At 60.7% G+C, this 115,343-nt stretch carries 99 protein-coding genes, 1 tRNA gene and 9 pseudogenes (2 of these 109 cut by a window edge); 68 read left to right on the top strand and 41 right to left on the bottom strand.

Annotated features, from left to right (window positions below; translation table 11 throughout):
- The 7 genes and pseudogenes from LCY71_RS18255 to LCY71_RS18225 all read left to right on the top strand — a co-directional run.
- Positions 1 to 154, top strand: partial view of a PIN domain-containing protein gene (locus tag LCY71_RS18255; RefSeq protein WP_225336001.1) — the 3' end only. It extends 359 nt beyond the left edge of the window; only the last 154 of its 513 coding nucleotides appear in the window; the start codon falls outside the window, past its left edge; it ends in the stop codon at positions 152 to 154.
- 580 nt (positions 155 to 734) lie between these two features.
- A pseudogene (locus LCY71_RS21920) lies at positions 735 to 1,088 on the top strand (DUF8105 family protein).
- Positions 1,089 to 1,094: 6 nt separating this feature from the next.
- Complete coding sequence (locus tag LCY71_RS18245) at positions 1,095 to 1,424, top strand: DUF8158 family protein (RefSeq protein ID WP_225336000.1); 330 nt, start codon at positions 1,095 to 1,097, stop codon at positions 1,422 to 1,424.
- A 98-nt stretch (positions 1,425 to 1,522) separates the two neighbouring features.
- A complete protein-coding gene (locus LCY71_RS18240; RefSeq protein WP_225335999.1) occupies positions 1,523 to 1,891 on the top strand; it encodes a ribbon-helix-helix domain-containing protein in 369 nt (122 codons plus the stop codon).
- Positions 1,888 to 2,457 (top strand): hypothetical protein, encoded by a 570-nt coding sequence (locus LCY71_RS18235; protein WP_225335998.1) that lies wholly within the window; start codon positions 1,888 to 1,890, stop codon positions 2,455 to 2,457. Before LCY71_RS18240 ends, LCY71_RS18235 begins: the two co-directional genes overlap by 4 nt.
- An 869-nt stretch (positions 2,458 to 3,326) precedes the next feature.
- Positions 3,327 to 4,709 carry an ATP-binding protein gene (locus LCY71_RS18230; protein WP_225335997.1) on the top strand — a complete coding sequence of 461 codons (1,383 nt, stop codon included), beginning with the start codon at positions 3,327 to 3,329 and terminating at the stop codon, positions 4,707 to 4,709.
- A 308-nt stretch (positions 4,710 to 5,017) separates the two neighbouring features.
- Positions 5,018 to 5,959, top strand: a complete 942-nt coding sequence (locus LCY71_RS18225; protein WP_225336294.1) for a transcription initiation factor IIB — start codon at positions 5,018 to 5,020, stop codon at positions 5,957 to 5,959.
- 658 nt (positions 5,960 to 6,617) lie between these two features.
- On the opposite strand, the pseudogene LCY71_RS18220 reads toward LCY71_RS18225, so the two are convergent.
- Positions 6,618 to 6,857: pseudogene (locus LCY71_RS18220) on the bottom strand (IS5/IS1182 family transposase); the annotation flags it as partial.
- Between the two features lie 194 nt (positions 6,858 to 7,051).
- On the opposite strand from LCY71_RS18220, the gene LCY71_RS18215 reads away from it, so the two are divergent.
- Positions 7,052 to 7,546 carry a DsrE family protein gene (locus LCY71_RS18215; RefSeq protein ID WP_225335996.1) on the top strand — a complete coding sequence of 165 codons (495 nt, stop codon included), beginning with the start codon at positions 7,052 to 7,054 and terminating at the stop codon, positions 7,544 to 7,546.
- 495 nt (positions 7,547 to 8,041) lie between these two features.
- On the top strand, positions 8,042 to 9,586 hold the full coding sequence (locus LCY71_RS18210; RefSeq protein ID WP_225335995.1) for a hypothetical protein: 1,545 nt from the start codon (positions 8,042 to 8,044) through the stop codon (positions 9,584 to 9,586).
- A 342-nt stretch (positions 9,587 to 9,928) separates the two neighbouring features.
- Here LCY71_RS18210 and LCY71_RS18205 read toward each other — a convergent pair whose 3' ends face one another.
- From LCY71_RS18205 to LCY71_RS18195, 3 genes are read right to left on the bottom strand one after another with little or no spacing between them, the layout of a single operon-like run.
- Positions 9,929 to 10,864, bottom strand: coding sequence for a metallophosphoesterase family protein (locus tag LCY71_RS18205; RefSeq protein WP_225335994.1), 936 nt, complete (start codon positions 10,862 to 10,864; stop codon positions 9,929 to 9,931).
- Positions 10,861 to 11,412, bottom strand: a complete 552-nt coding sequence (locus LCY71_RS18200; protein WP_225335993.1) for a metallophosphoesterase — start codon at positions 11,410 to 11,412, stop codon at positions 10,861 to 10,863. Before LCY71_RS18200 ends, LCY71_RS18205 begins: the two co-directional genes overlap by 4 nt.
- A gap of 52 nt (positions 11,413 to 11,464) precedes the next feature.
- Positions 11,465 to 12,088 (bottom strand): SIMPL domain-containing protein, encoded by a 624-nt coding sequence (locus LCY71_RS18195; protein WP_225335992.1) that lies wholly within the window; start codon positions 12,086 to 12,088, stop codon positions 11,465 to 11,467.
- 71 nt (positions 12,089 to 12,159) lie between these two features.
- On the opposite strand from LCY71_RS18195, the gene LCY71_RS18190 reads away from it, so the two are divergent.
- Together LCY71_RS18190 and LCY71_RS18185 are read left to right on the top strand one after the other, a co-directional pair.
- On the top strand, positions 12,160 to 12,855 hold the full coding sequence (locus LCY71_RS18190; protein ID WP_225335991.1) for a protein phosphatase 2C domain-containing protein: 696 nt from the start codon (positions 12,160 to 12,162) through the stop codon (positions 12,853 to 12,855).
- 89 nt (positions 12,856 to 12,944) lie between these two features.
- Positions 12,945 to 14,681 carry a hypothetical protein gene (locus tag LCY71_RS18185; RefSeq protein ID WP_225335990.1) on the top strand — a complete coding sequence of 579 codons (1,737 nt, stop codon included), beginning with the start codon at positions 12,945 to 12,947 and terminating at the stop codon, positions 14,679 to 14,681.
- A 31-nt stretch (positions 14,682 to 14,712) separates the two neighbouring features.
- Here the strand turns inward: LCY71_RS18185 and LCY71_RS18180 are convergent, their stop codons facing one another.
- On the bottom strand, positions 14,713 to 15,204 hold the full coding sequence (locus LCY71_RS18180) for a hypothetical protein (RefSeq protein ID WP_225335989.1): 492 nt from the start codon (positions 15,202 to 15,204) through the stop codon (positions 14,713 to 14,715).
- 303 nt (positions 15,205 to 15,507) lie between these two features.
- Between LCY71_RS18180 and LCY71_RS18175 the strand changes: the two genes are divergently transcribed.
- Complete coding sequence (locus LCY71_RS18175) at positions 15,508 to 16,410, top strand: phytanoyl-CoA dioxygenase family protein (RefSeq protein WP_225335988.1); 903 nt, start codon at positions 15,508 to 15,510, stop codon at positions 16,408 to 16,410.
- A gap of 64 nt (positions 16,411 to 16,474) precedes the next feature.
- On the opposite strand, the pseudogene LCY71_RS18170 reads toward LCY71_RS18175, so the two are convergent.
- Positions 16,475 to 16,670 (bottom strand): annotated as a pseudogene (locus LCY71_RS18170) (RNA-guided endonuclease TnpB family protein); the annotation flags it as partial.
- On the opposite strand from LCY71_RS18170, the gene tnpA reads away from it, so the two are divergent.
- Positions 16,652 to 17,026, top strand: coding sequence for an IS200/IS605 family transposase (gene tnpA, locus LCY71_RS18165; protein WP_225335987.1), 375 nt, complete (start codon positions 16,652 to 16,654; stop codon positions 17,024 to 17,026). The pseudogene LCY71_RS18170 and the gene tnpA sit on opposite strands and share 19 nt — an antisense overlap.
- A gap of 320 nt (positions 17,027 to 17,346) precedes the next feature.
- Here tnpA and LCY71_RS18160 read toward each other — a convergent pair whose 3' ends face one another.
- Together LCY71_RS18160 and LCY71_RS18155 are read right to left on the bottom strand one after the other, a co-directional pair.
- Entirely contained in the window at positions 17,347 to 17,835 is a 489-nt protein-coding gene (locus LCY71_RS18160; protein ID WP_225335986.1) for a cupin domain-containing protein, read from the bottom strand.
- Between the two features lie 133 nt (positions 17,836 to 17,968).
- Positions 17,969 to 19,222, bottom strand: coding sequence for an RNA-guided endonuclease InsQ/TnpB family protein (locus LCY71_RS18155; RefSeq protein ID WP_225335985.1), 1,254 nt, complete (start codon positions 19,220 to 19,222; stop codon positions 17,969 to 17,971).
- A gap of 433 nt (positions 19,223 to 19,655) precedes the next feature.
- Between LCY71_RS18155 and LCY71_RS18150 the strand changes: the two genes are divergently transcribed.
- Positions 19,656 to 20,081 (top strand): hypothetical protein, encoded by a 426-nt coding sequence (locus LCY71_RS18150; protein ID WP_225335984.1) that lies wholly within the window; start codon positions 19,656 to 19,658, stop codon positions 20,079 to 20,081.
- Positions 20,082 to 20,237: 156 nt separating this feature from the next.
- Here LCY71_RS18150 and LCY71_RS18145 read toward each other — a convergent pair whose 3' ends face one another.
- The gene (locus tag LCY71_RS18145) at positions 20,238 to 20,795 is read right to left on the bottom strand and encodes a hypothetical protein (protein ID WP_225335983.1); all 558 of its coding nucleotides are present in this window, start codon (positions 20,793 to 20,795) and stop codon (positions 20,238 to 20,240) included.
- Positions 20,796 to 21,012: 217 nt separating this feature from the next.
- On the opposite strand from LCY71_RS18145, the gene LCY71_RS18140 reads away from it, so the two are divergent.
- Both LCY71_RS18140 and LCY71_RS18135 read left to right on the top strand, forming a co-directional pair.
- Positions 21,013 to 21,270 (top strand): hypothetical protein, encoded by a 258-nt coding sequence (locus LCY71_RS18140; RefSeq protein ID WP_225335982.1) that lies wholly within the window; start codon positions 21,013 to 21,015, stop codon positions 21,268 to 21,270.
- Between the two features lie 550 nt (positions 21,271 to 21,820).
- Complete coding sequence (locus LCY71_RS18135) at positions 21,821 to 22,270, top strand: CAP domain-containing protein (protein ID WP_225335981.1); 450 nt, start codon at positions 21,821 to 21,823, stop codon at positions 22,268 to 22,270.
- Between the two features lie 56 nt (positions 22,271 to 22,326).
- Here the strand turns inward: LCY71_RS18135 and LCY71_RS18130 are convergent, their stop codons facing one another.
- On the bottom strand, positions 22,327 to 23,616 hold the full coding sequence (locus LCY71_RS18130) for an AAA family ATPase (RefSeq protein WP_225335980.1): 1,290 nt from the start codon (positions 23,614 to 23,616) through the stop codon (positions 22,327 to 22,329).
- A 12-nt stretch (positions 23,617 to 23,628) separates the two neighbouring features.
- On the bottom strand, positions 23,629 to 24,306 hold the full coding sequence (locus tag LCY71_RS18125) for a hypothetical protein (protein WP_225335979.1): 678 nt from the start codon (positions 24,304 to 24,306) through the stop codon (positions 23,629 to 23,631).
- Between the two features lie 247 nt (positions 24,307 to 24,553).
- On the opposite strand from LCY71_RS18125, the gene LCY71_RS18120 reads away from it, so the two are divergent.
- The 3 genes from LCY71_RS18120 to LCY71_RS18110 all read left to right on the top strand — a co-directional run bounded on the left by LCY71_RS18120 (position 24,554) and on the right by LCY71_RS18110 (position 27,965).
- On the top strand, positions 24,554 to 26,140 hold the full coding sequence (locus LCY71_RS18120; protein ID WP_225335978.1) for a hypothetical protein: 1,587 nt from the start codon (positions 24,554 to 24,556) through the stop codon (positions 26,138 to 26,140).
- On the top strand, positions 26,141 to 27,376 hold the full coding sequence (locus LCY71_RS18115; protein ID WP_225335977.1) for a hypothetical protein: 1,236 nt from the start codon (positions 26,141 to 26,143) through the stop codon (positions 27,374 to 27,376). It begins immediately after the preceding gene.
- 85 nt (positions 27,377 to 27,461) lie between these two features.
- Positions 27,462 to 27,965: a hypothetical protein gene (locus LCY71_RS18110; RefSeq protein ID WP_225335976.1), complete on the top strand. Its 504-nt coding sequence runs from the start codon at positions 27,462 to 27,464 to the stop codon at positions 27,963 to 27,965.
- Positions 27,966 to 27,987: 22 nt separating this feature from the next.
- Here LCY71_RS18110 and LCY71_RS18105 read toward each other — a convergent pair whose 3' ends face one another.
- Entirely contained in the window at positions 27,988 to 29,217 is a 1,230-nt protein-coding gene (locus tag LCY71_RS18105) for an outer membrane protein assembly factor BamB family protein (protein WP_225335975.1), read from the bottom strand.
- Positions 29,199 to 31,553, bottom strand: a complete 2,355-nt coding sequence (locus LCY71_RS18100; protein WP_225335974.1) for a M48 family metalloprotease — start codon at positions 31,551 to 31,553, stop codon at positions 29,199 to 29,201. Before LCY71_RS18100 ends, LCY71_RS18105 begins: the two co-directional genes overlap by 19 nt.
- Positions 31,554 to 31,704: 151 nt before the next feature.
- On the opposite strand from LCY71_RS18100, the gene LCY71_RS18095 reads away from it, so the two are divergent.
- Positions 31,705 to 33,558 carry a hypothetical protein gene (locus tag LCY71_RS18095; protein ID WP_225335973.1) on the top strand — a complete coding sequence of 618 codons (1,854 nt, stop codon included), beginning with the start codon at positions 31,705 to 31,707 and terminating at the stop codon, positions 33,556 to 33,558.
- Here LCY71_RS18095 and LCY71_RS18090 read toward each other — a convergent pair.
- From LCY71_RS18090 to bioB, 3 genes are all read right to left on the bottom strand, one after another.
- Positions 33,456 to 35,288: a M48 family metalloprotease gene (locus LCY71_RS18090; RefSeq protein ID WP_225335972.1), complete on the bottom strand. Its 1,833-nt coding sequence runs from the start codon at positions 35,286 to 35,288 to the stop codon at positions 33,456 to 33,458. The genes LCY71_RS18095 and LCY71_RS18090 overlap by 103 nt on opposite strands.
- A gap of 77 nt (positions 35,289 to 35,365) precedes the next feature.
- The gene (locus LCY71_RS18085; RefSeq protein WP_225335971.1) at positions 35,366 to 36,472 is read right to left on the bottom strand and encodes an aminotransferase class V-fold PLP-dependent enzyme; all 1,107 of its coding nucleotides are present in this window, start codon (positions 36,470 to 36,472) and stop codon (positions 35,366 to 35,368) included.
- Positions 36,473 to 36,479: 7 nt separating this feature from the next.
- Positions 36,480 to 37,439, bottom strand: a complete 960-nt coding sequence (bioB, locus tag LCY71_RS18080; protein ID WP_225335970.1) for a biotin synthase BioB — start codon at positions 37,437 to 37,439, stop codon at positions 36,480 to 36,482.
- A gap of 515 nt (positions 37,440 to 37,954) precedes the next feature.
- Between bioB and LCY71_RS18075 the strand changes: the two genes are divergently transcribed.
- The 7 genes and pseudogenes from LCY71_RS18075 (at position 37,955) to LCY71_RS18045 (ending at position 45,443) form a co-directional block, all read left to right on the top strand.
- A complete protein-coding gene (locus LCY71_RS18075) occupies positions 37,955 to 38,773 on the top strand; it encodes a SagB/ThcOx family dehydrogenase (RefSeq protein ID WP_225335969.1) in 819 nt (272 codons plus the stop codon).
- Positions 38,766 to 39,824: a TOMM precursor leader peptide-binding protein gene (locus tag LCY71_RS18070; protein WP_225335968.1), complete on the top strand. Its 1,059-nt coding sequence runs from the start codon at positions 38,766 to 38,768 to the stop codon at positions 39,822 to 39,824. The genes LCY71_RS18075 and LCY71_RS18070 overlap by 8 nt, the downstream gene beginning before the upstream one ends.
- Positions 39,817 to 41,103, top strand: a complete 1,287-nt coding sequence (locus LCY71_RS18065; protein WP_225335967.1) for a YcaO-like family protein — start codon at positions 39,817 to 39,819, stop codon at positions 41,101 to 41,103. Before LCY71_RS18070 ends, LCY71_RS18065 begins: the two co-directional genes overlap by 8 nt.
- Before the next feature lie 338 nt (positions 41,104 to 41,441).
- Positions 41,442 to 42,215 carry a creatininase family protein gene (locus tag LCY71_RS18060; RefSeq protein ID WP_225335966.1) on the top strand — a complete coding sequence of 258 codons (774 nt, stop codon included), beginning with the start codon at positions 41,442 to 41,444 and terminating at the stop codon, positions 42,213 to 42,215.
- A 425-nt stretch (positions 42,216 to 42,640) separates the two neighbouring features.
- A complete protein-coding gene (locus LCY71_RS18055) occupies positions 42,641 to 42,967 on the top strand; it encodes a DUF8065 family protein (RefSeq protein ID WP_225335965.1) in 327 nt (108 codons plus the stop codon).
- The gene (locus LCY71_RS18050; protein ID WP_225335964.1) at positions 42,957 to 43,559 is read left to right on the top strand and encodes a hypothetical protein; all 603 of its coding nucleotides are present in this window, start codon (positions 42,957 to 42,959) and stop codon (positions 43,557 to 43,559) included. Before LCY71_RS18055 ends, LCY71_RS18050 begins: the two co-directional genes overlap by 11 nt.
- Before the next feature lie 538 nt (positions 43,560 to 44,097).
- Positions 44,098 to 45,443, top strand: a pseudogene (locus LCY71_RS18045) (RNA-guided endonuclease InsQ/TnpB family protein).
- Between the two features lie 52 nt (positions 45,444 to 45,495).
- Here LCY71_RS18045 and LCY71_RS18040 read toward each other — a convergent pair.
- From LCY71_RS18040 to LCY71_RS18025, 4 genes and pseudogenes are all read right to left on the bottom strand, one after another.
- A complete protein-coding gene (locus LCY71_RS18040; protein WP_225335963.1) occupies positions 45,496 to 45,939 on the bottom strand; it encodes a DUF7970 domain-containing protein in 444 nt (147 codons plus the stop codon).
- Positions 45,936 to 46,770, bottom strand: a pseudogene (locus LCY71_RS18035) (ParA family protein). The gene LCY71_RS18040 and the pseudogene LCY71_RS18035 overlap by 4 nt, the downstream one beginning before the upstream one ends.
- Before the next feature lie 685 nt (positions 46,771 to 47,455).
- Positions 47,456 to 48,658, bottom strand: coding sequence for a Cdc6/Cdc18 family protein (locus LCY71_RS18030; protein WP_225335962.1), 1,203 nt, complete (start codon positions 48,656 to 48,658; stop codon positions 47,456 to 47,458).
- Between the two features lie 709 nt (positions 48,659 to 49,367).
- The gene (locus LCY71_RS18025; protein WP_225335961.1) at positions 49,368 to 50,324 is read right to left on the bottom strand and encodes a hypothetical protein; all 957 of its coding nucleotides are present in this window, start codon (positions 50,322 to 50,324) and stop codon (positions 49,368 to 49,370) included.
- A gap of 765 nt (positions 50,325 to 51,089) precedes the next feature.
- On the opposite strand from LCY71_RS18025, the gene LCY71_RS18020 reads away from it, so the two are divergent.
- The 5 genes and pseudogenes from LCY71_RS18020 (at position 51,090) to LCY71_RS18000 (ending at position 53,662) form a co-directional block, all read left to right on the top strand.
- Entirely contained in the window at positions 51,090 to 51,443 is a 354-nt protein-coding gene (locus LCY71_RS18020) for a DUF8105 family protein (protein ID WP_225335960.1), read from the top strand.
- Positions 51,444 to 51,449: 6 nt separating this feature from the next.
- Positions 51,450 to 51,779, top strand: coding sequence for a DUF8158 family protein (locus LCY71_RS18015; RefSeq protein WP_225335959.1), 330 nt, complete (start codon positions 51,450 to 51,452; stop codon positions 51,777 to 51,779).
- A 219-nt stretch (positions 51,780 to 51,998) separates the two neighbouring features.
- Positions 51,999 to 52,775: pseudogene (locus LCY71_RS18010) on the top strand (transposase).
- Between the two features lie 267 nt (positions 52,776 to 53,042).
- Positions 53,043 to 53,282 carry an AbrB/MazE/SpoVT family DNA-binding domain-containing protein gene (locus LCY71_RS18005; RefSeq protein WP_225335957.1) on the top strand — a complete coding sequence of 80 codons (240 nt, stop codon included), beginning with the start codon at positions 53,043 to 53,045 and terminating at the stop codon, positions 53,280 to 53,282.
- Positions 53,279 to 53,662 (top strand): PIN domain-containing protein, encoded by a 384-nt coding sequence (locus tag LCY71_RS18000; RefSeq protein WP_225335956.1) that lies wholly within the window; start codon positions 53,279 to 53,281, stop codon positions 53,660 to 53,662. The genes LCY71_RS18005 and LCY71_RS18000 overlap by 4 nt, the downstream gene beginning before the upstream one ends.
- A 229-nt stretch (positions 53,663 to 53,891) precedes the next feature.
- On the opposite strand, the pseudogene LCY71_RS17995 reads toward LCY71_RS18000, so the two are convergent.
- Positions 53,892 to 54,080 (bottom strand): annotated as a pseudogene (locus LCY71_RS17995) (RNA-guided endonuclease InsQ/TnpB family protein); the annotation flags it as partial.
- Between the two features lie 1,335 nt (positions 54,081 to 55,415).
- Between LCY71_RS17995 and LCY71_RS17990 the strand changes: the two are divergent.
- On the top strand, positions 55,416 to 56,669 hold the full coding sequence (locus LCY71_RS17990; protein WP_225335955.1) for a Cdc6/Cdc18 family protein: 1,254 nt from the start codon (positions 55,416 to 55,418) through the stop codon (positions 56,667 to 56,669).
- Between the two features lie 568 nt (positions 56,670 to 57,237).
- Here LCY71_RS17990 and LCY71_RS17985 read toward each other — a convergent pair.
- Both LCY71_RS17985 and LCY71_RS17980 read right to left on the bottom strand, forming a co-directional pair.
- A complete protein-coding gene (locus LCY71_RS17985; RefSeq protein ID WP_225335954.1) occupies positions 57,238 to 57,561 on the bottom strand; it encodes a DUF6788 family protein in 324 nt (107 codons plus the stop codon).
- A 111-nt stretch (positions 57,562 to 57,672) separates the two neighbouring features.
- Positions 57,673 to 57,912, bottom strand: coding sequence for a hypothetical protein (locus LCY71_RS17980; RefSeq protein ID WP_225335953.1), 240 nt, complete (start codon positions 57,910 to 57,912; stop codon positions 57,673 to 57,675).
- Between the two features lie 100 nt (positions 57,913 to 58,012).
- Here LCY71_RS17980 and LCY71_RS17975 point away from each other — a divergent pair, with 100 nt between their 5' ends.
- Entirely contained in the window at positions 58,013 to 58,867 is an 855-nt protein-coding gene (locus tag LCY71_RS17975) for a hypothetical protein (protein WP_225335952.1), read from the top strand.
- 318 nt (positions 58,868 to 59,185) lie between these two features.
- Here LCY71_RS17975 and LCY71_RS17970 read toward each other — a convergent pair whose 3' ends face one another.
- A complete protein-coding gene (locus tag LCY71_RS17970; protein WP_225335951.1) occupies positions 59,186 to 59,368 on the bottom strand; it encodes a DUF5786 family protein in 183 nt (60 codons plus the stop codon).
- Positions 59,369 to 59,532: 164 nt separating this feature from the next.
- On the opposite strand from LCY71_RS17970, the gene LCY71_RS17965 reads away from it, so the two are divergent.
- A tRNA-Met gene (locus tag LCY71_RS17965) sits at positions 59,533 to 59,607 on the top strand.
- A 282-nt stretch (positions 59,608 to 59,889) separates the two neighbouring features.
- Here LCY71_RS17965 and LCY71_RS17960 read toward each other — a convergent pair.
- A complete protein-coding gene (locus LCY71_RS17960) occupies positions 59,890 to 61,233 on the bottom strand; it encodes an RNase J family beta-CASP ribonuclease (RefSeq protein WP_225335950.1) in 1,344 nt (447 codons plus the stop codon).
- A 441-nt stretch (positions 61,234 to 61,674) separates the two neighbouring features.
- Here LCY71_RS17960 and LCY71_RS17955 point away from each other — a divergent pair, with 441 nt between their 5' ends.
- On the top strand, positions 61,675 to 62,184 hold the full coding sequence (locus LCY71_RS17955; RefSeq protein WP_225336293.1) for a macro domain-containing protein: 510 nt from the start codon (positions 61,675 to 61,677) through the stop codon (positions 62,182 to 62,184).
- A 197-nt stretch (positions 62,185 to 62,381) separates the two neighbouring features.
- Complete coding sequence (locus LCY71_RS17950) at positions 62,382 to 63,617, top strand: MFS transporter (protein ID WP_225335949.1); 1,236 nt, start codon at positions 62,382 to 62,384, stop codon at positions 63,615 to 63,617.
- 104 nt (positions 63,618 to 63,721) lie between these two features.
- Here LCY71_RS17950 and LCY71_RS17945 read toward each other — a convergent pair whose 3' ends face one another.
- The 4 genes from LCY71_RS17945 to LCY71_RS17930 form a co-directional block, all read right to left on the bottom strand.
- On the bottom strand, positions 63,722 to 64,399 hold the full coding sequence (locus LCY71_RS17945; protein WP_225335948.1) for a DUF7504 family protein: 678 nt from the start codon (positions 64,397 to 64,399) through the stop codon (positions 63,722 to 63,724).
- 506 nt (positions 64,400 to 64,905) lie between these two features.
- Positions 64,906 to 65,823 carry an arginase gene (gene rocF / locus LCY71_RS17940; RefSeq protein WP_225335947.1) on the bottom strand — a complete coding sequence of 306 codons (918 nt, stop codon included), beginning with the start codon at positions 65,821 to 65,823 and terminating at the stop codon, positions 64,906 to 64,908.
- A 131-nt stretch (positions 65,824 to 65,954) separates the two neighbouring features.
- Positions 65,955 to 66,464 (bottom strand): macro domain-containing protein, encoded by a 510-nt coding sequence (locus LCY71_RS17935; RefSeq protein WP_225335946.1) that lies wholly within the window; start codon positions 66,462 to 66,464, stop codon positions 65,955 to 65,957.
- A gap of 245 nt (positions 66,465 to 66,709) precedes the next feature.
- A complete protein-coding gene (locus LCY71_RS17930; RefSeq protein ID WP_225335945.1) occupies positions 66,710 to 67,027 on the bottom strand; it encodes an RPA12/RPB9/RPC11 RNA polymerase family protein in 318 nt (105 codons plus the stop codon).
- Between the two features lie 142 nt (positions 67,028 to 67,169).
- Between LCY71_RS17930 and LCY71_RS17925 the strand changes: the two genes are divergently transcribed.
- The 3 genes from LCY71_RS17925 to LCY71_RS17915 are packed head-to-tail and all read left to right on the top strand — an operon-like array spanning position 67,170 to position 69,173.
- Positions 67,170 to 67,565, top strand: a complete 396-nt coding sequence (locus LCY71_RS17925; protein ID WP_225335944.1) for an ArsR/SmtB family transcription factor — start codon at positions 67,170 to 67,172, stop codon at positions 67,563 to 67,565.
- Positions 67,558 to 68,718: an ACR3 family arsenite efflux transporter gene (gene arsB / locus LCY71_RS17920; protein ID WP_225335943.1), complete on the top strand. Its 1,161-nt coding sequence runs from the start codon at positions 67,558 to 67,560 to the stop codon at positions 68,716 to 68,718. The genes LCY71_RS17925 and arsB overlap by 8 nt, the downstream gene beginning before the upstream one ends.
- Before the next feature lie 8 nt (positions 68,719 to 68,726).
- Complete coding sequence (locus LCY71_RS17915; RefSeq protein WP_225335942.1) at positions 68,727 to 69,173, top strand: low molecular weight phosphatase family protein; 447 nt, start codon at positions 68,727 to 68,729, stop codon at positions 69,171 to 69,173.
- Positions 69,174 to 69,340: 167 nt separating this feature from the next.
- On the opposite strand, the gene LCY71_RS17910 is transcribed toward LCY71_RS17915, so the two are convergent.
- Positions 69,341 to 70,672, bottom strand: coding sequence for an MFS transporter (locus LCY71_RS17910; RefSeq protein WP_225335941.1), 1,332 nt, complete (start codon positions 70,670 to 70,672; stop codon positions 69,341 to 69,343).
- 140 nt (positions 70,673 to 70,812) lie between these two features.
- Positions 70,813 to 71,964, bottom strand: a complete 1,152-nt coding sequence (locus tag LCY71_RS17905) for a mandelate racemase/muconate lactonizing enzyme family protein (protein ID WP_225335940.1) — start codon at positions 71,962 to 71,964, stop codon at positions 70,813 to 70,815.
- A gap of 151 nt (positions 71,965 to 72,115) precedes the next feature.
- On the opposite strand from LCY71_RS17905, the gene LCY71_RS17900 reads away from it, so the two are divergent.
- A complete protein-coding gene (locus LCY71_RS17900) occupies positions 72,116 to 72,436 on the top strand; it encodes an NUDIX hydrolase (protein ID WP_225335939.1) in 321 nt (106 codons plus the stop codon).
- A gap of 470 nt (positions 72,437 to 72,906) precedes the next feature.
- Here the strand turns inward: LCY71_RS17900 and LCY71_RS17895 are convergent, their stop codons facing one another.
- On the bottom strand, positions 72,907 to 75,126 hold the full coding sequence (locus tag LCY71_RS17895; protein ID WP_225335938.1) for a CDC48 family AAA ATPase: 2,220 nt from the start codon (positions 75,124 to 75,126) through the stop codon (positions 72,907 to 72,909).
- Between the two features lie 1,206 nt (positions 75,127 to 76,332).
- Entirely contained in the window at positions 76,333 to 76,569 is a 237-nt protein-coding gene (locus LCY71_RS17890) for a winged helix-turn-helix domain-containing protein (protein ID WP_225335937.1), read from the bottom strand.
- A 231-nt stretch (positions 76,570 to 76,800) separates the two neighbouring features.
- Between LCY71_RS17890 and LCY71_RS17885 the strand changes: the two genes are divergently transcribed.
- The 10 genes from LCY71_RS17885 (at position 76,801) to LCY71_RS17840 (ending at position 91,453) form a co-directional block, all read left to right on the top strand.
- Positions 76,801 to 77,211 (top strand): DUF7985 family protein, encoded by a 411-nt coding sequence (locus tag LCY71_RS17885; RefSeq protein WP_505706968.1) that lies wholly within the window; start codon positions 76,801 to 76,803, stop codon positions 77,209 to 77,211.
- A 27-nt stretch (positions 77,212 to 77,238) separates the two neighbouring features.
- Entirely contained in the window at positions 77,239 to 78,966 is a 1,728-nt protein-coding gene (locus LCY71_RS17880) for a DUF8186 domain-containing protein (protein ID WP_225336291.1), read from the top strand.
- A 3-nt stretch (positions 78,967 to 78,969) separates the two neighbouring features.
- On the top strand, positions 78,970 to 79,827 hold the full coding sequence (locus LCY71_RS17875; RefSeq protein ID WP_225336282.1) for a hypothetical protein: 858 nt from the start codon (positions 78,970 to 78,972) through the stop codon (positions 79,825 to 79,827).
- 2 nt (positions 79,828 to 79,829) lie between these two features.
- Positions 79,830 to 80,891: a TrbL/VirB6 family protein gene (locus LCY71_RS17870; protein WP_225336281.1), complete on the top strand. Its 1,062-nt coding sequence runs from the start codon at positions 79,830 to 79,832 to the stop codon at positions 80,889 to 80,891.
- A gap of 6 nt (positions 80,892 to 80,897) precedes the next feature.
- Entirely contained in the window at positions 80,898 to 82,019 is a 1,122-nt protein-coding gene (locus tag LCY71_RS17865) for a TraC-like domain-containing protein (protein ID WP_225336280.1), read from the top strand.
- On the top strand, positions 82,012 to 84,213 hold the full coding sequence (locus LCY71_RS17860; RefSeq protein ID WP_225336279.1) for a VirB4 family type IV secretion system protein: 2,202 nt from the start codon (positions 82,012 to 82,014) through the stop codon (positions 84,211 to 84,213). Before LCY71_RS17865 ends, LCY71_RS17860 begins: the two co-directional genes overlap by 8 nt.
- On the top strand, positions 84,206 to 88,069 hold the full coding sequence (locus LCY71_RS17855; protein WP_225336278.1) for an ATP-binding protein: 3,864 nt from the start codon (positions 84,206 to 84,208) through the stop codon (positions 88,067 to 88,069). Before LCY71_RS17860 ends, LCY71_RS17855 begins: the two co-directional genes overlap by 8 nt.
- Entirely contained in the window at positions 88,066 to 88,950 is an 885-nt protein-coding gene (locus LCY71_RS17850) for a bifunctional DNA primase/polymerase (protein WP_225336277.1), read from the top strand. The genes LCY71_RS17855 and LCY71_RS17850 overlap by 4 nt, the downstream gene beginning before the upstream one ends.
- Positions 88,947 to 90,470: a primase-associated protein gene (locus LCY71_RS17845; protein WP_225336276.1), complete on the top strand. Its 1,524-nt coding sequence runs from the start codon at positions 88,947 to 88,949 to the stop codon at positions 90,468 to 90,470. The genes LCY71_RS17850 and LCY71_RS17845 overlap by 4 nt, the downstream gene beginning before the upstream one ends.
- 542 nt (positions 90,471 to 91,012) lie before the next feature.
- The gene (locus tag LCY71_RS17840; RefSeq protein ID WP_225336275.1) at positions 91,013 to 91,453 is read left to right on the top strand and encodes a DUF8030 family protein; all 441 of its coding nucleotides are present in this window, start codon (positions 91,013 to 91,015) and stop codon (positions 91,451 to 91,453) included.
- A gap of 126 nt (positions 91,454 to 91,579) precedes the next feature.
- Here LCY71_RS17840 and LCY71_RS17835 read toward each other — a convergent pair whose 3' ends face one another.
- Positions 91,580 to 92,410: a hypothetical protein gene (locus LCY71_RS17835; protein WP_225336274.1), complete on the bottom strand. Its 831-nt coding sequence runs from the start codon at positions 92,408 to 92,410 to the stop codon at positions 91,580 to 91,582.
- A gap of 77 nt (positions 92,411 to 92,487) precedes the next feature.
- On the opposite strand from LCY71_RS17835, the gene LCY71_RS17830 reads away from it, so the two are divergent.
- From LCY71_RS17830 to LCY71_RS17820, 4 genes and pseudogenes are all read left to right on the top strand, one after another.
- Complete coding sequence (locus tag LCY71_RS17830; RefSeq protein ID WP_225336273.1) at positions 92,488 to 93,150, top strand: helix-turn-helix domain-containing protein; 663 nt, start codon at positions 92,488 to 92,490, stop codon at positions 93,148 to 93,150.
- 419 nt (positions 93,151 to 93,569) lie between these two features.
- Positions 93,570 to 93,614 (top strand): annotated as a pseudogene (locus tag LCY71_RS21915) (hypothetical protein); the annotation flags it as partial.
- Between the two features lie 65 nt (positions 93,615 to 93,679).
- Positions 93,680 to 93,925, top strand: a complete 246-nt coding sequence (locus tag LCY71_RS21910) for a DUF8105 family protein (protein WP_505706972.1) — start codon at positions 93,680 to 93,682, stop codon at positions 93,923 to 93,925.
- Between the two features lie 6 nt (positions 93,926 to 93,931).
- A complete protein-coding gene (locus LCY71_RS17820; RefSeq protein ID WP_225336272.1) occupies positions 93,932 to 94,261 on the top strand; it encodes a DUF8158 family protein in 330 nt (109 codons plus the stop codon).
- A gap of 322 nt (positions 94,262 to 94,583) precedes the next feature.
- Here the strand turns inward: LCY71_RS17820 and LCY71_RS17815 are convergent, their stop codons facing one another.
- The gene (locus LCY71_RS17815) at positions 94,584 to 95,345 is read right to left on the bottom strand and encodes a CBS domain-containing protein (RefSeq protein ID WP_225336271.1); all 762 of its coding nucleotides are present in this window, start codon (positions 95,343 to 95,345) and stop codon (positions 94,584 to 94,586) included.
- A gap of 201 nt (positions 95,346 to 95,546) precedes the next feature.
- Here LCY71_RS17815 and LCY71_RS17810 point away from each other — a divergent pair, with 201 nt between their 5' ends.
- On the top strand, positions 95,547 to 95,723 hold the full coding sequence (locus tag LCY71_RS17810) for a hypothetical protein (protein ID WP_225336270.1): 177 nt from the start codon (positions 95,547 to 95,549) through the stop codon (positions 95,721 to 95,723).
- Positions 95,724 to 95,922: 199 nt separating this feature from the next.
- The gene (locus LCY71_RS17805) at positions 95,923 to 96,774 is read left to right on the top strand and encodes a transposase (RefSeq protein ID WP_225336269.1); all 852 of its coding nucleotides are present in this window, start codon (positions 95,923 to 95,925) and stop codon (positions 96,772 to 96,774) included.
- An 88-nt stretch (positions 96,775 to 96,862) separates the two neighbouring features.
- On the opposite strand, the gene LCY71_RS17800 is transcribed toward LCY71_RS17805, so the two are convergent.
- The gene (locus tag LCY71_RS17800; RefSeq protein WP_225336268.1) at positions 96,863 to 97,510 is read right to left on the bottom strand and encodes a DUF389 domain-containing protein; all 648 of its coding nucleotides are present in this window, start codon (positions 97,508 to 97,510) and stop codon (positions 96,863 to 96,865) included.
- A gap of 164 nt (positions 97,511 to 97,674) precedes the next feature.
- Here LCY71_RS17800 and LCY71_RS17795 point away from each other — a divergent pair, with 164 nt between their 5' ends.
- Positions 97,675 to 97,827, top strand: a complete 153-nt coding sequence (locus LCY71_RS17795) for a hypothetical protein (protein WP_225336267.1) — start codon at positions 97,675 to 97,677, stop codon at positions 97,825 to 97,827.
- Between the two features lie 443 nt (positions 97,828 to 98,270).
- Positions 98,271 to 98,741 carry a DUF7992 family protein gene (locus LCY71_RS17790; RefSeq protein ID WP_225336266.1) on the top strand — a complete coding sequence of 157 codons (471 nt, stop codon included), beginning with the start codon at positions 98,271 to 98,273 and terminating at the stop codon, positions 98,739 to 98,741.
- 215 nt (positions 98,742 to 98,956) lie between these two features.
- Here the strand turns inward: LCY71_RS17790 and LCY71_RS17785 are convergent, their stop codons facing one another.
- Positions 98,957 to 99,133 (bottom strand): hypothetical protein, encoded by a 177-nt coding sequence (locus tag LCY71_RS17785; RefSeq protein WP_225336265.1) that lies wholly within the window; start codon positions 99,131 to 99,133, stop codon positions 98,957 to 98,959.
- A gap of 50 nt (positions 99,134 to 99,183) precedes the next feature.
- Here LCY71_RS17785 and LCY71_RS17780 point away from each other — a divergent pair, with 50 nt between their 5' ends.
- Entirely contained in the window at positions 99,184 to 99,516 is a 333-nt protein-coding gene (locus tag LCY71_RS17780) for a DUF5789 family protein (protein ID WP_225336264.1), read from the top strand.
- 334 nt (positions 99,517 to 99,850) lie between these two features.
- Positions 99,851 to 101,110, top strand: coding sequence for an inorganic phosphate transporter (locus LCY71_RS17775; RefSeq protein ID WP_225336263.1), 1,260 nt, complete (start codon positions 99,851 to 99,853; stop codon positions 101,108 to 101,110).
- A gap of 40 nt (positions 101,111 to 101,150) precedes the next feature.
- On the opposite strand, the gene LCY71_RS17770 is transcribed toward LCY71_RS17775, so the two are convergent.
- Positions 101,151 to 101,570: a universal stress protein gene (locus LCY71_RS17770; RefSeq protein WP_225336262.1), complete on the bottom strand. Its 420-nt coding sequence runs from the start codon at positions 101,568 to 101,570 to the stop codon at positions 101,151 to 101,153.
- Between the two features lie 480 nt (positions 101,571 to 102,050).
- On the opposite strand from LCY71_RS17770, the gene LCY71_RS17765 reads away from it, so the two are divergent.
- Positions 102,051 to 102,461, top strand: a complete 411-nt coding sequence (locus tag LCY71_RS17765) for a DUF2391 family protein (RefSeq protein ID WP_225336290.1) — start codon at positions 102,051 to 102,053, stop codon at positions 102,459 to 102,461.
- A 68-nt stretch (positions 102,462 to 102,529) separates the two neighbouring features.
- Here LCY71_RS17765 and LCY71_RS17760 read toward each other — a convergent pair whose 3' ends face one another.
- Positions 102,530 to 103,381, bottom strand: coding sequence for an IS5 family transposase (locus LCY71_RS17760; RefSeq protein ID WP_225336261.1), 852 nt, complete (start codon positions 103,379 to 103,381; stop codon positions 102,530 to 102,532).
- 48 nt (positions 103,382 to 103,429) lie between these two features.
- Between LCY71_RS17760 and LCY71_RS17755 the strand changes: the two are divergent.
- Positions 103,430 to 103,924 (top strand): annotated as a pseudogene (locus tag LCY71_RS17755) (transposase); the annotation flags it as partial.
- 720 nt (positions 103,925 to 104,644) lie between these two features.
- Positions 104,645 to 105,511 (top strand): DNA-binding protein, encoded by an 867-nt coding sequence (locus LCY71_RS17750; protein WP_225336260.1) that lies wholly within the window; start codon positions 104,645 to 104,647, stop codon positions 105,509 to 105,511.
- 480 nt (positions 105,512 to 105,991) lie between these two features.
- Here LCY71_RS17750 and LCY71_RS17745 read toward each other — a convergent pair whose 3' ends face one another.
- Positions 105,992 to 106,135, bottom strand: coding sequence for a hypothetical protein (locus LCY71_RS17745; protein ID WP_225336259.1), 144 nt, complete (start codon positions 106,133 to 106,135; stop codon positions 105,992 to 105,994).
- 46 nt (positions 106,136 to 106,181) lie between these two features.
- A complete protein-coding gene (locus tag LCY71_RS17740) occupies positions 106,182 to 106,868 on the bottom strand; it encodes a recombinase family protein (protein WP_263654366.1) in 687 nt (228 codons plus the stop codon).
- Between the two features lie 191 nt (positions 106,869 to 107,059).
- Between LCY71_RS17740 and LCY71_RS17735 the strand changes: the two genes are divergently transcribed.
- The 4 genes from LCY71_RS17735 to LCY71_RS17720 form a co-directional block, all read left to right on the top strand.
- Positions 107,060 to 107,272: a hypothetical protein gene (locus LCY71_RS17735; protein WP_225336257.1), complete on the top strand. Its 213-nt coding sequence runs from the start codon at positions 107,060 to 107,062 to the stop codon at positions 107,270 to 107,272.
- Between the two features lie 410 nt (positions 107,273 to 107,682).
- The gene (locus LCY71_RS17730; protein WP_225336256.1) at positions 107,683 to 110,148 is read left to right on the top strand and encodes a DrmE family protein; all 2,466 of its coding nucleotides are present in this window, start codon (positions 107,683 to 107,685) and stop codon (positions 110,146 to 110,148) included.
- A 202-nt stretch (positions 110,149 to 110,350) separates the two neighbouring features.
- Positions 110,351 to 114,058: a helicase-related protein gene (locus LCY71_RS17725; protein WP_225336255.1), complete on the top strand. Its 3,708-nt coding sequence runs from the start codon at positions 110,351 to 110,353 to the stop codon at positions 114,056 to 114,058.
- 2 nt (positions 114,059 to 114,060) lie between these two features.
- On the top strand, positions 114,061 to 115,343 hold the 5' portion of the coding sequence (locus LCY71_RS17720) for an MrfA Zn-binding domain-containing protein (protein WP_225336254.1). It continues 667 nt past the right edge of the window; only the first 1,283 of its 1,950 coding nucleotides appear in the window; it begins with the start codon at positions 114,061 to 114,063; the stop codon falls past the right edge of the window.

Here is a 115,343-nt window from a genome sequence, read left to right as displayed (position 1 = left end):
CGTAACGACGCCGACGCTGCTGTCGGTATTCGTTCGAACCGAGCAGCTGTCAGCGGCCGATGCTCGACTGCTCCTCGACGGGATCAGCGACGCCCGCAGCTGGGACGCGAACAGCTACGTGCAGCGGGCCCGCTCGTTGCTTGAGGAATCCTGATATCGCCCTGTTGTCTCCGATCCTCGGCCGCCTTCTGGAAATCCATCAGGAAGACTCTGTTGAAACCCTCGTTTGGTGACAGACCAGTTGTCCATCGGTCAGTACAGGGTGCGTACAAAACGCACTAACCATCTACCGCCGTGACTCAGCGAGAGTTTTGACGCCGAACAGGACGAGTAGAACGCCAATACCAGCGGCCGAGAGCGTCGTTTCGTGATATTGGTTGGCAGATGGTATTTGTAGAATGACGAGTAATCCACCGATGATTCCGATAATCCCGACTCCTAATACTACTTTCGTCATCATTTCCTGAACCATATCTGGAGGTACCCACAACAAGACCATAGGGGTGGCGGAAACTCAAACATCGGCTGTAGCTTGACCGTGATCGCATCATCTACGTCGGGAATAGCCGGTACGTTCGCTGACCTACCTGACAGCTATTTCAGCGAAAAAGATTTCGAAACAATTGGATTTCAACAGAGGCTTCTGAAACTGTTTCCTGGCCGGCGAAGACCTCTATGTGAGGTTGTCACGGAGGTCCCATATTTTCAACACCGACGCAAGTCATGCGACGACTATGGACTGCCCTGCGTGCGGATCCCCGCTTACCCTCGATGTCAGAGGGGAACGACCGCTCTCGACGTCACTTTCCGATGCGGTCCTTGCAGCCGACGAAGACAAGTGCATCGAGATTACACGTGATTGTTGGGACTGCGACTGGCACGAAGCACGCCAGATTCGCGTCGAATCGATCGATAGGGCCGAGGGAGACGAGGCCGCCGTCGAGTGATCTGCATTCATCGACGAGATCGTCGCTAAACTTGCGGCAATCGATAATGTCGCAACCTTCGAAGACACCCTCGACGAGATCCGCCAGCACCGTCGACGCGATTCAGTAGCCACTGACACAGACGCCGATCTCTCGGAGTGAGTGGCAATGCCCGATGCTGAGGCTCTCTACGATGTTCGTGAACGGACCGGAAATCCCGAGCATGCGTCGGCCACCGACGTGGTCGATCTCGTGCTGGAGCGGGCACAGAACCCGCGAATGGATCACCAGGACGCTCATCTCGACGCTGGACTGGTGGCCATTGTGGACAGATACGAGACGGAGCCGGTCCGAACGGTTATCTACCGCGTCCTCGTCGACCAGTATCCCTTCCGCACCGCCACGAACGGCCTCGAGATGCGCAACGTCGATGGCGTTTGTATCGGGACGGCAGCCAACTGGGTCCTTGAAGAGCTGAACGCTCGGGACGACGGCTGAGACTGGCGAGAGCGAGTCTTAGTTCAAGCACTCTGATGTGCAAGCTCCGTGCAGTCGCCGAAACCGTTATGCGTCTATGTGCAGAACTTGCACATAGAATGGGCGCAAGCGATGATCCGCGACGAGTCCATTTCCAGTCGCCGGAGTATCTGGTCGACCGGCTGGACGCGATCGCGGAGCTCTTCGACAAGGATCGGACGGATCTCCTCGTCGAGGCGATTCGCGAGTACATCGAAGACACGGCCGATAGCGAGACGTTCCAAGAACTCGTCGCGACGAAGTACTACGACGACCAGCTTGAGTTCGAGACGGTCAAGCAGTTGGTCGGCGCCGAAACCGCCCAGCGGCTCCGTCTTCTCAAAGCAGATCTCGAGGACGAGCCACTCGATCTCGCTGCCCCTGACGACATCGACATTTACGATGGTGACGCAACGGCGGCCGAGACCACAACTGACGACGAGCGATGAGCGGCCGGCGACTGGAAACGGTCGTCGCCGACACCAGCGCGCTCGTCAGTCTCGCCGTGCCTCGTGCGGACGCGGCCGTCGACACCGAAACCCCAGACCCGTTTCAGTATCTGCTCACGTCGTGTGAGGTGTTCGTGCCGTCGGAAGTCCTTACAGAGCTCCGTGACATCACGCAGTATCAGGATATCCACGCCGCGGCTGCGAACAATGTCCTCGCAGCTCGTGGCCACTACACGGTAAAGGATCCGTACGGGCGCGAGGATACACCAGACTCGCGACCGACGTTCGGCCTTGACGACGGTGAAACTGATGGCATCGTCCTCGCGAATGCGCTCGATGTCGACGGATTTCTTACTGACGAGTTCGGCGGGACGAATTTCCCACTGATTCACGCCGTGCTACAGGGCCCGCGGATTGTCCCGACGCCGCGGCTCATCGTGGACTACGCTCGGAACGGGCATATGAGCCACGAGGAGGCTCGAAGGCTGATCACGACAATCAGCCCGCATCGGAGCTGGGAGGACAGCCCTTACGTCACGCAATTGCTCCAGCGCCTCGACACGTAACCGGCCTCTGAGTGGCGAGGCCGAACACCCAGCGCCGGCGACGCTCCCTGAAAGCCCTCGGCCGCTCGACGTCCCGCGACCACGGGAAGACGGTCCTGCTCACTCCATTGTCGTTCGAGAGAGCACAGCTCTCTCGTGATGTCGTCAGATTCCGAAGGAATCTGACTGCAAGCGGGAAATCTCTGATTTCCCGCAATGACGAAAGACGCCTACGGCGTCTTTCGAACCACGCGGGCTGCGACTTCCCTGCCTTCGTTCGCTGCGCTCACGAAGCCACCGCTGCGCGCCTCGTGCCTGCGGTGCTTGCGGGGCCGGGGGACGTTCACGGCGCTTTGCGCTGTGAGCTCGGGAGACGAAGTCTCCCGGTGGTCGAGGCGGCCTCGCCCTTTCTGAGTCCGCCAGGATGTCGGCAGCTTCGTCGGTCGATGAGAGTGGCTGACTGGTGAGTCGTCACGGCCCGCACCGCTCGCCGCTTACCGCCCGGAGCGGCGCTCGCGACCGACCATTACGGGCTGCCTGCCTGCAGTAGCGGGCGGGCTGCCGGGCTAAAGTGAATGTGCCCTCGCGCCAGCGGGTATCCCCGTCGGTTGCGCCCCTCGCGGGCGTTTCGCGTTCCAGCACTTGGTGCCGCCTGCGCTGTCGCGCGCCTCTTCGCGGCGCGCGTGCTCGGCGACAGTCTCGAGATAACATTTCACGAGTGTGCTTCAGATTGAAACCCCCCGCGAACAAATCGGTACGGTCTATTTTACGCCCGGAGGTTCTGTGAGGAAGTCTCAAATAAGGTATTTCAAAATTAGGTATATCAGAATACCCTATTTTTATCTACCTTATTCGACGCCATTATTGCGGTGGCCCCAGACTGTGAACGTATGGACGCGTTCGTCGACCGCGATGTAGACATTGCGGCCCTCCAAGAGCAGTATGACGCCGACGAGCCATCGTTGATCACCGTCTGGGGACGCCGGCGTGTGGGGAAGACGGAACTGGTCGAACACTCCATTCGCGACCGGAACAACGTCGTCTACTACCAAGCCACGGAGACGACCAAGCAGGTGCAGCTCGACGATTTCGTGGCGGAGGCGGCGAGAACCTTTCCGAGTATCGAGCGCATCCGCCGCGAGTGGGAGGACGTCCTCGGTTATCTCATTGAGCAGGACGCGCTGATCGTCCTCGACGAGTTTCCGTTCCTAATCGAGAGTGACGAGAGCCTCCCCTCAGTTGTCCAGCGACTGTGGGATCACGAAGTCGAGGACACGGACGCTACGTTGGTACTCGTCGGGTCGTCGATCAGCATGATGAAGGAGAAGGTGATGAGTGGCGGGAGTCCGCTTCATGGCCGGTTCGACATGCGTCTCCAGCTGGAGGAACTGCCGTTCGACGCTGCCACGGAGTTCTTCTCCGACTACGACCCCGAGAAGACGGTGCTGGCGTGGGGTGTCTTCGGCGGGACGCCACACTATCTGCAGGCCGTCGACGACGACCGACCACTGGAGGAGAACATCCGGGATGCCGTCCTTTCGAAGCGCGGGTTCCTCCACAACGAACCCGAGTACGTACTGCGAACGGAGCTAGAGAATCCGAACCGCTACTTCTCGATCCTGAAGGCGATCGCCGCTGGGAACAAGACCTCGAACGAGATCGCGCAGGCGGCCGGTATCGACTCCGACCAGATCAGCCACTACTTGAAGAATCTGCAGGATTTGAAAATTGTCGACCGGGAAGTGCCGGTGACCGAGAACCCCGCACAATCTCGACGCGGGCAGTACGTGGTGAAGGACGCACTGTTCCGGTTCTGGTTTCGATTCGTCTACGGACAGGGCGAGAAGTACGACCGTGCAGGCACCGACGCCTACGAGGAACTGATCGAACCACACCTCGCGGATGCGGTCAGTCCGAAATTCGAGGAACTGTGTCGAACCGCCGTATACAACCTCTACGACGGGTACACGTTCGATCAAGTCGGCCGCTGGTGGTATCAGGAGCAGGAGGTCGACGTGGTCGGACTGACGACCGACGAGACGATGGTCGCCGGCGAGTGCAAGTTCACCAACCAGCCGATGGGGTACGACGTGCTGAACGACCTCGAAAGCGACGTGGAAAGCATCCGTTGGACGCCGCGAGGTGGAGGCGACGTCGCTCACGAGTTCTGCTTGTTCTCCCGGAGTGGTTTCAACCAGAGTCTGCTCGAGGCCGCAGAAGAGCGCGACGATCTCCGCCTATTCTCGACCGAGGACGTCGTCACCGCGTTCTAATTCCGCGCGGCCACGAGTACCGATACTCGTGCTTCTAGAAGGTGACGGTCGGCATCGATTTGATACGACAGTTAGCAGCCACAACAGACCGGACCGAGTAGTTGTAGTTCTGGAATCAGCCAATGTTATTTTTACGAATATTCTAAGTAGAAACCACTCCGTTGTAGAGGGATATACGACAGTGACTTAAGCAACATTGTCTGGATCACAATCCATCTCAATCGAATTCCGCACTCGGTAGCGTTTATTGTCCCTCAATGGGTGAGGGGCTCGCTGTACTGGCGGGCGCCCCGAACACGGTGAGAACGATGGCAACCAGAGACATCTACGAGAGCGGATTCGACGAAGACATCCGAGCGGAATCGAGTGCGAACCAGTGTCCCGAGTGCGACGGCCGGGTCACGACGAACGCGGTCGAAACGGTCTGCGAGGACTGCGGTCTGGTTATCGACGAACAGTGCATTGATCACGGGCCGGAGTGGCGGGCGTACGACGATGAGGAACGTGAGCGAACGGGCGCACCGCTCACTGCCATTCGGCACGATCGAGGCTTACCGACGAAAATCGGTCGTGGTACCGACGCGAAGGGGAACACACTCTCTGGGAAGAAGCGACGGCGGCTCGCTCGGATGCACCGTGAGCAGAGCCGTGGCCGGTGGCGATCCAAAGCCGAACGGAATCTCGCACACGGGCTGAGCGAAGTCCGCCGGCTTGTGAGCGCCCTCGACATTGCTGATTCAGTGCGCGACCAGGCGTGTCAGCTCTTCCGGAGTGCCCAGAACGAGGATTTGCTTCGCGGCAGATCCATCGAGGCTATCGCCGTAGCCAGCGTGTACGGGGCCTGCCGGTGCAACGGACTCTCCCGGTTGCTGGGCGAGATCAGCGAGATGGCCCGCGTCGCGGAGTCACGAGTGACGAACGCGTACAGAACGCTGAACGAGGAGCTGGGGCTCCCTGCTCAGCCCGTCACTCCCAGTATGTACGTCCCGCGACTTGCCTCGGACCTCGAATGTCCGGACGAGATCCGACAGCAGGCCCGACGGCTCGCGGAGCGGGCTGAAGATCTCGGTGTGATGACCGGCGTCCACCTGGCCGGGTTTGCGGCCGCCTGCCTCTACAGGGCCGGGAAGAAGCGCGAGCAACTCCTGACGCAAGCAGAGTGCTTTGGGGCTGCAAACGTCTCAGCAACCATGGTTCGAAAACACGTAACACACTGCAGCAACTGGGGTAACTCTCATCCTGAGAGCTGAGACTGGCTGCTGGACGTGTCCATCTCGAGATCCCCGATGCGATGTCTCCTAATAAGGCACGCAAGTATCTCATCAGGTTCCTCGAGCGGCAAGGCCTCGATAGTACTCAGAAATCTACGACGCACTCGCGGCCGAATAGGACGCATTCTGGCCGTACTCGTTCTCCTATCCATCTGTTCTACAGTAGAGGGCCTTGTTTAGACGCGGAACAAGGACAGACCTCCCGCCCTGGTGGAACTACAAATCAGCCACTCGGTGGAGCCGCGTAGATATTAAATGGTTCTTTGAGCCAACCCCAGATACTTATCCAGCCAAGAGAGTAACTACGTATAGACTTCCAGAAGTCAGCTATACTATCACCTGTGGCTATCGGTATCGTCTTCTTTGGGGTCTATACGGCACGCTGGCTATTTGATATACCGATACCAGGTCCGATTGTAGATGGGTTGGTTATCGGTGTCATTGGAGCCGCATTACTCATCGGATTTTTCAATGATCAGACTGGTGGGAGATTTTGGGTGACGCTGGCCCAACCGCTGGCAATAGTTGTCACATTTACCGGCGCAGAGGCTATCCGAGACGTTGGGAACTATCAGCAGCGACTCGCTCCAACTAGGTTCCAAACTTACGCACTTGCTCTCCTCCTCGCGTTCGTTCAATCCGGCAGTTCGCTGAGGTCGAGACCCAACTTCTTAACGATGCCGTGCATCTCGTGAAGCAGATCGAGGAGCCGCCGATATGGGAGGTCAAGATACTCGCGGAGACCGTGAATTGCGACGATTACTCAGTCAGCGTAGCCACCGTCGCCCTTCTTGACTGGTGGATCAGGATCGCCTGATACAGCACGTTTCGCCAACGCTACGAGTCGGTCTGTAAAACGTGAAAGACGAGAGGGCACACTACTCAGCTCGCGCTCTGATGGTCGTTAGCTCATCGAAGTGAATCGTTCTCTACAGCGTCTAAACACGGCCCAGAGGCTGTATTCACCACAGCAGTCAGTACGAGAGTGAGAATCCAGTCAAATTGGATTGTATTACATCTCATTATTCTTAGTATGGTGTTTATTGTGCAAGGTACACAATTCCAGAACGCATGTTACGACGAAACTTTGTTGCAGCCGCCGGAACGATCAGTGCCCTCCTCTTCGGGAGCGAATCGGTCGGTGCTGCAGGCAATCGACGTGATGACCAGGGCGAGCAGCACGGAGCCCAGGACGCACGTCCGACGCCGCCCGCGAAGACGGTCCTCCACCTGTCTGGTGGGGAGAAATCAGCCTACCAGGGTGCGCTGATGAACGCGAAGAACCTGCTGGACGACGACTCGGTGCCGGTAAAGGACCTCATCCTCGTGGCGAACGGACCGGGCGTCAAGGTGTACACGCCGCCAAGCGAGGGGGACAACGAGTTCGCCGACCTGATCAACTCGCTGCAGGAGCGCGGGGTCACCTTCCGTGCCTGCGAGAACGCCATGGACATGTTCGACCTCACCGAAGACGATCTGCTCGATGGCGTCGAAACCGTTCCCTCCGCCGTCGGTGAACTCGCCCGGCTCCAGGAGCTCGACTACGGCTACATCAAGGCTCCGTAGCGGGCGAGGAATCACTCTGAACGGTTTCCGCTTTTTTGTCCGTCGGAGAGTATCCATACCTGCGTGTCGGACGGCGGCTCATCCCCGGTCGAGCACCCGATATGCGTTTGTGACTGCGGGGGACGTCGATGGAGTAGTAGAACTCTCCCTGCCGGCGCTGAACTACCGAAAAGCCGGTCCATCTGTGATATTAACAACCGACTCTGTCCCAATTGTTAAGTAACCGGTGAACTGCCGATCCTGACTCCGCTCATCGTTGTCGCTGGAAACCACTACGCCGACGTGCTACCGGACCTTGCCGATGCAATTGATCACTTCCAGTTGCTAGGCCGGAACGGGACTTGGGAACGACAGTCGCTCACCGATGCCGACGGTGAGTCTCGTCTTCACCTCGACGGATGGTCATTCCCGAGTCGGTACCACCACGAGAGTCCGTTAGCCACGTACGACCTGGGCGACGACGGTGTGCCCCGTCTCGGCGTTGTCCACGCGGACGTGAGTGACGAGGATCGGTACGCCCCGGTTGCCGTGGATGACTTGGCGACGAGTGGGCACGAGGCCTGGGTGCTTGGGCACCTCCACGTCCCGGGGACACGTCACGACAACCCGCCGGTCCTCTATCCGGGCTCCCTACAGCCGCTAGACCCGAGCGAGACTGGCGGCCACGGGGCGTGGCTGCTCTCGGTCGAAACTGACGGCACAGTTGATACGGAACCGCTCGATTCGGCGACACTGCACTACGAGGAGGTCACCGTCTCAACAGCCCCCGACGAGGGATTCCACGACATCGTTGATGCCACACACAATCAGTTGCGTGACGCAGTCACTGAGTGTGGCACTGAAACTGAGCTCCTAGCGGTCAACTTGGTTGGCGAGTCACGGCGGATCGAACTCAACGGTGACGTCGCTGAACACATCCGCGATGGCGCCTCCGCTGATCCGATTCCGGTGCCGTCGCTCCACGGTGGCCGTCGGTATTCACTCTTGCACGATATGCTTCAGGAGGAAACCGACGACGGCGAGTTTGCGAACGTCATCCAGCGCGAATCGACTGGCGGGTTCAATATTGATGCTGTCCGGGAAAAGTTCGGCCTCAGTGGCGGGGCCAGTTCAGCTACGCGGGGGATTAGTGAGACGCAGGAGGCGGGGGATGCCATCGAACGGGTTGAAGAATTGCGGCGGGAGGCTCCGGATCTTGAAGAGGAACGGGCGCGGCTCAGCCGACTCGAAGAGGAGCTTTCGGCTGCTGCCGCTGCGCGAGAGCGCGTCAATCTGCTTGAGACGGCGATCGAGTACAAGAAGGCGCAAGACGACTACGATCAGCAGGTTGAGAAGCTAGAGTCGTTCCCGGATGAGCTGGAGTCGTTTGACGGTGATGAACTAGAGCAGCTTGAGACGCTTGAGGATCAAATCGAGAAACAGAAGCGCCAAGACCAGGAGGCGGCTGCGAAATATCGCGAGGCCGCTGAAACGCTGGCTGGGACGGAACTCCCGGAGGATGGCGTCAGCGATGAGGATTTACAGACACTCCGAGAGCACCGGGACAATCTCGCTGACGCTGAAGACGACCGTGATCGGTTAGAGCGAGAAGTAGCTGAGGCAACAACTGAGCGCGATGAGATTCGGAAGAAGATTCCGCTTGATCTTGACGACAAGACACTCCGCGAGGTTGAGACGGAGGACCTTGCTGAACTCCGATCGTTCGTCAGCAAGGTGGCTGAAGTCGAGGGCAAGAAGTGGGTCAAAGCCGCTATTGACGACTGGCTCGGCGATGACTCTGAGGACCAGAAGGATCGGGAAGCGCTTGAGAGTGGCCGGAACGCGCTTGAAAATTGGCTTGCAGCCCAGTCAGAACAGGCCACTGACGACCAGCAGAGTCGGGGACCCGTTGTAGCGGCTGTCGCAGCTGGGATCTTGACGGCGCTCTCGGGGGGCGTAATTGCACTGCTGGTGCACAGTTTCTCGACCAAGTTGAGGAGACGAAAGCGGCGTTCGAGCGATTGTCAGAACTCATCGAGAAATGTTCCGGACCAACTGTAGTCCTCTCCCACGTGCCTCCCTACAATCTCGAAGCAGATCGTCACCACTCAGTCGGTCAGCGTGAACGGGATCTCGAATCACTGCATGTAGGGTATATCGGACTGAAACTGGCGCTCCGTACCCACGAACCGCTTGCAGTACTCCACGGCCACTCGCACAACCCACAGTACGAACTCGTCGCCGGTAGCGTGCACTCGCTTAATCTCGGCCTGCGAGGGATTGCCAACGTGTCGATTGCTGACGAGAAGGGTGGATTCGCCTTCAATCGACTAGCAGTGAAGGAATAAGAGACTCGCTCCATCGGTCCAGCAATATTTCGGGATCGCTGGGGACGAGAACCAACTATACGGACAGTTCGTCGACCTGGATAGTTCCAGTTCTGTCGACACTCACGCTGGCGATACCGGACTCGCCTGGATTGTAGACGTACGCGTGGCCTGTCGCAGTCTCGATTGCGGAGAACCCTTGCTGGTGGGTGTGGCCGCTGAGACAGGCCACCGGCCCCGTCTCCGCCAGAGCGAGTCGGAGTGCAAGGGACCCGAAGTGATAGTCACCGTCGTGTGCGTGGGGTTTGCGGCAGTCGAACGGGACAGCGAACGGGGAGATATGACTAGCCACGACGACCGGTCGTGGTGTCTCCCGCACGGTTGCGACTACCTCGTGGAAGCGGTCCTCGAGCGTCGCAAGCGACTCCTGCAAGTGGGCCTCGGCGTCCCGACCGTCGATACCTAGTCGATCAGCTAGTTCTGCACGGGACAGGGTACCCGCCATGTAGCGGCCCGCCAGTTGAAGGAGGGTATCGGCCACGGTATCGGGCGTCACCGGGGTCCCATCGTCGAGCGGGACATCCGGGTAGTCGGGCGTCAACAGCGCCGACGGGAAGTCGAACTGCTCGCAGCCCCAGCCGGCGACGTGATACCCCGCCCCATCTGCATCGACCTCGGCTGACCTGCGATGAAGCAGCGTGACGGCGTTGAGGCCCTCTGTCAACCGACGCGTACAGGCGACCGGATCGTGGTTGCCAGGGACAGCTAGGACGGGTGTCCCGCAGTCATCGAGAGACTCGAAGAACGCGCGCCCGCGCTCCTCGTAGACCGCTCCGGATTCTGGATCGTGGTCCCGGTTCTCGTCGACGACGTCGCCGAGTGAGACGACGACGTCGTGGCGCTCGACGGGCAGATCGCTAACCGAAAGCGACTCGCCGGTTGGTCGAAGGTGGAGGTCGCCGACCACGAGGAGGCGAATCGTCTGCGTCCCGCCGGTTGCGTCGTGGGTCATACCGATGCATCGGCCTCCGTCCGGTCCGCGAACCGCTCGTCACGGTCGAGATAGGTCACGAGCTCATCCATCGGGAGTGGACGGTACCCGAGTAGTTCGACCGAGAAGTTGACGCGGCGAGTTGCAGGGTCGACAAACGGGAACTCGTCCGGCCAGTTGTTGTGGTGGTGTCCGTGGAGGAGCCATCCGTTGACGGATCCCGATGCATCGGTAGGATCGTGAATCGCGTAGAACCGCCGTCCGCCGTGTTCGAACTGATAATGCTCGAAGAAGTCGACGCCGTCAAGCCCCTCGAGTACCGTTTCGTCGTGGTTGCCCAGCAGGAACACGAGCTCGCCGTTAAGTTCGTCGAGCCAGTCTAGCAGGTCGGCGGCGTCTCCCGAGATGGTCAGGTCACCGCCGAACAGGACCTCGTCACCCGGATCGATGACCTCGTTCCAGCGCTCGACGAGCGCCTCGTTCATTGCCTCGACGGAATCGAAGGGGCGATCGCAGTAATCGATGATGTTCCCGTGATCCAGATGGAGATCAGAAGCGAGGTAGTCCATGTGTGGTGTATTGTTCAATGAAGGGTCAGTCTTACCCAGGTATGTAATTGAGTCACTCGTCGACGAGTTCGTAGACGACCTCAACCGACTCGGAAACAGTGATCGGCTCCGGCGAGAGGTCGGCCTCGGCCCCGTCCGCGAGTGCGTCGTCGACGATGCTCGACGTCCCGAAGCAGTCGTCGTCGACCGTCGTCATCGATCGGACGTCACCGAGAGAGAGGTCGTGGGCGGCCGCCATCTGCTCTGCCTGGCCCCTGGCCCGCTTGACGGCTCCGGCGAGGGCGTCCGCCTCTAGCTGTCGCCGGACCTCGTCGCGAAGTTCGAACGCCACACTCGGAACAGTCCCGCCGGCGTCGGTCGCCAGTACGACGAGGTCCGCTACGGCCTCTGGGAGACACTCAACACGCAGTCGCTCGACCGCCTGATACGGTGCGGAGTTGTCCGCCTTGAACATAGACGTCGAGTCCTCGACCGTGAGTTCGACGGTTGCGATCCGCGCGGCATCGGCGTCGGCCCCTCGGAGCGCCGTCCGAACGGTCTCCGCTCGATCGCGTGCGGTGCGCTGTGCCGTCGTCCCCGAATCTCCTTCGCCGACCGCCGTCACTTCGATCGCCGCCCGCTCGGGAACGGCCGTCCGATCGTCGGTAGCCGCCGTGGTGAGTGTCCGTTGATCCATCCTACGCGTCCTGTAGTCTGGGGGGTAATTCAAAGGGCACGTCGGGAGACACGTGCTGTAGACACGTCGCAATGGCACGATACACCCAGTCGGATCGGGGCAAGCAGCGGGAAGAAAACGAAGACCACGCATTCAGCTTCAGGCTGGGAGACGTCTTCGGCGTCGGGGTTGCCGACGGGCTTGGCGGGCACGCCGCGGGCCAGGTGGCCAGCGAGCTCGCGAGCACGACGTTCGCCGAGTCGTTCCAGGAACTGTACGACGGCGGCGTCGATCGGAGCGTCGTTCGGCTCTGTTTCGAAGACGCCGAGAGCGTCGTCCAACGCCGGATGGACGAGGAAGACGACAACCGCGGCATGGGAACGACCCTGGTCGCAGCCGTCGTCGCCGACGGGCGAGCGCTCGTGGGGAACGTCGGTGACAGTAGAGCCTACCTCGTCACAGATGAGACGATTCGGCAGATTACGGACGACCACGCCGAAAATATACCGTACGGGAGCCCGGGCCGCCGAAAGTCGCTGACGCGGCTCACGCAGGCGATCGGCACCGAAAGCGAGGGCGTCGAGCCCGATATCTTCGAGCTCGAACTGTCGGAGAACGATGGGCTGTTGCTGTGTTCTGACGGGTTGACGGACGAACTCGACGACGACCGCATCCAACGCGTCGTGGCCGGAGCAGACGCTCTCGATGAGGCCGGCAGGCGGCTGGTCAGGTACGCGAACCGGAGTGGCGGCCGGGATAACGTCTCGGTCGCGCTCTACGCACCCTGACCGGCCCGGGAGGTAGCGTCGATTCCATCGGCCGGTACGGACTGTATCGCGGGATGAAATTTATTGATCGATCCATCTGGGTATACACCATGGTCACCTGGCGTCTGTTCGGGCGCAGTAGCGTCCAGCGGGAGAACCCGAACGTCACCGTTCCGACAAGCACGTTCGAGGAAACCACCCTCGAACCCGGCCACGACGTCTTCTGGGCGGTAGACGAGAAGCTAGAACTGGCCGCACTACTCGAGAAACATCCGTTTGCCGCGTCCGATCTAGACCGATCGCGGTACCAGGCGCTCGGGAGCTTCGGTCTCCGCGGCGCCAACTCCCGCATGGTGCGGATTCACGAGGACCTCCGCGAGGACGACACCGACTCGGATGGGGGGGCGTCGGGCGACTCGCCGCAACAGTTCCACCCCGGTCAGCGTCGGTTGTTCATCGCACCCGCGAGCGAGGTCCCGCAGTCGTCACTCGTCTGCATCGCAGCCGAGCGGGAACTGCGCGAGCGACTCACAGATGGCGACAGCTGGGCGCAGAGCGAGGAGAACTACTCGGCCGTGTTCGAGGCGGGGCTGGGCGACACACTCACGATATCCCGATCGGCGGCCGGTCGCGACGATCGAAAAGGAGCCGTCGATGACAGAGCGCTGTTCGAGACCACGGACGAGCTGCACGACATCTGCAGCGACGTTGATTCGGAGATCAGAGAGGTCATCAGACGTATCCCCAGCGACGACGCCTTCGAGATGGTCGAACGCCAGTACTCCAGTCTCATCACCGGGACACTCCTCGACCACGACGTCGAGTCGGAGACGTTCTTCGAGGGCCTCTACGACGAAGGAGGGACGACGGTCGACGACGTCGGTCCCGTCGACCTGCGGATCGACATCGACCGGGAGATGTCCGAGATCGCGTTCGTCACCGATCGGGGGACCCTGCGGGTTGAGGAGCCCGAACTATTGTGGGACTGCCACTGCGCGAAACCGGTCGGGAACTTCGAGCCCCATCAGCAGCCGGCGACGGCCGCGGAGATCGAATGTCCGATCCACGATCACGACCTCGGCGAGCACGTCACAGATCTGTTCCGCTCCGGGCTAACCATGATCAGGTACGAAGATGTGGACGTCCTCTGGCAGCGATCACGGAACCTGTGGCCGCCCTCTGTGGACGCGATCCGGATGGTCGAGGCCCTGCGATCGGACGGCGTGTTCGATTCAGACGTCGAGTCCGTCGCCGACATCGGAACTGGGACCGGATTCCTTGGAATCACTCTGTCCGAGCACTGCCCGATACTCCGGGAGGCGTACCTCACTGACTGGCTCCTCACGCCGGTCTCGACCGCGAAGCTGAACTGGGCGCGGAACGTCAACCGGCAGCCGAGTTCAGTGCCGGACCTGAAGCTCCGTCTCGGGATGGGTGTTCACTTTGCTCACCACCGGGATCTGATAGAGCGCTCCGAACCACTTGATGTCTGCGTGTGCAACCCACCGTACCTGCCCGACCTCGAGGACTTCGAGGACGTCAAGATAAACCACACCGTTGGCGGCACGGACCTCCTCGAGGCGGTCATCGAACGCGGGCCAGAGATCGCGGAGGACGTGTACGTCAACTTCTCTGACATTGCCTTCGACGCCGCCAAACGCGCAGCCGAGCGGAGCGGTGCGGAACTCGAACTCGTCGACGAGACGTGGACGGTTCCGTTCCGCGTTCTGCCGGCGCTCCGGGTGGACGACTACACCGAACAGCTTCTAGACCACGGCCTGAGAGAACAGGAAACGGGCCGATATCGATACTGGCACGACATCGGGACGTACCGCGTGAAAGTTTAAACCGGACCACGACGGCCGTTCGTTTGCCGTGTCAGTGGCCGTCGAGCTCATCCACGTCTGTGATGACAGGCCGACGGTCGCACTCCAGAGGACTGGAGGTGGATGTCCCCGGCTTCGCCGCCTCGTCTCCGCAGAGGGCGAGGTTGGCACCCAGCTGGGTTCCGGACAGCAGGTACGCCCACCGGACGTGTCGGTCGTCGGGGAAAACGAAGTGCAATTCCTGTCCGACTTCGATCATCACCTCGTCGGGGACCCCTTCGCGCTGCGCGTCGTGAGCGGTGCTTTCGCCGTCACCGGGGAAGAACTGGAACGGGACCGTAAGCCGGTAGCCGTCGCTCTCGCCACCGACTTTCCGCGAACTGATCGGTCGGACCGTAGGCCCCACGTGCATCGAGTCGGACAGCACGATCCGACCCGTCGTCGTCTGGACCCCCCAGTAGCCCTCGTCACCGACGCCGAGGAGTCCGGTAGCCCGGAGCCTCTCGGGCAGCGGCACTCGTCCTTCCGCCGTGACCTCCACCACGCCGGCGTGTACCCACCCATTGCCGTCGCACCCGTTACCGTTCGAACTCTGGTATCCTGGTGCCGACATCCATCACTACGTCGGAACCACAGGGGGATAGAGTCGCCAGCCGCTGGGTGGGCAAACCCACCAGCGAAAGACGTTAATACGAGGAATTTCCGTCGAGGGTGGAATAGTCGCTCTGGTCGCTCACGGGAGTGTTCAGACCGGTAAGGTGCCCGGGCTGGACCGGCAATCGTCGCGGCCTACGACCGCTGTAGCGCCGCCTGCTTCTTTTTTATTCCACGTGTCCGGCATCGACACGTGACCACCGTACAAATCGGCGATCGAGAGCTGGAGTTCGGCAGTGACGAGCTCGTCAGGCTTCGCGACAGCAGCGAGCATCTCAACGACCCGGAGACGCTCCGAAAGCGGCTGGACGAGGACGGATACCTCTTCATCCGCGGGTTCCACGATGAGGCCCTCGTTCAGGCGGCCCGAGAGGACGTCCTCACCCACCTCGACGACGAGGGACTCCTCCACCCTAACGAACCCGCCGAGGAAGCTCTAGTCCACCCGGACTGGACGGCCGACGAGTTCGACATGAGCGGGTCCTCCTGGACCCACTACCCGAACCTGGAGACGCTGATCAACGGTGACGAGACGATGTCGTTCTTCCAGCGGCTGTTCGACGCGAAGCCGTTCGTCCTGGACCGGAAGCGTGGTCGGGCGAAGGCCACGGGGTATTTCACCGGGTTCCACGTCGACAGGATATTCATGGGACGGGGTACGGAAGACCTGTACACCGCCTGGCGTCCGATCGGAGACTGCCCGGTAGAAATGGGACCGCTCGTTCTCTGTCCCGGCTCGCACGATCACGATCGACTCCGCGAGACCTACGGCCAGCTGGACGTCGACGTGGACCGCGTCGATCCCTTCTTCTCCCGCAACCCGTACGACGTGATCGATACCATCGGTGGACCCCTGGCGACGGCGGACTTCAGGGCCGGGGACGCGCTCATCTTCGACACGTACATGCTCCACGGGTCGCTGACGAACCGGACGGACCGGTTCCGCATCAGCGTCGACACTCGGTACCAGTCCATCGAGGACCCCGTCGATCCGCGTTGGGTCGGGGCCGATCCGGTCGGCCAGTACAACCTAGACGACTGGGGACCCGAGGATCTAACCCCCATTGCCGAACTCCGTGAGCAGTGGGGACTGTGACGATTCCGGTCGACTACAGACACTGTGAACCGCCTCGGGGTCAAGCCCCGAGGCTTCCCGTGGTTTAATCGGACACTCCCACGATACCATCGGCCTGATAGCCTCGAACGGTCGAGTGGGTCACGGTCGGGGCGTCCACGGCCCGATGCCTGCCGTCGCACCTTCCGCACTTGGGGAAGGCTGTTGAGAGCAGGCACATTCCAATCGAGTTTCTTCATGCCTTTCACGGTGATGTTGACGCTTGCACCACGGTCGCTGCTACCACTTCGTGTGGTGTCCGAAGTACCGCCACGCGATTCTCGAACCAATCGAGGACTCGCTGGAAGCGAGTTTCCGCGACGTGTGTGACGAGTACGGCTACGAGATACTGTCGCTATACATTTCACCAGACCACGTACATCTGTTCCTTTCCGCCCACCCGAAGCACGCACCGGGCGAGATTGTTCGGACAGTCAAGAACATCACGGCGCGGGAGATGTGGGAACAGCACGAGTCGTACTTGGAGAGGTATCTATGGGGTGGTGGATTCTGGGAGCGATCGTACTACATCGGGACTGCGGGAACAGTCTCAACAGAGACGATTGAACGGTATATCGAACGAACAGAACACGTCTGAGTGTCGGCTTCACCCTCGAGGTCAAGCCCCGAGGCACTCGCCTTGCTCATCTGTAGACCGGCGCCCGCCCTTATTCACCCCCGCGTCGTACCGTTCAGATGGAACATGGAGCTGACCATTGAAGAGACGTCGAACGGCGAACAGACGGACAATGAATCTCGGGCCGACTGTGTACGGTCCGGTCGCAGCCGGTGTGGCTGCGCCAGGTGACGCGTCACTGACCGTTTTTTCGACGGAATACGGACTGCGACAGCCCGTCACTTGCGGGCTGGTACTTCGAGGCCACTGCGGACTGCCGGTTCTCGTTTCCCGCCCGTGGATCAGTCCAGGCCGCTCTCGAAGACGCCATCGCAGGCGGGACACTGCACCATCAGCCGCCCCTCGACCATCACCGTGTCGAGGAATTCGCTCTCGCCACAGTCGGGACAGGTTCTGGGGACCCGTCCTGCCGTCGAGTCCCTGGGCGCTCCGATCGCCAGCACGACAGTCCGGTCCTCGCTCTCATTCCGTCCCTGCTGGTAGTCGCCGGGTTCGAATCGGACGACTTCGTCCGCTTCGACATCGACAGTCTCAGTGTCCGCTGCTGGATCGGCGGTCACCTCGAATGTCACGGTGCCGTCGAGCACGAAAAAGATCTCCTCCTGGTCGAGATGAGCGTGTAATCCACCGACAAACGACTCACCAGGATCGAGCGCATAGTAGTTCACAGCGACATCGGTCGCTCCGAGCGGATCAGTGAGGGGACGTCGGTCGATGTCTGCATCTCCCTCCGGTTCGGGTTCAACCTCCGCGATAGATAGTCTCTCCATACTGTGAGTCTGTTAGGCGGTCGTACTTGAGGAGTGGCAGTGGTCTACAAGTAGCGTAGATTTCTCTCGACGTCAGCCTCACAGATGACATCCTCCCCGGCGTGAATGCCGGAGTTTCCCGAGCGTTGGGATATTATGGTTCACGGGACACCTGCTCTTGTGGGGCTATTTGCCCCGTGGATTTATCGAACAGGCGCACCACTGGCTGTGCCATCCAGCCGTTATCCCGATCTCCCCCGTCACAGGCGAGATTCGGGAGTCCCTTCTGTCGGATGTTCTCTGCCCCGTTCACGTCGGCGTTGGCGACCAGCCCACACGCCTCGCAGACGTACAGCCCACGCTCGACGCGCTGGTTGTCGTCGGTGGTTCCGCACGACGCACACGACTTCGAGGTATCGCGTTCGTCCACGCGCTCAACGCTGATGCCGCGCTCGGAGGCTTTGTATTCCAGCAGCTCGACGAAGCGGTCGAACGCCCACCCGTGTAGATCCAGATTGCCGTGGTCGCTCCAGTCGGTTCCCTCGCGGATGCCCGAGAGGTCGCCCACGGCAATCGTCCCGACGTTTCGGGCGGTACACTCGGCCACCATATCTGCTGACACAGCGTGCAAGAAGTGGTCACGTCTGCCCCGGCGCTTGCAGTCCAGTCGGTGCGCTGTGTGGGGGTCGCTATCGTCGCACTTCGCTCGCTCTTTCTGGAAGTAGTAGTCGTCCTCTTTGAGTGCGCCACCGGGGTACAGCAGGGCTTCGTCTCCGACCGCGATGGCGGCGAAGTTGCAGATGCCGAGGTCGATGCCGGCCACCCGGTCGCCGGGCGGCTCCGGGTCGCCAGTTTCGACGCGACAGACGATGTGTAACTCCCACTCGTCGCCAGTCCAGACTGCCCGAACTTGCTGGACGTTTTGTACGTCCACGCCCGGGTCAGCGGCGTACTCACAGAGGACGAAGTCGGACCACGAGTCTTTGAGATTCGCCCCCTTTGAGAGTCGAATCCTGTTGTGGTCGGGATCGTGCTTGAAGCCGTCCTCTTTGAACGTGACCGTCGAGCGCGGGTGGTCGTCGCCGTGCTTGCGGTAGCCGGGCGGGTTCGCATCCCCGTTACCGTTCTCGCGGTGGGCGTACCACGACTCGAACGCTTCAGCCAATTCTTCGAGAATTGCCTGACTGGATTGTGCGTTCAAATCCGCGTAGCGTTCGTGACTCTTGAGGTACGCTTTGAGCGCGCTGTCGCCTGGAATCGTGCCGGTTTCGTGCCAGATGCGGTCACACGTCCACCAGGCGACGTTCCAGAGTTTCGAGGCGGCAAACCCGAGCGAATCGAGGTCGTCACACACCTGCCGGTGGTTGCGGATGGATGCAACGTAGGTGCGCGTGACCTGATTCGCCATAGATAGCCTATGACGGACTAGCTACATAATTGTATGCAAACCAGAGTGAAAGAGGAATATCTGGCCCGACAGACCTGCGTGGATTGTCACACCGGGCTACGCGATTCACGCACGGCCTGAAGGCCGGGATTCTCTCGCTGAATCAAGATAGACCAACGAACGGTCGAGCGAGACGCCAGTCGAGTCGGTAGCTATTACAAAGCAGTACGAAACCATCTAGCAGGTATCTGTATATTAATTCCAGCTACTGGATTCGTAATATGCACTGACAGGACCATAACAGTCCATTTCCTGCTAAGCTGCTAGTATACAGAGGAGGGGATTTACGTGTTCCTGTACCATACGTCATCTCATGGATAATGGCGCCGTGCGCCAGAGCGGTGAGCTGTTTCGCGGGATATTGCGGCGATTGCGGTCCGAGACGTCGTGGGAAGTGGACACCAAGTTCGCGCAGACCGAACAACAGATTGCCGCCGTGATCGACGGAGAGACCAGGCGCGGCGAACTGTTCTACACTCACCCGGAGACCGAGGCACGGCTCACAGTGCGGTTCCCTGCCCTCGACACGGGCCACGCAACCGAGTTGCTGCTCGACAACGCCCTCGACAACCAGCTCCAGTACAGCGAGGACGGGTTCGTAGGCGAGCTCGGGAAGGCGCATCGATCGATTGCCCGTCGTCGATCCACGCCGTACGTCGAACCCGTCACCGATCCGTCACTGATTGCCCGGGTACACGTCCCCGTTGAGTACGACGAAGCGACGCTGATCGAGTCCGTCAAAGCCACCGAGCAGATCGCAGTCGAGTGCGACCAGCTCCACAAGGAGTTGACTGACGTCCTCGCCGCCCGTATCGAGTGACGCACCAACAGCCGAGCAACCTCCAGACCGACGAGGACGGGCACAATGCGTTTGGTCCGGAGTCTCTGCGACCCGCTGGCGAACAGAGGAGGCCCGGTACGACGTTCGGATTCCCGCTGACGGCCGTTCTGGGTGATCGACCGTCGACTCACCCTGCTACGCGTGGCAGTGCGAGTCCATCAGCTCACCGTTCGATGAGTCCGGACCGTCAGACAGTATCTCCCGCAGAGGGGACTGAACGTCCTCGTGGAGGCGCTGGACGCGCAGGGCGGTCGCGGTTATCCCGATCATCATGGATCGGAGCTTTCCCTCGGTATATTCGACGGGGACACAGCCGTGGAGGACAACAGTCGGATCCGCGACGGGTTCGACGTAGTCAGCCTCGTAGATGGCGGCGATAGTTCGGTGCGATCGGCCCAGCGAGCCGATAAAGCCGTCCTCTGCGGGCCGGATCTCCTCGTCGAGCGGTTGATAGAGGACGATCCTCGCTGCGTTACCACCCCGGTAGTCGGGAAGCGTGAGAAACAGGTCAGCGTCGGTGTAGAGGTGGGTGAGCCGTAACTCACCGACAGATGGGGAGTCGGCGGCCGCCTGATGTGCGACTTCCTCGACGCTCGGTTCCCCCTCGATGGGGATCCAGGGAAACTCGCCGATCAGGGACTCGATCAACGACCGGTAGTAGTCGCGGTCCTGCTCTAAGGCTGCTCTCGTCATGGCGTTATCACACGGTAGTGTGAGCGGCGTCGGGAACGTATACCGCCACACTCTCCTACAGCGGTTGTAGATCCACGGTAAGACGTCCCGCGTCCGGGCGACTGTCGTAGGATGCTGACGACGCGAGTCGAGCCGGGGGAGAACAGACTTATCCACAATCTACAGCGACTGTACGATCCCGCGAACGTATATCGGAGTCCAACAGGAATGCCCGTCTATGCCAGCAAAGACCGGTCTCTCGCACGCTGGGGCTGCGTTCGTCACTGTGCTTCTGGGACTTACAATCGAGGTGTACGTCGAACGCCTAGCGCTCGTCGAATCCGTCACCGACCATGCGGGACAATTCGTTACAGTGATCTCCGGCGGGTCGATTGATCCGAGTCTCGGCGGCCCGTTGATCGTTGCCACTGGTCTCTCCTTCGTCTGGGGCGTGTTCTATCACGCGGGCCGGTTTGATCGATCCCCAGGCGGGTAGTTCTCCTGATAGGAAGTTCGGGGCAGTGGACCGGGCTGTCGTCCTGAACAGCCGCGTTTCCGGTCAGGTTGGTGGACCGACCCACGGCGTCTGTCTCGGCACGGCGACAGTCGTTGACGAGTGATCATCTTCAGGGTAAGGACTCGGACTCCTCCACACGCTGTAGAGGAGGGTGTGGTCGTTTATACCGGCGGAGTGACCAGACGTGTGTGATTCGACCCGATTTCCACATGGACGAGGCCAGTCAGGGCCGCCGATCACGCGTCCGTGAACTGTGCTGGAGCGGTTCGCCGTCACTGCTATCCGATTATAGTCGTCTGACCGGACCAAGCGACCGCCGTCGAAACCAACTGAGGGAGTGCAGATGAGCGGAGTTGTCACGGCTGTCCACGAATGCGACGACTGCAACACCGTTACCCCACTCTCGCGCCACGCAGACGCGGGCTGCGACGGCCCCGTGCTCTACGTCGATGGGAAATGGATCTGTGGTCGGTGCGGCGACCCTATTGCGGCGACCGCCCGATGTCGCGAGTGCGGTTCTGATACAATTGTGAAACGACGGGACGTCCCGCTGGACGTCAGTCCAGACGTCGCCCCGACGGAGGTGGAGCAGGCGGTCCACGCCGAGGTCAACGAGATCCGCGACCGGGAATCACTCCCCGCTCTCGGTCTCGACCGCCACCTCGCTGGCATCGCCAGGGAACACAGCCGACGGATGGCGACGAACGGCTTCTTCAGTCACGAGTCACCTGACGGCGATACCGTAGCCGACCGGTACGACGCCTGGAACTACAGCTGGCGGCGCTGCGGCGAGAACATCGCGGCCCGCCATCCGACGTCGCTCAGGGACGCCCGGGCTATCGCCCGCGAGGTCGTCGACGGGTGGCTGCACTCGGACGGCCACCGGGAGAACCTCCTCGACCCCGACTGGAACGTCGAAGGGATCGGCGTGTACTACGCCACCGACGGGAGCGTCTACACGACACAGAACTTCGCGTGAGTGGCGGTTCGGATCGAAGTCCGATTCGCAAAAGTACGACTGAGAAGCCGGCCGCTTCAGGGGCCGGTAACTGACGACCCGTACTCCTCGTCCCACTCGTAGAAGCGGGCGACATCCTCCTCCGGGAGCGACGGCGACGTCGTCTGGAACGCGTGCTGGAAGTCGCCGGGTTCCACCGGGGCAACGTCGAGCGAGTGGTCCCGCAGCCGCTCGACGCTGTCGTCGACGAGTCGGTCGAGGTCCGGGTTCCGGCGTTCTATCATACTGTTAACAGCCCCTCTACAGAGCGCTTCGATGTCGCGGCCGGTGAATCCCCGGTCGACGCAGCGTTTCGCGATGGCGGTGACCGGATCATCGACTCGTCCGTCGATCGACGCGCCGGGCACGAACTGACGCGGTTCCCCCTCGAGTCCGACGCCACCGTCGACGGTGTGAATACGGACGATCTCCGCGGCGGCCGCCTCGTCGGGCAGGGGAACGTGAATTCGCTGGGGAAACCGGCTTCTAACGGCCGAATCGAGGGCCCACGGGGTGTTCGTGGCCCCGAGCGTCAGGACGAACGAGTCGGTCGACTTCTCGACACCGTCGAGTTCTGCGAGCAGTGTGTCCAGTACGCGGCGCGAGGTCCCGTTCATGTCGCTGCTCCGGGACTGGGTGAGCGAGTCAATCTCATCGAGGAAGACGACGCTGGGGCTCAGGTCAGCGGCGGTCTCGAACAGGGCGGAAATCTGCTTGGAGGACTCGCCGTACCACTTCGACAGGAGATTGCCCAGCTCTACCTTGAAGAAACTGGCGTCGAGCGATCCCGCAACGGCCGATGCCATGAGAGTCTTGCCGGTTCCAGGGGGACCGAACAGGAGGATCCGATCGGTCGCGGATACCGCGTCGGGTTTGTCCGCGATGGACCCCAGCGCGATTGCGCGTTTCATGTTCCGCTGGACGCCGTCGAGACCGCCGATGTCCGCCCACGTGGTTTCGGTCTCGCAGAGGAACGACTCCATCCGGGCGCGCACCTCCTCGTCCCCGTCGGGCTCCTGCGGCGGGCGACGGTCGTCCTCGCCGTCCGCCTCGGACGGGACCGACCGCTCGGTGCCGTCCCTGAAGTGGTTCGCGAGGTCGTCGCCGCTCCGGAGGATGTCCGCCGCCCTGTGGAGCCGGGCGACCTCGTCGGAGCGGTCGCGCCCCTCCGCGTCGGCGAGTTCGGCCAGCACGTCAGCCGCCTTGTCGTAGTTGCGTGCGGCGTCCCGCCTGTCTCCCCGCTGGCGGGCGTCCGTGGCGTCCTCGAAGAGGTCCTCGTACTGCTCCCGCAGGATCTCGATCCGATACGAGTTGGGGTCCGAGTACATGTGCCAGCGCCCTCAGAACTCCACCGGATCGTCCCCGGTGCGGTCGTGGACGCGCGCCGAGGCGGCCGCCTCGGCGTCGACGTCGGCCTCGGCGAACGTCTCGTCGGCCAGTTCGTCGAGGGTGGGCACGTCCTCGCCGTTGCGCGCCGCGCTGATCGCCGCGCTGACGCGGTCGTCAGTCAGCGAGTTCGCGTGGGCGCCGTTGTCGTTCCACGTGTCCTCCATGTGCTCGTTGGCGGCGGTCATGGTGTCCCGGCGGTCCTCGCGGTCCTCGAGGGTTTGCTCGATGTTCCGAGCCTCCCGCTCGAACTGCTCGGGGTTCATGCTCGTGGGGATGCCGTTCAGGCCGGCCTGGTCGATCTGCTTCCCGAGGGCGGCCTGCTGCATGAAGCGCAGACCGTCGAGGATCTCCGTCCACAGCGAACGGAACGCCTCGTATCGCTTCAGCGCCAGCGAGGCCTCCATCTCCAGTTCCGGGACCCTGGTCGGGTTGGCGTCCTCGGCCTCCTCGATCAGTTCGTCGAACTCCGCCATCGATTCGTCCATCTTCCCCTTGAACTGCTGCTTCTGTCGCTCAAGCTTCCGGATGCGTCGCTGGAGCTCGAGCGGACTCATCTGCTCGAAGCGGCTCTCGTTGAGCACGACGCGACCGAAGCCGCGCCTGGCCTTCTTGACTGCTTTTCGGAGCATTCCACTTCGAAGGAGGAACCCATCAATAAAAGGTGGGAACAGCCGCCTACAGCCATTGTAGCCCCGGTACTGCGGGCCGGAACCGGCCGACAGCACGGTCCCGATTCCAACGGGACGCGGCGCCGATACGCTGGCGGCGGGACCGGGACCAGACGATGAACGACGTACGCGTACACGCACGGGCCGCCTACAGGGGCTGTAGGCCGGTTTCGACCTTTAGGACTGGACCGTCCGTTCGACGAATCGCATGCAAGACACGAGTGATCTGACCGACGAGCACGGAGCGCTCGTCGAGTTTTGGGAGAAGGTCGACCTGGTCCTGTACCTCGTCGTCATCGCTGTGATGACGCCGGCGGTGACCCGAATGATCGGGGCAGGCTGGGAGTCGAACGGAATCGTCCGCACGTCGGTGTACGCCCTCGAAAGGGCGATCGGCGTGTCGCACGCCGAGTTCAAGCTCTTCTGTCTGGGCGCCTACGGTGGGCTCGTCGGGCTGCTCCTGCTCGACGAGCTGAAACGGATGCAAGGCGTGTTGCTTGCCGTCGCCTCCGCGATCGCGCTGTGGGTGTTCCGGTCGCAGGGGCTGCTGTACCCAGTCGACCCGGTCGCGCACGCGCCGGCGCTGGGGGCTGGTCTCCTCGCGGCGTTCGTGCTCGGCGGCGGGTTCAAGCTCCGCACTGACGCCCCGCCCTACGAGTTCCGGCGGGCGACGGCCACGCTGTTCTGGGTCGTCACCGTCATCGTGGCCCTGGGCTTCGTGGAGAAACACGTCGTCTACCCCACACCGATCGGTGCGGCGTCCACCGAGACCGGCCGGACCGCCGCGCTCGCGGCGGAGGTGTCCATCGCCGGGAACCGGCTGTTCTCAGACGCTCTCGCCTCGGCGACGTTCCTCGCCGGCGCGTACATGTTCACGAGCTACGAGGCCAAGACGAGGACGTTCGTCATGGGCGTCCAGCGGGCGGGGAAAACGCTCCTGGGGGCGGCGCTGTACATGGCCGCGGACGACGAGGCCGATACGACCCGCCTGAACCCCTCCGAGCCGATGTCCCAGCTCGTGAGCTCGCTCCGGGCGGCCGAGGAGGGGTGGGGCACCGACGAGTACACCGGTCCCACGGGGAAAGGCGAGTACTACCTGCTGGACTTCCAGACGCGCGCCGGATCCCTGTTCAAAGAGTACGTCGAGGTCGACGTCCTCGACTACGCCGGCGAGTACATCGACGGCGACCTCGTCGAGCGCGTCGCCGACTCAGTGCCCAGATCCCGGCTCTCGCTGAACTACCTCGTCTATATGTACGAGTCGATCCGCGGGCTCCCGTCGCTCCCCGAGTCCGCGACCAACCTGGGCTCAGACGAGATTCAGCGCGTCATGACGAAGCAGATTATCCACTCGGACACGCTGGTGATCATCGTCGACTCCGGGAGCCTCATGCCCGAGCTCCCGTACGGCGAGGACGACTACGAGGCCCAGGCCGATCTGTCTGAGTACCTGAACAGCTACGTGCAGATCCTCCGCCACGTCAACGAGAGCGTGCTCGCGGAGAAGGAGGTCGTCCTCGTCGCGACGAAGGCCGACTACCTCTACCGGCTGTACCACAACAGCTCGACGCACCTCACCTTCTTCAACTGGGTGAACTACCACCTGCTCGAGTCCCCGGAGGGGAAGGAGAAGCTCGGGCCGCTGCTCAACCAGGCGCAGGTCGGTCGAGTCTACCCGGTCTACTATGACCTCGACCACGGGGCGTCGCTAGAAGCCGGAGAGCCGGTCCCGGAGCATCCTCTCGAGATACACGGCAACGAGAACCTGCTCGCCCGCCTGAAGGAGGGTGCGTAAATGTCGCGGACCCGCCTGTTCCGCAACGACGGGGCGGAGATGTTCGCGGACGACCCCGATCAGCTGGAGTACATCGATCCCGGGATCGTCTTGCTGTACGCCGACACGGGGCGGAATCTCGTCTGTAGCTACGTGGAGGGCCGGCTTGGCCAGCCGATCCAGGCGACGCTGGAACACGAGTTCGACGACGAGGTAGACCTGACGGCGCTCGGCGGTGCCCTGAAATCGCTCGACACCGGATCCTTCGAGCGGAGCAGCGCTCCGCAGGACGACAGGTCGAGCCCGCGGTGGGCCTTCGACGGGCTCGCTGAGGACCCGCTCCGGTTTGGCGACGCGGAGACGGCAGCGATCCGCAGGCTCCTGACGGGGACGGCGTCGGGTGCGGAGCGGTGGCGGCGCGGATGGCGTCCACGCCACCGCGACGAGGCGACGCCGGCGCTGGACTTCGCCGTCGCCTCCGTCTACGACGGTGCGCGACTGTTCCGGTTTCTCGTAGAGGAGTTCACGGCGGCGGACGTGACCGTGGCGCTCTCCAAGTCCGGTCGAATCGGGACGCTCGCCGGGACCGACGTCGTCCTCCACGTGGCTCCGAACGAGGTGCCGCCCGACCGCCGCGCCTGCCCGATCGAGGGGACGAGCGAACTGGTCGACGCCGAGCGCGAGCGGGCGGTCGCCGAGCGGTTCCGCGCTCGCCTCGACGATCCGATCGAGGACCTGACCGAGGCGGTCGCGGCCGGCGTCCGGGACGTCGACGGGCTCTCGGAGGAGCAAGCGCGCTCCGTGCTCCTAGAGCGTCTCGACGACTGGCTCGGGGAGCACGCCGGCTACGACGTCGTCGACCCGACTCGCAGGCGCGCTCTCCTGGCCGGGCTGGCGGCGTCCGGCCTCCTCGCGGGATTCGGGCTGGGCGTCGCGGCGTCCAACGCAGTCCGCCAGTCCGCGGCGGCGGCGCGTCGACGGTTGGGATCGGTCGGCGCCGCGACTCTCGACCGCGTCCAGGCGTCCGTCGGTGTCCCGTCGGTCGGCTCGGAACAGTTGCTGATCGGGGGCGTCGCGGTCGCAGCCGCAACGCTGCTCGTTGCGACTGTCCTCGTCCGCCGGCGCCGCGGCGGCGATCGTCCCGACATCGCGGTCGGGAGCGCCAGATCCGACGCCATCGCCCTGGGGTTGAACGTCGCGGTGGCCGCGTCGCTGCTGGCGCTGCTGGTCTCCGTCGCCCTCCTCATCGTCGGCTAGCGACGCGTAGTCCCAACCGGACGCTTGTCGGGACTACCTGGGATATACGCAAGATTAAAACGGGATTTCGCGGTATGTAGTGACGATGAGTGGCCCATTCGACGAATCGGAGACGAAGTCACAGCCTGATTCCGGCTGGATCTACGTGGCGCCGGACACGGTCAAACACCAGACCGGGCGGGTCGTCCTCCCGGACGGCCTGTTCGAGGCCGAGATCCTGGAAGACCGGGGAACGGCATACTGGGCCTACGATCGCGTCGTCGGGGTCGTGATCGTCTCGAACGCGGAACTGGAGGACGATGACTACCACACGGTCGACGATATGGCGATCTACGGGGACAGGCAGTGCAAGATACCGGAGCCGTTCTTCCCGCCCGACCACGACGCTAGGCCGGATCAGGTGTCGGAGGCCGTCCACCAGAAGGCCTACGTCCGCCGCGGGGAGCGTCGCCACTTCGTCTATCAGGTCGGGATGGACGAGGGGGAGACGCGGTCCTGCTACCTCCTGACCGACGAGCAGCTACAGAAGCGCATCACCAGCGCCGACGACTGGGTCGGGAACTTCGACTCGATCCCCAAGTTCTTCTGAGCGGAGTCGGCCGCCACCGCGGTCACGGGCCCTCGAAGCCGTACACGGCGCTGTCGGTCGGATCCGTCACGGCGAACAGCGCGCCGGCGACGACGGTGAGGGGGACGCCGATACCGTTCAGGACCGACACCCGCCATTGCTCCGTCCCCGATGCGACGTCAAGCCCGTAGATGGTCCCGTCGCTGTCGCCCACGAACGCGATGTCACTGCCGACGGTGGCTGAGGTCGACACGGCGCCGTCAGGTTCGAACTCCCACTGCGTAGATCCGTCCGCCGGCGACAGGGCCTGGACGGTGTCCTTGACGACGACGACTGACTCGTCGGCGAGCGTAGGCGAGCAACTGGTTCGGTCGTCACCGACCGACCAGCGCCGCTCCCCGGTCGCGGCGTCGAACGCGGTGACGCCGCTGCGAGCGACGTAGACGGTCCCATCGGCGACTGCCGGAGCCGTGTAGACGAAGTCGTCCACCTGCGAGCCCCACTGGACTCGCCCGGTGGCTGTGTCAAACGCGTAGAGGCGCCGCTCGTAGTCGGCGACGTAGACGGTCCCATCCGCGACCGCCGGAGAGCAAAACAGCGGGCCATCAGTCTCGACGGTCCACAGCGCGTCGCCCGAGTCGGTGTCGAGGGCGTACATCGAACCGTCGACGTCGCCGACGTAGACAACGCCGTCCGCGACCGCCGGCGACGCGAACACGCCACTATCGGTCGACCGCCGCCAGGCGACCTGTCCGTCCGCCCGGGACAGTCCGACGACACTGCCGTTCATGCTGCCGACGAAAACCCGATCGCCCGCGACTGCCGGCGAGGAACGGACGTCCCGTCCGGCGTGGTACCGCCACGCCCGGTCGCCGGTCGTCGCGTCGAGCGCGTAGAGGTACTCGTCCGAGCACCCGACATAGAGCAGGTCGCCGACGACGGCCGGAGTCGACGCGATCCGTCGGTCGAACGGCGTTCGCCAGCGGAGGGTGGGCTGACCGTCGACGCTGCCGTCGGTCACGCCCCGTCGCGCCGCGTCGACGCCGTACATAGAGGAATTGCCTGAGAACGACAGCGAACCGGTGCGACGGCCGTCGCCCGACTCGTCGACGACGCCCGCCAGACAGCCGCCGAGAAGCGCCGACGCGCCCGTTCCGAAAGTACAGAGCCACTGCCGACGGCTGGACGTATCATCGCGGCCCCTGTGATCGCTCACGGCATCGGTCGGCCCGGTCCGCTCGGAGCGGTCGTCCGTCACGCCTGTTTCCCCCACAAGAGATAGTCGTCGCCGACCTCGCGGACCCGGCCGTCGTCGACGAGGCCGTCGAGGGCCGCTTCGATCTGTTTGTCGGTGGCGCCCGTCTCCCGGACGCGGTCGTACACGGCGTCTCTCGGCACCGGAGTAGTCACCTCATATTCCTCAGGGAACCACACCGTCACCGTGTTCGTCTCGCGACGGAGAACGTCGACGACGGTCCGCTCAAGGGCGAGGACGTCCATGCGGTCGGCGAAGTCGAGGTGCGCCTGGTCGTAGACGACGCTGCCGAACAGGAGGGCGTAGGGCGCGACAGCCAGCGCTCGGACGGTGCGGAGCAGTTCACCGGGCGACGGGACCGCCCAGGCGCGTCGACGAGCCTCCGTGACAGACTCACTGACGGCTGCGGTGACGCTGCCGACAAACGAAGGACTGGTACTGCTCCTCGCGATGGCGGCGTCCGTCTCAAGCGCGTTGCAGGTCCGCAACGCCGACCGGAGACCGGCTCGTGAGACCCGTTCAGCGGCGTATCGGTCGGCTGCGCGCTCGCTTTCGGCGAGGTCGTAGAACGCCAGGAGGACGTTCTGCCCGCCGATGAGGACCGACGACAGGGACGCGAGCGCGCCGACGGCGTGATCCAGGTGCTCGAGGTGGTACGCCTCGTGTGCGAGGAGCGCGTCGAGGGCCTCCTCCGAGGGCAGTTCGTCGAGAAGCGCGCGCCCGACGAGAATCGTCGACGGACCGAAGAGCGAACCCCTCGCGGCGGCGAGGACAGGCGCGTCGATGACACGGATCTCGGCCGAGTCGGGGACGGGACGGTCCTCGGTTCCGAGCGTCTCGCTCACCCGGCGGCGGGCGAGAGCGTCGAGCAGTTTGCCGTTCACGTGCATCCCCCACGAGAGGCCAAGCACGATGATCGGCGAGAGGAGGAGCGCATACAGGCCGACGTACGCGAAAGCGTCGGGTACGGGAAGCGGCGAAGCCAGCTCGGCGACCGTCAGGTATCCCTCGAAGTTCGTCCGGATCGTCCGCGGTGAGGGATCTCTGATGGCTCCGTCGCCGAACGTGACGGCGCCGATGACGTTCGAGCCGAGAAAGCTCAGCGTACCGAACAGGCAGAACAGCACGACGTAGTTCCAGTACCGCACCAGTCGACGCCCGACGGCCGCCGCGGAGCCGCTTCGACGGGCCCACAGCCGCTGCAGGGCCGCTCCACCGGCGGCAACGGTGAGCAGGCCCAGGTTCACACCGAGCAACGCTCCGATCCCGGCGGCGTCGTAGTGGAGGTCGACGCCCGACAGGTGCAACTGGAGCGGGACACTCAGCAGCAGGACGAAGACCGAGGTCAGCATGACCGTGATGGCGTTGATCGCGAGGAATCCCAGGAGGATGACTGTCCAACTGACCCGGGAGCGGAACGGTTCGATCGGGTCCGATCTGAGCCGGGACAGCAGCGAGCGACACCAGAAGCAGTACGTCACGCAGGCGCCGAGCGAGACGGCGACTGGAACAAGCACCCGCGTGGGATTGTCGAGCAGCGTTGGGTTGATCGGGGCGACGAGCATAGACACGACGTACGCGATCATCGTGAGCAGTGCCGGCAGCAGCGCCAGTACGGCGATGTTGAGGTGCGGGAACGGCCGGTCGATCAGCGGCGGGCCCGCCTCCCCGACAACGACGCCGTCGGACAGTTCGTCGCCGACGCCCGGGAGCGTGGCCGACAGCGTCCCCGTCGCGTACCGACTGACGACGTACGCGAACAGGAGCACGAACAGGCTCACAGCTCGCTGGTTCAGTATCGTCCCCACGTAGACCGCGACGATTACGACGAGCAGGAAGCTCCAGACCGTGTAGAACCAGCAGAACGTCGCGTACTCGTATTCGAGCCCCGTCGTCGGGAAGCGCGGCCCCGGCCCCCGGCTGAGTGCAGTGAGGACGACGGTCACGAGGAGACTGCCCGTCACGATGGTGGCCTGTGCTCCGTCGGACGGGAACGCAGAGAGGGAGTCAAGCGGCGCGAAAAACGAGTACGTCTGCTGTGGGATTCCGGTCAGGAACGCCAACAGGATGACGGCGACCATCAGGGCCAGCTCGGTCCAGGAACCGCGAGCGGTCTGGCGGCAGTCGTAACGGAGTCGCGTTTCGGGGCCCGTGCCCTCGAAGCGAACCGACGATCGGACGAGGCCGAACCAGTGACGGGCTTTCCAGCACGTCTCGCCGTCGCTGTCTGTCCGTTCGTAGGCTTCCGAGAGTCTGTCCTCTATCTCGGACCGCGTCAGTTCGAGCGCCCACTGCCGCTGCTGCACCCGCCTGGTCGGCTTGCTCTCGACGAAGGACAGACCCGGCAGGGACATAGCGCTACGGGGAAGTTACCGGTCTGTTCGCAGCCAGTCGGGTATAGCTACCGGTGAGAACGACGGCTGAGCGCGGGTGGCACTGGCAGCAGCCGTTGGACTGCAACTATCGAACAATTAAGACCCCGGAGCGGTACGGGACGGGTGACTGATGGATCTACCGAGCCCCGAACCGATTCACGCGGTGCGGGAGCGCTGGGTGGCCGACGACGGGACCGACGCCGTGTCGTGGGTCAGGTCGGCACCGCGGTGGGTGGCCACTGGCGAGGGACGCTGGACGTACGCCGGCACGTCGACCGGAGAGAAGTACGTCCTGACGGTTGCCGACGCCGACGGATCAGCCGACCCGGACAGCCCGCCCGAGGTCACGCTCACCCGCGTCCTCCCGGGCTGGGTTCGGTACCTCGTCTACGGGCTGGTCGGCCTGGCGGTGCTCGCCGTGCTCAATCCGTCGCTGCTGGTGGCCGGTGCGCTGGCGATAGGCGTCGTCTACGCGAGCAGATACGACCCGTCACTCCTCGCGACGGCGCCGCTCCGCCGGGCGTCGCACCGCGTCCACCCCGCGGTCGCGGGACTCTACCTGGGTGGTATGCTCGCGATCGGGCGGTACGCGGGGACGCGAGGTCCCGCGGGAACGTGGGGCATCGCGATCACGGCCCTGACGCTGGCGTACGCGGCAAGCGTCCTCTACAGCCGGAACGCGCTCCCGTTCCAGTCGGCGACCCAGGCCGCGCACGTCCTCCGGATCCCGCTGGGGTTCGTGGGTTCGACGGTCCTCTCTCTGGGCATCGTCTTCGGGGTGACCGTCCTGGCCGCCCACGCGGTGTCGGGTCTGGCCGACCTGTTCGACCGCCCGGCGCCGGCGGCGGCGTCCGTCGGGAGCGGGCTGCCCGGCAGCGCAGTCGAGACCGGCGGCAGCGACGCCCTGGTACTGCTCGTCCAGGTTGCCGAGTGGTTCCCCGTCGCCGTCTGCGTCTACGGGCTTTACCTCGGCGTCCACGTCAGTTCCGACGCCGTCGCCGACGCGCAGCGCATCGCCGACTTCCTCGATGGAGCGCGACCCCACACCGCCGGATCCGAGAGACACCGGATCACGCTGGCGCTCCTGTACTGCCTCTGGGGCGCGCTCGCGCTGGGTTGTGCGCTCGTCGCGGCAGGCGTCATCTGGTTCGGGATCGCGGGCCGATGGCCGCTTCCGGACGCCGTCCTCGCGCCGGCCGTCGCGATGCTGCCGCAGTCGATGGACCAGTCCGCCGAGGCACTGTTGACGGCGACGTTCGCGGTCTTCGATCGGACCTTTGCCGCTGTTCCAGTGGTCGAACCCCGGACTGGGTCGTTGCTCGCGCTGCTCGTCGTCTTCGCGCAGGTTGCCCTGCTCCCTGTCAGCGCCGCCGTCACCGCCATTATGACCCCGGTCGGGCACTTCATCCGCTTCACCCGAAGCACCTCAATTACGGTTCCGGGGCGGCAGCTCCCGGCCGTCCAGACGTCGTCGTCGGCCGAATCAATCGAGCCGGTCCGCATTCTGGGCCACACATTGTGTCTGTATCTCCCGTCGGACGTCGCCACAGACCTCGACTCGGCCGAGCTCGCGGCCCTGGTCGATGCCGTCGCGGCTGCCGGGACCGAACCGCCGGTTGCCGTCCGTGCACTGGCGGCGCTGGCAGTTCTCGTACCAGGCGGTCGCAACCTCGGCCCGGCACTCGTCCCGCTCGTCGACCGGATGGCCGCGTCTGCTGACGGATCCGCACCACTGGACGCGGCACTCGCCAAGCTCCGGGATCGGCCGGCGGAGCCGCCTTCGAAGGCAGATGAGGAGCCGACGAACACGATGCCCCACACTGCGGGCGGCCCTGCAGGCCGGTGGCTCGACCGTCGTATGCTGCCAGCACTGCTGCTCTACTACGGTTCGGCCCGACTCGACCGAGCGCTCCCCGCGCCGCTGCCGGACAGAGACTCGTCGTCTGACGAGAGGCGATCGATCCGCTCGTCGAACGACGGATGAGCCTCGGAGACGGCGAAGCCGCCGAAGAAGAGCTCGAAGGGTTGCGTGAGTCGGGGTGCCCGGTCCGCGAGGGCGAATCCCGGGCCGAAGTTCGGACCGAACGACTGCGACGTGTCGCCCGCGTCGTCGCTCTCTTTCAGGACCGTCAAGGCACTCCGGACCGCATCACTGCCGACCGCGTCAGCGGCGTATTCGTCAGCGTGGAACTCCCGATCGTAGAAGTCGACCATGTCGTAGAGGACGTTCTGCCCGACGAGCAGGGCGCTGCTCGCCAGAAGGATGCGGTTACATAGGCGAGTGTCGCCGTTCTCAACGTGTCCGTGCTCGTGGGCGACGATCGCAGCCAGTTCTCGATCGCCGATCGCCGGGTCATCCACGAGCCCGCGGGTGACGATCACGTGGTCCTCGCCGTCGAATCTGAAGCTCGTCGCGTCGTGTTCTGCGGCGTCCAGCACGCGAAACGAGGCCTCGAACATCGTCCCGTCCGGGCCCGAGGCCTCGATCAGGTCGAGCGTGGACGCAGCGAGCATCGCCTCGATTTCTCCCGTCCGCTTGCGGTACTGGTAGGCGACCCCCGCGAGGGGATAGAGGGCCAGGAGCGCGGCGACGACCGAGGTCTTCGGGAGGTCGAGCGCCGAGTCCGGGAGGACCGGGACCGGGACCCCGAGCAGCACCTCGGCGGCCTTCAGGAGCGCGACGTACACCAGCGCCGACGAGACGGCGACCGCCGACGCGTCCACGAGGCGGCCGATCCACGTCGTCTCGCGGTGCTCGAAGTCGAAGTACTCCATCTTGAACTGCTCGTCCGAGAGGTTCCGGAACAGGGAGACCGCTATCGCCACGAGGGCGAGACTCAGCACCGTGTCCACCATCGGTACCGAGTGCGGGGCCTCCGCAGTGAACCGCTCGAGGACGCGAGCGTCCTCGAACGCGACGTAGCGCCGTACCAGTACCGGCGCGGCGACCGTCAGCACCGGCGCGACGAGGATCCAAACCGACAGCCGCCACGTGTACTGGACGTACCGCTTGCCGAGTCCGGACCGGCGGAGGTCACCGATCGCCGACCGGTCCATGAGCGCGACGAGCCGCTCCCCGCCGTCGGCGAACCAGACCGCGAGGAACGTCGCCGCGAGCGTCCCGTACACGGCGCCGAGTCGGAGCGTGATCCCCGGATCGGCGGCGACGAACGCGGCGGCCAGCCCGACCTTGTTCAGCCCGTCGAGCCACTGCAGGACGCGCACGGGCCTGTAGCGCTCGTACCGGAACCCGACGTCCCGCCCGTCGATGAGCGGGTCGGGGTACTGCTCGAGGTCGAGGAGGCGGAGCGCGTCGTACAGGCCGAACAGCAGGAGCCCGACGCCGGCGACCGTCGCACCCAGAACGGTGAACAGGTTCAGGTCGGCGACGGCGATCCGGGTCGTCTGGACGCGATAGAGGACAGCCCAGAAGCCGAGCCAGATGGCGACGTGCAACGCGAACCGCTTGATCGTCTCTGACGAGAATCGGACACGCTGGTGGAGGACGTACGAACTGGTTTCCGGATCGGGCTCGAGGTCCCACTCGTAGAAGACGGTCCCGAGGCGTCCACGCCAGAACCCCGTCATGGAGTCCGAATCGTACTCGACGTCGTCGTGCTCACACCGCTCGGAGAGGAACTGCTCCCGGAGCTCGACGCGCATCTGCTCGACGTTGAGCCGCGAGTGGCTGTAGACGAGCCGGAACGCTCCCATCGGTCGAGGAGTGTCGGTCGCCATCCGTTAAGGGACTGCTGATAGAGGCAGGAACGGCGTTCGATCCACGAAGTCCCTCAGAGACCCGCCAGCAGTCGATCGACGTCGGCCGCGGTGTTGAACACGTGAACCGACGCCCTGACTAGATCGGTGTCCCGGATGCGTTTGACGCGCACACCCCGCTCCCGTAGCGACTCGACCGTCGACGATGGGTCCGATACCCGGAAGGAGACGAGCCCCGACTCGGGGCGTCGCGGGGAGTACAGTTGCCCGTCGTCGAGGCCGTCCTTCAGTCGGTCGGTCAATCGCTCGATGCTGGCCTCGATCGTCTCGTAGCCCACGTCTTCAATCACCGCGATCGCCTCCCGAAGCGCGGCGTAGGGGGCAATCGACGTCGTTCCGACCTCGAAGCGGGCCGCGCCCGCCTTCAGGTCGTAGTCCGCCGTCGGGGGGTACTCGACGCCGAAGTACCCCAGGTTCGCCGGGTGGAGCCGCTCCGCAAAGTCCCGGGACAGGTAGCAGAACCCTCCGCCCCAGTCGCCGAGGAGCCACTTGTGGCCCGACGCGGCGACGGCATCGGCACCCCACTCCGAGACGTCGACGGGGTGCTGACCGACGGACTGGACGGCGTCGACGAGCACGCGCGTCCCCGCGTCGTGTGCGATGCTCGTGAGCTCCGCCACCGGTAGCCTGGTCCCTGCGGTCCAACTGACGGAACTGAACGACGCGAGTCGCGCGTCTCGGACTGCCTCGGCGAAGCGATCCTGATCGACGCGGCCGTTGACGGTCTCGACCACGCGCACCTCCACGTCGTGGAGCCGTTCGAGGCGACGCCACGGGAGCGTCCCAGCGGTGTGTTCGAGGTCGGTCGTGACGACGACATCGCCCGGCTCCCAGTCGATCGCTGCGGCCACCCGGGCGATGCCGTCACCCGTGCTCTCGGTCAGCGCCACGTCTATCGGATCGGCTCCGATGTGATTAGCCACCGCCTCCCTCGCATCCTCATACACTTCGAAGGCCGCGGCGTACACTCCTTCGTCCGCGGGCGCGTCGAACGCCTGCTGTTCGAGCGCATCCTCGGCGGCATCCACGACACGCTGTGGGGACGGACCACTCGCCCCCGTGTTGAGGTAGGTCGTGTCTTCCAGCGCGGGTATGTTCGCTCGCAGGGCAGCCGGATCCATGTCCACGCTACGCCTCGTTGACCGGGTAATTGTCGTAGTGGATCATGTCGCCCAGCTGGAGGCTGTTGCCGCCGGCCTCGAGGAACTCGTCTCGGCTGATAGGAGCCCGGGCGGTGTTGGTGTCGATCCGGGCGTCCGGATGGATAAACCGGACGAGTGCGAGCGTCTTGAGGATCCCCTCGCGGGTGATGTCGGGCGAGTCACCGACTTTCTCGGCGACGGGGGTCCCCTGGGCCGGGGAGAGGACGTTCAGTGAGAAGACGTCGATGCCGACCTCACGCAGTTCTAGCGCCGCGGCGATCCGGTCGGCCGGCGTCTCCCCCATCCCGACGATGATGCCGGAGCAGAGGTCGATACCGGCCTCCTTGGCGACTTTCAGCGTCTCCAGGCGGTCCTCGAAGGTGTGCGTGCTCGTGATCTCCTCGAAGTACCGCGGCGAGGTCTCGACCATGTGGACGTAGTGCTGGACGTCCTCTGCGGCGAGCTTTTCGGCCTCGTCCGGCTTGAGGAACCCCAGGCACGCGTCGACGTCCAGATCCATCTCCTCCCGGATCAGTTCGATGGCGGTGAGGACCTCCTGCCACTCGTCAGTCCGCAGTTCGCTGTCGGCGCCACGCCGGGTCGACACGACGTTGAACCGTTCGGCGCCCTTCCGCTCCGCGCGCTTGGCCGCCTCCTCCAGCAGCTCCGGCGGTACGACGCCGTGTTGCTCGACGTCCGTGTCGTACCGCGCCGAATAGGCGCAGAATCCGCAGTCCTGGCTACAGATCCCCCGGGTAACGTAGCCGAGCCCGCGGACTGTGACCCCCTCGCCGGCCATCTTCGAGCGGACGTGGTCGGCGCCGGCCGTCAGGTCCGTGACAGGCTCGTCGTACAGGGACAGGTAGTCGTCTTCGTCAAGCTGTTCGCCGGCGAAGATGCGATCGATCGCGGCGTCGACCGTCTCGTTGCCAGTGATGGACTTCATCTCGTCCGAGGCATCGAAAGCCCGGCATAAAGGCCGGCACGCTACCCCACACGCTGTGTAGCTCCGGGCGAGCCGGTGGCCGGACGGGGGTGCTACAGCCGCTGTAGGCCGAGTTCAGATTACATGTGGCGGTAACGCGACGCCCCAGTTGTAATGTTCGGACTCGACGTCGACCTGACGATGCCGTCGCCCTCCAGACAAACCCTGGAGAACTGTCCAACGTGTGGACACGAGCCCGCATCGACGCAGTCGCTCTCGGACCTGTGTCGTGGCTCGGTCTTCTACTGCAGTAACTGCCACTCCGTCTTCGATCCACACTGTGCCCCGGTGGGGTTCCAGTAGGATGGTCCGCCTTCGTTCTCGCGTCGACCGCACGATCTGCGCAGAACTGCGACAGCACGTCTCTGGAACAGTTTCTTACCTGATCAGCGTGATGGGGGGTCCATAGATTCATGAATCCCCAGTCTAAGAACATGGACTTGGCAGTCCAGGACCACCCGGCCGGTCGAAGAGAGTTGACGGGGAACAGATCGTTCCTCGCAGACGTCCGCAAGCGGGGAGTCCGGGGGAGCGATATCAGCGAACTCTTCCACGAGAACACGAAGTTCGACAGGCGATACCTGAACCGGTCTGCGATCACGACGGACGCGCTACCGGACGGATTCTCCGTAGTCGAGCACGACTACCACGGATACGAGTCCGTTCCCCTCCCCGACGCGGAGACGGTCGACGGGAGTCTGGGTGCACTGCTCGACCGCCGCCGCAGCGTCCGTGACTACGCGAATCGGCCTGTGACGAAGCAAACGCTCGGGACCCTACTCGGACACGCGATGGGTCTAACGGCCGAGCAGGAGGCGGAGCCGTACGACGAGACGTTCCGGCCGTACCCGTCGGCCGGCGGGCTGTACCCCGTCGAGGTGTACCCCGTCGTCGTGAACGGCGACGGCGTCGCGGACGGGGCCTACTACTACTCCGTCCGGGACCACGCGCTCCGGGTCATCGACGATGGAGATGACGCGCTAGCGGGGTTCACCGACGCCTTCATGGACGCCGACTTCTCTTCGGGGATCGTCGCCGACTCGGCGGTGACGTTCGTCCTGACCGGCTCGTTCCCGCGGATCAAGGCCAAGTACGGCCCGACGGGCTACCGGTTCGCGCTGCTGGAGGCCGGACACCTCGCCCAGAACCTGCTGCTCGTCGCGGCGGCACTCGGCCTCGGCGGCGTCCCGGTCGGGAGCTACCTCGGCGACCTAGACGAGTTCCTCGGCGTCGACGGCGTCAACGAATCGGCACTGTACACCGTCCCCGTCGGCCATCCGCAAACCCATGAGTGAGAGAACTGACGACCTGGCGTCGTACCCCCGCGTCAACCCGGTCTTCGCGCCGGTCGTCGTCGACGAGAACGAGGTCCACTTCACTGCCGGTCCATGGAGCGGGCCGGTGTTCGAGATCGTCGACGACGACAGGGACGGCACGCTCGCCAACCTCGTCTCGCAACTGGACGGGCGGACCCACGTGGACGAGATACTCGATGGGTTCGACCCCGAAGATCGATCGGACGTCGCTGCAGTACTGCGCTCACTCCAGGAGAAGAGCATCGTCCGCGATCCGGGGAAACAGGTCGACGAACGGCGAGCGAAGCTCGGCGGCTACCTCTCCGTCTCAGACGCCGAGTCGGACGCAGTCGACCGGATCTCCCGATCGATCGTCACCGTCGTCGGCGCTGGCGAGGTGGGGAAGCGTATCGTCGAGGACCTCCTGGCCGCCGACGTGGGGGAGATCAAGTACGTCGCACTGTCGTCTCGTTCCGGGGAGTGGGGTGGATCCCTCGACGACGACCGGCTCCAGTCGATCGAGCCGCGGGCGCTCGGGGACGCCGTCGCGGCGTCCGACTTCGGCGTCGTGGCCGTCGACAGGCCCTACCCGTCGATCACGACGACGATGAACGACGTCGCACACGAGACGGATACGCCGTGGACGCTGGGCGTCGTGAACGGTGTCGACGGACAGGTCGGACCCACCATCTACCCGGGCGAGACGGCCTGTTACGAGTGCTTCCGGGACCGAGCGGACGCCGCGACGCAGTCGCGGATCGGATACCAGCAGGTCGAGCAGTCCGACGGCGTCACCGACGCGCTCCTCCCGTCGTTCGCGGACGTCGTCGCCGGGATGGTCGCGACGGACGTGCTCCGACAGCTGGCCGGTGCCGCCGGCGTCACGACCGGGCGCGTCGTCACGTACGACTTCCACGACTTCGCGGTGCAGGCGGACGACGTCCTCAGGCTACCCCGGTGCAGCACCTGCGGGAAGTCCCCGGAACGTCTGGACAGTCCGAGACACAGGACCCTCGACTCTCTCGTCGAGACGATGGGGGAGCGTGAGTAACGTGGACATCGAAACGACCGACCACCCGGCTACGCGAGCGGAGCGGTGTCTCGGAGAGCTATGCGGTCTGGTGACCTCTCTCCGGTTCAGACAGGGGGGCCGCGACGCGGGCAACTTCGTGACCACGGAACTCTCGACGGCGGCGCTCGGAGACGTGGTCGACGGCGACAGCGAGGGGAGCATCGACGTCACAGTCGGCGGGGGCGGACGGACGAGGGAAGCGGCCACGCTCACGTCGCTGGGCGAGTTCCTCGAGCGGTACAGCATGTACTGGCCGGTCGAGGGCACAGTGGAGGCAACCTTCGAGGAGTTGCGGTCGGCGGGGGAGCGCGTCGTCGACCCCGACTACCTTCGGGTGTGGGACGAAAGGGACCTGGAGGAGGCAGGCCTCGATCGATTCGATCCAGAGACGTCCATCGACTGGGTCGGCGCTACTGATCTCCTGTCGGGCGAGACGACGTTCCTACCCGTCGAACTTGTCGCGTTCCAGTCGCACGACGACGGTGCTGGCTACTTCCCGTCGTCCACGAGCGGGGCGGCGTGCGGGAGTTCCCTCGCCGGGGCGCTGATACGCTCGCTGTACGAGGCAATCGAACGCGACGCAGTGATGCGAGCGTGGTACGAACAGCGAGTCCCACAGCGACTCGACATCTCCGCGTGGCGCAATCTCGAACGATTCCGGGAGCAGATTACGCCGGCGCACTACCGGCTGGAACTCCTCGAACTCGACGGCCCGACCGACTGCGCTGTCGTTGCTGCCGCGCTGGTCAACGAACGCAACCACGAGCCGAAGTTTCGGCTGTTCGCCGGCGCACACCTCACGCTGGAAGGGGCCGTCCGTGACGCGCTTCACGAAGCAGCGGAGGGATTTCTCCAGACGAAGTACCGGCTCGCCACCGGCGGGAAACGAGACGACGAAATAGACGTATCGAGCGTGTACAACTTCGAGGACAACGTCCGATACTACGCGCGGCCCGCGAACTTCGATGACGTCGCACATCTCGTGGACGGCGAGGTCTGCTCCGTCTCCGCTCGCGACGATACCGTACCTGAGGACGCCGTCACAGAACTGGATCAAGTACTGGATGCGCTCACGTCGGCGGCCGACATGACGCCGCTCGCCGTCGATCTCGCGACCGCCGACGTGCGCGACCTCGGGATGTACGCGACGAGCGTCTACGTGCCCGAGCTGATCGACATCGCACTACCGGGTGCACCGCCGGTCGATCACCCGGCACTGGACAGCCTCGCGACCCGATCCGCTCACCCGTTCCCCTGACTACTCGAAGGCGAGTCTACTACCGCTGTAGATCCCCGACCCGCTTGAAGTACGTAGACCTGCACTTCTCAGATGCAGCATGAAGGTAACCATCGACGAGCGCTCGTCCGACAGTACCGACGCGACCGAATCGCGGGCCGGATGTGCCCGTTCCGACCGCAGCCGGTGTGGCTGCAGTCGCTCCAGCCGGACGGAGTAACGCTACACCTCCCGTTTTCACACGCCGTGGGCGACGATGGGGCGGTTCGGCGCCCCGACTCGTATCCACGTCGTAGTGTCGGCTGTAAATCGCTACCGAAGTGAACAGATTGAATGCGGGCTGTCAAACTGCGTGACACATGTACATCGGAGACGAGACCTGGACGGATCTCGGGTCCTATTTCGAGGACGAGTCGCTGGCGCTCGTACCGATCGGCTCGACCGAACAGCACGGCCCACACTTACCGCTGAAGACCGACGCACTGATCGCGGAGGCGTTCGCCCGTGAAGCAGCCAGACGGACGGGCTACCTCTGCACTCCGACGATCAACGTTGGGGTAAGCGCCCACCACCGTCAGTTCCACGGCACGATGTGGGTCGACGCCCCCGTCTTTCGGGACTACGTCGAATCACTCACGCGGAACCTGACGGAACACGGAATCGACCGGGTCATCTATGTGAACGCTCACGGCGGGAACGTGCAGCACCTCCGAGAGGTCGGACGACGGCTCCGGAACGACGAGGCACTGTACGCCATCGAGTGGATGTGGAACGACAGCATCAACGAGCTCGTCGACGAGCTGTTCGATCAGACCGGGCCTCACGGCGGACCGAAGGAGACCGCCCTGGTGCAATACCTCGCTGACGAACTGGTCCACGACGACCGGCTTTCGGAAGCTCGCGACGGCGGCGTAGTCGACATCACGACGAACGACACGATCGTCAACGGTGCACGTACGTACTACGATGCCATCGACAACACACCGAACGGCGTCGTCGGTGACCAGACTGATGCGACCGCCGAGAAGGGAGAACAGCTGTTCGAGGAAGCGTCGGAACAACTCGCTAACCTCTGTGAGTGGCTCGACGCACAGCCATTTGCAGATCTAATGCCGGAGCCACACGTCGAATAGTTGGTCAGATAGTGTTAATACCCTCGTCAGGTGACCACGAGCGGTTGCTCCGCTCTCCTGCCGTCGTCTGACGGCCAGAGTGGGAGGCAACGCACAAGCCGGCATCAAACATGTGAGCCGACCGTGGTGATCGACACAATACAGGATACCTCGAACTCCACACGGGGACGAATACCGGCCTCGTGACAGAGTCAGTGCCGTCGGTCACAACCCTCGGCATCGTCATCACCGCCGCCGTCTACAACCTTGAACGCTCACTCAAACAGTGACCGCTACACCGGATTCAACAAGGCCGTATTTTGTGAAGAGGATCGACAGCAGCCGCTGATTGAGAGGAACTCGCGTAACTGAGGTACGATGAGGAATGTACTAACATGTCCATACACGTCATAACATATAACTCCCTGCGCGGCGAACGCCTCTCCATGAGCGGTTCAAGCTACGATAAAACGATTCAGTTCCGTGCCGGGGCCGAAAAAGAGGCTGCGGAGCTACTCGATGAGATCCATATTGGCGGCGTCAATGTGAGCGAGCTTGCTCGGACCGGGTTGATTGAGATGCTCCGTCGGTCTCTGGACGAACAGGACGAGATCGCGGTCTACGAACGATACAGTCGCGGTGAGATCGATGAAGAGGTAGCTCGGGTTCTCCTCGGCGAGAAAATCGACCAGATGGAAGCGGAAAAAGACGCGTTCGAGTCGGCAATGGAGCGGGATACCTCAACATTCCTGGCTGAAAGCGATGGCGAGTGATCCTCGCCACCCACTTCTGGCCGATACGAGTTCCCTGATTGCCGTTGCAAACACCGACCAGTGGGACGTACTGACAGAGTCACTCGTTCTCACGACCACGAACGTCTGCAAGCACGAACTGCAGAATCACGTCAACTCCAACACGCACGCGCCGGAAGGAAGCCGCGAACAGTACCTGAAACGAGGCAGCCAGCGCGTACTCGATCAATTAGACGATGAGTCCTCGTCGTGGTCGTGCGTGACTGTCGTTCCCCGACCACACGGGCCGGACGCGGGTGAAGAATCGCTGAAGCAGGAACTTTCGGAACACGGTGACTCGTATCAGGTCGTCTCGCTTCTCGATGGAGCTGCGCGTCGGTCGATCCGACGACTGGTTGACGACCACGGATACGACGTTGACGTTGTAGGACCGCCATATCTACTCTACATTCTCCTCGATAACGAGCTCATTTCGAAGGCCGAGTTCTGTGAGGCGACAGGCAAGATGATACGGACTGAAGGGTGGACGGGATACGAGGTTGTCAAGAATGCGTGGGCCAGCATTCCTGTTGATTGTTCCGAGTTCCTTGACAACAATATTCTCCCGCCCTGAGAACTCACAAGTGCTGCAACGCTCAATACAGGAAAGGTAATCAACAGCTGTCTGCTCTGTTGAATCCGGCCACAGCAGCGGGGTCAACTCGATCGAGATCCGCTTTCTCGGCCTGTTCACATTGCGGAGATGTGCATCAGTACGGCGGTCGACTGAGTCGCTTGAAGATCCAGATTTTGATCGAAACTTCGGAGACTTCTGATCAAGAAAGACCGTCTCTCTTCAACCACATCTCGGTGGATCCCCTGTGAGAGCGGCCATATCTGCCTACCTTTGACAACGGGAGAGTCCCGCCCTTCCTGCGAGGGCCGAGCAGGGTAGGCGTGAATCGCGTACGCTCCGGTGAGAAACCGCCGAGTTACTGCTTTGAGTCTCCAACGTTTCCAGACCTGCTTCTAACACCTCTGTACAGGCTTCCGAGAGGTCCAGATCGTTCGCTTCTGCATAGTCTTTGACTCGGCCACCGGGCGTGTGTAAAATATCGGTATTGGGACGCATGACGTAAGGGCTTTAAGACTAAATGTAAACATCTGTTGTTGTGAAGCGCACCAACACATTCGCCGTGCGACCGCTCTCTGACGATGGAGAGCACCTGCTACGGGACCTGTTGGACGCTTCCGCCGCTCTCTGGAACGAAGTCAACTACCAGCGCCTCATGCGATACAACGACGAGGACGGCTTCGAGGGCGACGTCTGGGACGCTGATACAGGTCGACTGGAAGGTCAGTACAAAGGCGTGCTTGGCGCATCTACTGCTCAACAAGTGATTCGGACAAACAGCGAAGCGTGGCGTGGTTCTTCCGGCTGAAAGAGCAGTATCACGACGACTCGAACACGTCGGTCACGGAACACCCCGAACCGCCGGGCTTCCGTGGCAATGAGGACGATGGGCGCCAACTGAAGACCGTCATTCGCAACGACGCTTACACCGTCGAATGGGGCGATCGATCCCGGCTTGAGATACTGGTCGGGAGCGAGTTGAAAGACCGATACGACCATACCGGGCGGCTCCGACTCGAAATCGCTGGCGGCCCGAATTGGCCCGACTACGAAAAGCAAGGCCGATTAGACCTGTGGTACGACGAGACTGACAGCACCTTCAGAGCTTCGCAGCCTGTAACTGTTTCTGAGGAATCACGGGCAACTCCACTGGCCGACGAGACGGCCGCTCTGGACATCGGTGCGAACAATCTCGTCGCCTGCACCACTACGACCGGCCAGCAATACCTGTACGACGGCCGTCAGTTGTTCCAGCGATTCCGCAAGACGACCCGGGAGATCGCCCGATTACAGTCGAAACTCGAGGACGGTCAGTACAGTAGCAAGCGTATCCGGCGGCTGTACCGGAAGCGCACCCGTCGCCGCGACCACGCCCAAGAAGCGCTATGTCGTGATCTCTTGGAACGATTGTATGAGGACGGCGTGGACACGGTGTACGTCGGTGGTCTGACCGACGTACTGGAAACCCACTGGTCGGTCGACACCAACGCCAAGACCCACAACTTCTGGGCATTCAAGCAATTCACCGAGCGAGTGGTTTGTACCGCCGAAGAATACGGTATCTCGGTCAAAGTTAGGTCCGAAGCGTGGACCAGCCAAGAGTGCCCGCAGTGCGGTTCGATAGACCGAACGACACGGCATCAAGACACACTCACCTGTCCGTGTGGGTTTGACGGCCACGCCGACCTGACAGCGTCAGAAACGTTCTTGAAGCGTCACACGAGCAAAGAAGTCAGGCCGATGGCACGGCCCGTGCGGTTCGAGTGGGACGACCATCACTGGTCGGAGTCACCACGCTCTCCCGCAAGGGACAGTCCCAAAGAACAGCGCACAGACCCGAGTACCGTCCACCGTGACGGGAATATTGCCTCTGGCGAGTCGTAGACCGGCTGAGACTCCCACAGAGGAAACCGCGCCGTAAACGGCGCGGAGGATGTCATACGTATTCACAGCCCCAGTCGTTGAGGACGTCAGCGACCTCGTCCGGGTGCTGCATCGCCGCCAAGTAGGCGGCCTCCCGGAGATCAGTCACATATGGCGTGTACCCGGCGGTCTCCGCCACCTCCCGCTGGAACGCCTCCTCCTTCGCCAACGTCGACTGTTGGAGATAGAACTGCACCATGTCACGTTCGGCTTTCACCGACGGCCGCTCCACCGCCCACGGCACATCATCGTTTCCAGCGTCAGCCTCCGATATATCGTCCGTCTCTATCTCTGCCGATTCCACCTTTGCTGACGCGTCTGTGGTCGCATCCGTCTCGCCCGTATTGGACTGCTCCGCCACGTCGCTCTCTCGCTCGTCGTCAGCGTCGTCGTCGGTGTCCTCGTCAAGCTCGTCGAAGTCGTCATCGAACGGGTCGCCGGCCGTCCCCTCCTTCATGTCTGACCAACCTCCTCAAGGTGCGCGGCCAAGGTCTCCAGCTGGTCCAGCGTCTCCATCTCGTAATCCCGCTCCCGACTCCGATGCTCCTCCACGTACCGGAACGCACTACACTGCTGCTGCCAGCACCCCTCAAACAGCGACGTCCGCTTCCGGATCGTGACCGGGGATGGGTAGCCCAGGTCGGCCACCTCGTCGAGCACTGACTTCTGATCGTTCGTTCCCTCAAACTGGTTCGGGACCACGGCCAGGACGCCGACGTCGATCTCCAGTGAGTCCTCAATCCCCGCCACCACCGACTGCAACCCAGAAATCGATTGATCGCCCTTGCCGGACGGTTCGACGGGGATCACCAGATCACGCGTCGCGTCGATCGCGTTGTACAGGTGCGGCCCACTCGTGGCCGGCGGATCGACGATCACTGCATCGTACTTGTCCCGCACATCATTCTTCTGCAGGACGTATCGCAACCGCGTGTACTTGTTGAAGTTCTCGCCGGTCTGTTCGGCAATGCTCGCCGCATCGCTCAACAGGTCACCCAGCCGCTCCAGCATGTTGTGCGACGGGACGATATCCACGCCTCCCGAGGACCGCACTAGGTCCTGAAAGTCGCCGCGCGGCCGGTCAATCATGTGATGAACGAGCGTGTCCGCATCGCCGTCGTTCCGCCCGTCCTCGACTCCCATCAGATACGACAGGCACCCGTCCTGCGGGTCCATGTCCACCACCAACACGTCCAGGCCGCGACGAGCATGCGCCACCGCCAGATTCGCTGACAACGTTGTTTTTCGCCACGCCGCCCGCCTCACTGTACGCCGTATACGTCAACATCTGTTACCAGGCTGATTAGCCCTGCTAACCAGAAAGGTTCGTAAGACAGGATCATTAGCCCTCCTAACCAGCCAACCTAACCAGCCTACCAAGACAACCTATTCAGCCTGCCTTTCCGGATAGGATGTCGGGGTAGGCTCTGCAGTTAGGCCATTCGGTTAGGATAGCGAGATAGGCTAGATAGTTAGGCTAGGCAAGTAGGTCATAGAGATAGGCTTCAGGGAGAGAATGAACGGTGAGGCTACGAGGATAGGCGTCCGGCATACAGCTCGAAAACGGGGCCGCCTCGAGATCGTCGATCACGTCGACCGCATTGTTTCTCGTCGCACGCTCGTCAGGCTCCCGGTGGACGCGGGGGACACGTCATTTCGTGAGCCTACGCAATCCGTTCGTATGCCCGCAGACTCTCCGACACACACGTGGTTTCACGAGCCCACGCCACTGTACCTCACACCCGTTAGACGCGCGGTAGACACACGTCATTTCACGAGCCCGTGTTAATTGTTCCCACTCCTAGCGGACACCTGGTACACACGTCGTTTCACGAGCTATCGATCTCCGGTGCAGACACCTAGCGTACATCCCAGGGGACAGAGGATTTCACGAGCTACTGGCGAAAATCCGCCAGACACCCCTCGAAGCCGCCATGTAGATAGCCCGGGTGGAGTCGCGAGAGACCGCCGTGTTACTCGAAAAGGTCAGCGGTCCGGGACTCGGCCGCGAGCACCTGCTTGACCATGTCGGATTGGACGTCAAGCTCGTACTGGTAGTAGCTGCCGCCGCGCAGCCCTTCGTTGCGCTCCTCCACGTCCAGAAACCCTTTCAGATTCAACTGGGACAGCCGGTCGTGGATGGTGCGATCCGTCTTCACGTCCGCACCGATCTCCTGAGCGGCCTCCGTGTACCGTTCGTAGATCTTGGACCGCTTCGCCGGCGTCAACCCTTCCTCGGCCAACGCCCACACCGCATACAACGTGATATGCGACTGCGTCGGTAACGACTCGAGCTCGTCGCGCACCCGTCCCTGCTCGATTAGTTCCGAAGCCTGCCGGACGTCGTCCTCCGTGACCGGCGGTTCACCGCGCTCACGCGCTAAGTCGCCCGCCTTGTACAACAACTTGAGCGCGTGCCGCGCACTGCCACTTTCCTGCCCCGCAAACGCCGCACACAACGGGATGACATCATCCGTCAACACGTCGTCGAGGAACGCGTCCTCAGCCCGCTGCCGCAAAATGCGGCGTAACTGGTTCGCGTCGTACGGCGGAAAATGCAACTCCTCCTCCGCCAAACTATCCTTCACACGAGCAGACAGATTATCGCGGAACGTGAAATCGTTCGAGATGCCTATCACACCGATCTTCGGCCCGGTCACATTCCCGTTGTCGTTCGCCCGCGGCAATTCGTACAGGAGGTCGTCGTCCGTCCCGATACTGTCGATCTCGTCCAAGACGAACAGGACGTGCGTATTCTCCAACTGGTTCAGTTCTTCCCACAGGAACTCGTAGACCGCACCCGGAGCGTACCCGCGGTGACTGAGTTTGTTGCCGGGGTCGCGGAACTCGTTGACGAGCCGGACCGCCACCTGATACGACGAGGTCAGCGTCTTGCAAACGAGTGAGACCACCCGCAAGTCGAGGTCGTCGTACTGTTCCTGATCGGTGAGCAGTTGGTCGAGGATCATGTTCGTCGACAAGCTCTTACCGACCCCAGTCTGTCCGTAGACGAACAGGTTCCGCGGCTGCTTTCCTCTGATAACGGGTTTAAGCGCATGCTGGTACGCTGCGAGTTCGTCGTCCCGTTCGATAAGATCGTCCGGTTGGTACGAGTCCCGCAGCACGTCCTCGTCCGCGAAGATCACATCCTCACGTGAGAACTCCGTGATACCCATATCCGTACCATAACCCGTCTCGAATCACTCCTATAAAGACATCGCTTTCACGAGTTTCACGAGCTTCACGAGCTTCACGAGCTTCGATTCTACTTAAAGACAGAGAATGGACGGGGACACATGTTTTCACGAGCTATCTCAACAAGAAGAGGCCACCTAACAAGAATTAATCAATAGACCTAGATAATGCAGTAATTTTATGCAAATAGACTCGGAACAATATCTGTACTAGCAACAGTTCGATTTTGTACAGCGGTTTCATTCTAGAAGGAAACACCGCAGCCGCAGCTGTCTCAGCTCTGCTCCTGTGGTTGGTAGAAAGCTCGTGAAATCAGGTGTCTGTGCCTCCCGCTCCTTTACCGGTCTTTCGCAACCAAATCGCCCGACAGCGGCGGATAGCTCATGAAATCTGGTGTGTGTCCAGAGGGCCTCCTACGTGGCTCTCTCGTCCTGTGCTGGCGCCGTCTCGACGTCCTCAAGAAGCGTCTCTGTGGACTCCAGCAACGTCTCGACCTACCGGAGTTTCTAACACGTCTCGGTCGGACGTGAGTCCGTTAGCACATATGAGTGGACAAGTCTGGTGGCGCTTCCCGCCCGACGAGTACATTGCCCGATTCAGTACTGCCCTCCAGGCTCTCCAGCGCCACAGATAGTCCCTGTTTCAGATGTACCACTGCCGGATTCTTGTGAATCAGCACGTCTTACCCGTTCAATTCTCCGTCGTCGTGAGGACGTCACTTCGGACGACGAGCGTTGTCCAGTACACGTCGCCTTGATATCGGACGAGATATGTCCCACTCAGGTCGCCTTCGCCGTCTTCGTCAAGCCCGTGGGCCTGTTCGTGTCCGCGAAACCGGTTTGCGAGCGCCACAAGCGCATCAGGCGGCGTCTCATCGGGTCCGACAACGTACGGTCCGTCTGTGATCGCCGTCTCGACGATCTCTCGCTGGGTCTCTGGAAGCCCCGTAAGTTCGAACGCAAACCGCTCGCGTATCTGTTGGCCGTAGTCAGCTGCCGTTGCCACCTGGTCAGCCGTGTAGCGATAGGTGTTCAGCGTCGTGTCGTAGGCGTCGTCGACGACCCATTCGGCTTCGGTTCCGTCGTCCCAGGTGATGTACGAGTACTCCGACTCGGGGACAAGGACGGATTGCTCACGTTCGGCGTCCGTATAGAGGAACGTCGTCCCGATTCCGACTGGGTCACCATCAGCAAGTCCGTGGGCGGCAAATTCCTCTTGATCAACTTCGGGGAGGTCAGCGAACTGGATAGCCTCTGCCTCGGTCACCGAGTCAGTAACGATATCCACCTTCACGGAGTACCTGGTAGCCGGCGTTTCCTCAATCACCTCGTATGCCAGCTCGTAGACGCCGTCTTGGTAGGCAATATGTTGCTGTTCGGGCAGTGGTGGCTGTGTTGCCTTCGTTGTCGCATCACCGTCGAGAATTCGATCGAACAGTCGAGCCGATTTGTCGTTGCCTTCAGCGGGGCGGACTGTGTAGAGGACCTTCGTCGGGAGGTTCGCATCGGCAATCGTCGTCAGTTCGAGACGTGCTGTAGGGGCTTCTGCAGCGGCGTTGCTTCCACTCAACCCACCGGGGCTGGTGCAGCCAGCGATTACTGCGGGGACGGATGTGGCGGCGGTCGCGAGGAGGGCACGGCGGCGCATAGTCGTGATTCCTCGGAGACGCTCGAAAAGCCTTGTGTCGGACGATTGAAGACACCAAAGCTACGGAAACAGTGGAGGGGGCAGACTGTTAACCAACAGACTCTGTTTCTAACTCAGATTGTTGGTTAACACTCCGTACGTGCCTACTGCCGAGTTCAGACTGTGAGCGAATCGTCCCATCAGTATATCGAAAGGATGACCTGTAGTGCTGTCTCTCTTGTACTGAAGCCTCGTCAAGCAATGTGAGTGGGTTCAACGTCCCGAATTCACGGGAATCGGGGTTCTTTCGGTGTGGGGCGGGAGAGTTCGGCCATCCAACGTGATGTTCTTGACACAGATCCATTCGTAGATCTCATCAGGACTCCCCGAATTTGCCCCGCTTACCTCGTGGTCGAGTAGTTTTAGCAACATAGTGGTGAGCCGGCAATTCGTCGAGGTACTTTCTACCGTCTCAAATCCCTCCGGCGAGGTTCTTCTGCAATTTGAGGACGTTATCTCGGTCTGCATATCATGGATTTTGTCCAAAGAAAGAGGCGATATGCACTGTGCAAAGGCCGCTGGCTCTCTCCGACCGAGGGGCCATCACTGAGGTACTGACTTCTGAGAGGTGTCAGTTTGAGAGGACAGTTAGCCGACTGAATCTCTGGGGCGATTGTCGTCCTAGCGATCAGCCTGGGGTACGGGTTCGGTCCCACGACAGCGCTGTCTGTGAGTATCTCCCACCGGTCCCCGATGTTGATGGCGGCGGCGCGTGTGTCCTGAGCTATGGACTGTCCTGCGTATGGTGGGTCGGTCACACTCGAGGTCGGACCGGACCGACCGCCGTCGACGTCGCTGCCCGACGCAGTTCTCGATGCTGCTGAAGACGAGCGTCTCGACGTCGTCCGGACGTGCTGGGACTGCGGGTGGCAGGAGGAGCGCCGGCTTCGCGTCGAAGCAATCGATACCACCGCCGGCGATGCAGATACGATCGAGCGGGCCGGCCTTCTCGAGGAGATCACCGATGAGCTCGCATCCATTGAAGATCTCGCAACGCTAGAGGACACGCTCGCTGCGGTTCGTCGGCAGCGCCGGCTGGAGCCATCCGCGGACGATACGGACGGGGACGCGACGGAATAAGTAGTGATGACTGACTCTGAGCCCCTCTATGACGTCCGTGAGCGCACTGGGAACCCTGCGCATCCATCGGTGGATGACGTCGTCGAACTCGTCCTCGAGCGAGCCCAGAACCCACGAGTGGACCATCAAGACGCCAACCTCGATGAAGCGATGGTGACTGTCGTCGACAGATATGGCTCGGAGACTGTCCGGACTATTATCCAGCGTGTACTCGTCGACGACTATCCGTTTCGAACTGCTACGGCGGACCTCGACGTCGACACCATCGACGGCGTTCGCATCGGGACAACGGCTGGCCAGTTCCTTGCAGAGCTGAACGCCGCACAGGACGACTGAAGCCGATCTCTGTCGCTATGCCCTCGGCGTACTGCCGACAGTGTCGACAGCGGCGTTGGTTGTTAGTAAATCCTATAGCGATTCCTATATCCTATGATCACGGTCGCCTATTGCGATATTTCCCCCCATCTCTGTCTCAGCAACGTCCTACAATAGGTAGGGGACATACGGTCCGAAGTGCTTTATTGAATCCGGGGACGGCGGGCGGATAGCGTCGCTGTGAAGGTCGAAGCGAAGCGGAGAGGGGGATGTGCCTCAACTCCTTTCCGCTTCGTTACACAAGCGGCGTCGCTAGCTCAAAAGCGCTGTGCCGCCAGCCCCACGGCGGTGGTGAGCGACCCGGCTGGCAGCGGGTTTGCCGGCTGGAAGCATCTGACGCTGCACTTTCTGCGGGTTCACATGAGTGCGAGCGACGCGGAAATCGTCGACTGGGCCAGTGAGATAGACCGGGTGCGCGGTCTTGTAGTTGGCCCGCTTCGAGTTCCCGGCACCCTCGACGCTGTGGCATCCGGCCGAACGGAGTGCGGCCGGGCTCGTTGGACGAGCGTGCGAGTCCAACGGCGGTCGTTCGAGCGGGTGCCGACCCGCATCTGGCGCCAACTGCTCGACCGGTCAGCAGCCCGCTGCGATCCCGGCGACTCGGCACACTGGCCCCACGATACCCGGGTGGGCCGTCAGGTTGCGCTGCGCAACACCGACAAAATAGAGAGTCTCGCCGGCGACAACGGCTATGACGACCAATCACTGCGGGACGCACCCCGTTCAGACGGCGTCCGGCCAGTGATCAAACATCGGCTGTTCGCCCACTACGACCACGCCCACAACGCACGGTTGGACAGCGATCTTTACGGGCAGCGCTGGCTGGCCGAGAGCGCATTCTCGGCCATCAAACGCCGATACGGCTCCGCTGTCAGACCGGGCGTCTGGTACCGAGCGTTTCGTGAACTCGTGCTTACCGCCGCAGTCTACAACCTCGAGCAAGCAATCAAAGAGTGATCCCTACGCTGTCCGTGGATTCAATAGAGCAGTCACAGACAGAACAGAAAGAACAGACATCACAGACGGAACAGGAGGAACAGATGGAGAGGGCGATGAGAATTAGCTACTGGCGTCTCACTGAATTGTATCTGAGATCACGGAGGTAATGCCATCAAGGAAGATCTGGTGGTAAGAATTTTAAGCTATGCCATTCAATTTGAATCTGTGACACTCGATTCGAGTACGTGACACGTCGATCGAGTGCATTAGATATAACCCAAAGCCATGACAGTTGAAACAGATTCTCACGGACGGCTGTACCTATCGAAGGACGTGCGTGACAAATACGGCGAGAAGTATCATGTTGTTGAATATGAGGACAAGATCGAGCTCATCCCGATCGCTGATGATCCGCTCGCAGCTGTTCGAGAAGCTGCTGGTGAGCTCCGAGAGACTCCACACGAGGAGATTGAGAACGCAATCGAAGAAGAAGCAGCCAAGGATGCAGGTAGGACTGACGAATGACTGTCTACGTAGAGACCGACTTTCTTCTCGCGCTCGCGAAGGACTCAGACTGGCTTCAGGAGGAGGCTGAACAGGCGCTTCAGGAGTACGATGTGGAGACGTCGGCCTACTCGTACCTGGAGCTCTTGATCGCTCGCGAGCGCTACGAGTTTGACTATGTCACCCTAATCTCTAATCTCCTCGATCTCGTCCCCGTGAGGGATGACGAAGAGAAACAGATCGTATTGAAGGCTGTAAACTATTACTCGGACGGTATGACACCGTTCGACGCATTCCATGCAGCTGTAGCGGAGACATGTGGGAATCCGGTACTCTCTTCCGAAAAGGACTACGACGAGATCGACGTCACTCGACTCCAGCTCGAACCGACAGAGGAGTGAGTGGTTTGGCTCTGTTGTGCTCTGTTGAATCCGCAGATAGCGCGGGGATCGGGGCTGAACACACGTCATCAGACGCCAGTTGTGACGGATTCTCACAAGCGGACTTCGAACGATAGGCGGTTTTGGAGAGCGAATGCTGGTTCCGAACAGCGATCTGTCGCTGACTGCTGCTCAAACACTAGATGCTGGTCCAGCGATCCAGCCATCGTCACTGGATTCAACAGAGCAGATGGGTCTTCAACTCGTCTTTCAACTCATTGTGGTCGGGAATCTCGCCCGTCTCCTCCCAGACTTCTCGGGAGTGATAGTTCGCGACGTTCCAGAGTTTACTGGCACTCCACCCGTGCCGGTCGAGCGACTCCGCCACCTGTGAATGGTTGCGGATTCGCGCTCGATAGGTGCGGTGGATTTCCAGCATCGTGAAACGCCTGTATAACCGCTTATATTCGCTTCTCTTGTAAAGGATGGGATTGAAAGCGGTGGAATATCCCGCCCTGTCGAAGCCGGTGGAACTGGGTCACGGAGTGACGGCGCGTATCCACAGTCTGAAGGCCGTGGTAATGCGCCTGTTCAGCATATATCCACGAGAACGTCAGACGTACACGATAAGAAGGCATCGCGAGAGCAGGTCGCGTTGGCTCATGATATCTAGCCGTACTACTACGAGACACAACTCATCCGAGCGATCGAGATCCTTCTCTCTCTCTCTCCGCTTGAGTGGGATCGGACAGATAGTTAGCAAGGACTGTCAGAGAGTCGTATGTTAGAGTTCACCGATTTCGAGAGGGGGGACTCGAATAGGGCGGTGTTGGTGCCCCCACACCCCAGGTGTCGAATGTAGATGCCGAAAAACAGCGGAGAGGGAGCGAGTAATGGAGGATTCGTGGAGGACGACAGTGTCGAGAGATGTTGTATCTTCGAATATCTAGTTCTGATAGAGGAAAACTATAAGTGTGTATCTGTTAAACCAAACCCGTACTAGAAGAACACTAGAGTGAGTGGACAAGATCTAGTTAGTGCAAATGAAGTCGTTCCAGAAGATTCGCCGAATATCACTCTGAACCCTCCGATATTGGCAATCTACATTCGACACCCGGGGTGTGGGTGTCCGCTCCTCAGTAACTTCTATTGAGTAGTGATAGTCATCCTCACAAGAGAACTCTTCCTAGATCACGACCTCTTCCTGTATTTGATGCTCCTTCCGGTTCTGAAGATGTCTTTCTCCTGTTGGACTGGAAGTTCTTTGCCTGCCCCCTTAGACTGATAACGTATCTCGATAATCCTTCTTCCACGTCGTTTGAGGAGCACAACTTCCAACACACCGATTCAGCTTATGTACTCCGTGTATTTGGGCATCTACATTCGACACCCGGGGTGGGATAAAACGAATCCCCCATCAGAATCGTGCGACCGACTCGTTGTCCGTGGTGTGTTGTTCTATCTTGATTCGGCACTGCTCTATCTTCCGGCGTTCACACAGCGTCGCTCAAACTGACTCGATCGTGGATTCCAAAAATCATTCGACACCCGGGGTGGCTGCCCACATCTAAGGCCGAAAATCGCTCGACACCTGGGGTGGTTCTCCTCCCACTGCACTCGGTCAGACAGGCGTATTCACTCGACACCCGGAGAATCTAAATATAAATGATATGTGTGCGTGAGGCCTCATAAGCCACAGAATCACCTTCGTTTGTTCGACTCCCGGTGTGTCTCACCACTTGTTTTTATATACCTCGATCATGGTATTGTGGGTATGTCCGAGGACTCCGACGGGGCGAATCAGTCGCTCGACGACTTCTGGGCTAGCGAGGACCCCATCTTCGCCCGCAAGGAGCTGCTCGATATCGAGCACATCCCTAACGAGGATCGGATCATCGGCCGAGATGAGGAGATCGAGGACATCGCGTCGTGTATCCATCCCGCGGTCCGGGGGCAGTCGCCGCGAAATATGCTCATCTATGGGAAGACTGGGACCGGGAAGTCCCTCGTTGCGAAGCACGTCACGCAGAGCGCTCAGGAGTATGCTCTCCAGAATAACACCAAGATGGGACGTGCGTATGTCGACTGTACGCAGAAGAAAACGGAGACGCGGGCTATCATCAACCTTGCGCGCTCGATCAACAATCCCGACAAAACCGGTATTTCGATTCCGCAGACGGGGCTCTCGACCGACGTCTACTATCACCGATTCTGGCAGATTCTCGACGACCTATACGACGTTGCGATCCTCATCCTTGACGAGATTGACAAGCTCAAGAGCAACGAGATCCTGATGCAGCTCTCGCGGGCAGGCGAGGCCGGCAAGCTGGATTCGTGCAAGGTGGGAATCATCGCGATCAGCAACAAGATTTCGTTCAAGGAATCCCTCGACGAGCGCGTTCTCAGTAGCCTACAGGACCGTGAATTCATCTTTCCGCCATATGACGCCAACCAGCTGCGCGAGATCATGCGGAACCGGCAGGACGCTTTCAAGGACGGCGTCCTGACTGACGATGTGATCCCGCTGTCGGCCGCGTTCGCCGCCCAAGAGCACGGCGATGCGCGAAAGGCGCTCGACATCCTTCGCAATGCCGGTGAACTGGCACGTGATCAACAGATGGAACGAGTCACGGAAGAGCACGTCCGCGACGCCCGGGAGATTGCCGACATCGACCGGTTTTCGCAATTGCTGGACGGGCAACCGCCACAGATCAAGGCGACCGTCCTGGCGCTATCGCTGTTGGCTGAGGAGAATCCTGACACCGACGAGTTCTCCACTCGCGATATCTACGAAAAGTACCAGGAGATCACTGCAGTCTTGGACATGGACACGCGATCGCAGCGCCGAATGAGCGACCGTCTTGAAGAGCAAGTGTTCCTTGATATCCTGGGCCGCACCGAACGTGCCGGCCGCGGTTACAGCCGCGGTGTCACGCATCTCTACTACCTCCTCGAGGATCCAGACGTGGTCCAGACGGTGATCCTCGATGACTCCCGATTCAGTGAATTGCAGGAAGTCGATCTGTAGGCGACTACGATTAGCCGGAGTATTTCATTCGACACCTGGGGTCCCGATCCCCGAATCGTTCAAACCCATCTGAAAATTCGTTCGGGCCTGATACCCGCGTTGGCCCGGAATCGTTGCAGGATGCATTGACCGACTCACCCCTCTTCTCGAACTAGCCCTTTTGGCAGCTCTCGAATTCATTCGACACCCGGGGTGCCGAACCTGCCCCGCCTGGATACCCGAATTCATTCGACACCCGGGGTGCCGAACCTGCCCCGCCTGGATACCCGAATTCATTCGACACCCGGGGTGCCGAACCTGCCCCGCCTGGATACCCGAATTCGACACCCGGGGTGCCGAACCTGCCCCGCCTGGATACCCGAATTCATTCGACACCCGGGGTGTCGAACGTGCTCGACCTTGGTATCTCCAAATCATTCGACACCTGGGGTGGCTCTACGGTGCCCTCTTTATCGGACCGGTCATTCGATCTTGGTCTCATAAAGACCAGCTCGGAATTCATTCGACACCTGGGGTGTTCGACGCCATCCCTTGGAGTGCTTCAAGGGATACTTCTCTCAAACCCCGGTTACTCCTCTGAGTTGACCGGGCCCTTATATTGAGAACGGATCTTGTCCCCTTCCCGCCACTGCCAGTAGTAGTAGCGGTTGTCGTTGATCTCCTTGGTCGTGATCGTTGCCTTCGACGGGACGTCATCCGGAAGGTCGTCGGGTCGCTCCTCGACGTCGACGTCGTCTGTTTCCTCCTTGAGACGAGCTTCCCGCTCCTTGTGTTCGGCCAGTGCATCGGCGTAGCGAGCAACGTCCTGAAGCACCTCCGGTGTGGCTTTGTTGAGGGCGTCAACGATATCTGTGGGCAGGTTTGCCGGTGGGGACGGTGGTTCGTCGGACATCGACTCTCTCCGTGTTAACCAACAGGAACTCTCGACCCATAGTGTTGTTGGTTAAGTAGGTCAGTCAATTCTCTGACCCCGCTCTCTGTGAGGCTCTGGGAAACTCCCTTATCACGATCTGCAACTCTCAGTTGACGTCGCTTCAAGAATAGGCTCTTGGTCGTCTCGACCATCGAACCGAACCACGTAAGAACGTGTTTGCCCGCTCTCTTGCGCCTCTATCGTTGTCTCTCTCGGTCCGCTCTCTGACTTGATCTGCAAGTCGATCGATGATGGATAGCCGAGTTCTCTGACGATTGTGTCTATCGCTTCCTGAATGACGGCTGCTTCAGGGTCGTTTTTCTGACTCATCAGGTGAGCAGTATTGGGCGATAGTGAAAAATAGTGTCACTGTGTCTGAAGGCAGTCTTCGTGTTGCTTTTGGGGACTGCAGTCCGACTCCCGCTTGGATATGGTGAGTAGTGTCCCCGACGAATACGAAATTGATCCCGGCACTGACATCGATCGACTTGCGGCTCTATTTCGAGACGAATACCCCGATGCGGTTGCGCACGACGTTACGGAGGCTATCTTTGTCGATGACGGACCGATTGACTACCTCGCCTGGTTGGCTCTCGATGGATACGATCGCCACGAGTTCTTCTACTACGACTCCGATCCCGATTCGGACGTTCTTCAGCAACTGTTGATGTGGTCCCCCGATCAGCAGGAGATGCGGCTCCTCAAAGCCTTCTTCGCGAAGCAGTACGATACCGTCAAAGAAATCGAGGCTGCGACGTTCATCGAGGTCCCCGATCCGTATCTCCCCGGTACGAAACCGTCGGCGAATATCGCGTTCTATCAGAACCCGGTCGATGACGTGGTCAACGTCGGGCTCAACGCGACGCCGCTTCAGCGCGAGGAAGAGATTCTGTCCGATGTCGACCGGGTCGTCCCGGCGAAAGACCTCGAGACGTTCGCCAGGAACATCATCAACCGGTTCTACGACGATATCGAGGCAGAGGCAGAGCGCCACGAGCTTGAGGGGGACGTCCAGAGCGTGCTTGAGGACGATCCCGGCTTCCACCACCAAACGACGAAAGCCATTCCCGACGACGTCCATCCGGTCTACGCCGGCGAGCCGGCCCAGCTATGGCAGAAGTCGATCTCCAAGGTCGATACAGTGGACGGATCGCAGGGCTTCGTCCAGGTGTGGGTACCAGAGGAGCACGACGATGTCGGTTTCGTTTCGGTTACGAACGGCGCCTACGACCCGGAGCAGGCACTGCACGATGTCCGATCCCAGCTCAAATCCCGGCTGGAGTAACGGAATCCCAGTGCTGTGAGAAGTGATGTAACTGGTTTTTTAACAGGCCCAGATCGTCTCAGAGACTCAAAGGCAGAATGCGAGAACAGAACGAGGCTAGCCTGACGACCTCAGGAGCCTCTTGGTTTCGGGTCTATGCTCTGTTCCGTGACCAGGAGAGGCCAGGAACAGACGCCCTCAGCCTATCGGCCTCATCGGGCGGAGTAGTGCTCCCGCGAACAGCCGACACGAATTCTATCTGATCCTTGACTCTGGATGTCCTAAAAATTACTGCATCGCCGACGACCGCTGGGCTACGAGTACCCCTATCGAGTGCGGCTATTCGGCGTCGCCGTCCTGAATGTCCTGCAGCTTGTCGATCAGGTCGTCAGTAGACGTGTCTGCCTCGAAGGTGATCTCTCCCTCGTGGTCGTTTTCGTGAACGGAAACCCCTTCATCGTCGTTGTCAACGCCAACGTCCTGATTCTGCTGCTCGGATTCGTCGTAGCTGCCAAAACCCATACGGGTCAATCATTTCTCGCGATCGGCAAAAGTTGACCGATATCGTCTATAGTAAACTTGTTCTGTCATGATATGAGGGTATAGTAAATAGGGTTCTCTTTGAGGATATCCTGATCTGCAGCCGAAACGGAATAACTAAGGGCTTCATCCAAAACCAGAAAGATAGCGGGATAGGATAGCCTGGAGATTCCGCTGGGCTCATGATCCGGAGATCGGTAGTTCAAATCTACCTCCCGCTATCAGCTTTCAAATCTACCTCCCGCTATCAGCTTGTTGCTGCCACAGCAGGGGCGAAGTAACGAGTCTAGCATTGGCTACAGGTGAAACGAGGAATTGAAGTAAACCACAAAGAAGCGAAGCGACCGAGTAGGTTGATTCTGATCTGCTGCCTGCTACTTCTCGACAACGGGGCCTGCAGCCTACCTGCAGAACGTTCGATTTCTGACCCACTACGGACCTGATCTCAAGATGATCGACCTCTTGTCCACAGATTGGGAGCGTAGCTACACCCCTATATACGGTCAGACCAGCTCGATGATATTGCCGTTCGACGTGACGTGGAGGTCCCGGCCAAGCTTGTAACCCTGGTTGCCGGCGAGGTCGACGTATCCGGAGAAGCCGCCTATGTCCTGGTGAGCTGGAATGACGTGCTGGGGCTGGAGGGCGTCGAGCATCTCGTAGTGGCCCTCCTGCCGGAGGTGGCCAGAGACGTGGATATCGTCGTAGATACGGGCGCCCTGCATTTTCAGGAGCGATTCAGCCTGATAGCGCTGACCCTCGTTGGTTGGTTCTGGAATGATTCCTGCCGAGAAGAGAACCTTGTCGCCGTCGTCGAGTTCGAACGTCGTCTCACCGCGACCCATCCGGGTGAGCATCGCGCGTGGCTCGCCCTGATGGCCAGTCACGATGGGAAGATATTCGTCTTTGCCCTCGTTCATGATCCGCTCGAACGCACGATCGACGGATTTGCGATGGCCGTACATTCCGATATCGTCCGGAAGCGACGTCGCGCCGATCCGATCGGCCGTCCCGGAGTATTGCTCCATCGACCGGCCGAGCAAGACGGGTTCGCGGCCGATCTCCTCTGCGAACTCGATGAGGGACGAGACGCGAGCAATGTGAGAGGCGAACGTCGTGGCGACGATGCCGCCGTCGTAGTCCTCGAGACTCTTCATGACGTCGTGGAGCTGGCTGCGAGCGACGGCCTCGCTCGGCGTGCGGCCCTTCTTATTGGCGTTGGTGCAGTCCTCGATATAACAGAGGACACCCTCGTCTTCGCGGCCGATCTCGCGGAACCGCTTCATATCGATGGGGTCACCGATGACGGGGGTATGGTCGATTCGCTTGTCGAGGCCGTAGACGATGGCGCCTTCCGGCGTGTGGATGACCGGGTTGACTGCATCAATCGTCGAGTGCGTGACGTTGACGAACTCGAGTTCGGTACGCTCGCCGATCGACATCGTCTCGCCGGCCTCCATCTCGACGAGGTCGTTCTGGACGTGGAACTTGTTCTCGTCGTGGATCTCCCCCTCGACCAGAGCGAGCGTGAAGGGGCTGGCGACGATGGGTGCATCGTATCGATGAGCCAGCTTGGGAATTGCGCCGATGTGGTCGAGGTGACCGTGGGTCGGCACGATAGCCTTCACATCGCCCTCGAGATCAGACATGACGCGGTCGTCCGGGATGGCACCCATGTCGATGAGATCCAGTGAGTGCATGCCCTCGGTCCGGATATTGTCGTGGATCAGTACCTTCGAGAGGTTCAGCCCCATGTCGAAGATGACGATGTCATCCCCGGCACGGACTGCCGTCATCTGCCGCCCAACCTCTTCGTAACCGCCGATTGTCGCAATCTCGATTTCCATATGTATCACCCGATCAGGGCGATCCCAGAACCCGCCGCGAGTCCGCCGAGAAACGGAGAGCAGGAGCCACGTTGCTGCGACGAAAGCGATGAATCGCGGAAACCTGTACTCCCGATTTCGCTCCTGCCCGGGGACAGCACGTCTTTCGGTTAGATGGGAGTTGCCCCGTCGTCTTAAATACCTAGCGGAACTTTCTGCATCACACCGTTGACGTCTCGATAGAATCGACTACGCTGTGGTCCTTATCGATCATAGTCGTCCACCGTACAACGAGTTGGGGATCTTTCTCGGCTGTTTTGTCAGAATAATCGAGCCCGATTGGAGGCCGATCCACGGGTGGCCACAAGCAGGGCAAGACAGTGAACGGAATCGGTTGTCCTTTGGACGACGTACATTCGAGAGTGTATGATGCTTTACTTCTTGGCCAACGTATCGTTCCATATGGAATTTGAAATTATTCAGGGCGATATCGCCGAACAGTCCGCAGACGCCCTCGTGAACGCAGCAGGGACGACTCTCAAGATGGGGAGTGGGGTCGCTGGCGCACTCCGGAGAGCAGCCGGTGGCCCGATCAACGAGGAGGCCATCTCAAAAGGGCCGATCGATCTCGGCGAGGTCGCCGTGACGGATGCATACCAACTGGACGCAGACCACGTCATTCACGCTGCCGCAATGCCCCACTACGGCAACGGTCGGGCGTCGGCCGAGAGTATCCGTACTGCCACAGAGAACGCCCTTGAAGCCGCTGACGACCTGGACTGTGAATCAGTCGTCATCCCGATCCTGGGGACCGGAGCTGCCGGCTTCTCCTTTGACCATGGGGCACGAATCGTCTGTGAGACCGTCTGGCGCTACGAACCGGAGACGCTAGAAGACATTCGTGTCATCGCGTATTCCGACGGCGAGCACCAGACGCTCCAGGAGATAGCCGACGACGTCCGAACCCACTAAACTCGAACCAGACTAATCACTGATACATAGACTGTAAATAGATTGGTGTGGTATCAATTATCACTGCTATTGTAATCGAGAAGAACCAAGGGAGCTGAATTCGTTCCATCTGCTGTTTTGCAACCGCCGCAGGTTACCACATTGTCGTCAGTAGGAATGGGTCGCCAGCGAACCAGAACTGGTACCGATAGCGATAGATGACGGAGCAGCGACAGTTCTACGTTCTCTATCTCACGCGGTTCGTCGGGAGTCTCGGATTCGTGATGCTCACGACGCTGCTCCCGGACTTCATTGACGAGCTGGGCGCCACTGGGCTGGTCGTCGGACTGTTCGTTACTGCGCTTAGTGTCGGTCGAACTGTAGCCGTTGTTCCACTCGGTTGGGCGGCCGATCGTTACGACAAACGCACGATTCTTCTCGTATCGTTGGTTCTCAGCACGGCCGCCTACGCGATGTTCGCCTTCGTCGATACCTCGGCGACCTTCGTCGTCGCACGGACGCTACAGGGTCTCGGCATCGTCGGGGTCGGTTTAGTGGTACTGGCACTCGTCGGTCAGTTCGCGTCAGCTGGTGAACGAGCAAATCAGATCGGGAAGCTCAATTCTTGGCGGATGGCTGCGGGGATTGCCGGCTCGCTCGGCGTCGGTATCGCTTCGACCGTTCTGGGCGTCGGACCGATGATGGCTACTCTCGTTGCCTTATACGTGATGGCGACAGTGGCTGTGTGGTTGTTCGTCCCCACCGACGAGACCAGCACTGGATTCGCCTTCTTCGATCTCGCACTCAACGACCGAATCCTCACGATCACGACTTTCCGGGCGCAGTACGCTGTCGCCGTTACGCTCGTCCGGAAGTGGGTCCCGATCTTCGTCGGCGTGTCTGCAGCCCAGGGCGGGCTCGCACTGAGTACGTTCGCGGTCGGTGCCGTCGTCGCCGCGGAGAAGTTCACTAATATGCTGGCTCAGCCGTACACGGGAAGTCTCTCAGACGAATACGGCCGCGCACTGTTCGTCTTCGTTGGCGGGGGCTGTTACGGTCTCGTTGCGCTGGTCGTTCCGTTCGCCCCGGAGATTGGTTCTATTCTCAATGTCAGCCTGACGCTACCGCAGATCGGTACGTTACCGCCAGCGTTCTTCATCGCTGTCGTACTCAATGGTCTGCTCGGCATTGCAGACAGTATCAGAGAGCCGGCCAGTATGGCCCTGTTCGCCGACGAGGGCGCCGGGAGTGGTATCACGAGCAGTTTCGGGATTCGCGGACTCGTCTGGCGACCCGGCGCGATCCTGGCACCGCTCCTCGGCGGCTACCTGATGTCCGCGTTCGGTATGGACTGGGTTTTCTTCGCCGGTGCTCTCGCTGCGTTCAGCGGTATTCTCGTTTTCTACGGTGTTCTCTCTGTGCGTCACGGGAAGCGCGCACTCTACCAGTGGTGATGTCCTATCGTAGTGCTTGCCACCAGTGCTTCACTCCCTAAAGGGAGTTGGCGAAAGCGAGAGAACCATTCGCGTTCGTGAGGGCCGGCGGAGCTGTGCTGGCGTCAATCGTCGAACTGAGACCGACTGTGTCGCCCGGCCGTCGGTTCGTACTCGAACTGGACAGTCGATTCGGAGGGCATGCTGGTCCAGAGTATACCGTCTACCCGCTCAGCCAGCGCGTCTATGGTGTCCTTGCTGTGGGCCGTGTAGTCGACGCCGATGAGAGTAAGGCCATCATCTGTCCGGAGACCGCTGATACGCTTGAGGACCGTCGACACGTCGTCGACAGATACTGCTTCCAGAACAGGGGTCAGGGATCGAACGAGGAGGTGACGCGCTCCGTGTGACGGCGATCGTGTTCCCGAGAGATCGGAGAGACCGATCACGATCCGTTCGAGGTCGCTTGACCCGTTGACGAAGACGACAGGCTCTTCCTCGTAGAGTGCCGTGACGTTCCGTTGCTCGGAGGTGGTATCCACGAGGCCGAGCGACGGCGCTTCAGATCGGTCGCAGACGGTATCGTACGTCGCCACTGTCTCGTCGGCGCTCTCCGTGGTCGTCACGACGAAGGCGGTGTCGTCGGCGTCCCCAGAGTGGCAGAGCGCACGGAGGCCGACGGCGTACGTCGCCGGTTCGACACTTCCCGCGATGAGCACGGTCGATCCCCCCGATAGTGCGCTCGGAAACGAATCCACATCGATGGCCTGAGAATCGGACGACGATCGAGACGGTCCCTCCATCGGTACTCAACTCCCGCCTCGCGACCGTGTCTCAGCTGCAGTCTCTGACAGTTGCGCGATCGCCGTTTGCGGATAATATCGGGCTCCGCAGGATGGACAGACTGCGATAGTAACCGTTCCGGCTCCGGGTGACGAGAATCCCAGTTCCCGGAGGGGTACTGTTTGCTCGACGAGATCAGTCCCGCAGTCCGCACAGGGGAGGTCTGTTTCGTGTATCATGGTTTGGAGGAACGTGCCCGGCCCCGTCAGCCGTCTCACTGGCCACCGAGGACGAACGGCATCCGGCACGGCGCATCTCAGAGCAGTGCCATCGAGGGACGCCTCCGTCGCGGTGGCGAACCGATGGGCGAACGGAGAAATGACGGGACAGAGCCCGAATTCGTTCAAAGGTTTCCGCTTCTTCGGCAAATAGGTTTCGCCGCCACCAAGGGCGGGGAGTAGACTTGCTACAACTGCCAAATCACAACATAGCAACGACTAACAGCCGGTTCCCCCAGATACTGGAGTCACAGAATCCGCTTTCCCAGCGCACTCGCCGCGAGTTCGACGGCGAGTTCAGCCGTCTCGTTGTGTTCGTCGAGGATCGGATTGACCTCCACGAGTTCCAGCCCGCTGAGAGCGCCCGTCTCCGTAACCTTCCTGTTGAGCAGTTCCATCGAGGCGTGGGCTTCCCGGTAGGAGACGCCACCCCGTTCGGGCGTTCCCACGCCGGGCGCCTCAGTCGGATCGAGCCAGTCCAGATCGAGACTCACGTGGACGCCGTCCGTACCGTCAGTAGCGACGTCGATGGCGTCCGACACGACATCAGTGACGCCACGCTCGTCGATGTCGGACATCGTGTACGCCGTCACGTCGCTCTGCCGGATGGCCGCACGCTCCGCGTCGTCGACGCTCCTGAGCCCCACTATGGCGACGTTCTCTTCCGAGACGTTCGTCGCCTCGGCCCAGTCGGCGTCGGCGAACTCGCCCTGCCCGAGGATTGCAGCCAGCGGCATTCCGTGCACGTTTCCACTGGGCGACGTAGCTGGCGTGTTGAAATCGCCGTGAGCGTCGAACCAGACGATCCCGAGAGAGTCCGACCGTGAAAGGCCGCCGACGGTCCCGATTGCGATCGAGTGGTCCCCGCCCAGCACGAGTGGTACATCACCCGCCGCCACGGCGTCGGAGACGTCGGCCGCAACTCGTTCGCACACCGTGGCGATTTCGGGCAGGTACTTCGCGTCGGGGCCGTCCCGGCCGCTGCTCTCGTCTCGCTGCTCGGGACGTGGCACTGGCACGTCCCCGCCGTCAGTACACGAGACGCCGAGTCCTTCCAGTTCTTCAGCAATCCCGGCGTACCGTATCGCCGAGGGTCCCATGTCGACGCCACGTCGGTCGGCTCCGAGGTCCATCGGCACTCCGATGACTCGGACGTCGGCTTCCATTACCGTGGATTCACCGCGGCCGCGATAAAAGCGGACGCTTTCGGCTTCGCACCGATGGCTCAAATGGGGGAGGATTGTCTGCCGGTTAGAGGGCCTCTCACCGTTGACAGCCGAGTGAACCAGTGGTGATCTCAAGCGGACCGAATAGATTCTGACGTTCGTGCTACGTATTCGTACTGTGATTCACTCGAGACTACCACGTCACATCGTTCGAGTCGTGATGGGTCGTACTCGCGGATCGTCTCACAGATGTCCTGGGCACCATCCCTGAAGTCCTGTGTAGCGGTATCTACCCCGAGAACTGACATCGCACAGGAGTCGCAGTCGAGCGTATCGGCACGTCGCAGCGCATTCTTGGTTGCTGCCCGGATACTCGCTGTCGAGGGCTCCCCCTGCCCGTGGCTCGGAATCGCGGCAGCGTGAATCACGTAGTCAGCGTCGAGCTCGTAGGCGTCCGTGACGACTACTTGGCCGAGTTCCACTGGTCCCTCCGACGCCACGTCCTCAACGATAGCCTCGCCGGCCTCGCGGCTGAGCGTTCTGGCGATATCTCTCTCCATCTCGAGATCCGTCTTGGCATCGTAGATGAGGGCGTCCGCAGACTGTTCAGCGAGGTCTCCAAGAACGACAGAAAACTCCATATCTATCGGTCACGGCCGGAACGGTGTATACGTTTCCACATCCAGTGGATCCTGTGTGACATCCTCCACGCCATGAACGGAGAGGCATCGAAGATCCCTCAGGCAGTCGGGCAAAGCCCGACGACGATGCGACTTCCCTGAGTAGAAATACCGGCTACCGCGGGCAGTGGCTTCCGGCCTGCTCTCTCTGAGCCTCATGTGGCGGTCTATGCCTGTGTAAGCGGCGGGGTTTACGAGATACGCCGTCAGGATTCGCGCCACTTGTGGCCGCATTCGACGCAGGTGAACAACCGGACCTCGTAGGAGCCGCCCGGCTTCGGTATCATCTCGTAGTGGGCCCGATCGCTGTCGCAGTCGTCTGCCGGACAGGGCTCCTGCATCGTCTCGGCGGAGTCCTGGGTCGCGTCGGCCACCGGGGGTGCCCCGTCGTCACGCTGTCCATCCTGGGTCGTCATCGCCGCTTCTGCTTGCGAGTCCCGCGGCTCCTCGTTCTCACAGGAGCGACACACCCACGTGTCGCCCTCCGTGTGCATCATCGAACCACACTCGTCACAGAATTGCATATAAAGTACGATCACACAGCTGTCGGATATATGTGTTAACTTCCGATCCGTCGTGGACTGGTACAATGGCTCCGACCGAACTATATCTGAACACGGATTCAAATAGGAAGTTCTATCTGAATCCGTTTTCAATCAGGCCGTGATGGCAGGATCGTCTACCCGAATTCGTCGGTTGCTCGCTGACGAACTCGACAACTGCTGTGAGGAGGACGTCGAGCAACGACTGGACGAACTCCGCACATTGGCAGAGACGGCTTTCAACGACGACAGTACCCGTCCCGTCTTTGCAGTCCTCGGCAACGAGACGCGCTATCGCCTCGCTCGGGTACTCGCTGTGACAGACGAGGAACTGTGCGTCTGTGAACTCGAACCGCTCGTGGACGTCAGTGAGAGTGCCGTCAGTCACGCGCTGTCAGATCTCGTCGACGCGGGGCTCGTCGCTCGCCGAAAGGACGGTAACTGGCGATATTACGAGGCTACTGCTCTCGCCGAGACGCTCTTCGAGACAGTCGATCAGAGGGAGCCCACCGATGAGTAACGTCGCGCACGAACACGGCCCGAACTGTGACTGTGACAGCTGTGGCGATCCGCGGTCGATGGATTTCTTGGACAAGTATCTCACTGTCTGGATCTTCGCTGCGATGGCAGTCGGAGTCGGCCTCGGCTTCGTTGCCCCGTCGGTAACGCAGCCGATTCAGAACCTGCACCTCGTGGAGATTGGCCTGATCCTGATGATGTACCCGCCGCTGGCGAAGGCCGACTACTCCCGGCTGCCAACGGTATTCAGCAACTGGCGAGTGCTCGGACTGAGCCTCGTCCAGAACTGGCTGATCGGTCCGACGCTGATGTTCGGGCTGGCGGTCGTGTTCTTCAGCGGGCTCGTGCCCGGCCTGCCGGCGCGCCCCGAGTACTTCCTCGGGCTGGTGTTCATCGGGATGGCGCGGTGCATCGCGATGGTGCTGGTCTGGAACGAACTGGCGGAGGGGTCGACGGAGTACGTGACCGGCCTCGTGGCGTTCAACAGCCTCTTCCAGATCGTCACCTACGGGGTGTACGTCTGGTTCTTCGCACTGTTCCTGCCGCCGCTGCTGGGGATGGAGTCGCTCGTCGCGGGTATCACGACGTTCGATGTCACTCCGACGCAGGTGTTCGAGGCCATCGTCATCTTCCTCGGCATCCCCTTCGCGGGCGGCTTCCTGACCCGGTACGTCGGGACGCGCGTCAAGGGTGAAGACTGGTACGAGGAGGCGTTCGTCCCGAAGATCGATCCACTGACGCTGGTCGCGCTGCTGTTCACGGTGATCGTGATGTTCGCCACCCAGGGCGAGACCATCGTCGCGTCGCCGGCCGACGTCCTGCTGATCGCCGTCCCGCTGACGATCTACTTCGTTGTGATGTTCCTGGTGAGCTTCGGGATGGGCCGGGGGATCGGCGCGGACTACTCGACGACGACCGCCATCGGCTTCACCGCGGCGTCGAACAACTTCGAGCTGGCCATCGCCGTGGCGGTCGCGGTGTTCGGCGTCGGCTCTGGCGTCGCGTTCGCCACCGTCGTGGGTCCGCTCATAGAAGTGCCCGTCCTCCTGGCGCTGGTCAACGTAGCACTGTACTTCCAGCAGCGATTCGACTGGGGCAGCGACGGAGCAGCGAGTCCTGACGTGACCGCACGCGAAACGACGACTGACGACTAAGTCAAACCATGTCCACCGATACTGACGCAACCGACCCGATTCGCATCGCTTTCATGTGTGTCCAGAACGCCGGACGTTCCCAGATGTCCACCGCATTCGCCGAGCGCGAGCGGGATCGCCGGGGACTCGGCGACGAGGTCGAGATTCTGACCGGCGGGACCCATCCAGCCGACCACGTCCACGATGAAGTCATCGAGGTAATGGACGAAGTCGGGTTCAACCTCTCCGATCGAACACCGCGAGAGATCTCCTTGGAGGAGTTGCAGTCCTGCGACTACGTTGCCACGATGGGCTGTTCGACCCTTGACGTTGGCGAGGTTGGAGAAGATGTAGATATCCGCGACTGGGCTCTGGATGATCCTGATGGAGAGGATCTCGACCAAGTGCGTGAGATTCGTACTGAAATCGAACAGCGTGTGACTGCTCTATTCGACGAGTTCAGCGATGCACCCTGACAGGCGACACAGCTGACAGAACTACTGTCTCTATCTACTACATTGATCATTCTACAGGGAGTCCGCTTCTCGGTGCAGATCTGGAAATTCGTATTCTACCGGGGGACCGGTTCGGTGAAACACCAAGTCAGTAGGGCTGCGTATCTTGTAGCCCGATTCGAAGTGGGTTAGCGGTACGCGTCGAACTCCTTGCCGAAGAACAAGAAGTAGCCGGTACCGACGAGACCAATGACAGAGGCGACCGTGAAGGCGATCTCGGGACTGACGAAGTCCCAGAGATAGCCGCCGACTGCCGCGCTTGGGATGACCACCGTGTTCCGGAGTAGGTAGTATGTGCCCGTGACACGTCCACTGGTATCCTGCTCGGCGGGGCCGACGATCAGTGCCTTGTGCGAGGGAAGGCCCGCGAAGCGGAGCCCAGAGAACGCAAACACGAGGATCAAAGCAAGTGCACTCTCCGGGGTATTGATGAGCACGATTGGGAAAATGGCGTAGACAGCAAATCCGAGTGCAACGACGGGCTTGAGGCCAACGGACTCAGCGGCCTTCGCAGCGGGAGCCATTACGAGTAGCGCGACCAACATCTCGACGCCGAGCAGATAGCCGAAAAAGGCCTCCGGCGAGAGGTCGAGCGGATAGGTGAATCCGCCGGCACCCACAGTCGTCTCCAGACCGACGCCGAGGAAGCGAGTAACCACGAGTACAAAGAACACGTAGACCATGCCGTTGGCGAACCGAACGAGCGTATCGCCGACGAGCAGCGGACGGAGTTCTTCGGGCATGTCCCGGAGATCCCGCAGAATCTGGTCGAGGCCAGCGAAAGAGTCCCCGATAGTGTCCTCGCTGGCATCATAGAGGATGTGCTGGACGATGGTACCGACGGCCCCGAAGACGACCGCGACCCCGAGAACGTACTGGAAGCTGACGGTAAACTCAGGGTGGAAGCCGATGAGGACAGCCGCCAGCACCGGGCCGATCAGGAACGCAGTGCGCCGGAACGTCTCGGTGCTGGCGAAGCCCGCCGCCAGCCGTGAGGGATCGGTCGCCTGCTTGACGACCGCAAACGTCGCCCCCAGCCCGAACGACTTCCATGCCTGTGCCAGAAAGAGCCCGACAAAGATCCAGATCCACGGCTGGATAACAACACCCGCGAGTTCTACCGTCCCGATCATGGGTGCGAGCAGCCAGAATCCAAAGCCAGCGGTCGATAGCAGTCCAAAGATCGTGAGCGCGTATCGCGAGCCGATGCGGTCAGACACCGCTCCGCCGGGGTACGGATACACTGCCGAGATAATGTTTCCAACCGTCCCGAACAGGCCGACGACGAATCCAGACGCACCGAGGGCGACGATGTATTCGGGCAGGTACCGGCTGGTCATCTGGAATCCCAGACTGAATGCGAACATCGCCAGCGAGAGCACTAACACGTCTCGCTGCAGGGCGAAGAATTGACGAAACGCGTCGAGCGGTCCTGCCGCCTCAGCCTGTCGTTTCGCCATGTGAGTCGATCGCTTTGGCGGTGACTAAACAGTTTGCAAGGTAGAAAGATGCCACTGACTGGATCGTAGCGCATCCAGGCCGATCCGGCGACCTGATCGGAGTGTGTCGAACGAACAGCGGTAAGATTAGAGGGAGGGTTTCAGGGCCGCTTGAGTGCGCCTTCCTCGTCGAAGAGGCTGTGGCTGTCCTTGGGCTCGCCGGGGTGGTCGCGGGCGGCGTCGGGATCGAACTCGACGCCGAGACCGGGCTCGTCGGGCACCTCGATGGCGCCGTCGGAGACCTCCCAGCTCGTCTCGACGATCTCGTCGCCCCACGGCACGTCGCGGCTCATGTGCTCGAGGACCTCGAGGTTCTCGAGGCCGGCACAGAGGTGCAGCGACGCGGCCGTCGAGACGCCGGCGTTGGGGTTGTGCGGCGCAATCGTCATGTAGCGGTTCTTGGCCATCGCCGCCGCGTGCTGGACCTCGGCGAGGCTGCCGTAGTTAGTGACGTCGGGCTGGATGATGTCGCAGGCCTGCTCGCGGATGACGTCGGCCATCGTCTCGTTGTTGTAGATGCGTTCGCCCGTCGCGACGGGCATGTCCACCTGTCGAGTAACCTCGGCCATGACCTCGCGGTCCTCGAGCTCGACCGGCTCCTCGAGGAACATGATGTCGTACTCTTCGAGGGCGTTCGCGACCTCGATGGCGCCGCGGCGGGTGAACCGGCCGTGGCAGTCCAGCGCGATACCGACGTCCCAGCCGACGGCATCGCGGACGGCCTCCAGCAGGTCGGCGACCTCCTGGATCTGGTCGTCGGTCAGCGAGTGCTCGTAGTGGGCGAAGGGGTCGCACTTCAGCGCCGGGTACTCCTGCTCTTCGACGGCCTTCTCGGCGTGGTGAGCGTAGTTCTCGGGCGTCCGCTCGCCGATGTGCCAGCCATTGGCGTAGACGGGGATCTCGTCGTGGACCTTGCCGCCCAGCAGCTTCCAGACGGGCTCGTCATGGTACTTGCCGGCGATGTCCCACAGCGCGATGTCGACGGCGGCTGCGACGGCGTTGATGAGCTTGCCGGCGCGCCAGGCGAACGGATACCGGGTCAGTCGGCGGTTGATCTTCTTGCGGTTGAGCGGGTCTTCACCGATGACGTAGTGCTTGTGGGCCTCGGCGGTCGCCTCGAGCGCGGCGGTCAGTCCCTCGCCGCTGAGCGCCTCGCCGACGCCGGTAATGCCCTCGTCGGTCTTCACCCGGACGAAGAACCAGTTGCGCCAGTCGGCATCGACCACGTACGTCTCAACATCAGTAACCTCCATGGGTCGGTCTCTTGCGGCCGAGAGAAATGAATTGCCATTTCGATACGATTGCCGGCCGTTCGGGCAGCCGACCAGTGAATCGCTGCGCCGCTCGAATCAGGTCAGTGTATCAGGAGCCGGATCTATGTGGAGGGGACTCGACTGGCCACACATGCCCGAAGGTCGATCACTCACTGCTGACGCCGTGATCATCGTCGACGGCGAGGTCGTCCTGCTCGAACGGGATCATCCTCCCTGTGAGGGGCAGTGGGTCCTCCCGGGCGGCTACGTCGAACGAACGGAGACAGCGAGAGCGGCCTGGGTCCGCGAGGCCAGCGAGGAGGTCGGACTCGGCGTCGAAGTCGAGAGGTTCGTCGGACTGTACGACGACCCCGATCGGGACGAGCGCGGCAACGTCAGTGCAGCATATCGGTGCCGTCCGAGCGGCGACAAGGCGCTGACCCGCCGTGAGGAAGCCAGGAGCGCACCGTAGTTCGGGCAGATCACCGGTGACAGCGAGTGCGACTCCATGTCCGCTTCGCGCGTCTCGTAGTCGCACTCCGGGCAGTCGATGCCCGACGCCTTCCCCCCAACGAAGACCACACGGTCGTAGATGGCATTGTTGAACGTCACGGGACTTCGTACGGCCAGCGCGAGGAAAGCGATTGCGTTGACACGTCGCCCCGTTCTACGGTACTTGCGAGATCACTCCTCGTTCCTATCATAGTAGTTAGCAAAGGAGGATATGTCTGGAAAGCGTACGTTCGTGGGGAATGGCTTTCGACATCTCGCAGTGCCCTGACTGCGGCTGGACCGGTAACGAATCCGAGCTGGACGTCGAAGACACGGAGCGCAACTGTCCTGCCTGTGGCTACACGCTCAAGTAACTCTAACCGCTCGCGGGCTATCGCAACCCCGTCACGACGCACGCTCGATCGTCATCCCCCGAGAATTCGGCGGGTATCACCGGAATTCCCGCGACCGATGGCTCTCGTCCTTCATCGCTCCGTCGCGCTCGAACTCGTCGCGGATCCGCTCGTAGTGTGATTCCAGCGCCGGTGTCATGGTCGGACTGATGTCGTCCATAGCGGCCTCGAAGTGACGCATGGTGACCACTGGGTCCGACTTGCGCTCGCGTAACGCCTCGATCGCCGCTTCACGGGCCAGCGCCTCGATGTCGCTTCCGACGTATCCGTCCGTCGCGGCGGCCACATCCCGGAGACTCACGTCCGGGGCCAGCGGCATCCCGTCAGTGTGAACGCGGAGGATCTGCTCCCGGGCGTCGAAGTCCGGCGGACCGACGTGGACGAGTCGATCGAATCGGCCAGCACGAAGCACTGCCGGATCGAGGATGTCGGGCCGATTCGTCGCGCCGATGACGACGACGTCTTCCAGCGTCTGAAGCCCGTCCAGTTCGGTCAGCAGCTGATTGACTACTCGCTCGGTACCTTCGCCCGCAGCGGCTCCGGAGCGGCTTCCTGCCAGGCTCTCCAGCTCGTCGAAGAAGAGAACGGTGGGCGCAGTCTCACGTGCCTGCTCGAATAGCTCCCGGATAGCCTCTTCTGACTCCCCCACCCACTTCGAGAGCACCTCCGGGCCGTTCACGGGAACGAAGTTCGTGTTCGACTCCGTCGCGACGGCCTTCGCCAGCAGCGTCTTCCCCGTTCCGGGCGGTCCGTAGAGGAGAACGCCGGACGGCGGCTCGATACCGAGTCGATCGAACTTCTCCGGCGACTGGACCGGCCAGACGATGCTCTCTCGGAGCTCCTGCTTCGCGTCGTCGAGACCGCCGACGTCCTGCCAGTGAACTTCGGGAACCTCGGCGTTCAACTCGCGTAGCGCCGACGGTTCGACCTCGTCGACGACGTCCTCGAAGTCGTCTCGCGTGACTTTGAGTCCGTCGACGAACGACTCGGGGAGTTCGTCGCTGTCGAGGTCCATCTCCGGGAGGTTCCGCCGGAGCGAGTGCATCGCGGCTTCCGTTGCGACCGCCTCCAGGTCTGCACCGACAAACCCCTCGGCGTGATCCGCGATTTGTTCGACGTCGACGGTTTCGTCGAGCGGCATATCGCGGGTATGGATTCCAAGTATCTCGGCACGTTCGCCGTCGTCGGGGACGCCGAACTCGACCTCACGGTCGAAGCGACCCGGGCGACGCAACGCCGGATCGACTGCGTCGACCTGGTTCGTCGCACCGATGACGACGACTTCGTTCCGCTCTTCGAGGCCGTCGAGGAGCGTCAGGAGCTGCGCCACGACTCGCTGTTCGAGTTCACCGTCAGTCTCGTCGCGCTTCGGAGCGATCGAGTCGAGTTCGTCGATGAAGACGATTGCAGGCGCCTTCTCCGTCGCTTCCTCGAATGTCTCTCGTAGTGCCTCCTCCGACTCGCCGTAGTACTTCGAGACGATCTCCGGACCAGCGATAGACAGGAACTCGGCGTCGACCTCGCTGGCGACGGCCTTCGCGACGAACGTTTTCCCCGTTCCGGGCGGTCCATAGAAGATAACACCCTTCGGCGGCTCGATCCCGAGCTGCTCGAACACGGAAGGGTGGTCGAGCGGTAGTTCGATCATCTCGCGGACCCGGTCGAGCTGGTCGTCGAGGCCACCGATCGTTTCGTACGATGGGCCGTCGTCTGCGGAGCCCTCTACCGAATGAGGCTCTTCGACGAACTCGAGTTGCGTCTCCGGTCCGATCCTCGTGATACCGTCCGGTTCGACGGCCGTCGCCACGAACACTGCGATATCGTCTGTGGATCCTATCGACCAGTCGAGGTTCGAAATTGGCACTGGGACGCGGTCCCCTTCTCGAACAGGTCGTTGAATAAGCCCCTGTCGAAGGGCTGAGACAACAGAGTGCGTTAGCTGGTTGTTGGGCTCCTCCATCGGTGCCAGGACGGCTCGTTGGGCGTCTCGTGTCTCCGCCTTTCTGACGGTAACAGTACCGCCGAGGTCGACGCCGGCGTTGGCACGAAGGTACGAGTCGAGAAAGATACTCGACTGGTCCCAATCCTCTTGGTCCGTTCGCCAAACCGTCGCTGCCGTCATCCGATCTCCCTCGATCGTTACAGGATCTCCCGGGTCGATGTCGAGATACTCGAGGAGTCCCGGGCCCATCCGGGCGATACCTCGACCTGTATCAGTCGTATACGCTTTCTTGACAGTAAGGTTTTGTTCGAGCATTTAGCGGGTAATCACCGCCAGTAACCGATTGAGTGTCCGTCGCCGACGGAGAAAAGCGTTCGGAGCCAGTGGAAAGTGAAACAAGGTAACGGCTTCCCCGATATTCCAATCAGAACACCTGAAACAACTCTAGGCAGGCCCAGAATGTTAGTGAGCAATCGTTCTCCAGTTCCCTTCTCAGTGACTACCCAACTGAACTCGACACAGGAAGGCTAATTATTGAGTAGTGAAAATAGATACCTGGCGGTAATGACGAATGGTTACCCCACTGAGCCCCTTCTGATGACGCGGGACACCGAACCGCCGTATCCATTTACTATCACGGGCTTGAGGTCCTCCAGATACTCGATAAACCGAAGACCATCAACGAACTGGCCACGAAACTGGACTTGGACACCGCTGAGGTTCAGGAACAGGTTTCGTCTCTTGCAGAGTTCGACCGGGTTTACCGAGAGCCAGAAACAGTTCATCCGGAAGAATAGTACGAAAGAAGACTCTACAGCTTAACCAACGGATTGTGCCTCTTTCGTCGAGCTGTTGGTTAATCGGTGACAGGTAACTCTAATCTGATGAGTGATATCGAGTGACAAGACCCGCTGACGACACACACCTCCTTGCAATTGTTCTCTGCTGTAATGATGACTGGAGACAGCTTGGTAGAACACCGGATGATAACATAAAGGACAAGGTTTGAGGCCGGTCCTTCCACGAAATAGTCAGGGGAATTTGAATTCACCGTGTACTTTGACTTTTCTACTACTAGTTCTAGGCAATAACAACAGCAACAACGTTTTTGATAGACTAGCTAGTGGTAGTGAGAGAATCATGCACTCACACTATAGTTCCGCTAATTTCGAGCATACCACCCGCAACAGCAGTTCAAACGCCGTCTCACTCTCCACTCTATCTGAACCTGAAAACACTTGCAAGATGGTGTGTGTTCCCTCTCTCGAACAGCTGAAGCACTTGCAGGATGGTATCTCTAATTAAGTTCTCCAATAGGAAAGTGATCGCATTGCCCACCTTGATCGTAGACGCGGGCACGCCGCACAAGATCGTGAGTGACCACGGTGACGTGAGCGAAACGATCCTCGAGAAGCACTACGACAAGACCTCAAGCGCCAGCGGATACGTCGATGCCGGGCCCACCTCCTGGAGAAGACTTGGTGATGGCTGAGCACCCGACTGCACGGCAATATGTCGTTCCTAAGATCGCGTTAGTTCGTCGTAGCTCACTTGCCCATTGAGAACCTCCTTTCCATAGTCCGTAATCTTATAAGCTGGATCCTCATCATGCCGCTCTGCAAGGTCGTGGTCCACAAAAACCGGACATCGCTGCGAGATCCACTGTCTACTGAACTCGGTGTTTATCTCTAAATTCTTCGCTGTATGCCATCCCTCGTATTTCCCTAACTCTTCAAGGATATATGGATCGGCAGGCACGGCCCAATCTACCTCTCGGTACATTTTGAGACTATCTCCATAAGCGGTTAGCAAATAATTTACGAAGATATTGGGAGCTTCTGTTAATCAATCTGTAGGAGATAATCAGATCCTCAAGTATACGTTCGAATGTTCAAGCTTATATACGGCTGTTCTAGTTTTGAGGACGAGCGCTCAATCCCCTCGCTGTCTGTCGGTTAGCGAGGTCAGTGAGCACAGATACGATCTCCCATGTCGTCTACCGAAGACGCGCCAGAGAACGCGGTAGAATCGAACTTCCAGACAAACTACGCTCGTCGCTTCGGGATAACGATGGTGCTGCTGCTGACGCTGGCAGTGGAACCAGCTCTCGCTCAATCTCAGGGCGCGGTTTGTAGTGCCGATAAACTCCCGACTATGATTGAGGGGTTCTTTCAGCTGACAACTGCGCTGGGGATCGTCGGTCTCGCTATCGTCTGGCAGGCTGACTCCCTCATCGAAATGTTCACGCTGAATCCAGAGCAGAAGAAAGGGCTCAAGCGCCACAAGCGCTCGGCGATGAAGTCCGGGGTCATCCTCGTCGCGCTCGGCCCCCTGTACACGGTCGCTGGTACGATGATGGGCTTCCCGCTGGCGAACTGCGTGAATCTCGCTCCCTGGTAGCCTCCTATGACCCTCATCGTGAGCCCAATGCTTCCTCGAGAGTGCTCCGTGCTTGCGGCCGTCGTGCTGGTGACGAGCCTAGTTACGGGTATCGCCGTAGCTGACCCGCTGCGACCGGGTACAGAGGAGAATGGGCTCACGGAAAACGAATCTGCGACGCTCTGGTCGGGCGATGCGGACAACTACGTTAATCAGGAGGAGTACCGTCAGCGATACGGCGACGATCGATCCGCCATCCGCCAGGTGGCGAACGGGACGGATATCACCTTCAAACGACCGCCGGCGACAGCTGCGACCTGGACGCGCAACGATTTCGAGGATCTCGCCGCCAGCGGGTCTGACACCTCCGTACACCCGCCTCATGCAGACCTCGAGGACGGGACCTTCATCGAGGATGCTCACGCGACGGTCTTCGCGGCTCAGCCCTCTACTCGGGGGCACCTCGAATCAGGCGATACGCCGCTCTACATCGCCCCGAACGGTACGTTACGGGGCTTCGTCGACTATCGGGTTCGCGTCCCCAGCGGTAGTTCCTCCGGGAACACGACTACCGAGTGGTCGCTCGCAGAGCACGAAATCGAGGCGGTCCGGTTGAAGAAGGACGGGACCACCATCGTCGAGCGCGACGGATCTCATACTCCCGCCCTCGACTACCAGATCGAAGACGACTGGCGTGCGGAGCTGACGCTCGAAGCGGAGATCAACGTCCGGCTGCAGAAGACCACCCGGATCGATCGGGGTAACCAGACCGACGTCGATGTAACCTATCGAACGGAGTCACGCAACGTCTCGGATTCGATCGACGTCGCGATCTACGACCTCTCGGCGCGCCCCTCGTACGCCGAGTATCCAAACGGGGATTCCGGCGTTGCCATCTTCCAGTCCCGGCCGTGGCAGGGATATACGCTGACTGAGGACGGCACTACGAGAGTACGTGGCGTCTGGCGATTCTACACTGCCCGGGACAGCAACTGGGACATGCTCGTCCGGACGAACCGAACTGATAGTGCCACAGTCGAGTCCGATGCAATCCCGGTCTACGTCCACGCGTATCCCTCGCGCATCGGACCGCGGGCTGAGCCGGTCAGAGACGGACCGGAAATCATCGATACCTGGGGGACAGACCGCTCGTCGCCGGTAGGGACCATCGGCGAGAACGTCGACATTGACGTCGTCAACCGATCGTACACGACGACCTACGGCGTCGCCGTTCGAGCTGAGAACGTCGACCGTGAAGCCCTCCGCGTTGGGGGAATCGTCCGGGGTGTGAATGCCTCAATCGTCGAACCAGAGGATGGCTCCGAGCGGCAGCTCCGGCGTAGCAACCTTACCGCGGCGGTCATCCGGCAGAATCAGTCACGAGCGACACTCAGGATCGAACTCCGGGACAATCAGACCGGCGAACCGATCACTCTCGACGAGAGCAGACAGTTCCCGGTCCCCGGCGGAAACACCCGGACTGGGTACATCACCGTCGCGGATCAGCGTATCGAAACGAATGAATCCGGGGTAGCTACCGTGACGGTCGACGAGCCGGGTATCCACACTGTTCGATATCATCCGGGCTCGTGGCTCGGTCACGACCCCGCGTACGTGAGCGATACTGCGACCGCTCGCTGGCATCCGCTCGGGACGATCGACGGGTGGTTTGCCCTCCTGTTCGAGACAGGCTGGCAGCTCCTCCCGTTCTTCGTGATGCTCTACGCAGGCAAACGTCTTCTGCGGATGCTCGGACCTGAAGACATCTTTCAGTAAGCCATGACGCGACACGACCCATATCTTAGCAGACGAAACGTACTCCGAACAGTTGCCGGCGCTACTCTCGCGAGTGCCGCTGGCTGTCTCAGTGGCAACGGCGATTCTCCACCTGATGGGAGCGATACTCCCTCCGACGGACAGGGTATCATCCAGCAAGTTGCTGTCGAAGGGACGACGTTGGTCGTTGAATTCTCGGCAGACGACGGGGTCGATCAGATCAACCTCATCCAGCCGAACGGAGAACTGTTCGGTCGACGAGAGGTGGCTGCTGGATCACAGCAGGTCTCGTTCGAGATCGGGACATCGTACGCGACGGGGGCGTATGATATCGTTGCTCTCCAGGGCGATCAAACCGTAGCAGAAGCCTCTCTCACGCTCAAGCCAGATCTCAGAATCGTAGAGACAGGAATCGGGAGAAATCAGCCCGAAAAAATGTGGGATAAATCTGACGATGAAATCAGTGATGAGGCCTTTGTTACCGTCGAAAATCGAGGGAGTGGGCCAGATTCGATTACAAAGCTTCTCTTTATCGGTGATGTCCCGTATCCCTCTGACGAAGAGGGGACAAATTACGCCGATGATGAAGATGTCAGTGGAATCTATGACCCCGACACGGACTCGGAAGCCGATGATGTCGTAATCGAAGCCGGAGAGCAGGTCACGATTTTCAGTTCTCGCTCGCCCTTTGCCTTTGTTCCTGGCTCTGGGACTTCCTGTACTGACGAGCAACAGACCGGCGAGTTCGAACTGATTCTCGAAACGCAAGTTGACGGGGATCGTGTTTCGAAGACGTACCGCATCCAGTATTCTGAGTCAAATGAGCAGGGTAGCTGTGATATCACCTTTAGCGAGGAGTAATCATGGTTGACCTGATCAACGTAGTTCTGGAGGGATTCAAAGAGACCGTCGACTGGTTCACCGGTCTCTTCATGGACGGACTCCGCTCAGGCTACGATACCCTCACTGAGGGGATGTTCGGAACTCCTACTCCTGAGACGAACGGTGCTTTCGTCTTCGGCGACCCTACCAATAGCCCCTGGTCAGCGATTCAAGAAGCACTCGTTGGCGGGGAAATCATGCTAATATCGCTTCTTCTTCTGGTGATGTGTGTCCAAGGGAGGCACACAATTCGGATCTTTAATATCGGGAGTGCATATGAGGCGAGGCGAACGAAGAAGACTGCCTGGGTCGGTGCCTTCCTCATTATCACCTGGTACTGGGTAAGCATCCTGAGCCTCTACATTGTCGACGGCTTCACGATCGCGCTGATGCCGGGCCTGGATTCCCTTGGTGGCGTGATGCTCAATTTCCTCGAGGTTTCACTGACCAATCCTGGCTTGTCTTTGATCTTCTCCCTTATCGGCGGTCTCTCAATGTGGGCACTTGAGGCCCTCTACTACGTCAGGGAGATACTTCTCCTTGTTTACGTGTATGGGATGCCAATAGCGTTCGCTCTCGCCTATGGCAACGTCCCTGTACTCTCAGACATCGCAAGGGGATTCAGCAAGCGGTTCGTACCCCTAGCAGTTCTTCCACTACCTGCTGCAGTCGTCTTCAAAGGGTACGACCTCCTGTACTCTCAAAATGCGCTTACACCTAGCAGCCCGTTTTTGCGATATTTGGTCGCTGCCTCTCTCCCGCTGATTGCAGTCATTGTCACTTGGAAGACGTTCAAGTATGCGACTCCACTGACAGCGAAAGTTCTCGGCGGTGCAGCGAAGGGGGCGACCGTCGTCGGTGGCGTCGCGGCCGGGGCCTACGTCGGCGGCGCCGGCGTCGCAACGACTGCCGCACGGTGGGGGCCCAAAGCCGCCGCTGGCCACACGCTTGCACAGAAGGCTGCTGCTCGCAGCACGAGCGCCGGCGAAGACGATAGTGCCCTGTCGTATCGGCGTACCGAGAACGATCCTGGAGACTACTAACAACTCATGTCGATAGACCAAGACGCAGCAGCGCGGCGCATCATGGACCAGTTTGGCGAGGAGAGTCGTATCCCCTATCTCAACGTGGAAGAGGGAGACGTGGGCGTACTGATCGCCTTCCCGATCGTGGGCCTGTTCATCGCCGGCCTCACTGGCATCGAATCACTCGCCCTCCCGTTCGTGGCCGGGGGCTTCGGCATCGGCGTTGCGATCGTCTACGTTTCACCTGACCATCTGAACGCGTGGACGTGGGCGAAGGACATCTACCGATACGCCAAGCGACCACAGGTGACGTTCAGTGCGCCCGAAGAAGCCGACAGTGGGACGAACGAAACCGAGCGCAACGAGGGCGGGCTCGCGAACTACACTCCGTTCAAGCCCGACGAGCGAACCCAGGACCTGACGAACATCGAGCGGGCGTGGCCCGGCGCTGGTGCGGTCCAGCGTGCCGACGGGACGATGGAGGCGTTCATCGAGATCGATCCCGGCAACATGGACTTCGCGATGTCCGACGACTGGGCCCAGCTTCAGGAAGCCGGCGAGGACTTCGCCAACAAGGAACTGAACTCGAAGCTCAAACTCCACACGACGACCCGCTCGTTCCCGGTTGAGCAGATCACGGAGAACATCGAGGACCGACTGAACGACGAAGACGTCACGGAGAACCCGATCTTCCAGGAACTCCTCGAGGAGTACCGGGAGACCCGTCCCAAGGAGATGCGCGAACGGGGTATCCAGCAGGTTCGTTACTACATCGGCGTTCAGGTCACGCCGCTGGAGGTCTACGACCGCTTCCGGGACGAGAGCACGCCCGCCGAGAAGCTGACCAAGTTCCCCGTCATCGGGTTCCTGTTCAACCCGTTCGTGACGCGCCGCGAGAACCTGGCTGACGCCGAGCGTCGGGCCCAGATGTTCGAGAAACTGGACAGCCGAGTGAACGCCGTCCGCGCAGAGTTCATCCAGCAGGCATCGGGCTGGTCCGCTCGTCGGCTCAGCACTGTCGAACTGTTCGTCCTGAACATGGACTTCTGGAACGGCCGCGAGCACGACTACGACGAGGCAGAGCGCGTCGTTCGTGAACAATCGATCATGGGCAGGTCGCCCCGGGAGGACGAACACGATGCGTAGTATGGTGCTGCAGACGGACAGTAGCGCAGTCGGGCAGCTTACGGAGTGGCTCTCGAACCCAACCTCGGCTGAAGGCGCGGCACTCTACGTCCTCCTCGCCGTCGTGGTCGGTGTTGGTGGGAAGCTTCTCCGGGACCGGTACACCGAGGACGACGAACAGGAAGTCGAGTTCGCGGACGTCCTCGACGAGGAGACGCTAGAGCAGGGCCATGTCGAAGGCCAGCTGCTCGATGACATCTCGGAGTCACACAAGACCGTGACGGCGCCGGCCGCCATCGAGTGGGAAACGCGTGCTGCACGAGTCGGCGAGCAGTGGACCACGACCCTGTATATCGCCGACTATCCCGACTACCCGAACGATGGGTACCTCAGCGACCTCTTCGAGATGACCGACGTGCAGTTCGATCTGACGGCCCACATCACCCCGAAGAATCAGGAGCGGGCCCGCAACGAACTGCAGGACATCGCTGACGACCTCCAGGTCGACGCCGACCTCGAACAGAGCGTCCGGAGTGCCTACCTACAGGAGCGAGCCAACGAAGCAGCTGCGACGTACACGGCCGTCGAGAACGGTGCGAACGTCTTCGACCAGGGGATGTTCGTCACGGTCCGCGCCGACGGGAAAGACGACCTCAGAGACGCCGTCCAGAAGGTCAAGAGTGCACTCCGGGACGATCCGGCGAACCTCACGCCGAAGACGGCGATCTGCCGGCAGGACCTCGCCCTCCAGTCTGCGGCTCCCATCGGCGACAACGTCTTCGGCCGGACGTCGATCGCCCTCGGCGGCGCTGTCGGGGCGTTGCTCTCCTCACCCCACAACGCGACGATCCTTGAGGAGGGCGGCGTCGAGTTCGGCATCCACAAGGACAACCAGAGTCCGGTGGTCATCGATCCCTTCGCGCGGGACAACGGCTACGCGATGTTCACCGTCGGTGATACGGGCTCGGGGAAGTCGTTCAGCTCGAAGCAGAACTTCATCCGGTCGATCGAGCAGAGTAAGGACCGCATCGGGATCATCCTCGAACCGCTGAACAACTGGGCCGGCGTCTCGGAGGCGCTGGACGCCAAGCGAATCACCGTCGGCGGGACGCTCGGGCTCAACCCGCTGGAGATTCGGGAGACGCCCGAACACGTCCAGCGGGCGATGGGCGAGGACGCCAGCCCGTTCAACGAGAAGCTCGACGACGCGATGAGCTTCCTCACCAACTTCTTCGCGCTCCGCGGGATTTCGCTGGGCGACCGCCGGACGACGCTTGAACTCGGCCTCAAGCAGGCGTACAAGCGTACGGGTATCACCGACGACATCGCCACGCACAGCAATCCCAGTCCGACCGTTCGGGACATGATGGACGTCTTCGAGGACATGGTCGACGATCCCGAGGCATTCGTCGTCCGATCCGACGAGGAGGCCGGGAAGATCAAGGAAGACGCGACGTGGTTGCTTGATCAGCTGCGCCCCTTCGAGGAGGGCGGCCGGCACGCCAATCTCGGCCAGGCGTCGGACTTCGACATCCGCGACGAGAAGGTCGTCTACCTCGACCTCGCACAGCAGGAAGGCAGCGTGGACAGCAGCACGGCGCTGACGATGCAGCTGCTGATCTCGCTGGTGTACGAGCGGGCGAAGGTCTCGGAGAAGGAGGTCGTGTTCTACATCGACGAGGCGCGGTACATCATGCAGGACGCCGCGAGCCTGTCGTTCCTCGAGACCGTCTTCCGCCACCACCGTCACCACGACCTCTCGATACGGCTGGTCACCCAGACCGTCGACGAGTTCTTCGAACACCCCGAGTCCGAGGCGATTCTCGACCAGTGTGCAGTCAAGCAGTTCCATCGGCTGGACGGCATGGATGAAGAGTGGGCCGACGAGTTCGGCCTCAACCACGCGCAGATGCGGTTCGTCCAGGACGCCGTCCCCGGCAACGAGGACGCCGGCTTCTCCGAAGCGCTCGTCGGCGTCGACGGCGAGTGGCGCGGGATCAAGGTCGAGGCGATGCCCAAAGAGAAGGCGGTCATCGACTTCGACCCGACGTCCCAGAAGCGGTCCTCGCTGCCCGGCGCCGGCGAGCAAGCTGTCGACCCTGAGACCCAGGCATTCCAGGAGGAACTCGAATCCCGTACGACGAGTGGATCGGCAAATGAGGGCACCGTAGCGAAGCCCGACGGCGGTTCTTCGGAGGAGACCGACGATGCCTGAATATCTCCGCGTGACGCCGACGTCAGAACAGATCGAACCGGCGAGCCTCCCCAGAATCCTCGATAGTCTCCACAAACTGACCATGCCCGGATCCTCGGGACTCGGAGCGAAGCTGAATCCGCTCCACAGTGATACGCCACCCCGCTTCGAGTTCCTCGTCTTGGGCGAGGGCGCTGACGAGCCAGTGGAGTTCTTCTATGGGGCTGATGCACACCTGAACACGATCGAGAAGCGATTGCGCTTGATCTACCCGTCGACGTTCGACGTCGAACGCGTCGAGCTAGACGTCGCATCGCGACTTGTCCAGCCGATCGAGCTCACACGAGAGGAATTCGTCGACCACTACGAGGCCGGGCGGCTCCAGTACGAGTTCGGCCCGGACGAGCGCCAGGATCTCGTCGACGATGAGTCGGACGAGTTTGAGACTGCCGAACCGAATCCGCTTGCTGACGGCGGTGCGGTATCAGCGTCGACTCCGGACCACCACGTGGTCACTAGTGACTGTGTTCTCGAACTGGGTCCACCGGATGCGATTCCGACCACCGATCCGCTGACCACCGTCGACAAGCCGACGATGACCACCGAAGGGACGATTCTCGCACGTCCGGCGCTCGACACGGTTTCCCCGCTCGGTGTCCGATGGTGCGGATCAGCCGCGCGGAAGCAGGACTGGATGACATCGCTGACGCCGTTCACGGACGGGGATACAGACGGCGATCTCCCCTCGGTCGATCAACCCGGTGAAGCGCTGGCGTCGCTCGTCGATCACCTGATCGAGGCGACAGCCCCGATCGCGTTCCAGGTCGTCTTCCAGCGGCGGGCTAGCTGGCAGTCCGATGCAGCAGTGCGGAAAGAGGACCTCGCCGACGGACGAGACACGTTCTTCCAGGAGCTGGTCGGCTCGGTACTTGCGGTCGACGAGCAACGGAGCGACCCGGACGAACGACAGCCCAGTGAGTCCGTCGCAAAACGGATCGAGTACATCGACGCGAAGAACGCCAAGCGGTCGTTCACCGCCAATATCAGAGCGATCGGTGTTCCCACCGACGACACGCAGGACGATCTCGATGCCCGAATGGACTCGCTGATCCCGGCGTTCGACCCGCTTGACGGGCCGTTCTACGAGGTCGAGGGGAAACGGCTCCGTGACAGTGGCTTCCGAGAAACAACGAAGACGAAGAACGCACGGGCTGCTTTGCAGCGCCTACTCGACCGCGAGGTAACGACCGGACGCGGGAAGACGCGACCCGAACTGGTCCTCAGTGGGCCGGAACTCGCGAACTTCGTACTGGTCCCCTCCTCCGAGCAGCTGACGGTCGAAGGGACGCGGGGCACCCGTGCCGAACGACAGAGCCGGAATCCACTGCCCCGCCCCAATCCGGACCTGCTGCAGCAATTCCAGAACGGGATGGCCGTCGGCTACGCGCTTGACGAGAACGGTGACTCCCAGCCAGACCCGGTTCGTATCCCGCCGGACCTGTTGACGACACACTACGGCCGCTTCGCGTCGACGGGTAGCGGGAAATCGAAGGCGATCATCAACGACGCCCTCTCCCTGCGAGACACGACCGGCGGACCCGTCGTTATCGTCGACCCGAAAGGCGATGGGATGTGCGAGAACTATCTACGGTGTCACTACGATCGGTTCGGGAGTCTGGACGACGTCTATCAGTTCCGCGTCCCGGAGGCCCTGCCTGCGTTCTCCTTCTTCGACATCCGACCGGCACTGGACGCCGGGCGAAGTCGCGAGGACGCGATCCAGGACAAGGTCGACCATTTCCACGACATCCTGCGGATGATCATGGGCCGGGAGAAGTACGACCAGGCGTTCGTCGCCAACGAGATCCTCAGCTATCTCATCAAGGCACTGTTCGATGCGGAGTACGGGAGCGACGCCTTCGGGCTGGACGATCTCTTCGAGGCCGCTCTCCAGATGCAGCATGATCAGTCGATTCCGCCTGTTTCGGCCGACAATCGGAACGTCGAGCAATCACTCACGCGGCACTTCGTGAAGGACGACCGCCAGTTCCAGGTCTCGATGGACGCCGTCGGAAACCGGCTCGACAAACTCAGGGAAGACGCTCACCTCCGGCGGATTTTCAGCCACGTTCCCGAGCAAAATGACGCCGGGGAGTACGTGGACAATCGGTTCGACTTCCGCGAGTTCCTCGACGACGACGCGACTGTTCTGTTCGACCTCGGGGACCTTCGCCCGGAGGCCCAGCGAGCAGTCACACTCCTGCTATTGAGCAATCTCTGGGACGCTGTCCAGGTGCGTCGGCGCGACGGGCAGGCCGACTATGACAAGCTTACCAATCTCATCATAGAGGAAGCCGCCCCCGTCGCCTCCACGAAGCTCGTCTCCGAGCAGCTGCTTCCCCAGGGACGGTCGTTCGGCCTGAGCATGGGCCTGGTGATGCAGTTCCCCGAACAGGTGCGCAATCGGAGCGAACGAGCCTACGACGAAGTCCTCAACAACATCAAAACGAAGCTCATCGGGAACATCTCGATCGAACGGGCTCTCGCTGAATCGCTGGCACACGAGGAGCTAAGTCCAACTGAGCTCAGAAACCGGATCAATACCCTTCCAAGCGGCGAGTGGATCGCACAACTGCCGAGCCCGTCGTTCGGGGAGACCGGCCCTGCGCCGTTTTCCCTGAAGCCGCTCCCGATTGCGCCAGGGCATCCGGAAAGCGACCAGCCGCTCTCTGAGCCACAGGAAGACCATTTCGAGACTGTGGCCCGGCCACAGATGGTACAGCGGACTCAGACGCAGTACGCGCTCGCAGAGACGGCCAGAGCGAGCCACAGTCCCGACGAAACTGGATGGGGAAGTTCGGGAAGCGATACTCCGGTCCCATCAGACGCCGATTCTGATAGTGATCTAACGGAATCCTCGTTCATCGGGCGAGCAACGGCCGAGACAACTTCCACGTCGGACAACGACGGTGACACTGCCGAGAGCGCGCCGGGAGATAATGCTCGGGACGAGACTAGCCCGTTCTTCGGCGGTCTGGCTACAGACGACGAAACAGAGGACGACGAAACGGGACCGGAAGACGAAGCGTCGGAAGACGAGAAAGCGCCTCAAGATCGACCCGAGAACGGCTCGTCGCCGGTTCGAGAAAGCGACGTACCCGTCCCCGATGACGAGCTCCGCAACCGTGGACTCAGTCGCGACGACGTTCGCTTCCTGAGCCGCGTCCTCGATGTGATGAACCGGGAGGCCACCGAGTATACGCTCCTCGACTCGATGCGGTCGCTTCAGGACGAGTTCGAGGACCTCGATATTCAGCGACTCACCGACAAGGACATCCTCGAAGAGGCAACCGTCTGCCGGCGCAAATACTACACTGTCCTCCCCGCCGGTCGGGAACTCCTCGGGAAGAAACTCGCAGTGGGTCCCGGAAAGGGAGATGTCGGCGAGAAAACGCCACACAAAGTCGGCGTCAGGCTCCTCGAACTGTGGCTCCAGCAGCAAGACGAGGTCACTCGGGTCGAACCCTACTACGAACACGAGGAAGACACCGTATTCGACGTGGCTGGGTTCGACACAGATGATAATCTCGTGTGGGTCGGTGAAGCGGAGCTCCCGAGCAACAACAGCCAGGCACCCGTCGACGACTACGATAAGCTCAGCGCCGTTGACGCCGACGCAATCTGGGCGTTCAACAATCGCGAGACGGCGGTCGAGGTGCTTGATCGGCTCGCCGATGCGGACCGGATCGAACAGAGCGTCAGTGGTCGGGCAGCACGGTCGTTCTCCTCTATTCGAGACGCCGTGGAGGACTTCGATGCCGCGGGTCTGACCACAGTTCGGAGCTTCAAAAATCTCGACACGGAGGTCAGCTCATGACGTGGCGGCAGGCGACCCGCGAAGAGATCTACGACTATTACGCCGAGGAGTTCCCCACCTACGTCGATGACCTCCCCCAGTTCATCACGGCCGACGGGCCGAAGCAGTACGCAATCGCCTTCCGAGAGCCCCACCCGGTTCGGAATGACGGCGTCCCTGACAGGGACTTCATTCGCCGGGACACGTGGCAGACCGATGCATCGGGAGAGCGGACGACATCCGAGTTCAGCGATTTCGAGGACGTCCTAGAGTTCATTCGACACCCTGCCCGGAACGATCCTCTCGGTCGGAGCAAGTACGCACTCGCCGATCCGGATCTACTGGAGAAGCCAAGTCCACGCCCTGACGCCGTCTACTACGCGCTGGATCACTGGAAGCGTCCCTGGGTACTCCTGGTCGACATCGACGCGAAAGAGATTGCCCGAGAGCGGGCAACGACACAGGTCTCAGAGGACATCGACGACCAGGACGACGACGCACAACTCGACGCCGCGGGGATCCTCGATGCCCCTCCGGCAGGGTATCCGTATGCGTTCGAGGACATCGACCGAGCTATCGAGTACGGGTTCGAGGTGCGGGATATCTTCGAGGCCGACTTCGACGCCGAGGAGACGATGGTCGTGTACAGCGGACAGGGGGTCCACGTCTACCTCCTGGATACAGACCCCGCACATCGATATGACGAACAGAGTCGCGAAGTGCTGAATGATCTTCTTCTGGAAACCTACGACATCCCAATCGACCCGGTCGTAACCGCCGACCGCCGTCGCGTCGCCCGCCTGCCCTACTCGCTCCACGCTGACGTCTGCAGCATTGTCCAGCCGATCGAGAGTCCACACTTCGACGTCCGGTCAGCGACGCCCGAGGTGATCGACGAATGAGCCGGGATACCCCTGTCGACGACGAAGAGACTGCCTATCGGGTCGCGGCGCTCCCGCTGGAGTACGGGAGAACGCGTATCAACCAGCTGTTTACGCGTGGTTACAACCGATACATCGTCGACGGTGAGGACCAACCGGACGACCTCTTGAACGACATCGAACGGTTCGGGACAGCCGCGTTCAAAGAACAGGTTCGCGACGACGCCGCCGAGGAACCGTTCGTCGACGAGCCCGGGACGCTCGCTGTTCTCGCGACACTGAGTGCGATCTGCGTGAAAGAACATCCCAAGTTCGAACAGTCCCGGCCACGGAATATCCAGGTCCTCTACGACATTCGGGAGCTGTACGTCAACAACCTCGCGTCGCTCATTCGGACGGACGGCGGTAGCTCACTCCAGCAGGACATCGCCGACGTACTGTACAGCAAAGACCCCGGTGAGGATGGGCCGCATCCGGGGCAGGTTTGCACGGGTATCAAAGAGATGCCGGAGTTCGGAGAGGGGCTGTACCTCGAAATCCCGATGGCTGCGGCATCCCGGAAGTGTCTCGTCCGTGGGGGCGATGGTCAGTCGGGGACAACCGATGGTGGGGAAATCCTGACGCGAGTGAAAGACAACCACCTGTACGTCCCGGTGGGGGACTTCGACAGCAAGTATCGCGAGTACGCCGAACGGGCGTTCCAGAAACTCCTGCACGTCCAGGAGGCGGGGCTGTCAGAAGACCAGCTGACGTGGTTGACGACCAACGAGTCGGCGATCACGGAGCGGATCGACCGCTTCCTCGAGACTGGCCAGCACGAGCGTGTCTGGCGGAACTGGGACCGTGGCGAACGAACCATCCGTGTACTTCAACGCGCACTCAGTGATGCTCCCGACGATGTCGCCCAACGAGGTGAATTCCACTCAGCAAAAGAACTCTACCGAGCAGTCGAAGCGTACGAGCCCGAGGACAGCTGGGAAACGTCTGTTGCGGACGGGATATCGAGTCCAAGCAGTCTCGCGAAGACGCTCGCCGACCACCAGTCGCATTCCGCCGTCACGATCGACCGCGACGGGCGAGTCAACACGTACCGTATCGGACGGGGCGGACACGGGGCGGAACAGATCGAGGTAACGGAGATCGAGGACCTCTTCGAACTCCCCTGTATGGCCAATATGGAAGACCGGTTGCACGAGAAGAAGCCAGTTCGGAAGGACCTCTACAACTTTGCGCGGATGGTAATGTGGCTGCCGCAGTATCGGAACAGTAGTCTCGACGAGATCGTTGCGGACCTCAAGGACGTCTTCTCCCGGTGGCCGTGGTACGACGACCAGGAGACTGAGTACCAAATCCGCTACGAATTCTCGAACACGATAGACGGGGACACCCCGCTTCCGATGAACTGCGATAACGACGATCTACAACGTTACTGCATCGGCCAGGACCAGTGCCCCTACTCGATCTGGGGAAGCCTTCCGTTCCCGGACGAGATGTATGAGCAAGTCGACGATCAATCTGCTGGTCCCTCTGAGCGGTTCTGAATTATGCGCCGACAATCAGAACTTCGACATAATGAAGCGGCTGGTCGAGAGACATTGAACTAGAGCCCCGTCGAGCAATATCAGCCGCTAGGTCCGCCGAATTCATAGGAATTGGCGATTTCTCACTGTCGACGTCCAGTTTACAGGTGTCTAAGACAAGACTGCACGGGCGCACCGTCCATTCACAGGAAATCCGTTCTCCCTGATTCCAGGCTCATTACCCGGCCGTCGAGCAATTTTAGCACCTCAACACGTGTTCTGGAATCCGTCGAGGTGATTAATATCGATTCAAATCCGCCCGACGAGCCTCTACTATAATCTCGTCCCGTAACTTCAGCTTGCATATCGCGGATTTCGTCCAAAGAAAGAACCGATATGCAGTGTGCAAAGACCGCTAGCTCTCTCCGGCCGAGGGGCCGTTCCCGGAGGATTAGGGTTCCGAGATGTATCAGATATAGAGTATTGAATGAGCGGGTGCGTTCCGTGGTGTCTATCGCCCCCACGAGGAGGTGGCGGGGCGCATCAGGTGCCCCCGATAAACGATGGCTTCGGAACGACTCAGCCAGACACGATCAACGCATCGAGTGACAACCACCGCCGACGATGAGGCACCATGGGCGGACCTCGAGGTGACGGTCCCGACCGACCGGGATCACGCGTCAGTCATCGCGCTCGTGGAGTGTACCCTTGTCGAGCTCACGCACGAGGCCGTGGGCGCTGTCTTCGTCTCCCGGCAGGTCGGATGGGAGACACGGACGCAGTACGTCTCCGTGGACGACGTCGGCGAGCAGTTCCAGAAGCGGCACTACGACGACCGGCTGGGCTGGCACGAGACCACCGTCCCTCGACAGATCATTCGTGACGAGCTCATCACCCAGCTCACGCGGTCGGCCTCGGTGCCGGCGGAACGATCAGCTAAGGGACCAACCAGTGAACCAGACACGTTTGTGGTGAAGCCAGTTCGAGAACTCCAGACGCCATAGCGGCTCTGTCGGAATTCTATTCTTTAGATAGGATAGACAGTGAAATAGCTGATAAATAGCACCTGCGACGTACCACTGTAGATCCTATCGCATCGGGTTCATTCTCATCGCACACTGCTACTGGAGTTAGATGAAAAGCGGCACCATGCCCAGTGTGAGAGTCGCCGCGAGTATCAGTACGTATCCACTGGCAGCTACGACCACCATCCGACGCGCATGGGCGAGCGGCTCGCTGTCGCGGCCACCAGCAGCGAGGTAGCCAGCCAGCGGGAGCGCCTGCAGTGCGTGCAGGCCGATGAAGTGGGTGAGGCGGAAGCCGCCGATGACCTGCCAGCCGACGACCGGAACCGTCGGTCCGGTGGTGGCGAGAGTCCGGGACTGGAGGGCAATCATGGTGCCGCCCTCGAATGCACCGACGACGAACACGCCGATTCCCAGAAGGATTCCAGTAGCGAACGCCGGATGAACGGCAAACTCACCGCGACGTGCCCGGACGGCGAGGAGCGCGATAGTGCCGGTCACGATCACGATGGTCACGCCCATCACGGCGCCGATCGCCGCATCTAGGGCCGTCGTGCGGTTGAAGTGAGAGCCGACGCCGCGAGCGGCCTGGCCGCCGATGAGCGCGATTTCAATCAGGAAGCCGCAACTGACAATAAGTGACACACGCCGACGGAATCGAGGCTGGACCGGGAGGTGAATACCCACCCAACTGAGCGTTGCGCTTACAAGTGCAATCGATCCGGCGAACTTCGTGGGCTTGAGCCAGGCCGGTTCGCCGTTCACTGTCGTCGGATCGAGGACGATTCCAGCGCTAAACGCCACGAACAACACTGCGTTGACCGCCGCCACGGCGAACAGGATTGGATTGCGGCACCACAGTTCTTCGACGAGCTCGCGGGGATTCCAAGCGGCTGTCTGTGGTGTCTTCTGCGGTGTCGAGACGTCTGGTCCCATACGTTGATATCGCTCGCCGACTGAGATATGAACTAACCCAACATGTTGGGACTGTTCAGTCACGGAGGGCGGTGCCGGTGATTGGTGCGCGGTTCCGCATCCGTCTCCCAACGGACCTGTACGTCACCGATCTGTCGCGGTCATTTCCTGACGCGACCTTCCGTCTCCTGTCGGGCGTCCGCACCGGTGATACCGCGAGCGAACTCGGTGAGGCTGTCACCGCTGACCCCAGTGCCGTCGCGTCGGCGTTCCGAGCACACGACGCGATTTATGAGTTCGAGGTGTTGAACCAGACAGACGACCGGCTACTCACAACGTACGAGACGACCGATGTCGATCTGTACGCCTTCGTTGAGGACGTGGAGTTCCCACCCGAGTTCCCGATTGAAGTCCGAGACGGACACTACGAATTCGACCTCACTGGCACTCGTGAGGAGTTTGACCAGTTCCGGGAGACGCTGGAGGACATCGGGGCGCCCTACGAGCTCTTGTCGAAGGTGGGCGAGGAGCGCTCGGATCGCCTACTGACACGTCGGCAGGAGGAACTGCTTGCCGCTGGTCTCAGGGAGGGCTACTTCGAGGTGCCGCGTGGATGTACTCTGGCCGACCTCGCGGATACGATGGATGTCGATAAATCGACCGCAAGTGGCGTCATCCGTCGTGCACAGGCACGCCTGGTTGCGTGGTATCTCACCGGTGCGGGGGGACGATCCGCACTCCCCGAGGAACACGGCCGATAGCGGGCTCAAACCCCGTGAGGAGTCGACCTGACCAGGAGGACGCGGGTCGTATCGGATCAGCAATGTTTCGGTCGTTCTGCAGGCGCGCACGCCGATGCTCGAGATGCCGTCCGACTGGTTTCGTTGAAACCCACGTTCGGTAATCGGCCGGCAGTCGTGCGAGGTACACCCTCTATATTCAGCAGTTCGTTCCTCTCGGAATCAGGGACAGTCGCCCCCCTGTGTGAGATGGTGAGGCTTCGCTCCAAATTGTGGACGATGCACTGACCTACATAACAGCTATTTCAGCGGAAAAGGTGTGGAGATAATCGGATTTCAACAGAGGCTTCTAGAACTGTTTCCTAGCCGGCGAAGACCTCTATGAGAGGTTGTCTCGGAGGTCCCATATTTTCAACACCGCCGCAAATCATGCGACGACTATGGACTGCCCTGCGTCCGGATCCCCGCTTACACTTGACGTCCGACAGGAACGACCGCTCTCGACGTCACTTTCGGACACGCGGTCCTTGCAGCTGACGAAGACGAGCGTATCGAGATTACACGTGATTGCTGGGACTGTGGCAGGCACGAAGCCCGCCAGATTCGCGTCGAATCGATCGATAGGGCCGAGGGGGACGAGGCCGCCGTCGAGCGGGCCGCACTCGTCGACGAGATCGTCGCTAAACTTGCGGCGATCGATAATGTCGCAACCCTCGAAGACACCCTCGACGAGATCCGCCAGCACCGTCGACGCGATTCAGCAGCCACTGACACAGACGCCGATCTCTCGGAGTGAGTGGCAATGCCCGACGCTGAGCCCCTCTACAACGTTCGTGAACGGACCGGAAAGCCTGAGCACGCGTCGGTCACCGACGTGGTCGATCTCGTGCTGAAGCGGGCGCAGACCCCGCGAATGGATCATCAAGACGGTCATCTCGACACCACAATGGCAGCTGTCGTGGACAGATACGGGACGGAGCGGGTCCGAACGGTTATCCACCGCACCCTCGTCGACCAGTACCCGTTCCGCACCGCCACGACCGGCCTCGAGATGCGCAACGTCGATGGCGTTCGTATCGGGACGACGGCCGGCTGGTTCCTCGAGGAGCTGAACGCACAGCGAGATGATTAGCCGTATCTCGTGAAAGCCCTCGGCCTCTCGACGTCCCGCGACCACGGGAAGACGGTCCTGCTCACTCCGTTGCGCGGGCTGCGACTTCCCTGCCTTCGTTCGCTGCGCTCACGAAGCCACCGCTGCGCTCCTCGTGCCTGCGGTGCTTGCGGGGTCAGGGGACGGCCGAGGCGGCCTCGCCCTTTCTGAGTCCGCCAGGATGTGGGCAACTTCGACGGTCGATGAAAGTGGCTGGCCGGTGAGTCGTCACGGCCCGCACCGCTCGCCGCTTACCGCCCGGAGCGTCGCTCGCGGCCGACCATTGATTCTCAGCAGAGCGAGGTTATAACGACGGAGTTCGAGATATTCGGTCTGTGAAATAGCTATGAGCAAAATCCAAGAGTGCCTCATCAACATCCGGATTATGACGTTCAGTTCGGAAATGGAAGATTTGATTGCGGATATCCCCCACCTCATTGATTAGACGACGAACGAAGTCGCCGTTCTCTTCAAAATACGACTCAAACTGGGGCCAATTCTGACACATGAACTGTGGATAATGGCCGAAACTACAGTCCATCAGCCCTTCTGGCGTCCGGATATCCTTATCCTGGTAGAAGTTTTGCAGTTCAGTATCGATATCATCGGGGAACGCTTCTTGGAGGAGCGTCCTAATCGCGATCTCGATGTCCTCAATCAATAGAAAGGGTTCAATCGAGTCCCGGAGATAATGAAGAAGATCGTAGTTCGTGAGAATCTGCAGCGACTCTTGATCGGGATCATCAACCAGCACATACGGATCTTCGGCCAACAAGTCAAAGAGGACGACCAGATCTGCCGTGGGCTCAACCACAGGTTCGACATCTTCGATAGCGATCTGTACCGTTCGCCCAGGGAGATTCTTATCAGCTCCCAGCTTGCGCAATATCGACAGTACCCGCGAGATTGATCGATAGGACACCATCCCGATCAGTTCCCCGTCACGTTCGACGCCCAGTTGAGAGTAGTCGTTCTCGAACATTATCTCAATCGCAGAAATCAGATTGTCCTGAGAGTCAACCGAGGCAAGCTCGTAGCTCGGGACATCAGCCACGGTTCGAACCATACATCGTTGAGGACGTGCATCGCTAATGAAACCCCGCGTAGCCATCCTTGAGGAAACGAATTAGTCCGGATACTGTGCGTTGTTTTTGAGCGCCTGCAAAGGGTGCAGGCGCACTCGGTCGTGCCTGCACAGCACAGGTGATTCAAGATGCGATACCACCATCAGCGACAGGTGTACCGTCAGCTGGAGGCGCGATAATCAATGTCGGCTGACCTCACCGAAATTGAACAGGCCGAAGACGAACTGGAACAGTGGTTGGTTGACCAAGCCGAAGCTGGTGTTCCCGAGATCGTCCTCGTCGGCTTCCTTCGTGACTACGCCGACGACATCGAATATCTCGGCTACGTCCCGCGGATGTGGGATTACAGCGACCGCTGAAAGACTCTGATTTCGCTTCTCTGGTGGTTGTTTTTCGCGCCCACGATGGGCGGAGGCTCGACGTGATCAGGCCTTCACCGAAGAGGGATTTTCCTATGAGACGGTACTGCCAGCTCAGCCCAAATAGCAGTCGCCCGAGCATCGTGCAGTCAACTGAACCCGGCGCAGGTGCGCCATGGGTGCAATCGAATTCTGAGCCATGAATCGAACGAATACGTTCGATATCGTTCCTCAATCTGAGACGACAGAAGAGATCCTTGTGCGAGTGCTGGATGCATCGGCAAGCCTCTGGAATCAACTCACCTACGACCGCCGACAGCAGTTCTTCGCCGGAGAGAGCGTCTGGGAGTGCGATGGCTATTACGACGAGTACGTCGACGTGCTAAGCGGAGCGACAACCCAACAGATCGCTCGCGTGAACGATACTGCGTGGCGATCCTTCTTCGAACTTCTCGACGATCCAGAGTACGATCCGAGTCCCCCTGGCTACTGGGGGAATCAAAATGATGGCCGAGAGCTCCGCACCTACATCCGCAACGATTCGTACACGCTACAATGGAACGAACGATCCCGACTGGAGATTCGCATTGGTATGGATCTCAAAGACGAGTACGGGTTCGGAACGTACGAACGACTTCGGTTGCCAGTTCGGGGCAGACCAAAGTGGCGTGGAGACGGTGGTCGACTCGAAATCTTGCACGACTCGGTCGAAGAGACGTACCGTGTGCATCAATCCGTAACCATCGACACCGTCGAAGAGAGCAGATCAGATGGCTCCGAGGCCGCTGCGCTTGATCTCGGTGCAAACGTGCTCGTTGCATGTACGACAACAGCCGGTGAGCAGTATCTCTACAGTGGCCACCACCCATTTGAGCAGTTTCGAGAGACGACTAACGCTATCGCCAGCGCTCAAGCGAAACTCCCTAATGGACGACACACGAGTCAACGAATCAAACGGCTGGCTCTGTTGAAACCCTCAGTAGCTGATAGGAGCGGTGTACTGAATAGAGGGCGCGTATCTCGCAAGAGATGGTCTACCGCTTGCTACTGAAATCGCTCAGTACAGGGGATAAGTTTCTCAGAGGAGTCCGTTCGATTCGGCATGGACGAGCGAAACAGGCGAAAGGTACGTTGCATGCCTATTTGCTTGTGTCCGCTTTCCGATCGCCACGAGCTCCGAGCCAGAGTGTCACCGTCCCAGTTATCACGACCATGCCTGCATTGAGGACGAGTAAGAGGAGGCCGCCACTGGCCTTAACAGGCGCTCGTGACAGTAATGTTATTCCCCCAGCAGCTGCGGCCGGAACGAGTGCGAGGGCAGCGACGACGCCGACGAGCGTGTCTTGCCGTTCTTTGTCGGTCGTTACCCCCGCCGCGATGCCCGCCGCGGCAGCAGCAACGACGCTGTACCAGCCGGCCGTAATGCGCTCCTCAAGGAGTGGTTTCTCGATGAGGTTCTCCGCAGGTGGGAGAACTCCTGTCACGTTCAGTATCACCGTCGTCACGATAGCCCCAGCAGTCGCAGCCAACAGACCGACGAACGCGACCAAGGCCCCGAATCCGGCTCGATTCAACCGGTTGGCAGCAATGCCAGCAGAAACGAGTTCCAACGGCGTCAATGCCGGGGCAATGACCATCGCACCGATGAGGATTGGAATCGAGTTGGTGAGGAGAGCCACGCCAGCAAGCACACCGGACATCGACATCAAAACAAGATACGGGGTATCAAGGGCGACCTGTTCGTACTTGTTCTCGCACTTTTCGGTAAGTGAGACTCTAGGGGACATTTCGAAGAAATACGGGCGTGCCGGGTGAAATAATTGCGACGATGCGGGAGTGTCTACTAATGGAACTCCGTCCGTAATATTCCACTCTTAGGCCCCCCATCTGCCCTCTGTACCGGTCACGCTGCTTTTGACAGAGAAACGGTAGTCGAGAGCGCTTGTGCAAGATGGAGGGCGCGAATCTTGAAATCCAGATCGTGCTGGAATCATCAGTAACGATACCCGCTTTGGTTTCAGTCTCCCTTCAGTTCAGCCATACACTCGGCGCAAACTTTCATACCACCCTCCCCGGCAAAGTCTTCTTCGCCGTGATCGATTGAGTCGATTAGTTCTTTCGAGATAACATCTGGCGAGATGCTTTGGAGATCGTCCACATCACGGCCGCATCGAGCACATTTGGCCATGTAATGGAGTAACAGGGTCACGGGTTATTATTATTAGCCACGAATCATACCGTCAACGCTGTAGCCTATCGTTACCGTTCTGCTGAATTTATCCTCTGAGTCGGCTACGCCTGTTCTGACAATAGCCTAGGACTTCGTTCAGCGTCTGCTACAGAGAAAGCGCGAATCTTGCATGGGAGTCCGTTAGCAAGCTAAGCAAGTCACATTGACTGTTCGTCCCGGGACTGGGAGCGGTGCTCGGGAGGATGTGTCCGCAGAGCGTGTCGGGGAGGAGCGATTTATCGATTACCAATTCACCCGGACTCCCGTCTCGTACAATCACTACGGGCCTTTATTGTCGTGCCCGCTCTACTATCGGTATGACACTCGACGTATCCATTCCGGAGCCACCCGATCTCTCGAACCGGGGCCGACCGAGCGGTTTCGACTGGGAAGAATCGGAAACCCTCGGATCCGAGGACTTCTACCGCGAGGACATCGAGAACCTCCTCCAGGAAGGCGCGTGGCGTGAGGGGTTCGAGGAATGGGCGGAGTACACGGACCTCGATGAAGAGAAGGTCCGAGTCGTCGACGACCTCGACCTGTTCCAGGCCTTCGACTTCTACCGTGATCCAACGGACGACCACCTCCGCTTCGACGCCCCGACGGTGCCTGAGGACTGGCGCGAGCGCGACGTGACCGAATCGCTCAATTCGAGTTCAGTCTCGGCCATCAACGGCGAGTTACATGACCTCGGCCGGACCGTCCACGAGACACTCCAGAACTACCTCCAGCGGACCCGCGACGCCTCCGACCGGAACGAGGAACCCTTTGGCAAGCGCGAAGAGTAGAGCGAGGTAACGGAGGAACGCGGGCGGTAGTAGGGTGGGCGTTGGTGAGGCGGAGGGTGGAGTGGCGGACGGTGGTGAGCAGAGCGGTGGATTGGCAGGCGTTGGTGGGGTCAAGAAGCTCCAGAAGGTGGTCCGGGATGAAACCCTAACCGTAGCTAAATCCACCGAATACCGCGCGCGAACTACATGGGTCGTGCTCCCGAGCCATTGGCGACTCAGGAGACCTCTCGATCCAAGAGGTCGACACCCAGCGGTGGGAACCGAAGACCAGCAACAGCGCCAGGGCCGCCGGGATCGCGTTCGTCGGCGACGAGGTCGTTTTCCTGATCCTGAACGTCCTGGGAAGTGGCTTCGAGATCTGGGTCTGTCGGGATGGGAAGTTCGATCCGCATCTCCGATAGGCAGCCCTACTGTTATCCGCCTGAATCCCCTACCGTGATATATGGCAGATGATAAACAGGGCCGAGATGAGCAAGCGGATGACGAAAAACGTCGCCAGCGAGAGCGGATGCAAGGGGAGGCACGTACCCGCGCCGACGAAGAAGAGCCGATGCGTGTTGACGCTGGTGAGGGGCTTGGTGATCTTGATGAAGCGCTCAAATCGCACGACTATCCAGCTACGACAACTGAGTTGGTCGAGGCCTATGGCGATTATGAACTTGAAACGCAGGGCGGCAAGAAATCCCTGGAGGACGTACTCGCTTCAACTGATGACGAAATATATGACTCAGCCGAGGACGTTCACAGACGGCTACTGGAACTCATAGGCCGATAGCACAACGGCCCAACACACTCATCTCGCAAATTGGACCGCCCGTGCTGAGATAAACTCCGTCTGTGGTTACCTCTCTGCTGAATCCATGCTCCATGCTCTGTATCGGTCACACCGGGACTGACAGACACTGAGTAGATCGAAACGACACTGCTGCATACACAGCGCATATCGGTCACTGATCTTTGGGCAACTCGTGTGGAGACGAGTCGGTAGAGACTAGTGGGACTTCAGTTGTGAAGTACTGGATCTCCGTATTACTGCGTCTATCGCTCGTAGCCAACAGTTCAGCAGTGAAACGGCACTATTTTTTCGTGTGCGAACCGAACGCAGACACGTGGCAGCGTTACTGATTCTCTTGGGGTTTCTGGTAGCAGTGTTCGTCGGGTACAATATCGGCGGGTCATCAACCGGTGTTGCCTTCGGTCCGGCAGTCGGCAGCCGGGCCGTCAGAAAAGTCACCGCTGGAGCACTGTTTACCGTGTTCGCGTTCCTCGGAGCGTGGACGATTGGGCGGAAGGTCATCACGACGATGAGTACCGAAATCGTCGATGCAGCAGCCTTTACACCCGCAGCGAGCGTTGGCGTCCTCTTTTTCACCGGGCTCGCGCTCCTGATCTCGAACCTCTACGGTGTCCCGGCGTCAACCTCGATGACAGCCGTCGCAGCAATCGTCGGATTGGGGTTGGCAACAGGGACGCTCAACACTGCCCTGATGTTTACCATCCTGTCGGCATGGATCGTCGCCCCATTGATCGCCGTCTTCACAGGTGCGTTTATTGGCAGATATCTGTACCCGCATCTCGACGCCAAATTCGAATTTGGTCGCCTCACGAACCCGTTGATCGCAATCGATACCCAGGGGAGGCGCCCACGGCTATCGGTCAACGATAACGTGGCACCTCGGGATCTGATCGGGTCGGCGCTTGTGGTGGCAATTGCCTGCTACATGGGGTTCAGCGCCGGAGCCTCGAACGCGGCGAACGCGGTCGCCCCGCTCGTCGGCAACGGGTCCCTCGACCCCAGCCCGGCGATTCTCCTCGCTGTCGGGGCCATCAGCGTGGGCGGCTTCACGATTGCCCGGCGGACGCTGGCGACCGTTGGCAGCGATATCACTAAGATGCCGATTCTGGCAGCGCTTATCGTTTCGACCGTGGGTGCGACGATTATCACCGTCCTCTCGTGGCTCGGAATTCCAGCCAGTCTCGCCGTGAGTACGACCAGTTGCATCATTGGCCTCGGGTGGGGCCGTGCAAGCCGAGCGCGGACGCTCGCAGAAATAGTCACACAGTCCCCTGCCGATGAATCCGCTCCAACGTTTACGACTGGTGCACTCAAACTCCCGCCAGTTGAGGACGACAAGGGGGTCGCTGCGGGCCCGACCGTGGGCGAACTCGCTGAAGGCGAGTCTCCTCACCCGGACAGGCAGCACGCATCCGGGGATCGTGTGTCTAGCATTGGCGAGAAAGACCCAGAGGAACTGTCCGCCGAAAGTCTGTTTGACCCCGCAGCGACGGCGCGTATCGTGGTGCTCTGGGTTATCACGCCGACGATGGCGGTCGTGGGATCCTATGGATTGTTTTCACTCCTCGCCTAAGAGAACACCCCGTCCGTCCATCGACCTCGGTCGCGGCCACTCACCGAGCAACGATCACAGGGACGGGCGAGTTGCGGAACACTTTCTGGGCGACGTTCCCGACGACCAGTCGATCCACTAACGAGCCGCCGTGGCTCCCGATGACGACCGCGTCGAAATCGTCGGCGCTGTTCACAATCGCCCGAACCGGATGCCCCAGTTGCACCTCGGTGGTGATTTCGACGTCGTACTCGGCGGCGAGTTCCCGGGCGTCATCGAATACGTCCTCTGCGCGCTCCTCGGCGGCCTCTTCGAGATCCTCCTCAAGAGCAAGTGACGTGGCTGCTCCCCCCCAGGGTGACGGTTCGCCCACGACGTGCAAGACAGTAATCTTCGCGTCAGGATGGTTCTCAAGGGCGTACTCAAGCGCTTGTTGCGCCATTTCCGAGTCGTCCATCGGAACGAGAATCCGGGAGATCATGGTCCTAACTACAGTCAGAATGCCCATAAAATGGTGGTTCGCCTGTCTCAGGATGCGCAACGTATTACCACCCGCTGCTGAACTCACACTCTGTATCTCGCACAACCCTTCTGACAGCATCTAAGTAGATCCCGGCGACCGTGCTGCATACAGGGCGCAAATCGGTCAGAACGCCTGAGTGGGAAGCGATCATGCTCTCCAACCACGTATCACCGGTTATTTGTTTGGCTTTCGATCCAATCGAGCGCCACGAATCGGTGACTGTCACTCCTGATCCTCTTCAAGCCCGCATACTGTTTTATCCCTTGGCGTAGTCACTTGGATGTAGTGGCGAGGGAGAGTCCGTTCGAGAGTATGGAGCCAGAGTCCGACGAGATCGATGTCGAGGACTTGCTTGATCGACTTGAGGACCTCGAAGAGACGGTCGATTCGCAGGAAGATCGTCTGGTCATTCAACAGACCATCAGGACCCTAGACAGACTGTCAGCCCGTCGTATCTTCGGTCTCGACGACCTGGTCCAGCAGATCGTCGGTGGGGTTGTCCTCTCCGCGCCGTTCGTCGTCACCGAGGAAGTTTGGAACCTCGCCGCGTCGATGAACTGGTTACAGTGGATCATCACGATCATCATGGTGATCATGATCGGTTACGGCACTCTGTATAGGGCGGATGACGAACGCGACGCCAAATGGGAGGAGTCGATTGCCGGGTTACCGTTCCGATTCGTCTCGCTACTACTCATATCATACCTCTCGGTGGTGATGCTGGCGTTTCTGTTCGACGCGCCCAGGATATTCGAGGCAACTCCGATGACGACGGCGAAAGCCATCTCGATTGGAGCCATCTTCAGCGTCGTCGGCGCCGCTACCGCAGACTCCCTCTTCGGCGGGTGAGCTAACCAACGACTAAACAGTGGTTGCTGACCTCAAGCTCTATATTCAGCAGCCCATTCCTCTCTGAATCACTGACATTCGCCCTCCCCGGATGCAATAGCGAGCCCGCGTTCGAGGTTGTGAACGACACACTTGATGACGAGTTCCCGGAACTGCTTCCACCAGAGGCGTGACCGCACGAATGCGCCGAATTTCTGTTTGATCGCCGCGTTGACTGTCTCGTTCATGTTCCGCCGATGGTAGAGATCGCTGTCCAGCCGTGTATTCCACGCTTTGTGGAGTTGGGTAAACTCCCGGTGCTTGATGAGTGGTCGAATATCGTGGTCACGGGCAAGCCGTCGGAGCTTCTGGTCGTCATATCCCTTGTCAGCAGTCAAGACCGCAATAGACGCTGCGTTCCGTTTGACCACCTGTGGCCCGATTTGCGTATCGTGTTTCCGTGTTGTCGTGACGTGAATATCGAGAACGGCGTTTGTCGCCGTATCGACCAACAAAGTCGTCTTCAATTGCTGGATAGTGAGGTTCGTTCGCTTCGTGTAGTGAGTTGATGCATGAGCCCGCTCGAACCCGGACGCATCGATGCCGATGACACCGTTCAGCGGTAGGTCCGCAAGGGAAACGTTCAGCAAAACCCGCCAGACAGCCATCTCCAAGCGGTCGAACGCTTTGCAGAGTGTCGAGGGTGCGGGGAGCGAATCAAGGTCAAGCGCGTCACGAATGCGAGGCATCTCAATGAGTTCATCAACGAGGTCGCGGTACGTGGTCGTCTTCTTCACCTTGAGACAGAGTAGGACAACGTGCTGGCGGAGCGTGAAACGCTTCCGCGAATAGCGAGTCGAAAACCGCTTGACAGCACGGCGAGCTAACACCATAGCCCGTTCAACGAATCGAAGAAGCCGTGACTTCGGGAGAGCATCCATCTCCCCTCCAGCTACTCACTTGTCGTGTTTGTCAGCAAGGGTTTCAACAAGGCCAAACGGCTCTATCGCAAACGCTCGCGGCGACGTGACCACGCAGTGAACGCACTCCTTCGGGACTTAGTCGAGCGCTTAGACGAGGCTGGTGTCTCGACGCTCTATCACGGCGATCTCACCGGGGTGCTCGGTGAGTACTGGTCAGTCGAAGCGAACCTCAAAGCTCAGACCTTCTGGGCCCATCGGCAATTTATCGATCGACTCGAATCAGTCTGTGAGGAGTACGGCATTAACGTAGAAGCACTCTCGGAGGCATGGACATCCCAGACATGTCCAGACTGCGGTGAGCGAGAACGAACGCGTCGTCATCAAGAGACACTTATTTGCCCGTGTGGTTTCGATGGCCACGCTGATCTCATTGCTTCGAGAACATTACTCGAACGGGCAACGAACACACCAGTCAGGCCGACGGCACGGCCCGTGCGGTTCCAGTGGGACGATCACCAATGGCACCCTGTCAAGGGAGCCATAGTGACGCCCAACGAATAGCGCACAGACCCGCGAGGTGCCGCCGTAGCGTCCTTGACGCTAGCGAGCGGACGCTCCCATTGTGTGGAGTGGATGTCGACCCGCTGGTCGCTCGCTTTTCAAGCTGCTAGCGCTTTCAGTAATACTCTTTTTGGGCGTTGTTTAGACGCCTGAATCCGGCAATTGACCGAACGGCTCATATGCGGTTTATTGAGCCGGCATTAGTTTTTCTCGGCTGGCTGGGTGGTACTCAACGGCTCGCACCGCGCGCCGCTTGCCGCCCTCCGCGTCGCTCGCGACCGACCATTCCGGGCGGTCTGCCTGCAGTAGCGGGCGGACTGCCGGGCTAAAGTGAATCTGGTCTCGGCGCCAGCATTAAGCGCGTTTTCGGTTGCGCCCCTCGCGGGCTTTCGCGTTCCAGCGCTTGGTGCCGCCTGCGCTGTCGCGCGCCACACCGCGGCGCGCGTTCTCGGCGACAGTCGCGCTGGACACGGACCCGCAGTCCGGGCCGGACACGAGAAACGGCTTAAAGCTGGCCGCTCGCTCCGGGCGGGTCGGCGCGCAGTGCTGGTTGGGTGCCTCCTCTCGGGCGCGCTCTCGCTCGCGCCCAGGGGCGCTCGCGAAGGCGCGAGCGAGAGCGCGCAGATGGATCTGTCGGTCGGTGTGGTCGGAAAACCGCGATGTTAGGGCATCGCGGTGGCGGCGCGTGAGCGCCTTCAGTGGTACCTTGGAGAGATACCAATGTCTAGTAACAACGCTAGTAGCAAGGTCGTTTCGGTCGATGAACAGGCATTCGAGAAAGCGGGCGAGCAGGCGGTCGATGAGGACGGCTTCCCGGTCGTCGACGAGACGCCGGAGTTCGAGGCCGCGGTCGAGCAGGAGACCCAGGCGAAGGTGGATGCAAATCACCCGGACGGGATCGCAGATATGAGCGAGGACCGGATTCACGGTGCAACCCTCGAACAGGAAGAGCGCATTCAGGCGCGGGAAGCCGAACTGGAGCGCATCAGTGCCCAGAGTGAACTGGGAATTCAGGACGGTCGGGAGCGACGCACGCGGGAGGTCGCCATCGAGCAGTGTGGCCGAGACGAGCCGGCGCCGGCGGAGCAGACGGATCCCCGGGAGCAGCTGACGCAAGACGAACTCGCGGCGGTCAACGAGCAGGCGAAGCGGCTCAGTGACGAGCTGACGGGCGGCTGGTTGAGAGCGGTCATCGCGAAGCAGCTGGCCGAGAAGGTGCAGCGCGGTCAGGACGTGTCCAAGGCGGTGCTGGAGACATTGGACGAACTGAAGGCCGTACCCGGAGCGGTCGTGCCCATCGCGGACATGCCGGACGTGCCGATCGGTGAGGTGACGGTCGAAGGTCAGATCACCGAGCTCTGGGCTCCCAGTTCCCCAGCCATCGCCCAAGTTGGACTCATTGAAGACGAAAGCGGGCGTACGAAATTCACGACTTGGGAGAAGAGCGGAAAGACGGTGGTTCAAGAAGGGCAAACAGTCAGGTTCAGAGCGGTCAAGAAAAATTGGTACCAGGGACGGTGCAGTCTCGCCATCACGGGCTGGAGCAGTATCGAGTTCCCGGAGCGCGGCCGGTGGTGGGAAGAATAGCTAGTTGAGGCATCCTTCTTTTTTGCTGTGTGCCGGACCGACCCAGACCCCGCCGCCCCACCCTCCGCTCCGTGCTCGCTTCGCTGCGCGCGCAGCCACGACCTCTCGGACAGTTTTTGAACTGGCAGACCTACGGGACAGCGTCCTAAGCGCTGCGCCTGACGGCGCAGCGTTAGGTCCTGGCGGTCCGGATCGCGCGTCCGGGAAGCCGAACCAGCGGGCCGCGCGTTCCCGCGGCGTGCGCGGGCTCTCGCGTACGTTCTGGACCCCTGGCGTCTCGCGCGTCTTGCTTGCTGTTCCCCACGTCGCACCCCTATCACTTAAAAGTGAATCACGGCACAGCGTTCTGCGATACAGTCACTCGCCCCCGATAATCCCGACCGCCGAGAGTGGCCGGACGCTGTCCCGTAGGAGTCCCCGGTTCAAATCCGCTCCCGCGACTGTCGGTCTAAGCGCACGCACTCGAAAAATTTTGAAGGGTTACTCGTCGCCGTCTTCAGTTTCGCCGTATCCGTGCGGTACACTCCCTTCGGCGAGTTCATCGCTGTCACTTTCGAGATCTGATTTCATGCCCTTACCTGAGCTCCTGGTGAGCTCCTCGGGTCCGTCCTCGTCGTCTGTCATGGTACAGTTGCACGTGCACAGCCGATCCGCGTAAAAGTTCGCACACTCACTCCAGGGAAACTAGCTCCTTGTCTCCCGCCTCAACCCGTGCGCGTTCAACTTTCCACTGGTCATTGTCGAACTCGACTCCGTAGTTCTGCTCTGCGCGCTTCAAGATCGACTGGATGGATGACTCAGGGATACCGAAGTACTCGGCTGTGCTCGTCTTCTGGCGGCCTTTCCGCACCTCTCTGATGAACTCCTGTGTCTTCGCGTACTCGGCCGGCTCTTGGAACAGAAATCCGTCGTCATCGACGTCGTACCCGTACGGTGGGCGTCCGACTCGCTTCCCATCCCGTTTTGCTTTGTCGATCCCCTGCTGTACTCGGTCTCGAATCATCTTTCGCTCGGCGTCCGCAAAGACAATTAATAGATTCAGCATCAGGTCACCCATCCACCCGTCCGAATCGACCGTACTCACGGGCTGTTGGGTACAGTCCAGTTCGATCCCTTGCGCCCTGATGTCCTCAACTAAGCTGGCGAGCTCCGAGAAGCTCCGACCGAGTCGGTCGATCTCTGTCGTCACTACCACGTCTGGCTCACCGGCGTCGATGTCGTCGCGTAGCTCCTGGTACTGTGGGCGGGCGAGCTTCGACCCGCTGTCGATATCGACGTACCACGTTATCTCGTCTTCGTCGTACGTCTCCAGTATCGAATCGTGCTGCCGGTCGGCGTCCTGGTCATCGGTACTCACTCGGACGTACCCAGCGACGTTTCGAGAAGGGCCTGGCATACCCAAATTTACTCACCTGTGCCTGTTAAAGCAGGGATATTTCCTTACCGGGAAGGAAAACTGAAGTTTCCCGTACGGTCGTGGCGGTCATCAACTCATACCCAGCAGAATCTACGGCGGCGATTCTTATTCCACCGGATTGAACCTAGTGTATGGAACTCGTCACTGGAACAACTCACCAGCACTCGACACACGGCGAGGTCCGCATCGAATCAATCCACCGTGAATACTCAGTGTACGAATCAAACACCGGGGATGGGCACGTACCGGGCGGGTGGTTCGTCCGTTACTCAACCGGCGACGAGACTCGTTCCGAACCAGTCGGAGAATTCATAGACCGGATCACCAGCGATGGCGGCGAGTGACTCGATTTGCAGGCGTTCAAGGGGATTCATCGCATCATACTCACGTGCGGGTAGTGACCCACCACACTGCCCGCCACTAACTTGACCGGGTCGATCCGCTCCCGGTCGCACTACGGGCATTACCGGAGCTTGTACCGGCCAGTGGGGTTCCACCAGAACTCGCGGAACCGGGTCGGGGACCTGTAAAGGGGGCACTCCGCTCGGGCACTGGTCGGTGCGTCTCCGACCACTCTGACTGGAGGGGGGAAGATCAGTCGCCACGGTGTCACTTCCGCATCTGGGCACGGGACGGTGACGAGATTGAGGATCGAGACGTAGGTGCCAACAAGCGAGACGGCATCGGGATTCCAGTAGTACTCCTCGTTCGAAGTTCAGTAAACTATTATAGCCTTATTCTTTTTGTCAGAGTTGTGCCGCTCAGCGCGCTCTTTGACACGCCAGCGGTTAAGTCGCCGTTCATCTCGTCTGGCAATCTCGCTGACGAAGAGCGACTAGTTCACTTCCCGACCACGACGAGAGTACACGCAGGCCTCCTCAGCGCGATGGTAGAGCGTGGCCAGGACCTCGTCGTCGTCACGCCGTCCGACAGAGCCGAATTTCTGCACCTCCACGCCCTCGAAGCACTCTTCGGGCCCAAGGTAGATGGCCGTAACGCGGTCTTCCTGCTCAGCTCCAACACGCAATTCCGTGAACGGTTCCGGCAGCTTGCCCCGACGTCGATTCGGCCGCCACACGACAAGTCTCGCTACGCGCGTGAGGAGACCCCGATAGCTAACGTGACGAAAGACGGGTCCCTAGCGACAGTAACGAAGAACCTGAACCATCCCGACAAACCTGCGCGGTTTCTCTTCTCGTACACGAGTACGCGTATTCCGTCGGACGATGTCGGAGACCGGGTTCGGTGTGTGATCTACGACGACTCTGTAAAGTACGACGAAGAACGTCTCCTCCGATTACGGAAATGGAAACAGCGAAACGACGTGCCCGCGATTGTCTACTTTACGAGCAATCCGACGTCAGACCTGGTGGAGAAACTACGTGGACGAGCATTCCTCTGGACGTGGCCACCTCGGCTGTTGTCTGCCGTAGTCGAGAGTGATCGAGACAGTGGGCACGAGTGGATAGGTACCGACGAGGAAGTGAGTCCGACAACTCGCCGGGCACAGGTCGTCGCTAAGCGGGAGCACAACCGCGTTTCGGGGCTCTCTATCGACGTCCATACGTGCGGTGACGGGGACCTCCTGACAGCCCTCAAACGGGCGAACGACCGTCGAGCGAGGTTCGAGTATTTAGCACGTGAGCTGGACGCCGACATCCTCAAGCGTGGACAGCAGCTCGTGCGGTACGCTCTGGGGAGTTTCCGCGAACTCTTGACCCCTCTAGACGTGGCCGACTTTCACGCCCGGCGGACGACGATATCGAGCCGGCTCGCGCAACTTGATCGGTTCGCGGGTCGCATCGCGTCCGATCCCGAGGCGAATCCCGCAACCGGCACGTTCCGGGACGTAGTCTCGGCTCTCGAAGAGTTGGAGGAACTTTGGGACGATGTGCCTGCGAGCGACAAGAAACAGGGCGTGCTAGTTGACAACCTGCTCTACGGTGCACTCGACAGAGGGGACTCGATTTCCGTCGTCACCGCGACAGAGAGTCAACAGCAGGCACTCAAAACGTTCCTCCAGTCTGAGCACGCTGCTCTCTACCGCGACCTGGGTGACGACCTCTCGATACACGACACTCACAGTATTCGCTCGGCCGACCCGACGGACCACGTCGTCCTTTACGGCGCACTTCGGTGGGGCGACCGTGATCTCCTCCGTACCGACGTCGCAACAGACGCTATCGTCCTGGCGTATCCCATCGAGATGGGCCTCCTCCACTCACAGGTGGACGCCTTGGAGGATTCCTTCAAGTCGATTGCGGACACGATGTTCTGGAACGTGATCGACAAGCTGACCCGTATCGCTACGGACGAACCGGCGGACGTCGAACGGGTGAACATTGACCTCCCCGAGTACGAGGAACCCAGTACGAGCGACCTCGGTGAGGACATCTCCGTAGACGAGGCCGAAGGAGAAGACCTGGGCGAAATCGTGCGAGGGTACGAGACAGATTACGAGGACAGCGAAGACTTCGACCCAACCGAGTACGAGACATCCTCCACGCACCAGACGACCACCTCTGGGGGACGGACCGAAACCGACTGTCTCGACGTCCACTTCAGCGACGGCCTGTCCATGTATCTCCGCAAGAACACCGAAGTGTACACCGTGCGCGAAGGCCACGACAAACTGTTCAAGAAGACCGCTTCGCGCCTGAAGGAACACGATGTCGTCGTTCACCTGGAAGACACCGACGAGATGCGTGACCAACTGTACGCATTGATTCGTGAACGGGGAGATGTCGGACTGTACTACTACGCGAACCTGTGGAAAGTCAACCTAGAAGCCGCCTTGGAGGAGACCGGTGACGACCTAGACGAGTTCGTCGAGAAGATGGAGCAACAGGGTCTCGACAAGAACCGCGGCACCTACGAGCGGTGGTACGAGATGGAAGTCCACCGAACGCGCTCAAAGAAGAGCTTCTGGGCTATCGCCGATGCGTACGATCTCGACGGCGTGAAAGAGAACTTCAGCCAGGTGTGGAACGCCGTCCAGGAGATGGAGACGATATACAGTCGCCTGAAGAAAGCACTCAGACAGACAGCACTTCGATCTGCCGCCGACGGAACGCTAGACGACGTAATGCTGTCGGAGAGTCCGGACATCCGACTCAGCGACTTCGAGATCGGGAAGTACCTCTTCCGACTCGAAGTCCAATCGATAGAGGAGGGTGTTGAGGCCAAGAGTTCACAGATAGGACGATTACGTGGGCTCTGACCAATTCGTGAAGTCTCTGGTTAGTCGAGACTTCGTCTGAATGAACTGTGCCATCCTGGTTCCTGCTGCCGCCTCCTCTAGTCCGAGGCTGTTAGACGGCGACTGGAACGAGTGGACCGAGTAACCCACTCCCAAGCTAGATTTGTCATCCCGGATCACTCTCGCTCCCTAAACTTATGAGACTCTGCCATGACGAGAGCACATGGGCCTCGGGCCGCGTGAAATTCCACCACAATCCGACTCTCGCGGGTACGTTCGACCACCGGACGACGCGTACGAGATAGACGAAGACGACAAGGAGTATCAGCAGCACCAAGCCGTCAACAACGTTCTACTGGAACGACTCGTCGAACGAATCACTGGACGAGGCGACTACGGTCAGACCGTCTACGACGTCAACCCGAAGGACCAGTTCTTCGCGGGCGCACTGGCGAGCCAGTACCAGTACCGCGAAGCCCAGGAGTCCGACGACGCGTTCGGGAACATCGCCACGCGGGTCGCACCCTTCACTATGGGGCTCCAGTTCAAGCTCCCGGCGTCAGTTCCGGACGACGAGACGGTGACCATCAATCCTACTGCGAAGGTCTACTACCGCCGTCTACCGACCTACGAGGAGCAACAGGAGTTCGGTGGGCCCGTCGGATTCGATCCGGAAATTGCTGAGGACGATGCGCTCACACCGCCTGAGGAAGACGAAGAGTCCGAGGCAGAAGATTCCGAGGACGAAGAATCCGGGGAGTATGCAGGAGACGATGCGTCACTAGAGGAACTCCGACCAGTGTACGAACGAGTTCAGATCGAAGCTGGCCCTCTCACAGTTACCGCGGGCGACGTAAAGCGAGCCGCAAAGTCCGACGGCGAGCTACCCCCACTCACGGCCGACGATGCGCTGACGGACGCGATGGAGACCTACCGGCAAGACGAGCGCCGGTACTGGGAGCCTGACCCACCGGAAGAGGTAGACAGTCGTAACGAGGACAAGATTCCGGAAACTGCTCTGGAAGACGAGGAAACCTTCGAGACGTTCTTAGAACAACGATTCAGTGGAGACACGCCGACGCCGGTGTGGGATTTCGAGATCTCACTTACAGCCCAATACGACGAGGACGACATCATCGTCTCCGTCTCTTTCGTGAACAAACACGGTGTCGAGTATCCCGATGCACTTGACCCTAAAGGCGAGGAGTGGCGGGCCTTCTTCTTCGACGTCAACTCCGAAGTTTCTGTCGAGGAGACCCCGATTGAGCCGTTCGTCTCCGACGAGATCAGGAACGAGTACCACTACGATCCCGAGATGGATGGTCTCGGACGCAACTGTAGCGTCGAACGAACCGATCCCACCACGATAGAGACGGTGACCGTTCCGATTCACGAGCAGCGGAAGTACCGTAGCCGGGAGACGCTCTCAGCCCCGTTCAGCGACTTCGCGTGGGGGACTATCGAGACGCACTTGGACCGCATCTCTCGGGAGATGGAAGAAGCCCGGGAACAGTACGAGTCGATGCGCTCCGAAGTCCTGACCGACCGGAGCGACGAAGCACGAGAGAAGTTCGACGAGAACTTGGAGGCGTTCGAGAAGGAACGACGGCGCTTCGACCAAGGCCGGAAGCTCATCCGGGACGACGTGGGCCACAGTCGAGCGGCGTTCAAGTTCATGAACCAGACGTTCGACCAGATGGGGGAGAAGTACGAGGAGTGGTACCTCTTCCAGATCATCTACATCGTCATGGCCATCCCGGACGTCGTGGCCCAAACCGAAGATATCGACGCAGAGGACCACTGCTTGGACGAGGTTGACGTGATCTACTTCCCTACCGGTGGTGGGAAGACCGAGGCGTACCTCGGCCTCGTCGTCTTCACCGCGTTCCGAGATCGACTCCGGGGGAAGGCTCACGGGACGACGGCGCTCACGAAGTTCCCCCTCCGGCTACTCTCCCTCCAGCAACTCCAGCGTATCGCGGACGTCTTCGCGCAAGCAGAGCTGATTCGCCGTCGTGAGTGCCCAGACACCGACGAGTTCAGCCTCGGGTACTTCGTCGGGAGTGGGAACACCCCGAATCAACTGATGGAGACGGACGAAGACGGCAATCTCACCGACAACATCAGTCTGGTAAAAGAGGAGGACAGTCGCTACGCCGAGAAGTGGAAGATCGTGACGACGTGTCCATTCTGTGGTGAGGACGCCGTCAAGCTGGACGGCGACTACGACCGGATGCGCCTCCTCCACATCTGCACGAATGACGACTGTGACGAAGAGGAACTCCCTATCTACGTGACGGACCGAGAGGTCTATCGGTACGCTCCGACCTTCGTGGTGAGCACTATCGACAAGATCGCGGTAGTCGGGATGCAACGCCGTTTCCGTACCCTCTTCGGACGGTTGAAGAAACGCTGCCCGAAGCACGGATTCTCGGGAGAAAACCAATGTCTGGTTGCGAACCGTGGATACTCGCGGTACAGTTGTGACGAAGACGTAGATGACGTTAACCCAGTAGACCCTCCGTCGATCCTGATTCAGGACGAACTCCACTTGCTCCGAGAGGAGTTCGGCGCGTTCGATTCCCACTACGAGACGTTCCTCCAAGAGTGGGCCAACCGGGTCGGTGACGGCTGGGACATCAAGAACGTCACCGCGACGGCGACGATCAAGGGTGCCGAGAACCAAGTTCACGCTCTCTACTGGAAGGACGTGAACACCTATCCCTCTCCGGGTCCGCTCCTCAAACAGTCGTTCTACGCGTACGAGGACCCCCACCGACTCGGTCGTCGCATCGTCGGTTCGGTCCCGCACAACGTATCGCGGACGTACGCGTTGGTCGAGGTTCTCCGTGAGTACGCTGACGTCATTCAGCACTACCAGCGAAACCCGGACGAACTCTCGGCGGCATTAGAACGAGAACACCATCGCACGACACCGTATGGGGAGGTCGTTGACCTCAATCTTCCCGACGAAGATTCAGAGAGACGGAACGCCGTCCTGGATATCTTGGAGTACTACGATACGCAAATCGCGTACAATATCCAGAAGGTAGACAGCGACCGTCTCCAGCGTGCCGTCCCCTCCATGATCAACCCGTGGCTGGAGACACGGGACGAAGAACGCGACCCGCTGAACTCCGTAGTGATGAGCGGTGAAACGGGGTTCGATGTCGTTCGTGATGTGTTGGGACGTCTCGAATCGGAGGATCCCGACGATCCCGTGGATATCGTCAACGCGACCAGCATGATCTCCCACGGCGTTGACGTGGACACGCTGAACTTCATCTCGTTCTTCGGGATGCCACGACAGACGGCGGAGTACATCCAGGCGTACTCTCGGGTCGGTCGCCACGTCACGGGTACCGTCTTCGACTTGTTCAACCCGATCCACGTCCGCGACCGCTCTCACTACACGCGGTTCGACAGGTACCACGACTTCCAAGACCTCCTCGTCGAAGCGACCCCACTGGAACGCTGGGCCGAGTTCGCGGTGAACTGCACGATGCCAGGTATCTTCGCTGCGACGCTCCTCCAGTACTACGACGAGCAACTCGAATCCTCCGCCGGGCGCGTGTACCTCTACGACTCGTTCCGAGAGGCACAGCGTGCGGGCGATCTCGACAAGGACGAGCTCCTCGAATTCGTGAAGCGGTCCTACTGTGTCACGTCCGACCAGCGTCCCGAGTGGGCGGAGGATCGGACAGTCGATCTTTACGAGCGGAAAGTCGAGCGGGAGTTCGAAGACATCTGGGAACGGTGCATGTCCGGCCACCCGAAGGACGGTTACCAAGGATGGATCGGGAACATGATCAAGCGTAGTGAGGACGACCGAGGACCGATGCGGAGTCTACGGGACATCGACGAGCAGCTCCCGATTGACGTCGATACGGGTACCGCACAGGTGCTGAATATGTTCGACAGGAGGAAGTAACGATGGCAGATTCAGAGATGAAACGCGGTCTGGCGCAGGTGATGTACCGATTCGGTCCCGAGTCGCTCTTTGACTATGGGCGGCGGGGACTATCGATGAAAGTTTCCCGTTGGGAAACCGACAAGATCGACTCGCTCGACGCGAACTACGTCGCGGAACAGATCGCCACTCACGCATCTAGCTTCCGGAACGACGACGAGGACCCCTGGGTAGACCTCACGGTGGACGACGTGGATTTCCGCCGACCGAACCGCGTCGTCGGATCGCTCTACCCGCTGACCATGTACTGTCAGAACCGGAGTTGCCACCGGGTCGTGAGTAAGAAAGAGCCCAGTCACTTCGTCTACACCAACGGAGAGTGTCCCGAGTGTGGCGGTGAACTCCGTCAACTCGCCTTCGTTCTCGTACACGACTGCGGGAACATGATGTCGATCAACCCGCAGCCCTGTAGCAACCCGGACCACGGATACGACCACATCTACCTCAACAAGCAGAACATCAACGACCCCCTCTCGTGGTACTTCTACTGTGGTGAGTGTGGCGACTTCTGTGGGAACATGTCGAAACGTTGCACCAAGTGCAACAAGGAACGAGTCTACTTCCGTCCGATAGCGAGCAACTCCGTCTACTACTCCCAAGGCGACGTCCTCGTCAACCTTCCAATCGACCAACGATACAGCGGCGAGATCGAATACGGTGAGAGCTGGGCCCGCATACTGATGGCCGCTCACCTCGGTGACCTCGACGACGTCGTCGAAGAGGAGGGGAAGACCTACGAAGAACTCGGCCGGATGACGACGGACGAACGCGACGCGAAACGCCGGGAGAAGCAGATAGAGGAGCTGAAGGAGAAAGTGGGAGCAGAACAGGTCGAAAAGATGATCGAGAGCGGAGTGGATCTCGGAGACGTCTTCGACGTCGCGGAAGACACGATAAAGGGTTCGACGCGAGAGGAGGTCGTGGAAGAGAACCGCGAACGTGTCGAGGTCCCCTCCCAGCGAGGCGGCGATAGTGACGTAGATCAGGCGTACTCGACGCTCTCTCACGAACTCTTCACCTACCTGCGCTCGACTCAGGGATACGAAGGGAATCTAGACGCTACAGACGGGATGGAACGACAACCCACTCCTCTGTCCCTAGACGGTCTCTTGGAGCAGGATGATTTCCTCGAATCGAACCCGGAGGCAGAGGTATACCCGGAAAAACTCCAGAAAGTGAACATCGCGTCAGCGTGGGTCGTGGACAATCTCCCCCTGCTGAACTACACGTTCGGGTTCACCCGCGA

Source organism: Halomicrobium urmianum (genome assembly GCF_020217425.1).
In the GTDB taxonomy this organism is placed as follows: Archaea; Halobacteriota; Halobacteria; order Halobacteriales; family Haloarculaceae; genus Halomicrobium; species Halomicrobium urmianum.
Note: the sequence above shows the minus strand (reverse complement) of the source record. Positions and strands in the feature narration are given on the sequence as shown.

What these genes read in the sequence shown, in the direction of transcription:
- LCY71_RS18240 (WP_225335999.1), top strand. Translation starts at nt 1,523, where the DNA reads ATGGGCGCAAGCGATGATCCGCGACGAGTCCATTTCCAGTCGCCGGAG.
- LCY71_RS18235 (WP_225335998.1), top strand. Translation starts at nt 1,888, where the DNA reads ATGAGCGGCCGGCGACTGGAAACGGTCGTCGCCGACACCAGCGCGCTC.
- LCY71_RS18030 (WP_225335962.1), bottom strand. Translation starts at nt 48,658, where the DNA reads ATGGGTATCACGGAGTTCTCACGTGAGGATGTGATCTTCGCGGACGAG.
- LCY71_RS18130 (WP_225335980.1), bottom strand. Translation starts at nt 23,616, where the DNA reads ATGTACTCGGACCCCAACTCGTATCGGATCGAGATCCTGCGGGAGCAG.
- LCY71_RS17955 (WP_225336293.1), top strand. Translation starts at nt 61,675, where the DNA reads ATGGAATTTGAAATTATTCAGGGCGATATCGCCGAACAGTCCGCAGAC.
- LCY71_RS18140 (WP_225335982.1), top strand. Translation starts at nt 21,013, where the DNA reads ATGCCAGCAAAGACCGGTCTCTCGCACGCTGGGGCTGCGTTCGTCACT.
- LCY71_RS17860 (WP_225336279.1), top strand. Translation starts at nt 82,012, where the DNA reads ATGCGTAGTATGGTGCTGCAGACGGACAGTAGCGCAGTCGGGCAGCTT.
- LCY71_RS17855 (WP_225336278.1), top strand. Translation starts at nt 84,206, where the DNA reads ATGCCTGAATATCTCCGCGTGACGCCGACGTCAGAACAGATCGAACCG.
- LCY71_RS18090 (WP_225335972.1), bottom strand. Translation starts at nt 35,288, where the DNA reads ATGGGAGCGTTCCGGCTCGTCTACAGCCACTCGCGGCTCAACGTCGAG.
- LCY71_RS17725 (WP_225336255.1), top strand. Translation starts at nt 110,351, where the DNA reads ATGGGCCTCGGGCCGCGTGAAATTCCACCACAATCCGACTCTCGCGGG.
- LCY71_RS17950 (WP_225335949.1), top strand. Translation starts at nt 62,382, where the DNA reads ATGACGGAGCAGCGACAGTTCTACGTTCTCTATCTCACGCGGTTCGTC.
- LCY71_RS18145 (WP_225335983.1), bottom strand. Translation starts at nt 20,795, where the DNA reads ATGACGAGAGCAGCCTTAGAGCAGGACCGCGACTACTACCGGTCGTTG.
- LCY71_RS17780 (WP_225336264.1), top strand. Translation starts at nt 99,184, where the DNA reads ATGGCAGATGATAAACAGGGCCGAGATGAGCAAGCGGATGACGAAAAA.
- LCY71_RS17760 (WP_225336261.1), bottom strand. Translation starts at nt 103,381, where the DNA reads ATGGATGCTCTCCCGAAGTCACGGCTTCTTCGATTCGTTGAACGGGCT.
- LCY71_RS17835 (WP_225336274.1), bottom strand. Translation starts at nt 92,410, where the DNA reads ATGGGACCAGACGTCTCGACACCGCAGAAGACACCACAGACAGCCGCT.
- LCY71_RS17900 (WP_225335939.1), top strand. Translation starts at nt 72,116, where the DNA reads ATGCCCGAAGGTCGATCACTCACTGCTGACGCCGTGATCATCGTCGAC.
- LCY71_RS17905 (WP_225335940.1), bottom strand. Translation starts at nt 71,964, where the DNA reads ATGGAGGTTACTGATGTTGAGACGTACGTGGTCGATGCCGACTGGCGC.
- LCY71_RS17750 (WP_225336260.1), top strand. Translation starts at nt 104,645, where the DNA reads ATGTCTAGTAACAACGCTAGTAGCAAGGTCGTTTCGGTCGATGAACAG.
- LCY71_RS18215 (WP_225335996.1), top strand. Translation starts at nt 7,052, where the DNA reads ATGTTACGACGAAACTTTGTTGCAGCCGCCGGAACGATCAGTGCCCTC.
- LCY71_RS17815 (WP_225336271.1), bottom strand. Translation starts at nt 95,345, where the DNA reads ATGGTTCGAACCGTGGCTGATGTCCCGAGCTACGAGCTTGCCTCGGTT.
- LCY71_RS17870 (WP_225336281.1), top strand. Translation starts at nt 79,830, where the DNA reads ATGGTTGACCTGATCAACGTAGTTCTGGAGGGATTCAAAGAGACCGTC.
- LCY71_RS17895 (WP_225335938.1), bottom strand. Translation starts at nt 75,126, where the DNA reads ATGCTCGAACAAAACCTTACTGTCAAGAAAGCGTATACGACTGATACA.
- LCY71_RS17930 (WP_225335945.1), bottom strand. Translation starts at nt 67,027, where the DNA reads ATGCAATTCTGTGACGAGTGTGGTTCGATGATGCACACGGAGGGCGAC.
- LCY71_RS17805 (WP_225336269.1), top strand. Translation starts at nt 95,923, where the DNA reads ATGAATCGAACGAATACGTTCGATATCGTTCCTCAATCTGAGACGACA.
- LCY71_RS17790 (WP_225336266.1), top strand. Translation starts at nt 98,271, where the DNA reads ATGACACTCGACGTATCCATTCCGGAGCCACCCGATCTCTCGAACCGG.
- LCY71_RS17800 (WP_225336268.1), bottom strand. Translation starts at nt 97,510, where the DNA reads ATGTCCCCTAGAGTCTCACTTACCGAAAAGTGCGAGAACAAGTACGAA.
- LCY71_RS18005 (WP_225335957.1), top strand. Translation starts at nt 53,043, where the DNA reads ATGACAGTTGAAACAGATTCTCACGGACGGCTGTACCTATCGAAGGAC.
- LCY71_RS17935 (WP_225335946.1), bottom strand. Translation starts at nt 66,464, where the DNA reads ATGGAGTTTTCTGTCGTTCTTGGAGACCTCGCTGAACAGTCTGCGGAC.
- LCY71_RS18155 (WP_225335985.1), bottom strand. Translation starts at nt 19,222, where the DNA reads ATGGCGAATCAGGTCACGCGCACCTACGTTGCATCCATCCGCAACCAC.
- LCY71_RS17745 (WP_225336259.1), bottom strand. Translation starts at nt 106,135, where the DNA reads ATGACAGACGACGAGGACGGACCCGAGGAGCTCACCAGGAGCTCAGGT.
- LCY71_RS17810 (WP_225336270.1), top strand. Translation starts at nt 95,547, where the DNA reads ATGTCGGCTGACCTCACCGAAATTGAACAGGCCGAAGACGAACTGGAA.
- LCY71_RS18245 (WP_225336000.1), top strand. Translation starts at nt 1,095, where the DNA reads ATGCCCGATGCTGAGGCTCTCTACGATGTTCGTGAACGGACCGGAAAT.
- LCY71_RS17970 (WP_225335951.1), bottom strand. Translation starts at nt 59,368, where the DNA reads ATGGGTTTTGGCAGCTACGACGAATCCGAGCAGCAGAATCAGGACGTT.
- LCY71_RS18160 (WP_225335986.1), bottom strand. Translation starts at nt 17,835, where the DNA reads ATGGAGAGACTATCTATCGCGGAGGTTGAACCCGAACCGGAGGGAGAT.
- LCY71_RS17850 (WP_225336277.1), top strand. Translation starts at nt 88,066, where the DNA reads ATGACGTGGCGGCAGGCGACCCGCGAAGAGATCTACGACTATTACGCC.
- arsB (WP_225335943.1), top strand. Translation starts at nt 67,558, where the DNA reads ATGAGTAACGTCGCGCACGAACACGGCCCGAACTGTGACTGTGACAGC.
- LCY71_RS18185 (WP_225335990.1), top strand. Translation starts at nt 12,945, where the DNA reads ATGGTCACCTGGCGTCTGTTCGGGCGCAGTAGCGTCCAGCGGGAGAAC.
- LCY71_RS17845 (WP_225336276.1), top strand. Translation starts at nt 88,947, where the DNA reads ATGAGCCGGGATACCCCTGTCGACGACGAAGAGACTGCCTATCGGGTC.
- LCY71_RS18085 (WP_225335971.1), bottom strand. Translation starts at nt 36,472, where the DNA reads ATGGATCCGGCTGCCCTGCGAGCGAACATACCCGCGCTGGAAGACACG.
- LCY71_RS18055 (WP_225335965.1), top strand. Translation starts at nt 42,641, where the DNA reads ATGAGCGGTTCAAGCTACGATAAAACGATTCAGTTCCGTGCCGGGGCC.
- LCY71_RS18000 (WP_225335956.1), top strand. Translation starts at nt 53,279, where the DNA reads ATGACTGTCTACGTAGAGACCGACTTTCTTCTCGCGCTCGCGAAGGAC.
- LCY71_RS18015 (WP_225335959.1), top strand. Translation starts at nt 51,450, where the DNA reads ATGACTGACTCTGAGCCCCTCTATGACGTCCGTGAGCGCACTGGGAAC.
- LCY71_RS17980 (WP_225335953.1), bottom strand. Translation starts at nt 57,912, where the DNA reads ATGAGTCAGAAAAACGACCCTGAAGCAGCCGTCATTCAGGAAGCGATA.
- LCY71_RS17915 (WP_225335942.1), top strand. Translation starts at nt 68,727, where the DNA reads ATGTCCACCGATACTGACGCAACCGACCCGATTCGCATCGCTTTCATG.
- LCY71_RS17840 (WP_225336275.1), top strand. Translation starts at nt 91,013, where the DNA reads ATGGCTTCGGAACGACTCAGCCAGACACGATCAACGCATCGAGTGACA.
- LCY71_RS18230 (WP_225335997.1), top strand. Translation starts at nt 3,327, where the DNA reads ATGGACGCGTTCGTCGACCGCGATGTAGACATTGCGGCCCTCCAAGAG.
- LCY71_RS18050 (WP_225335964.1), top strand. Translation starts at nt 42,957, where the DNA reads ATGGCGAGTGATCCTCGCCACCCACTTCTGGCCGATACGAGTTCCCTG.
- rocF (WP_225335947.1), bottom strand. Translation starts at nt 65,823, where the DNA reads ATGGAAGCCGACGTCCGAGTCATCGGAGTGCCGATGGACCTCGGAGCC.
- LCY71_RS18125 (WP_225335979.1), bottom strand. Translation starts at nt 24,306, where the DNA reads ATGCTCCGAAAAGCAGTCAAGAAGGCCAGGCGCGGCTTCGGTCGCGTC.
- LCY71_RS18060 (WP_225335966.1), top strand. Translation starts at nt 41,442, where the DNA reads ATGTACATCGGAGACGAGACCTGGACGGATCTCGGGTCCTATTTCGAG.
- LCY71_RS17985 (WP_225335954.1), bottom strand. Translation starts at nt 57,561, where the DNA reads ATGTCCGACGAACCACCGTCCCCACCGGCAAACCTGCCCACAGATATC.
- LCY71_RS18115 (WP_225335977.1), top strand. Translation starts at nt 26,141, where the DNA reads ATGTCGCGGACCCGCCTGTTCCGCAACGACGGGGCGGAGATGTTCGCG.
- LCY71_RS18095 (WP_225335973.1), top strand. Translation starts at nt 31,705, where the DNA reads ATGGATCTACCGAGCCCCGAACCGATTCACGCGGTGCGGGAGCGCTGG.
- LCY71_RS18120 (WP_225335978.1), top strand. Translation starts at nt 24,554, where the DNA reads ATGCAAGACACGAGTGATCTGACCGACGAGCACGGAGCGCTCGTCGAG.
- LCY71_RS17795 (WP_225336267.1), top strand. Translation starts at nt 97,675, where the DNA reads ATGGAGGGCGCGAATCTTGAAATCCAGATCGTGCTGGAATCATCAGTA.
- LCY71_RS17735 (WP_225336257.1), top strand. Translation starts at nt 107,060, where the DNA reads ATGGAACTCGTCACTGGAACAACTCACCAGCACTCGACACACGGCGAG.
- LCY71_RS17875 (WP_225336282.1), top strand. Translation starts at nt 78,970, where the DNA reads ATGACGCGACACGACCCATATCTTAGCAGACGAAACGTACTCCGAACA.
- LCY71_RS18190 (WP_225335991.1), top strand. Translation starts at nt 12,160, where the DNA reads ATGGCACGATACACCCAGTCGGATCGGGGCAAGCAGCGGGAAGAAAAC.
- LCY71_RS17885 (WP_505706968.1), top strand. Translation starts at nt 76,801, where the DNA reads ATGTCGTCTACCGAAGACGCGCCAGAGAACGCGGTAGAATCGAACTTC.
- LCY71_RS17925 (WP_225335944.1), top strand. Translation starts at nt 67,170, where the DNA reads ATGGCAGGATCGTCTACCCGAATTCGTCGGTTGCTCGCTGACGAACTC.
- LCY71_RS17910 (WP_225335941.1), bottom strand. Translation starts at nt 70,672, where the DNA reads ATGGCGAAACGACAGGCTGAGGCGGCAGGACCGCTCGACGCGTTTCGT.
- LCY71_RS17990 (WP_225335955.1), top strand. Translation starts at nt 55,416, where the DNA reads ATGTCCGAGGACTCCGACGGGGCGAATCAGTCGCTCGACGACTTCTGG.
- LCY71_RS18205 (WP_225335994.1), bottom strand. Translation starts at nt 10,864, where the DNA reads ATGACCCACGACGCAACCGGCGGGACGCAGACGATTCGCCTCCTCGTG.
- LCY71_RS17945 (WP_225335948.1), bottom strand. Translation starts at nt 64,399, where the DNA reads ATGGAGGGACCGTCTCGATCGTCGTCCGATTCTCAGGCCATCGATGTG.
- LCY71_RS18020 (WP_225335960.1), top strand. Translation starts at nt 51,090, where the DNA reads ATGGACTGTCCTGCGTATGGTGGGTCGGTCACACTCGAGGTCGGACCG.
- LCY71_RS18225 (WP_225336294.1), top strand. Translation starts at nt 5,018, where the DNA reads ATGGCAACCAGAGACATCTACGAGAGCGGATTCGACGAAGACATCCGA.
- LCY71_RS18040 (WP_225335963.1), bottom strand. Translation starts at nt 45,939, where the DNA reads ATGAAGGAGGGGACGGCCGGCGACCCGTTCGATGACGACTTCGACGAG.
- LCY71_RS17975 (WP_225335952.1), top strand. Translation starts at nt 58,013, where the DNA reads ATGGTGAGTAGTGTCCCCGACGAATACGAAATTGATCCCGGCACTGAC.
- LCY71_RS17785 (WP_225336265.1), bottom strand. Translation starts at nt 99,133, where the DNA reads ATGCGGATCGAACTTCCCATCCCGACAGACCCAGATCTCGAAGCCACT.
- bioB (WP_225335970.1), bottom strand. Translation starts at nt 37,439, where the DNA reads ATGAAGTCCATCACTGGCAACGAGACGGTCGACGCCGCGATCGATCGC.
- LCY71_RS17865 (WP_225336280.1), top strand. Translation starts at nt 80,898, where the DNA reads ATGTCGATAGACCAAGACGCAGCAGCGCGGCGCATCATGGACCAGTTT.
- LCY71_RS18100 (WP_225335974.1), bottom strand. Translation starts at nt 31,553, where the DNA reads ATGTCCCTGCCGGGTCTGTCCTTCGTCGAGAGCAAGCCGACCAGGCGG.
- LCY71_RS17880 (WP_225336291.1), top strand. Translation starts at nt 77,239, where the DNA reads ATGCTTCCTCGAGAGTGCTCCGTGCTTGCGGCCGTCGTGCTGGTGACG.
- LCY71_RS18025 (WP_225335961.1), bottom strand. Translation starts at nt 50,324, where the DNA reads ATGCGCCGCCGTGCCCTCCTCGCGACCGCCGCCACATCCGTCCCCGCA.
- LCY71_RS18110 (WP_225335976.1), top strand. Translation starts at nt 27,462, where the DNA reads ATGAGTGGCCCATTCGACGAATCGGAGACGAAGTCACAGCCTGATTCC.
- LCY71_RS17960 (WP_225335950.1), bottom strand. Translation starts at nt 61,233, where the DNA reads ATGGAAATCGAGATTGCGACAATCGGCGGTTACGAAGAGGTTGGGCGG.
- LCY71_RS18200 (WP_225335993.1), bottom strand. Translation starts at nt 11,412, where the DNA reads ATGGACTACCTCGCTTCTGATCTCCATCTGGATCACGGGAACATCATC.
- LCY71_RS18070 (WP_225335968.1), top strand. Translation starts at nt 38,766, where the DNA reads ATGAGTGAGAGAACTGACGACCTGGCGTCGTACCCCCGCGTCAACCCG.
- LCY71_RS17770 (WP_225336262.1), bottom strand. Translation starts at nt 101,570, where the DNA reads ATGATCTCCCGGATTCTCGTTCCGATGGACGACTCGGAAATGGCGCAA.
- LCY71_RS17820 (WP_225336272.1), top strand. Translation starts at nt 93,932, where the DNA reads ATGCCCGACGCTGAGCCCCTCTACAACGTTCGTGAACGGACCGGAAAG.
- LCY71_RS18195 (WP_225335992.1), bottom strand. Translation starts at nt 12,088, where the DNA reads ATGGATCAACGGACACTCACCACGGCGGCTACCGACGATCGGACGGCC.